Annotated in this window: 95 protein-coding genes, 6 pseudogenes and 1 riboswitch (1 of these 102 running past the window's edge); of the genes and pseudogenes, 53 read left to right on the top strand and 48 right to left on the bottom strand. The window is 58.7% G+C overall.

Going from position 1 to position 103,429, the window contains the following annotated elements; translation table 11 throughout:
* On the top strand, positions 1–345 hold a 345-nt coding region (locus FHT28_RS17055), incomplete at its 5' end, for a TOBE domain-containing protein (protein WP_168596819.1).
* Between the two features lie 575 nt (positions 346–920).
* Positions 921–1,406: a hypothetical protein gene (locus FHT28_RS17050; RefSeq protein WP_168596818.1), complete on the top strand. Its 486-nt coding sequence runs from the start codon at positions 921–923 to the stop codon at positions 1,404–1,406.
* Positions 1,407–1,799: 393 nt separating this feature from the next.
* On the opposite strand, the gene FHT28_RS17045 is transcribed toward FHT28_RS17050, so the two are convergent.
* Positions 1,800–2,078: a DUF982 domain-containing protein gene (locus FHT28_RS17045; RefSeq protein ID WP_168596817.1), complete on the bottom strand. Its 279-nt coding sequence runs from the start codon at positions 2,076–2,078 to the stop codon at positions 1,800–1,802.
* Positions 2,079–2,499: 421 nt separating this feature from the next.
* Between FHT28_RS17045 and FHT28_RS17040 the strand changes: the two genes are divergently transcribed.
* Positions 2,500–2,649: a hypothetical protein gene (locus FHT28_RS17040; protein ID WP_168596816.1), complete on the top strand. Its 150-nt coding sequence runs from the start codon at positions 2,500–2,502 to the stop codon at positions 2,647–2,649.
* 110 nt (positions 2,650–2,759) lie between these two features.
* Here FHT28_RS17040 and FHT28_RS17035 read toward each other — a convergent pair whose 3' ends face one another.
* Positions 2,760–3,050 carry an MFS transporter gene (locus FHT28_RS17035; protein ID WP_168596815.1) on the bottom strand — a complete coding sequence of 97 codons (291 nt, stop codon included), beginning with the start codon at positions 3,048–3,050 and terminating at the stop codon, positions 2,760–2,762.
* A gap of 108 nt (positions 3,051–3,158) precedes the next feature.
* Here FHT28_RS17035 and FHT28_RS17030 point away from each other — a divergent pair, with 108 nt between their 5' ends.
* Both FHT28_RS17030 and FHT28_RS17025 read left to right on the top strand, forming a co-directional pair.
* Positions 3,159–3,602, top strand: a complete 444-nt coding sequence (locus FHT28_RS17030; RefSeq protein WP_037199508.1) for a host attachment family protein — start codon at positions 3,159–3,161, stop codon at positions 3,600–3,602.
* Between the two features lie 297 nt (positions 3,603–3,899).
* Positions 3,900–5,048, top strand: a complete 1,149-nt coding sequence (locus tag FHT28_RS17025) for a ceramide glucosyltransferase (RefSeq protein ID WP_168596814.1) — start codon at positions 3,900–3,902, stop codon at positions 5,046–5,048.
* 228 nt (positions 5,049–5,276) lie between these two features.
* On the opposite strand, the gene FHT28_RS17020 is transcribed toward FHT28_RS17025, so the two are convergent.
* From FHT28_RS17020 to FHT28_RS17010, 3 genes are all read right to left on the bottom strand, one after another.
* On the bottom strand, positions 5,277–5,969 hold the full coding sequence (locus FHT28_RS17020; RefSeq protein WP_168596813.1) for a VIT family protein: 693 nt from the start codon (positions 5,967–5,969) through the stop codon (positions 5,277–5,279).
* A gap of 48 nt (positions 5,970–6,017) precedes the next feature.
* The gene (locus FHT28_RS17015) at positions 6,018–6,515 is read right to left on the bottom strand and encodes a cytochrome b (RefSeq protein ID WP_168596812.1); all 498 of its coding nucleotides are present in this window, start codon (positions 6,513–6,515) and stop codon (positions 6,018–6,020) included.
* A 286-nt stretch (positions 6,516–6,801) separates the two neighbouring features.
* Positions 6,802–7,191 (bottom strand): DUF302 domain-containing protein, encoded by a 390-nt coding sequence (locus FHT28_RS17010; RefSeq protein ID WP_168596811.1) that lies wholly within the window; start codon positions 7,189–7,191, stop codon positions 6,802–6,804.
* A 287-nt stretch (positions 7,192–7,478) separates the two neighbouring features.
* Here FHT28_RS17010 and FHT28_RS17005 point away from each other — a divergent pair, with 287 nt between their 5' ends.
* Entirely contained in the window at positions 7,479–7,859 is a 381-nt protein-coding gene (locus tag FHT28_RS17005) for an EF-hand domain-containing protein (RefSeq protein ID WP_047560330.1), read from the top strand.
* Between the two features lie 42 nt (positions 7,860–7,901).
* On the opposite strand, the pseudogene FHT28_RS17000 reads toward FHT28_RS17005, so the two are convergent.
* Both FHT28_RS17000 and FHT28_RS16995 read right to left on the bottom strand, forming a co-directional pair.
* Positions 7,902–8,291 (bottom strand): annotated as a pseudogene (locus FHT28_RS17000) (alpha/beta fold hydrolase); the annotation flags it as partial.
* A gap of 172 nt (positions 8,292–8,463) precedes the next feature.
* Entirely contained in the window at positions 8,464–9,261 is a 798-nt protein-coding gene (locus FHT28_RS16995; RefSeq protein ID WP_047560492.1) for an SMP-30/gluconolactonase/LRE family protein, read from the bottom strand.
* A gap of 721 nt (positions 9,262–9,982) precedes the next feature.
* Here FHT28_RS16995 and FHT28_RS36250 point away from each other — a divergent pair.
* Both FHT28_RS36250 and FHT28_RS36245 read left to right on the top strand, forming a co-directional pair.
* Positions 9,983–10,201, top strand: coding sequence for a hypothetical protein (locus FHT28_RS36250; protein ID WP_234903980.1), 219 nt, complete (start codon positions 9,983–9,985; stop codon positions 10,199–10,201).
* Positions 10,202–10,421: 220 nt separating this feature from the next.
* On the top strand, positions 10,422–10,583 hold the full coding sequence (locus tag FHT28_RS36245) for a zinc-binding dehydrogenase (RefSeq protein ID WP_234903981.1): 162 nt from the start codon (positions 10,422–10,424) through the stop codon (positions 10,581–10,583).
* Between the two features lie 36 nt (positions 10,584–10,619).
* On the opposite strand, the gene FHT28_RS16985 is transcribed toward FHT28_RS36245, so the two are convergent.
* Positions 10,620–12,035 carry an aldehyde dehydrogenase family protein gene (locus FHT28_RS16985; RefSeq protein ID WP_168596810.1) on the bottom strand — a complete coding sequence of 472 codons (1,416 nt, stop codon included), beginning with the start codon at positions 12,033–12,035 and terminating at the stop codon, positions 10,620–10,622.
* Positions 12,036–12,134: 99 nt separating this feature from the next.
* Here FHT28_RS16985 and FHT28_RS16980 point away from each other — a divergent pair, with 99 nt between their 5' ends.
* Positions 12,135–13,055 carry a LysR family transcriptional regulator gene (locus FHT28_RS16980; protein WP_197070368.1) on the top strand — a complete coding sequence of 307 codons (921 nt, stop codon included), beginning with the start codon at positions 12,135–12,137 and terminating at the stop codon, positions 13,053–13,055.
* A gap of 277 nt (positions 13,056–13,332) precedes the next feature.
* Here the strand turns inward: FHT28_RS16980 and ribB are convergent, their stop codons facing one another.
* The 7 genes from ribB to FHT28_RS16945 form a co-directional block, all read right to left on the bottom strand.
* Positions 13,333–13,977 carry a 3,4-dihydroxy-2-butanone-4-phosphate synthase gene (gene ribB, locus FHT28_RS16975; protein ID WP_168596809.1) on the bottom strand — a complete coding sequence of 215 codons (645 nt, stop codon included), beginning with the start codon at positions 13,975–13,977 and terminating at the stop codon, positions 13,333–13,335.
* A gap of 114 nt (positions 13,978–14,091) precedes the next feature.
* Positions 14,092–14,241, bottom strand: a riboswitch (FMN riboswitch).
* Positions 14,242–14,337: 96 nt separating this feature from the next.
* Positions 14,338–15,120 (bottom strand): glucose 1-dehydrogenase, encoded by a 783-nt coding sequence (locus tag FHT28_RS16970; RefSeq protein ID WP_047560495.1) that lies wholly within the window; start codon positions 15,118–15,120, stop codon positions 14,338–14,340.
* A 76-nt stretch (positions 15,121–15,196) separates the two neighbouring features.
* Positions 15,197–15,934, bottom strand: coding sequence for a triose-phosphate isomerase (gene tpiA / locus FHT28_RS16965; RefSeq protein WP_168596808.1), 738 nt, complete (start codon positions 15,932–15,934; stop codon positions 15,197–15,199).
* Between the two features lie 4 nt (positions 15,935–15,938).
* Positions 15,939–16,727 carry an SDR family oxidoreductase gene (locus FHT28_RS16960; RefSeq protein WP_047640829.1) on the bottom strand — a complete coding sequence of 263 codons (789 nt, stop codon included), beginning with the start codon at positions 16,725–16,727 and terminating at the stop codon, positions 15,939–15,941.
* A 22-nt stretch (positions 16,728–16,749) separates the two neighbouring features.
* Positions 16,750–18,228: a sugar ABC transporter ATP-binding protein gene (locus FHT28_RS16955; protein ID WP_168596838.1), complete on the bottom strand. Its 1,479-nt coding sequence runs from the start codon at positions 18,226–18,228 to the stop codon at positions 16,750–16,752.
* A 28-nt stretch (positions 18,229–18,256) separates the two neighbouring features.
* Positions 18,257–19,186, bottom strand: a complete 930-nt coding sequence (locus tag FHT28_RS16950; protein WP_037199481.1) for a sugar ABC transporter substrate-binding protein — start codon at positions 19,184–19,186, stop codon at positions 18,257–18,259.
* A gap of 119 nt (positions 19,187–19,305) precedes the next feature.
* Positions 19,306–20,289 carry an ABC transporter permease gene (locus FHT28_RS16945; RefSeq protein WP_037199480.1) on the bottom strand — a complete coding sequence of 328 codons (984 nt, stop codon included), beginning with the start codon at positions 20,287–20,289 and terminating at the stop codon, positions 19,306–19,308.
* 210 nt (positions 20,290–20,499) lie between these two features.
* Between FHT28_RS16945 and FHT28_RS16940 the strand changes: the two genes are divergently transcribed.
* From FHT28_RS16940 to FHT28_RS16925, 4 genes are all read left to right on the top strand, one after another.
* Positions 20,500–21,309, top strand: coding sequence for a transketolase (locus FHT28_RS16940; RefSeq protein WP_037199479.1), 810 nt, complete (start codon positions 20,500–20,502; stop codon positions 21,307–21,309).
* On the top strand, positions 21,309–22,265 hold the full coding sequence (locus tag FHT28_RS16935) for a transketolase family protein (RefSeq protein WP_037199477.1): 957 nt from the start codon (positions 21,309–21,311) through the stop codon (positions 22,263–22,265). The genes FHT28_RS16940 and FHT28_RS16935 overlap by 1 nt, the downstream gene beginning before the upstream one ends.
* Before the next feature lie 65 nt (positions 22,266–22,330).
* On the top strand, positions 22,331–23,797 hold the full coding sequence (locus tag FHT28_RS16930; protein WP_168596807.1) for an FGGY-family carbohydrate kinase: 1,467 nt from the start codon (positions 22,331–22,333) through the stop codon (positions 23,795–23,797).
* 20 nt (positions 23,798–23,817) lie between these two features.
* Positions 23,818–24,780: a sugar-binding transcriptional regulator gene (locus FHT28_RS16925; RefSeq protein WP_037199474.1), complete on the top strand. Its 963-nt coding sequence runs from the start codon at positions 23,818–23,820 to the stop codon at positions 24,778–24,780.
* A gap of 86 nt (positions 24,781–24,866) precedes the next feature.
* Here FHT28_RS16925 and FHT28_RS16920 read toward each other — a convergent pair whose 3' ends face one another.
* The 10 genes from FHT28_RS16920 to FHT28_RS16875 form a co-directional block, all read right to left on the bottom strand.
* Positions 24,867–26,048: an amino acid aminotransferase gene (locus tag FHT28_RS16920; RefSeq protein ID WP_168596806.1), complete on the bottom strand. Its 1,182-nt coding sequence runs from the start codon at positions 26,046–26,048 to the stop codon at positions 24,867–24,869.
* 61 nt (positions 26,049–26,109) lie between these two features.
* Positions 26,110–26,892 (bottom strand): ABC transporter ATP-binding protein, encoded by a 783-nt coding sequence (locus tag FHT28_RS16915; RefSeq protein WP_168596805.1) that lies wholly within the window; start codon positions 26,890–26,892, stop codon positions 26,110–26,112.
* Position 26,893: 1 nt separating this feature from the next.
* Complete coding sequence (locus FHT28_RS16910; RefSeq protein ID WP_047560371.1) at positions 26,894–27,754, bottom strand: ABC transporter permease; 861 nt, start codon at positions 27,752–27,754, stop codon at positions 26,894–26,896.
* Between the two features lie 24 nt (positions 27,755–27,778).
* A complete protein-coding gene (locus FHT28_RS16905) occupies positions 27,779–28,795 on the bottom strand; it encodes an ABC transporter substrate-binding protein (protein ID WP_168596804.1) in 1,017 nt (338 codons plus the stop codon).
* A gap of 132 nt (positions 28,796–28,927) precedes the next feature.
* Positions 28,928–30,073: an alpha-hydroxy acid oxidase gene (locus FHT28_RS16900; RefSeq protein ID WP_168596803.1), complete on the bottom strand. Its 1,146-nt coding sequence runs from the start codon at positions 30,071–30,073 to the stop codon at positions 28,928–28,930.
* A gap of 3 nt (positions 30,074–30,076) precedes the next feature.
* Positions 30,077–31,366: a hypothetical protein gene (locus tag FHT28_RS16895; protein WP_168596802.1), complete on the bottom strand. Its 1,290-nt coding sequence runs from the start codon at positions 31,364–31,366 to the stop codon at positions 30,077–30,079.
* A 35-nt stretch (positions 31,367–31,401) separates the two neighbouring features.
* A complete protein-coding gene (gene hutC, locus FHT28_RS16890; protein WP_037199467.1) occupies positions 31,402–32,133 on the bottom strand; it encodes a histidine utilization repressor in 732 nt (243 codons plus the stop codon).
* A 36-nt stretch (positions 32,134–32,169) separates the two neighbouring features.
* Positions 32,170–33,183 carry an alcohol dehydrogenase catalytic domain-containing protein gene (locus FHT28_RS16885; protein ID WP_168596801.1) on the bottom strand — a complete coding sequence of 338 codons (1,014 nt, stop codon included), beginning with the start codon at positions 33,181–33,183 and terminating at the stop codon, positions 32,170–32,172.
* A gap of 4 nt (positions 33,184–33,187) precedes the next feature.
* On the bottom strand, positions 33,188–34,516 hold the full coding sequence (hisD, locus tag FHT28_RS16880; RefSeq protein ID WP_037199465.1) for a histidinol dehydrogenase: 1,329 nt from the start codon (positions 34,514–34,516) through the stop codon (positions 33,188–33,190).
* Positions 34,517–34,802: 286 nt separating this feature from the next.
* Positions 34,803–35,573, bottom strand: a complete 771-nt coding sequence (locus FHT28_RS16875) for a glucose 1-dehydrogenase (RefSeq protein ID WP_037199463.1) — start codon at positions 35,571–35,573, stop codon at positions 34,803–34,805.
* A 210-nt stretch (positions 35,574–35,783) separates the two neighbouring features.
* Between FHT28_RS16875 and FHT28_RS16870 the strand changes: the two genes are divergently transcribed.
* Positions 35,784–35,942 carry a hypothetical protein gene (locus FHT28_RS16870; RefSeq protein WP_156143675.1) on the top strand — a complete coding sequence of 53 codons (159 nt, stop codon included), beginning with the start codon at positions 35,784–35,786 and terminating at the stop codon, positions 35,940–35,942.
* Between the two features lie 174 nt (positions 35,943–36,116).
* Here FHT28_RS16870 and FHT28_RS16865 read toward each other — a convergent pair whose 3' ends face one another.
* The 3 genes and pseudogenes from FHT28_RS16865 to FHT28_RS36240 all read right to left on the bottom strand — a co-directional run bounded on the left by FHT28_RS16865 (position 36,117) and on the right by FHT28_RS36240 (position 40,250).
* The gene (locus FHT28_RS16865; protein WP_037199455.1) at positions 36,117–38,111 is read right to left on the bottom strand and encodes a glycosyltransferase; all 1,995 of its coding nucleotides are present in this window, start codon (positions 38,109–38,111) and stop codon (positions 36,117–36,119) included.
* Positions 38,093–39,325 carry an HlyD family efflux transporter periplasmic adaptor subunit gene (locus FHT28_RS16860; protein WP_047560393.1) on the bottom strand — a complete coding sequence of 411 codons (1,233 nt, stop codon included), beginning with the start codon at positions 39,323–39,325 and terminating at the stop codon, positions 38,093–38,095. Before FHT28_RS16860 ends, FHT28_RS16865 begins: the two co-directional genes overlap by 19 nt.
* 721 nt (positions 39,326–40,046) lie before the next feature.
* Positions 40,047–40,250: pseudogene (locus FHT28_RS36240) on the bottom strand (cold shock domain-containing protein).
* A 783-nt stretch (positions 40,251–41,033) separates the two neighbouring features.
* Between FHT28_RS36240 and FHT28_RS16850 the strand changes: the two are divergent.
* Positions 41,034–41,558, top strand: coding sequence for a hypothetical protein (locus FHT28_RS16850; protein WP_244655236.1), 525 nt, complete (start codon positions 41,034–41,036; stop codon positions 41,556–41,558).
* Here FHT28_RS16850 and FHT28_RS16845 read toward each other — a convergent pair.
* Both FHT28_RS16845 and FHT28_RS16840 read right to left on the bottom strand, forming a co-directional pair.
* Positions 41,552–42,196 carry a response regulator transcription factor gene (locus tag FHT28_RS16845; protein ID WP_047560396.1) on the bottom strand — a complete coding sequence of 215 codons (645 nt, stop codon included), beginning with the start codon at positions 42,194–42,196 and terminating at the stop codon, positions 41,552–41,554. The two genes, FHT28_RS16850 and FHT28_RS16845, sit on opposite strands and share 7 nt — an antisense overlap.
* A complete protein-coding gene (locus FHT28_RS16840) occupies positions 42,193–43,626 on the bottom strand; it encodes a sensor histidine kinase (RefSeq protein ID WP_113102505.1) in 1,434 nt (477 codons plus the stop codon). Before FHT28_RS16840 ends, FHT28_RS16845 begins: the two co-directional genes overlap by 4 nt.
* Positions 43,627–43,912: 286 nt before the next feature.
* Here FHT28_RS16840 and FHT28_RS16835 point away from each other — a divergent pair, with 286 nt between their 5' ends.
* Both FHT28_RS16835 and FHT28_RS16830 read left to right on the top strand, forming a co-directional pair.
* A complete protein-coding gene (locus FHT28_RS16835) occupies positions 43,913–44,572 on the top strand; it encodes a hypothetical protein (RefSeq protein WP_113102506.1) in 660 nt (219 codons plus the stop codon).
* A 602-nt stretch (positions 44,573–45,174) separates the two neighbouring features.
* A complete protein-coding gene (locus FHT28_RS16830) occupies positions 45,175–45,657 on the top strand; it encodes an NUDIX hydrolase (RefSeq protein WP_047560402.1) in 483 nt (160 codons plus the stop codon).
* Between the two features lie 47 nt (positions 45,658–45,704).
* Here the strand turns inward: FHT28_RS16830 and FHT28_RS16825 are convergent, their stop codons facing one another.
* A complete protein-coding gene (locus FHT28_RS16825; protein WP_245297610.1) occupies positions 45,705–45,914 on the bottom strand; it encodes a hypothetical protein in 210 nt (69 codons plus the stop codon).
* A 312-nt stretch (positions 45,915–46,226) separates the two neighbouring features.
* Here FHT28_RS16825 and FHT28_RS36235 point away from each other — a divergent pair.
* Positions 46,227–46,349, top strand: a pseudogene (locus FHT28_RS36235) (3'-5' exonuclease); the annotation flags it as partial.
* Here the strand turns inward: FHT28_RS36235 and FHT28_RS36230 are convergent.
* A pseudogene (locus FHT28_RS36230) lies at positions 46,347–46,486 on the bottom strand (integrase); the annotation flags it as partial. The pseudogenes FHT28_RS36235 and FHT28_RS36230 overlap by 3 nt on opposite strands.
* On the bottom strand, positions 46,483–47,418 hold the full coding sequence (locus tag FHT28_RS16815; protein WP_168596800.1) for an AraC family transcriptional regulator: 936 nt from the start codon (positions 47,416–47,418) through the stop codon (positions 46,483–46,485). The pseudogene FHT28_RS36230 and the gene FHT28_RS16815, both read right to left, overlap by 4 nt.
* Before the next feature lie 134 nt (positions 47,419–47,552).
* On the opposite strand from FHT28_RS16815, the gene FHT28_RS16810 reads away from it, so the two are divergent.
* Both FHT28_RS16810 and FHT28_RS16805 read left to right on the top strand, forming a co-directional pair.
* Positions 47,553–48,437, top strand: a complete 885-nt coding sequence (locus FHT28_RS16810) for an NAD(P)H-binding protein (RefSeq protein WP_168596799.1) — start codon at positions 47,553–47,555, stop codon at positions 48,435–48,437.
* 119 nt (positions 48,438–48,556) lie between these two features.
* Positions 48,557–48,859, top strand: coding sequence for a hypothetical protein (locus FHT28_RS16805; RefSeq protein WP_168596798.1), 303 nt, complete (start codon positions 48,557–48,559; stop codon positions 48,857–48,859).
* 434 nt (positions 48,860–49,293) lie between these two features.
* Here FHT28_RS16805 and FHT28_RS16800 read toward each other — a convergent pair whose 3' ends face one another.
* Complete coding sequence (locus tag FHT28_RS16800; protein WP_168596837.1) at positions 49,294–49,929, bottom strand: TetR/AcrR family transcriptional regulator; 636 nt, start codon at positions 49,927–49,929, stop codon at positions 49,294–49,296.
* Positions 49,930–50,017: 88 nt separating this feature from the next.
* Between FHT28_RS16800 and FHT28_RS16795 the strand changes: the two genes are divergently transcribed.
* The 3 genes from FHT28_RS16795 to FHT28_RS16785 all read left to right on the top strand — a co-directional run bounded on the left by FHT28_RS16795 (position 50,018) and on the right by FHT28_RS16785 (position 54,458).
* The gene (locus FHT28_RS16795; RefSeq protein ID WP_047640744.1) at positions 50,018–50,791 is read left to right on the top strand and encodes an SDR family oxidoreductase; all 774 of its coding nucleotides are present in this window, start codon (positions 50,018–50,020) and stop codon (positions 50,789–50,791) included.
* Positions 50,792–51,493: 702 nt separating this feature from the next.
* Complete coding sequence (locus FHT28_RS16790; protein WP_168596797.1) at positions 51,494–53,488, top strand: LodA/GoxA family CTQ-dependent oxidase; 1,995 nt, start codon at positions 51,494–51,496, stop codon at positions 53,486–53,488.
* A gap of 1 nt (position 53,489) precedes the next feature.
* Positions 53,490–54,458, top strand: coding sequence for an FAD-dependent monooxygenase (locus FHT28_RS16785; protein ID WP_168596796.1), 969 nt, complete (start codon positions 53,490–53,492; stop codon positions 54,456–54,458).
* A 277-nt stretch (positions 54,459–54,735) separates the two neighbouring features.
* Here FHT28_RS16785 and FHT28_RS16780 read toward each other — a convergent pair whose 3' ends face one another.
* Both FHT28_RS16780 and FHT28_RS16775 read right to left on the bottom strand, forming a co-directional pair.
* Entirely contained in the window at positions 54,736–54,924 is a 189-nt protein-coding gene (locus tag FHT28_RS16780) for a hypothetical protein (protein ID WP_168596795.1), read from the bottom strand.
* Positions 54,925–55,174: 250 nt separating this feature from the next.
* Positions 55,175–55,795, bottom strand: a complete 621-nt coding sequence (locus tag FHT28_RS16775) for a diguanylate cyclase (protein ID WP_246704873.1) — start codon at positions 55,793–55,795, stop codon at positions 55,175–55,177.
* A gap of 787 nt (positions 55,796–56,582) precedes the next feature.
* On the opposite strand from FHT28_RS16775, the gene FHT28_RS36225 reads away from it, so the two are divergent.
* The 7 genes from FHT28_RS36225 (at position 56,583) to FHT28_RS16740 (ending at position 62,679) form a co-directional block, all read left to right on the top strand.
* A complete protein-coding gene (locus FHT28_RS36225; protein ID WP_246704879.1) occupies positions 56,583–56,936 on the top strand; it encodes a hypothetical protein in 354 nt (117 codons plus the stop codon).
* Between the two features lie 417 nt (positions 56,937–57,353).
* Positions 57,354–57,968: a glutathione S-transferase gene (locus FHT28_RS16765; RefSeq protein WP_037199415.1), complete on the top strand. Its 615-nt coding sequence runs from the start codon at positions 57,354–57,356 to the stop codon at positions 57,966–57,968.
* 59 nt (positions 57,969–58,027) lie between these two features.
* On the top strand, positions 58,028–60,094 hold the full coding sequence (locus tag FHT28_RS16760) for a pyridoxamine 5'-phosphate oxidase family protein (protein ID WP_113084874.1): 2,067 nt from the start codon (positions 58,028–58,030) through the stop codon (positions 60,092–60,094).
* A 127-nt stretch (positions 60,095–60,221) separates the two neighbouring features.
* A complete protein-coding gene (locus tag FHT28_RS16755) occupies positions 60,222–60,770 on the top strand; it encodes a peroxidase-related enzyme (protein WP_168596793.1) in 549 nt (182 codons plus the stop codon).
* Positions 60,771–60,838: 68 nt separating this feature from the next.
* Positions 60,839–61,303, top strand: a complete 465-nt coding sequence (locus FHT28_RS16750; protein WP_037199410.1) for a DUF1348 family protein — start codon at positions 60,839–60,841, stop codon at positions 61,301–61,303.
* A 30-nt stretch (positions 61,304–61,333) separates the two neighbouring features.
* A complete protein-coding gene (locus FHT28_RS16745; protein ID WP_245297608.1) occupies positions 61,334–61,651 on the top strand; it encodes a hypothetical protein in 318 nt (105 codons plus the stop codon).
* A gap of 137 nt (positions 61,652–61,788) precedes the next feature.
* Entirely contained in the window at positions 61,789–62,679 is an 891-nt protein-coding gene (locus FHT28_RS16740) for a LysR family transcriptional regulator (RefSeq protein WP_037199408.1), read from the top strand.
* Positions 62,680–62,694: 15 nt separating this feature from the next.
* On the opposite strand, the gene FHT28_RS16735 is transcribed toward FHT28_RS16740, so the two are convergent.
* Complete coding sequence (locus tag FHT28_RS16735) at positions 62,695–63,681, bottom strand: NADPH:quinone reductase (RefSeq protein WP_168596792.1); 987 nt, start codon at positions 63,679–63,681, stop codon at positions 62,695–62,697.
* A 113-nt stretch (positions 63,682–63,794) separates the two neighbouring features.
* On the opposite strand from FHT28_RS16735, the gene FHT28_RS16730 reads away from it, so the two are divergent.
* The 7 genes and pseudogenes from FHT28_RS16730 to FHT28_RS16705 all read left to right on the top strand — a co-directional run bounded on the left by FHT28_RS16730 (position 63,795) and on the right by FHT28_RS16705 (position 69,488).
* The gene (locus FHT28_RS16730; protein ID WP_168596791.1) at positions 63,795–64,133 is read left to right on the top strand and encodes a helix-turn-helix domain-containing protein; all 339 of its coding nucleotides are present in this window, start codon (positions 63,795–63,797) and stop codon (positions 64,131–64,133) included.
* 144 nt (positions 64,134–64,277) lie between these two features.
* Positions 64,278–65,255 carry an alpha/beta hydrolase gene (locus FHT28_RS16725; protein WP_168596790.1) on the top strand — a complete coding sequence of 326 codons (978 nt, stop codon included), beginning with the start codon at positions 64,278–64,280 and terminating at the stop codon, positions 65,253–65,255.
* 329 nt (positions 65,256–65,584) lie between these two features.
* Positions 65,585–65,713: pseudogene (locus FHT28_RS16720) on the top strand (FAD-dependent oxidoreductase); the annotation flags it as partial.
* Between the two features lie 301 nt (positions 65,714–66,014).
* Positions 66,015–66,881: an HD domain-containing phosphohydrolase gene (locus tag FHT28_RS16715; RefSeq protein WP_348644989.1), complete on the top strand. Its 867-nt coding sequence runs from the start codon at positions 66,015–66,017 to the stop codon at positions 66,879–66,881.
* A 192-nt stretch (positions 66,882–67,073) separates the two neighbouring features.
* On the top strand, positions 67,074–68,867 hold the full coding sequence (locus FHT28_RS16710; protein ID WP_168596789.1) for a PAS domain-containing methyl-accepting chemotaxis protein: 1,794 nt from the start codon (positions 67,074–67,076) through the stop codon (positions 68,865–68,867).
* 117 nt (positions 68,868–68,984) lie between these two features.
* Positions 68,985–69,071, top strand: a pseudogene (locus FHT28_RS36215) (IS6 family transposase); the annotation flags it as partial.
* Positions 69,072–69,251: 180 nt separating this feature from the next.
* A complete protein-coding gene (locus FHT28_RS16705) occupies positions 69,252–69,488 on the top strand; it encodes a hypothetical protein (protein ID WP_037199530.1) in 237 nt (78 codons plus the stop codon).
* Positions 69,489–69,620: 132 nt separating this feature from the next.
* Here FHT28_RS16705 and FHT28_RS16700 read toward each other — a convergent pair whose 3' ends face one another.
* Positions 69,621–72,485: a winged helix-turn-helix domain-containing protein gene (locus tag FHT28_RS16700; RefSeq protein WP_168596788.1), complete on the bottom strand. Its 2,865-nt coding sequence runs from the start codon at positions 72,483–72,485 to the stop codon at positions 69,621–69,623.
* Positions 72,486–72,855: 370 nt separating this feature from the next.
* Here FHT28_RS16700 and FHT28_RS16695 point away from each other — a divergent pair, with 370 nt between their 5' ends.
* From FHT28_RS16695 to FHT28_RS16655, 9 genes are all read left to right on the top strand, one after another.
* Positions 72,856–74,133, top strand: coding sequence for an epoxide hydrolase family protein (locus FHT28_RS16695; protein ID WP_047640755.1), 1,278 nt, complete (start codon positions 72,856–72,858; stop codon positions 74,131–74,133).
* Positions 74,134–74,204: 71 nt separating this feature from the next.
* On the top strand, positions 74,205–74,732 hold the full coding sequence (locus FHT28_RS16690; RefSeq protein WP_037199391.1) for a hypothetical protein: 528 nt from the start codon (positions 74,205–74,207) through the stop codon (positions 74,730–74,732).
* A gap of 39 nt (positions 74,733–74,771) precedes the next feature.
* Positions 74,772–75,422: an isochorismatase family cysteine hydrolase gene (locus FHT28_RS16685; protein WP_168596787.1), complete on the top strand. Its 651-nt coding sequence runs from the start codon at positions 74,772–74,774 to the stop codon at positions 75,420–75,422.
* 124 nt (positions 75,423–75,546) lie between these two features.
* A complete protein-coding gene (locus FHT28_RS16680) occupies positions 75,547–76,605 on the top strand; it encodes an alpha/beta hydrolase (RefSeq protein WP_246704872.1) in 1,059 nt (352 codons plus the stop codon).
* Between the two features lie 75 nt (positions 76,606–76,680).
* Complete coding sequence (locus FHT28_RS16675; protein ID WP_168596786.1) at positions 76,681–77,103, top strand: organic hydroperoxide resistance protein; 423 nt, start codon at positions 76,681–76,683, stop codon at positions 77,101–77,103.
* 68 nt (positions 77,104–77,171) lie between these two features.
* Positions 77,172–77,519, top strand: coding sequence for a hypothetical protein (locus tag FHT28_RS16670; protein ID WP_168596785.1), 348 nt, complete (start codon positions 77,172–77,174; stop codon positions 77,517–77,519).
* Positions 77,520–77,576: 57 nt separating this feature from the next.
* Positions 77,577–77,900 (top strand): SDR family NAD(P)-dependent oxidoreductase, encoded by a 324-nt coding sequence (locus FHT28_RS16665; RefSeq protein ID WP_168596784.1) that lies wholly within the window; start codon positions 77,577–77,579, stop codon positions 77,898–77,900.
* A gap of 65 nt (positions 77,901–77,965) precedes the next feature.
* Positions 77,966–79,612, top strand: a complete 1,647-nt coding sequence (locus FHT28_RS16660; protein ID WP_168596783.1) for an acetolactate synthase large subunit — start codon at positions 77,966–77,968, stop codon at positions 79,610–79,612.
* 1 nt (position 79,613) lies between these two features.
* Positions 79,614–81,005 (top strand): aldehyde dehydrogenase family protein, encoded by a 1,392-nt coding sequence (locus FHT28_RS16655; protein ID WP_168596782.1) that lies wholly within the window; start codon positions 79,614–79,616, stop codon positions 81,003–81,005.
* 207 nt (positions 81,006–81,212) lie between these two features.
* Here the strand turns inward: FHT28_RS16655 and FHT28_RS16650 are convergent, their stop codons facing one another.
* Positions 81,213–82,223, bottom strand: coding sequence for a LacI family DNA-binding transcriptional regulator (locus FHT28_RS16650; protein ID WP_047560449.1), 1,011 nt, complete (start codon positions 82,221–82,223; stop codon positions 81,213–81,215).
* A 181-nt stretch (positions 82,224–82,404) separates the two neighbouring features.
* Between FHT28_RS16650 and FHT28_RS16645 the strand changes: the two genes are divergently transcribed.
* From FHT28_RS16645 to ugpC, 5 genes are all read left to right on the top strand, one after another.
* Entirely contained in the window at positions 82,405–83,652 is a 1,248-nt protein-coding gene (locus tag FHT28_RS16645) for a sugar ABC transporter substrate-binding protein (protein WP_047560454.1), read from the top strand.
* Between the two features lie 102 nt (positions 83,653–83,754).
* The gene (locus tag FHT28_RS16640; protein ID WP_113108986.1) at positions 83,755–84,666 is read left to right on the top strand and encodes a sugar ABC transporter permease; all 912 of its coding nucleotides are present in this window, start codon (positions 83,755–83,757) and stop codon (positions 84,664–84,666) included.
* Positions 84,666–85,535, top strand: coding sequence for a carbohydrate ABC transporter permease (locus FHT28_RS16635; protein ID WP_168596781.1), 870 nt, complete (start codon positions 84,666–84,668; stop codon positions 85,533–85,535). Before FHT28_RS16640 ends, FHT28_RS16635 begins: the two co-directional genes overlap by 1 nt.
* Positions 85,536–85,563: 28 nt before the next feature.
* Positions 85,564–87,507: a beta-L-arabinofuranosidase domain-containing protein gene (locus FHT28_RS16630; protein ID WP_168596780.1), complete on the top strand. Its 1,944-nt coding sequence runs from the start codon at positions 85,564–85,566 to the stop codon at positions 87,505–87,507.
* Between the two features lie 9 nt (positions 87,508–87,516).
* Positions 87,517–88,617, top strand: coding sequence for a sn-glycerol-3-phosphate ABC transporter ATP-binding protein UgpC (ugpC, locus tag FHT28_RS16625; RefSeq protein WP_168596779.1), 1,101 nt, complete (start codon positions 87,517–87,519; stop codon positions 88,615–88,617).
* Positions 88,618–88,830: 213 nt separating this feature from the next.
* On the opposite strand, the gene FHT28_RS16620 is transcribed toward ugpC, so the two are convergent.
* Entirely contained in the window at positions 88,831–89,214 is a 384-nt protein-coding gene (locus FHT28_RS16620) for a VOC family protein (protein WP_037199371.1), read from the bottom strand.
* Positions 89,215–89,793: 579 nt separating this feature from the next.
* Between FHT28_RS16620 and FHT28_RS16615 the strand changes: the two genes are divergently transcribed.
* Complete coding sequence (locus FHT28_RS16615) at positions 89,794–91,815, top strand: acyltransferase family protein (protein ID WP_168596834.1); 2,022 nt, start codon at positions 89,794–89,796, stop codon at positions 91,813–91,815.
* A gap of 194 nt (positions 91,816–92,009) precedes the next feature.
* Here the strand turns inward: FHT28_RS16615 and FHT28_RS16610 are convergent, their stop codons facing one another.
* From FHT28_RS16610 to FHT28_RS16575, 8 genes are all read right to left on the bottom strand, one after another.
* Complete coding sequence (locus FHT28_RS16610) at positions 92,010–92,792, bottom strand: ABC transporter permease (protein ID WP_037201338.1); 783 nt, start codon at positions 92,790–92,792, stop codon at positions 92,010–92,012.
* Positions 92,792–93,649, bottom strand: coding sequence for an ABC transporter permease (locus tag FHT28_RS16605; RefSeq protein WP_037201341.1), 858 nt, complete (start codon positions 93,647–93,649; stop codon positions 92,792–92,794). The genes FHT28_RS16610 and FHT28_RS16605 overlap by 1 nt, the downstream gene beginning before the upstream one ends.
* Positions 93,646–94,710, bottom strand: coding sequence for an ABC transporter ATP-binding protein (locus tag FHT28_RS16600; protein ID WP_037201344.1), 1,065 nt, complete (start codon positions 94,708–94,710; stop codon positions 93,646–93,648). Before FHT28_RS16600 ends, FHT28_RS16605 begins: the two co-directional genes overlap by 4 nt.
* A 114-nt stretch (positions 94,711–94,824) precedes the next feature.
* Positions 94,825–95,862 (bottom strand): ABC transporter substrate-binding protein, encoded by a 1,038-nt coding sequence (locus FHT28_RS16595; protein WP_168596778.1) that lies wholly within the window; start codon positions 95,860–95,862, stop codon positions 94,825–94,827.
* Between the two features lie 69 nt (positions 95,863–95,931).
* The gene (locus FHT28_RS16590; RefSeq protein ID WP_168596777.1) at positions 95,932–96,897 is read right to left on the bottom strand and encodes a 2-oxoglutarate and iron-dependent oxygenase domain-containing protein; all 966 of its coding nucleotides are present in this window, start codon (positions 96,895–96,897) and stop codon (positions 95,932–95,934) included.
* Between the two features lie 76 nt (positions 96,898–96,973).
* A complete protein-coding gene (locus FHT28_RS16585) occupies positions 96,974–97,795 on the bottom strand; it encodes an enoyl-CoA hydratase/isomerase family protein (protein WP_047640715.1) in 822 nt (273 codons plus the stop codon).
* A complete protein-coding gene (locus FHT28_RS16580) occupies positions 97,792–101,310 on the bottom strand; it encodes an indolepyruvate ferredoxin oxidoreductase family protein (RefSeq protein ID WP_168596776.1) in 3,519 nt (1,172 codons plus the stop codon). The genes FHT28_RS16585 and FHT28_RS16580 overlap by 4 nt, the downstream gene beginning before the upstream one ends.
* Positions 101,311–102,768, bottom strand: coding sequence for an FAD-binding oxidoreductase (locus FHT28_RS16575; protein ID WP_168596775.1), 1,458 nt, complete (start codon positions 102,766–102,768; stop codon positions 101,311–101,313).
* A gap of 132 nt (positions 102,769–102,900) precedes the next feature.
* On the opposite strand from FHT28_RS16575, the gene FHT28_RS16570 reads away from it, so the two are divergent.
* A protein-coding gene (locus tag FHT28_RS16570; RefSeq protein WP_113102530.1) for a FadR/GntR family transcriptional regulator crosses the window boundary here: on the top strand, positions 102,901–103,429 show its 5' portion. The gene runs 227 nt beyond the window's last position; the window shows 529 of its 756 coding nt (coding positions 1–529); it begins with the start codon at positions 102,901–102,903; the stop codon falls past the right edge of the window.

Raw genomic sequence — 103,429 nt, 5'->3', positions numbered from 1 at the left:
CTGATCGAAGGTAAGGTCGTCGATCCCGACAACAGCCGCATCATGATCGGCGATCAGGACGTCACGCTGAAGCAATCGGTCACCGCCTACAAGCCTGGCGACACGGTATCGCTGGCTTTGCGCCCGGAGGCAGGCTCACTGGCCGAATCGGCCAAGGGCGACACGGCCCTGACGGGCGAGGTCATATCAGTGCATTTTCTTGGCTCAGTTGTTCGCACCCGCATGAACGTCGCCGGCAACACGATTTCTTTCGACATGTTCAACAACCCACGGCGCACATCGCCCACCGTGGGTGAGCGGGTGACTATCAGCTTCAAAGCGTCCGATTTATTGGTCTTGCCGTGACTGATGGCCGCGAACTCAGTGCCTTTCAGTATCCCCACCGGACGGCTGAGATCGGACCTTTTAGTCATGCGCGGTCAATGCCGCCTGGGGATCGGGCTCGGCGTCCGCTCTGCAAGTGTTCGCCGCGCTCTTCCAGGATGGGATGAGCAGCAGCTGCGACCAGGTGGGAATTGATCCGCTTGAGATCACGCAATAAGTCGAGGTTGTGAAAAAGCATCCAAGGATGACCCCGCTGGTATGAGGCTTAAGTCATTGAAATATATTCCATGCTGCGGAGAAAGTGGCGACCACACCGGCGTTGCGTATGAACCGTTGATGGTCCGATGTTCCTATCAATTTCAAACCGTTACAGGGGATCTCAACGGGGTCATTGTTCAGAGCCGGTTTACAAACATGACATCGCATCCCTCAATCGATCGTTCCGATTGAGAGAATCACAAATCAAAACATCGGTCTAACCATACCCAAATAGGTCTCCTAACTTGCGCTAGAGGCCGAGCGAGTGATCTCGTCCCTTCGGCGGACACAACAAACTACTGGGTGGTTGAGCGCAGCAGCGGCGCGCTTCGCTGATCGTGCTCGATCATCGATTTGATCAGCGGGATGCTGAAGATGGTGGCAAGCATCAGAATAACAACGATCAACAAAAGATGATCGATGAGAAACCAGCGTACCCATCGTCCCGCGGAAAAATGAATCATGTCATTGCTCCGATCATGGGTCATGAGCCAATGGCAACCTTTGTTCTACGGCACTTTCCCAATCTTCCACAAAGCCACAGTGTATACGGCGTCGACGAAGCGGCTTTGCGGAGGATCAATTTTCTGCTCACCCGATATCTCGGCGGCTTCGAAGGCGTTATTGCTGCCGAGGAATCCAAGACGACGAAAACCCGCCTCGACATCATGGAGAGCACGCAATTCGAGCGCGGCTATGTTTTCGCTATATTTCGCAACGGTCGCGAAGAAGATGGGCGCATTTTCGAGGGTGCCCGGATCCCGATTTTCGAGTGGAAAAGCTTCCACACTCGGCGAGCTGGCTGGTCTGATCGAGGAAAATAGCCGAACCCGGCAGACCGCTACTCGTCATCGCCGAAGATGCGCAAAACGAGACACTGTAACCTTGATCGTCAATCAGGTCCGAGGCACCTTTCGCAAATGCGCGATCGGGGTCCACGGCTTCGGCGATCGCCGCAAGGCGATGCCGCGGGATCTGGCAATCCTGACGCGAGCTCAATCTGGCGAGATCGCAGCGTCAGGCTTAACACGGCAACGCTCGGGGACCTCGCGGCAAGGCACGTCCGTCTTTTAGGCGAGCGCGAGGACCACCTTAGGCGGCGGCTTACAGAAATCTCCGGTGAGGTATGCGATGGGCGCAATGTAGGAAGCAACCGTCATCGCTGAACGGCGGCTGCGAGCAATCTGGAGAAGCAAACGCCAGAAATATCGCCGGAATTAGCTCCGTGCTTCCGTATGGGGCGCGCCGATGACCATTCTCGCTTCGGAAGCAGCCTCCACGAAAGCCTCCCGCGCCGTTTCGGGAGAAACCTGCCCGAGTGCCGCAGCAGCACAGATCTCTCTTGCAAAGCTGTGCTTCTTCCGCGAGCCTTTCCACGCGTTGGCGAGGAAATTGAGTGCCTCGGTTGGGTTGTGTATGGTGTCGGGCGCCCGCCTTGCCACCTGAACATAGACGGGCTCATTCCAGTCCGATCTTGTCTTTTCCTCTAAAGCCATCGTTTCTCTCCATGAATGCGGGTGAACAATTCTCCAGAATAGTCCGTCCCGTAGAAGTGGTCGCGAAATCCTCTGCGTTCGCCGGCGCCGCCGACACCAGCAAGTTCAGATGCCGTTCCGCTTCGTTGAAGCGATAAATCGGTCCAGGTAACCTATTTTAGCAATCGCCTTCTCCCGCGAGGAGGAGTGACCTGAATGGCGCCAACGTCACGGATGCTACAAACGTCTTCAGTATGACCCATTCCCTCCTATTCGATGATGGCACCATTTTCGCGCTGGCCCGGTTTCCGCGCATTGAGCTTGATCAATTAGTCCGTCGAACCGAAGTTACTGCGTTGATGTACAATAGAGTGGGCTCCGTCTTGGAAGGACATCACATCGTTCGCAACTGGTAGCGGAACACGTAGTCCGGAGTTCCTTGATGCAGACCGCCATAATTGGTCCCCGCACCTTCGCGGTGACATGGCTCATCGATGATCTGGCGCGGATGTTCAACTCGTACATCCGCCTATGGTTGGGTCTGTCCTTCAGCTCTCCAACCCCCAGCAACATCGTGCCGCCGATGCTGTAAACCTGGCGCAATATCGCCGTGTCGATCACTCAGTGATCATTCCCTATCTTCGTCCTCTATCGATCCGGGTCGAATTAAGACGGCGTGTCATGTCGCGTTGGCGGGCCGTGTCACTCGAAGCGCTCGCTGGTGCTGCTGTCTGCGGGCACAAGTATCAGGAGCGCAACGATGCCGACCACTGCGAAAACTGCTCCATAGATGAACACGGCCTGATGGCCTAGGTGATCCAAAAGCAGACCGGCGATGACGCTGGCAATGAGTTGAGTGAGCCCAATCAGGGAATTGTACCAGCCGATGCCGCCGGCGCGCAGTTCCTGGGGTGCGAAGTCAGAAGCGAGCGCCTTTCCAGCGGCACGGAAGGTACCCTGATAGGCGCCATAGCAGACGAACACTACGGCCACGATTGGGAATGCTGCAAGGCGCCTCCTGGCTGGGATTGACCAGGGTCAATGCGGCCTCACGGGATGGGGGAATATCTTCGTAGCGATCTAACGAAAGAGGACAATGTCATGAACGATGCTATCATTCCTTATAATGCTTGGATTCTCGTTTCAGATGCCAGCAAGGCACTCTTGCTCCGCAATGTCGGGAACGCGTTCAATCTGATGCTTGAAGTCCAGCAAGTCATCGAGAACCCGCATAACGCCCCGGCCCGCGAGCAAGGAACGGACAAGCCGGGCCGTGTTGCGATGGGCAGCCATCGCAGTAGCGTCGGGCAGACGAATTTTCATGAGCAGCAAGAAGAGCGATTCTTGTCGATGGTTGCCGAAAAGCTGGAGGCAATTTGCGAGCAAAACGATGTTCACAAGCTTTTCGTGGTTGCTCCCCCGAAGGCGCTTGCTGACCTGCGGCGTGCCATGCCGGAGACGACCAGGAGACGGATCGCAGCGGAATATGATAAGGACCTTGTTAATCTTCCGCTGAACGAGATCGAGAGGCATTTAGCTGCGTGATGCGGCAATCGAGAACCGCTGCTTGGGGCTGGGCAGGCATTCCGGAAAGCCGGAATTTATCGCGCGAGGTGTCCATCGGTGAGCGTGCGATTGAATGCCGATATATCGGCCGAGGGTGCACAATCGTCCGAGGAGACCAAGGTGCGCCGCATGCGAGCTGCTGCAGCCCGGACACCGTGGCGAGTGCATTTTTAACGCCGGTGGATGGCTGCCAGCACGGCAGGAACTCGGACAAGGCGGGGAGTGGCTTTTCGCCTAGTTTAGCAAAGCGCGTCTTCGAGCCGCGGCGGAGAGGAAATGAACATCGTACCAGTCATCATCTCGGCAGGCATGATTTTGTTGGTTGCAACGCAATTCGTAAGCGTAGCGCTAGCGGTTTTGCGGAAGTTGCTCTGGAGAACGTCGGCAAAATGCGGCCCTGACGGAGTTACGATCATAAAGCCGGTCTGCGGATTGGAAAACAACCTGCGCCGCACATTACGAAGCAGTTTTGCCATCGACTATCCTCAGTACGAGTTGATTTTTTGCGTAGCCTCACCCGATGACCCGGCTATACCGCTTGTTCGTGAGCTCATAGCCTCCCACCCTGCCGCGGATGCGCATCTGCTCATTGGCGACGATAAAATATCACAAAATCCGAAGCTGAATAACATTTGGAAAGGCTGGCGCGCCGCGAAATATGATTGGGTTGTCATCTCCGACAGCAATGTTTTGGTCCCTCCCGCTTATATTGATGATCTTCGCGAGCGCTGGTCCTCCGCGACCTCTGTCATTTGCTCGCCACCCGTCGGCAGCGATGCAGAAGGGCTGGCGGCGGCCTTGGAAGCGGCGTTCCTCAACACATATCAAGCGCGTTGGCAGCTGGTGGCCGACTTCCTGAGGTACGGTTATGCGCAAGGCAAGACGATGATGCTCTCTCGGCGGGAGTTGGAGCATTCGGGTGGATTGTCAATACTAGCAAGCGAGGTCGCCGAGGATGCGGCTGCGACCAAGATCGCTCGCCGGACGGGCAAAAAAGTTGCTGTCGTCCGTGAGCCTTTTCAGCAACCACTGGGTCGCAGGACGTGGTCTCAAGTCTGGAGCAGACAATTGCGCTGGGCACAATTGCGGCGCTCCTCTTTTCCGTTGGCTTATTCGGCGGAAATTTTGACAGGCATGCTGCCGGTGGCGATTCTGTACTGCATCCTGGCAACGATGGATGTGCTGGCGTGGATCGGACTTCCTCTGCTCATCGTCTGCTGGTATTCGGCGGAAGTCGCCCTCGCGGTTGTCTATCGATGGCCGCTCGGATTAACATTGATACTTGCCTGGATCTTGCGCGATATCTTATCGCCCCTGCTGTGGTTGCAGGGTTGGCTCCAGCGCGGCTTCATCTGGCACGGCAATAACATGACGTCGCTTAAACGCTCGAAGCTGAAACGAGGGGTGGTAGGGTCCCAAACGTGATAACCAAACACGATCGACTGTCTCAGAAGCTTCTGCCGATGGCAGCTTCGATAGCCCTGTTGACTTCGGGCGCATCGAGCCGGGGGATGAGGGCTGGAGCGGTTAACTAGGCGCCGAGCTCCCTGAAAGCTCTGTCACCTTGGACCGTCAGGAGGCGCCAAGACATCGTTCGGGATCAATCTATTGACGAAAACAGCCGGGAGCGAACGCGCGTTGCATTCGGGCGTCTCAGATGACGGCTCCAACAAGATGGCCTATGCCTGCCGTCAGCGCCATCGCGAACGCACCCCAAAATGTAACACGCAGCGTTGGCCTCACGACACCAGCCCCGCCAGCCCTCGCCCCAATGGCGCCAAGCAGCGCCAGGAAGGCGAGCGATGCCACAGAGACGGTTATGACAAGCATGGATGCGGGCGATACGATCACCATGAGCAGCGGCATTGCGGCTCCAACCGCGAAGGTTGCGGCAGAGGTCAAGGCAGCCTGGATCGGTCGCGCAGTCATCATTTCGGAAATCCCGAGTTCGTCGCGTGCATGGGCTGAAAGTGCATCTTTCGCCATCAGCTGATCAGCAACCTGCCGAGCAAGAACGGGCTCAACCCCACGATCGACATAGATTTGCGCCAGCTCTTCCCTTTCGAAATCCGGTTGTTTTATAAGCTCCTGCCGTTCGCGGCCGAGGTCTGCCTTCTCCGTGTCGGACTGCGAGCTGACCGAGACGTATTCGCCCGCCGCCATAGACATGGAGCCGGCGACAAGCCCCGCAATACCCGCTACCAGAACTTCCGAGCTTGCCGTTGAGGCCGAGGCGACCCCTACGATAAGGCTTGCCGTCGAGACGATGCCATCATTTGCGCCGAGCACGGCGGCCCGCAGCCAGCCTATTCGGTTTACGAGATGCAATTCTCCGTGGCTTCTCATCGGGACTTCTCCGGTTTCGTCGTGCTTAGCGCGGATGTTCGGAGGATACTACTTCGCCGGCAGCAGCATGCGCTTCAACGTTCCATCTTTGAGAACGAACTGATGAAACAGCGCGGCTACGGCATGAAGTGCAATTAGAGCGATAAAGGCGGGCTTGGCGAGCTTATGAATATCGCCGAACTCATCTGAGACATAAATTGCCAGCAGACCCGTGGCCGGGACTGCGACAAGGAGGATGTAAAAAAGCCAATGTGACGCCTTTGCAGCGTACGTCATCCACGTTGTATCGCTGGCGGACTCTGGCGCGCCCTGGACGATACGCAGGATGAGCCTAATGGCCACAAGACAGAGGATTGCTATGCCGACCCAATAATGGGCGACACTGAGCGTGAGATCGCTCGGCGAGGCAGTGGTTCCTTCTTCGCCTGCGTCGACGATCGTCGTCATACTCTCTCCAAACAGGAGCTGGAAGAAAATCAGTGCCGCGACTGTCCAGTGCAATGCGATCTGAAGGCTGGAATATCCATTGGTTTTCTGTTCACTCATGGTCGACTCCTCAAAAAAAGGGCGAGATACCCCAGTTTGTTAAGCTTTATGCCCTTTCGGCCCACTTATGTGCTCGCAGGGAACCACGGCCATATGGATAGGCAAAGCGCCGTAAGGGCTCTCCACGATTTCGATGAATTACCGTGAAATGAAAATCGGATACGCCGCCAAGTCCGAACTGGCCGTCAAACAAGGGCAGGTCGATCGATAGACCAATCGAGGCGAGGCGAGCAGGATGTCGGGCTCCAACGCATGGAAATTGCTGATCCATAGGATATCACCGATGTCAGATACTCGCTATAACTTGCTCAAGCTTCGCCCGAACATTCCCTGCCACCTGCTTTAGTGCGGCGTTTTCGATTGCTCGCATGGAGGCAACCGGATCGATTGCGCTGATCATTATATCGCCGCCGCCAAGGGATCTGACGATTACATTGCAGGGAAGCATTGCGCCGACTTTTGGCTCCATATTTATCGCTTCGAAGGCCATGCTCGGATTGCAGGCGCCCAGAATGAGGTAGTTGTCAATGTCAGCATTAAGCTTCTTCTTCATCGTCGCCTTGACGTCAATCTCCGTCAGGATGCCGAAGTCTTTGCGCGCAAGTGCTGCTTTCGTCCTTTCGACTGCGACATCAAACGAGCTCCCGGATAGGGTCTTGTCTAGAGTATAAGTCATGGCTTTGGCTCCGATATAGGTTCTTGGCGCTGACTTCCGAGAGAAGTCGGATGGGACCTCGTTGGCAAATCACTGTCGCCGACCTGGTCAACACTACCTAGCGACGAGTGGCGTGAAGAAAAATGGATGCACGCCTTGATCAAGGGGCCGCGACGAGTTGACCTTGGTCAGCAGTTTTTCCTACCGCGCAATCAAAGACAGAAATTCCCGCAAAAGGATTTGACCTACATCAAGGCGGATACTCGCAAGCAGGCCATTATTCGGGTCTAAACGACAGGAGGCATCCGATGTCACAGCCCAAACTGCCCACCATAGTCGCGCTGGCCGCCTTCCTAACTGTTGGGGGCATTGGCGTCGCTACAGCACAGTCCAGAGCTCCAGATCAGGACCGATGGGGAAGATCGGCGATAATGCCCGATGAAATGGAGCACGCAGATATGATGGATCGAAGTGCTGCGCCCTGCGGCATGGCTGAGGGAATGCCCATGGGGAAAATGCGCGGACATATGATGAGGATCATGTTCGCCATCGCGGATACCAACGGTGACGGCGCACTTTCATTTGATGAAGTAACGGCAATCCATAAGCGGATTTTCGACCTGATTGATGCCAACAAGGATGGCAAAGTGACGCCCGAGGAAATCCAGTCCTTCATGCAGGGTCAATAGTCTCCAGGCTCTACGTCATCAGCTATCAGTAGAGATCTCAGCGGCGCGATCCCAGACGGCCTGGGTAGGGACGATATCTAGAACCGCAAGCTTTGTAATTGTAGCAGGATAATCGAGCGCCATCCGGTGAGCGACACGACCGCCGCGATCATGACCGGCGATCATGAACTCGCAAAAGCCGAGCTTTGCCATAACCTCGACCATCTCGGCGGCCATCGCTCGTTTTGAATAGGGCAGGTGATCTGGAGTCGACGAGGGACAAGCGCTGGCACCGTATCCACGTAGGTCGGCACAGATGACAGTGAACTCGGAGGCAAGCAGAGGAGCGACGCCGCGCCACATAAGATTGGTCTCTGGGAATCCATGCAGCAATCGAACCGGCGGGCCGCTCCCGGCAATGGTGGTGTATATCGACCCACCCGATACGGAGATTGTCTGTGTGCGGCTGAGGTTTGGCACGTTGTTCCCCTGCAAGGCGATCAGACTCACTCTCAATAGAGCGGAGGCGTCGCACCACAGTCGATCGAACGTGATCCAGTGAACTGGCGGATTTGGTTTTCGTCCCGATATTGTTCACCAACGCGGAGCTCCGCAATGTGAGCGTTCAATTGAACGGCCAGCCGGCTCCGGCAACGTTCACTTCGACGGAAACGATTTGACCTGTGCCGGCCATTTGACTCATCTTGTCCATGCCGAACCATTGTGCGGTGGTGACGAAGAGGGTGGATCGATCCTCGCCGCCGAGCATGCAGGCGAATGCGCCGCGATCTACCTTGACCTCGTCAAGCATTTCGCCGCCTTCTCGTACCCGGCGGCAATAGGCATTGGGGACATCGGCATACCAGATGGCTCCCTGACGGTCGAAACATATTCCGTCTGGCGGGCCGGGAAGCTCTGACCAGATCCTCCGGTTGGAAAGGCGGCCGTCAGCGGCCACATCGAAAGCAGTCAGGTGCTTGGCCCAGCTTTCCGCGCAGACCAGAGTGCGGCCATCAGCAGATAATGCCATGCCATTCGGGAACTGAAAGCCCTCGGCCTGCTTTTCAACGCTGCCATCAGGGAGGACCAGCGTAATCGCTGGCCCATTGACATAGATCCTGCCTGCAGCGTCGGCGAGGATTTCGTTCCACGCGCCCGACCCCAGTGCGGCGAATTCCTTCAAGCCCATGCCATCATAACGCATGAGTGATGAAGAACCGGACTGGATCACGAAAAGGTCGTTCTCTGGGCCAAAATCGAATGACAATGGTGGAGCTTTCGCCGGAATCACGAGCCGCGATTGGTTCCCGTCTTCAAGGACCCGTATCTCGCCACTGGTCCAATCGGCAAACCAGAGCTCGCCTCGATGCCAACGGGGACATTCGACAAGTCCTCTTCCCTTCAACAATACATCTGCGCGCACGTTCGTCTCCTTGGTCCTCTGCACCTGCGAAGGACGTGCGACGCCCAATCGCCCCGACAGGTTGAAAGCAGATTTTGGCGTTTCGCTAATTTTTTACTAGCCGCGCCGTGACCCTGGACGGCGAATTTCCCATTTCGGATGCTGTGCTGGGGCAGGAAGACGAGTCGCCCTGCCGGCTGCGGAGGAGTTCGACCTGCAGCATTCTTTCCGGAGCGACGTTGACATTGGCAGAGATGCTCTGGGCCATCCTAACGTCGATGATCGCGGTTGGCGTATGGCGCGGCGATCAGGGTGAGACGCTAGCAACAATCTAGATGAGACTCTTAAAGTCGCGTTCGGATGTTGATTGTCGCTGGCAAGCGTCTCATCGGTTTCTGATTGCCGCTCCGCGACAAACGGGACGGAGCTTTTGATTGTCGCGAACGAGGCGGGCCTTCCACGCTGGCGTTTGGCTTCCATGGCTGATCTGCGCCGCCCGATCCGCAGCCAGGAGCCGGGGAGGTCCGGGTGAGGGTCGTCGCCTCCGGCATCAATCCTTCCGACATCGAGACCAGAAGAGGTTTCGGCGCCAAGGCAATGCCGTTCTCGTGGATTATACCGCATCAGGACGGGGAGGGCGTTCGGTACCGCGGCGGAATTCGTCGTCTTGCCCTCCGTGCAGTCCGTCAGGCTGGCCGACAACGTGTCCTTCGAGGTCGGGGCGTCCCTCAGAGTTCCGGCGATGACCGCGCACCGATGCCTGTTCGCCGACGGCGGCGTTCGCGGCAAGCGAATCCTCGTCCAGGGTGGAAGGGGCGTCGCGGGCAATGCGGCGATCCTTCCTGCGAAGCGGGCGGGGGCGTGGGTGGCGGCGACGGTGAGCCGCGACGAGCAGGCGGACGTCGCGCGAGTGGCCGGGGCCGATCTGGTCATCAACAGGCACGAGGAGGATGTCTCCTGAACGGTGAGATCGGCGGCGGCTGGCCACGGAGTAGATCGCATCGTGGACGTTGACATCTCCGCGAACATCGACGTGGCGATGGCCTGTCTCGCCCGCGACGGATTCGTCTCGGCCTACTCGACGGAGTCGCCGCAGGCCTCTCACGATCCCGTTCTTCCCGGCGCTGCTGGGAGGCTTCTCGTCCCGTTTCGTCTACGTCTACACTATGCCGGAGGCAGCGATGCGGCAGGCGGCCGTGGAGGTCTCGGCCTGCGCCGCCTCCGGGGCACATGCCCCAAAGATCTCGAAGACATTTGCCCTCGATGCAGTGGCCGAAGCACACGAGTTCCAGGAGAGCGGCAAGGCTGTTGGAAAAGTCCTCGTTCGATTGCAGAACCCTTAAGCCGCACACTTCAGACGCTGCCTCACGTATCGATCGTCACAAGATGACGGCTTTCGGTTCCAGGAACGCCTCCAGTCCGAACACGCCATACTCGCGACCGATCCCCGACTGTTTGAACCCGCCAAATGGAGCGAGCGGCTCGTGGGGCGCCCCGTTAACGACCACGCGGCCGCAATCCAGTCGATCCGCAAGCGCCTGCATGCGTGTGGCATCGGTGCCATGAAGATAGGCCTGAAGCCCGTACGGGGTGTCGTTTGCAATGGAGACGGCCTCGTCCTCGTCGCGGTAGGCGATGACCGACAGGACCGGACCAAATATCTCTTCTCGCGCGATACGCATCTGGTTGTCGACGTTGGTGAATATGGTCGGCTTCGTGAACCAGCCGCGATCCAGTCCGGCCGGACGTCCGAGACCGCCCGTCAGGAGACTGGCGCCCTCCTGCATCCCTAGTTCGATGTAGGACTGGACGCGATCGTACTGTTTCCGGCTGACCATCGGACCGATCATTGCGTCCGGATCATCGGGGGCGCCGACCTTGAACGTCTCGATCTCCCGCTTCAGCCTGGTCACGACCTCATCGAGCCGATGGTTCGGTACCAGAATGCGGGTGCCAGCGATGCAGGCCTGGCCGCTGTTGATGAAGCCCATCCTCAAGACGGCAGGGATGGCCACCTCCAGATCGGCATCGTCGAGAATGATGTTCGGACCCTTGCCGCCAAGCTCCAGCGTGACGCGCTTGAAGGTGTCGGCCGCGCTTCGCAGGATTTCCCTGCCGACCGCGGTTGAACCCGTGAAGGTCACCTTCGCGATGTCCGGATGCCGGCTGAGTTCCGCACCGACGACATTGCCGAGCCCGTTGACAATGTTGAACACGCCCTTGGGCAAGCCCGCTTCATGCAGGCACTCTGTCAGGGCCTGCGTCTGTACTGCGCTCATCTCGCTCGGTTTGATGACAATGGTCGAGCCGGCAGCGATCGCCGTCGTGAGCTTCGAGGTGATGAAGCCGATGTTGCTATTCCACGGGGTGATGGCTGCGGCTACGCCGATCGGCTGCATGACCACCCGCGCTCGACCCATCCTGCGCTCGAATTCGTATTCCTCCAGAACGCTCGCCATGGTGAGAAAGCTCGAAGCAGCATGGGAAATAGCGAAACGCGTAAAGGTCTGCGGAGCGCCGTATTCGAGCGACATCGCTTCGGTGAGGTCAGAGACGCGCGCAGCGACGACGGCGTTCAACCGTTTCAGCATGTCGATGCGCTCGCCTTTCGTCGTTCGCGAGAACGCAGGGAAGGCCCGTTTCGCCGCAGCGACGGCGTCGCGCGCGTCCTCGACGCCGCCTAGCCGCACCGTTCCAATTCGTTCTTCCGTGGAAGGATTGTAGAGATCGGCCGTCCCGGTGCCCTTCGGGGTGACGAACTGGCCGTCGATGTAGATTGTGTCGATGTCGCGCATGCCGAACTCCTTTGGATTGCTACGGCATATCTGGCATTTCGGGATTGTCCTGATAAGTTGGTCATGTATGCTCAGCCTGATAGGGAATTACGGACAATGATGCGTGGCTCTCTTGCCGAACTAGAGGCGGTTCTCGCCGTCTCCTCCCACGGTGGGTTTCGAGCTGCGGCTCGCGAGCTAGGAATCTCGTCGTCGTCGCTTAGCCAGCAGATCGCCGCTCTGGAGACCCGCATGGGGGTCAGACTGTTCAATCGCTCCACACGCAGCGTCGTCCTTTCAGCAGCAGGCGAACAGTTTGTGGCAAGTGTCGGTCCGGCGCTGGAGGCGATCCGTAGCGCTGTCGAGCATGTCGACGAGCACCGCGCAGAAGCGACGGGCACCCTGCGCATCAACACATCAGTGGGTGCGACCCGGATGATCCTGACGCCGCTAATCCTGGAATACATGCGCCGGAACCCGCAAATGTCGGTAGAAATCGTCACCGAGGGCGCGCTAGTCGACGTCAACGCCAAGGGCTTCGACGCCGGGATCAGGATTCGGGAAGCCGTTCCCCCTGATATGGTCGTTGTCCCGATCGGCGACACCGTCCGCCCAGCCATCGTCGGTTCGGTCGAATATCTTCAGCGTCATGGGAGGCCGCAGGTCCCGGCTGATCTCCAGAACCACATGTGCATCCGCGCCCGAATGGCAAGCGGCGCGATCTACCGCTGGGAGTTCGAGCGTCGGGGAGAGAGCTTCGCGCTCGACGTTCCGGGCAGGCTCACGCTCGATGACAGCGACCTGATGCTCCGGGCGGTCCGCGACGGAGCCGGGCTCGCCTATCTGAACGAATGGCAGGTCGCAGACGACTTCGCTGCCGGAAGGCTGGAGCAGGTCCTCTTCGATTGGACCCCGCCGTATCCGGGGCTATGTCTCTACTATCCTGGTAGGCGCAATATCCCGGCGAAGCTGCGCCGCTTCGTGGACTTGATCAAGGAACTGCGGCAAAGCAGCGACGTTGAAAGGCAGTCTTCGATTTAAAGGATTCTTCGACGAGCTTGGTACTAAGTTCGAGCCAGGGTCTTGGTGAGGGTTGTCTGCGGGGCATGGTCGCACGCCGGGACCCTGTCCTCTGGATGCACCAACTAGCTTTGGATGAATGCCTGCATATCCGCGTTCAGTGTTCGGGATTGGTGGCGAGCATGCCGTGCAGACAGTCCGCGTCCATTGCCGTGGCAGGTCTCGATGCTCACAAGCATAGACGGCAGCGCAAGCCGCCGTCTTTAGCCAAGGAATAGGGGCCGGGGCCGTGCGACCATCAAGCGACGGACCGTTCCGGGTCGAGCAGATCGCGCTGCTTGTGGCTCAGATAAGACTTCAGGTCCTCGATCGTGACCACAAGCAGACCATGGCGCTCTCCAAAGCGTTCAAGGTCCGGCAGGCGGGCCATCGTCCCGTCGTCGTTTGCCACTTCGCAGATGACGCCCGACGGCGCCCGCCCGGCGAGTCTTGCCAGATCGACCGCGGCCTCTGTGTGTCCGGGACGTCCGAGCACGCCAAGAGGATGGGCGCGCAGAGGGAAGATGTGCCCCGGCCGGGCAAAATCGTCAGGTTGAGTTCCTGGTGTCATAAGAGCGCGAACGGTCGCAGCCCGGTCTGCCGCCGAGATCCCCGTCGTTGTTTCGGGGATATAGTCCACGGACACCGTGAAAGCGGTTTTGAGAACTTCCGTGTTGCGCGGAACCATCAGCGGGATGTCGAGCTCGTCGAGCCTCTCGCCCTGCATGGGAACGCAGATCAGCCCACGGGCATGGTTCATCATGAACGTGATCGCTGCGGGGGTGACTGCGTCCGAAGCAATCACGAGATCGCCTTCGTTTTCTCGGTCCCGATCATCAACGACGATCACGATCTCGCCGCGCGAAATGGCTGCGACTGCATCTTCGATTTTGGCTATTGCCATGTGTCTTGCCTTTCAAGGGTTAGCTGCCGTGGCAGCATCATGACCTCTTTCGAAGCCACCGTTTCCCTTGGGCGAACAAGCATGCGACCCGCCACGGACAGGTGGCGTTTGCAGCATTGCCCTCTTCCATCCGGACTATACCGTCGGCTCCGGCATCTCACCGGATCTGCTGACCCTTCCGTCTTGCGGCGAAAGGCGCTCGCGGGCTCCGGGCTTTCGCCCAATACCGCCGGTGGGGAATTTCACCCCGCCCTGAGAACGTTACTAACATAGGCGATGGGGACCCCGTCCGGCAAGGGGTGCTTTGACGCCGGAGCCATTTGGGGCACTTCTCCTATTGAACAGACTGTTTCCAATTCGTCAGGACATGATCAATCCGCCGTCGACGTTGATCGTCTGACCGGTAATGTAGGCCGCGTCGTCGCTTGCAAGGAAGGTGACAAGCCCGGCTACATCTTCGCCAGATCCAGCGCGTTTCATCGGAATTCCGTTCACCCATTCCTTCATGAGTTCGCCGGGCGCGTAATTTCCGAGCAGCTTTCCCCAAGCTTGGTCGTTGTAGGCCCACATGTCGGTTTCGATGATGCCCGGGCAGAACGCATTGACGGTGATCTTTTCGGCCGCAACTTCCTTTGCCAGGCTTTGCGTAATCCCGACAACGCCCATCTTCGACGCCGCATAGTGGGGCGTAAAAATGAACCCGTCGCGCGCCTGACCGGACGCCGTGTTGATGATACGTCCGCCCCGAGCATGCTTGCGCATTCGTGAAATTGCCTCCTGCGCGCACAAGAACACGCCCTTGGTGTTGACGGCCATGACCTTGTCCCATTCGTCCTCGGTCATATCCTCGATCCTGGCAATGGTAATGACGCCGGCGTTCTGGATGGAGACATCGATGCCACCAAACGCCGCCTCGGCCGCGTCATAGAGTGCCTTGACGCTTGTCTTGTCTGTCACGTCGCCGACGAAGGAAATCGCCTTGCCGCCGTCTTGCTGGATCTGTTCGGCGACAGAGTGCACCAGGTCTTCGTTAGCCGAGACGACGAGATTTGCACCCTCCTTGGCGAAACGTTTGGCGATCGCAGCACCTATACCGCGGCTGGCTCCGGTGATGACGACCGTCTTGTTTTGAAAGCGTTGCATTTTCTCTTCCTTTCGCGGCATAAGCCGAGCCGGGTGCCGATCCTAGACGACCCCACGTCTGTCGTTTATTCGGACGTCAATTGGCGACGGATATGATCCCGGCAAACTCCGCAGCGTTGAGCGAGGCGCCTCCCACCAAGGCACCATCGACGTTTTGAACTGCAAAAATTGCCGACGCGTTCGATGCCTTCACAGATCCTCCGTAGACGATCCTGACACGACGCCCGTCCTCTCCCAGACGTTCTTCGAGCATGTGCCGAATGAAGGAATGGACCTCTTCGATCTGCTCGACGGTCGGAACAAGGCCGGTCCCGATCGCCCAGACCGGTTCGTAGGCGATGGCCGTGTTGGCACTGTTTGCGCTGTGGGGAACAGAGCCTTCGATCTGGGCGCAAACAACATCGATAGCCTTGCCCGCGTCACGATCCTCGCGTGTCTCGCCGACGCAAATAATGCTGGTCAATCCTGCCTCATGGGCCATTGCGGCCTTGGCCGCCACCGTTGCATCGGTCTCACGATAGGTCGAGCGGCGTTCGGAATGACCTAAGATCACGAAGCGTGCGCCCACCTCGGCAAGCATGAAGGCAGAAACGTCTCCGGTATGGGCACCTGACGCCTGCGCATGGCAATCCTGCGCGCCGATGGCGATTGTCGAGCCCTTGGCGCGCTCAAATGCTTTTTCAACAAGCGTGAGGGGCGGGCACACAACGATATCGCACGCCGTGTTGCCCGTTAGTCCCCTCAGCGCTTCGATCTCAGTCAGGGAGGATGCGAGACCGTTCATTTTCCAGTTGCCTGCAATCAGCTTGCGCATCGTATCACCAGCAGCAAAAGCCGCCGTCGACGAGCAAATCGACGCCCGTGACGAAGCTGGCGGCGTTCGAGAGCAGGAAGACCGCGGGGCCAACCATCTCGTCGACATTGGCCATGCGTTGCATTGGCGTCTGCTCTTCGAAGAGCTTGGTCTGATGGACCATCTCCGGGCGCGTGTTCATCGGCGTTGCGGTGTAGCCCGGCGAGATCGTGTTGACGCGGATGCCGCGGTCAACCCATTCCATCGCCAATGACTTGGACATGTGGATCACGCCCGCCTTGGAGGCGTTATAATGCACCTGGCTCAGACCGCGGTTGACGATGACGCCCGACATGGACGCGATATTGACGATCGAACCGCCACCATTCTTCAGCATGGCTCGTGCCTCTGCCTGGCACGACAGGAAGATGCCCTTCAGGTTGATATCCATCAAGGTCTGATACTGGTCTTCCTCCATCTCTTCCGCTGGTTTGGCGTTCGCAATACCGGCGGCGTTGACCGCTAGGGTCAAGGAACCGAGCTCACTCTCGGTTTGCGCAACAGCGTCAGCCAGCGAAGACTTGGTTGTAACATCCGCGGCGATCTCGATCGCGCGGCGACCGGCATCGCGTATATGCTTGGCCGTCTGCGTCAAGCCGTCGTCGGTTCTCCGGTCAAGGAGGGCAACGTCCGCGCCGCACTGCGCAAGACCGATGGCGATCCGTTGCCCAATTCCGCTGCCAGCGCCCGTGACAATGGCGATCCGGCCACGGAGGTCGAACAGTTTCGGGGCGTTAAGAGTGATGTCCGGCATCGCTCTTCCTTTCTGTGGTTCCTTAAATTGTTGCCAATTCCATGACCGAGACGTCATTTGCCTGGTCACGGTCGAGTATGCCTGTCTGATTGCCTTGGGACAGAACCAGGATCCGGTTCGAGACCCCCAAAACTTCCTCAAGGTCGGAGCTGACGACGATGACCGCAACGCCCTGGCGAGCGAGATTGACGATGATATCGTAGATGCCTGCGCGGGCGCCGACGTCGATGCCTCGCGTCGGTTCGTCAAGCACAACAACCTTGGGGTCGCGCATCAACCACTTCGCGATCACGACTTTCTGCTGGTTGCCGCCCGACAGGTCGGACGCATATTGCTCAGCACGGCCTTTGACCCCGAACTTCGCCACGGCCTTCTCCGCAAAGGCGCGTTTGACGCGCGATGTGATCCAGCGGCCGCCAAGCTTGTCGAGATTGGCGTAGATGATGTTCTCGCTGATGCGATGGCCGACGACTAGGCCCTGTTCCTTGCGATCTTCTGGCACCATGACGATCCCATGAGCGATCGCGTCAGCAGGATTACGAAGCTTCAGTTTCTCGCCGTCCAGCCGGATCGAGCCGGCGCTGATCGGATCGGCGCCGGAAATGGCACGGACAAGTTCCGTGCGCCCGGCCCCAACCAGCCCGGCAATGCCAAGGATTTCTCCGGCCCGCACGCCAAATGTCACGTCACGGAAGGAATCGTCGGGTGAGGTCAGGCCCGAAACCTGAAGAACCGGACGATCGGTCGGCTCTGGGAGGGCCGGAAACATGCGCTCGAGCGAGCGTCCGACCATACTCTCGACGATCGTGCGCACGGGTGTTGCGCTATCGGCGAACTCCTGGACCCGCTCTCCGTCGCGAAGAACGACGATGCGGTCGGTGATCTTTTTGATCTCTTCCATGCGATGGGAAATATAGATGATCCCGACGCCCTCGGATCGGAGCTTTCTTACCTGTTCAAACAGCGCTTCCGTCTCGGCCCCGCCAAGGGCCGCGGTCGGCTCGTCAAGGATAAGAAGCTTAGCATCCAGCGCCAAGGCCTTGGCGATCTCGATCAACTGCTGATTTGCGGTCGACAGACCTGCGACTTTTCGCGTCGCCGGTATGTGTAGATTGAGCCGAGCGAGCTGCTCTTGAGCGCGCCGAACCATCTGGGCGCGATCGACGACGCCGTTTTTCATGGGCCAGCGCCCGATAAAGACGTTTTCCGCGATGGAAAGGTGAGGCAGGAGTTGAAGCTCCTGATGGATGAGCACCACGCCCTTGTCGATCGCCTCTCTTGGAGTGGCTGGGGCATAGGGCTGCCCCAGCCACGTCATTGTACCTTCGGAAGGTGTGCGTGATCCGGCAATAATGCCTGAAAGCGTCGACTTTCCAGCCCCGTTCTCGCCGAGAAGGGCCAGCACTTCGCCCGCATGGACATCCAGGCTGACATTTTTCAGAACCTGGAGCGGTCCATAGCGCTTCGAAATGCCCTTCAAGGACAGAACCGGATCAGTCACAGCACACCTCCGCAAGTCTTGGATGGCATCAAGGATGGTTGGCGATGAAACCGGCCACATTGTCCTTGGTCGTCAACGTCGCATCGAGCAACTGGACAGGGGGCACTTTTTCGCCTGAGGCAAGCTTGATCGCATTGGCGACCGCATCGCGGCCCATCTTCTGCGTCTGCTGGGTCGCCGTCACGTCAAATACGCCCTTGCCGAGGGCTTCAAGGGCTGCCGTATCTCCGTCAAAACCGCCAACTACGATCTTCTGCGAAGGATTTCCGACCTTGATAGCCTGGGCCGCACCCAGCGCCAGCGCGTCGGCCTGCGCAAACACGATCGACACATCCGGGTTTGCCTGCAGCATGTTCTGCATGATCTGGAACCCCTCGTCCTGAGCCCAGATGTTGGAATACTGCTCAGCAACGATCTTCACATCCGGATAGGCCTTCAGAGCTTCAGCGCATCCCTTGCTGCGGTCTACTTCCGGCGTGGTGCCTTTCTGGCCGTGAATGATAACCATCTTGCCTTTGCCGCCGGCAGCCTTGAGGATGTAGTCGCAAACCGCCTTTGCCGACGACACTGAATCCGTGGCGAGGAAGGTATCGCCCGGTGCGCCCTCGGCATTGCGGTCGACGTTGACGACGGGAACGCCGGCGTTCTTGGCGAGTTTGACCGGAACGCTCGCAGCCGCAGCACCCGCCGGGATATAAATCAGCGCATCGATCTTCTGGGTCAGCAGATCCTGGATCTGGTTGACTTGGGTCGGGCCATCGCCCTTGGCATCGACGGTCACGACCTGGATGCCGCGCTTCTTGGCCTCGTCCTCGACGGACTGCTTGATCTGATTGAAGAAGTTCGCCTGAAGGTTTGCAACGGCCAGACCAATTTTCTTGACCTCTGCGGCATGCGCAGATGAAAGGCTTAGGCCGACGAGGGCAGCCGAAGCGAGCAGAGTGCGCGCAAGATTCATTTTAGTTCCTCCTTTGTTGATCACCCATGGGTAAGTCCTCCCCCTTGGGTCATGAGATCCGCTCCAAACCTTTCGGAGAGGAATTCTTTAAAGTCCGGCCGCCCGCAGCCGGGAAAGTCTCAGGCCGCTCGTCGCCTGCGAATGGTCTCGGCGCCGACGGCGAGCACGATGACAACTCCGATGATGACCTGCTGAAGAAAAGGCGAGACGTTGAGCAGATTGAGGCCGTTGCGGAGCACGCCGATGATCAGGACGCCGATGAGCGTGCCGCCGATCCCGCCAGATCCGCCTGAAAGCGACGTGCCGCCAATGACGACGGCGGCAATCGTATCCAACTCATAGCCGAGGCCGCTCGACGGCTGAACGGAATCGAGACGGGCGGCCAACACAATGCCGGCAAGGCCTGCAAGAACCGCACTGGCGATGTAGACCCCGATCGTCACAATCTTCACCTTGATGCCGGCAAGACGGGCAACTTCCGGATTGCCGCCAACTGCGTAAAGCATGCGTCCCTCGGATCGGAAGTGTAGAAATACCCAGGCCGCAAGGACGACCGCGAGCATGAGGAACACGGTTGCCGTCAGAACGCCGAAATGACGATCGATGGCGAGCATCGTGAACCAGTCGGGAAAGCCAACGATCTGCTGTCCGTCGGTGATCATGTTCGCCACGCCGCGTGCCGCCGACATCATGGCAAGTGTCGCGATGAAGGCGGGCACCCTAAACATGGTCACGAGAAGCCCCACGATCAGCCCGCTTGCAGCGGACGCTATGAGCGCGAAAGCAACTCCGAGAGGCAGCGGCAGTCCCGCGACGTTTGCCGTCCAACCCATGACCATGGTGGACAGGGCAAGCACCGAACCGACTGACAGATCAATACCCCCGATCAGGATGACGAAGGTCATGCCGACCGCCATGATCCCGAGGACGGTGATCTGATCGAGAATGTTGAGGCCGTTGCGAAGCGACAGAAAGGCATCGGTGCTGACGCTCAGGAAAACACACAAGGCAAGCAGTCCAACGAGCGGGCCAGTGGCGCCAGCGAGCTTGCGAAGCCATGTCCCGGACGGACGGCTCTGTTCATTGACGTCGATCGCCACCATCGTTCCTCCCTGGAAATAAGGCCGTTGGCCAATATTCCTTCACTATAGAATAAATATTCACACGTGCCGGAAAATGCATTAACAAGCCAGTGAGGCGCTGTCAACCGGTCTGTGGAGCATCAGCTGCGTTGGACTGGGGTGTGGAGGGCTTGACTAATACGCTTTGTGTGCAAAAATATAACTATGTGAATAATTATGCAGGAGACAGTGATGGAGCCATCGGACCTTGAACGGATCGCCCGCCAGATACGTCTGCGCGACCTTCAGGCTGTGTACGAAGCGGGCGCCGGCCATATCGGTGGTGAGATGTCGGTCATCGACCTTTTGACCGCGCTCTACTTTCGCGTTTTGCGTATCTGGCCGGACCAGCCGAAAAATCCCGATCGCGACCGTTTCGTGCTTTCGAAGGGGCACACCGCCTGCGCGCTCTATGTCACACTGGCCAAGCGAGGATTCATCCCGGAGGATGAGATCCATACCTTCTTACAGCCGCACTCCCGGCTGAACGGTCATCCCAACTGCAACAAGGTCCCTGGTGTGGAGACCAATACCGGCCCTCTTGGGCACGGTCTTCCCGTGGCTGTCGGGATGGCGAAAGCGGCGAAATTGTCAGGAGCCGGCTATCATACCTATGTGATCACTGGCGACGGCGAAATGCAGGAAGGGTCGAATTGGGAAGCCATTATGGCAGCACACCAGTTCCGTCTGGACAATCTTACGCTGGTCATCGACCATAACCGATTTCAGCAGGGGGCTGCGCTATCGGACACCAACGACGTTGCCCCGCTTCGGCCGAAGCTCGAAGCCTTCGGATGGCGCGTCACGGAAATCGACGGCAACAACATGCATGAGATCGTTCCGGCGCTTGAAAGCCGCGGCGACCATCCACACTGCATCGTCGCCCACACCAACAAGGGGCATGGCATCTCCTTCATGCAGGATACCGTCGATTGGCATCACAAGGTTCCGAACAAGGAGCAATACGAAATTGCATTGGCAGAACTGTCGGAGGCACTTTGATGAACGGGCCCGTAAATACACCTAGGTTGCACGACTGCCGCGATGCTTTCGCAGCCGCCCTCGAGCGGCTTGCCACGCAGGACGAAACCATCGTCGCCGTTTGCAATGACTCCGTTGGTTCGTCAAAGCTTAGCGGCTTCAAGTCGAAGTTTCCCGGTCGCCTTGTCAATGTTGGCATCGCCGAACAGAATATGGTCGGGGTGGCCGCAGGCCTCGCCAATGGCGGCCGATTGCCCTATGTCTGCGCTGCAGCGCCGTTTCTGACCGGCCGCTCGCTCGAACAGATCAAGGCCGATATCTCCTACTCGAACGCCAATGTGAAGCTTGTCGGCATTTCGTCGGGAATGGCCTATGGCGAACTTGGCCCAACCCATCATTCGATCGAGGATTTCGCGTGGACGCGGGTTCTGCCGAACCTCCCGGTGATTGCGCCCTGTGACCGGATCGAGACTGCCGCCGCCGTCGAGTGGGCCGCGACCTATAGCGGGCCATGCTTCCTGCGCTTGTCGCGTGTGGGCGTACCCGACCTCTTGCCTGAGGGTCACATATTCGAACTGGGCAGGGCCAACGTTTTGCGCGAGGGCTCCGACGTCACGCTCATCGCAAACGGCACATTGACCCACCGTATCGTCAAAGCAGCGGAGATTCTGAACGAGCGCGGTATCGACGCGCGGGTGCTCAATCTTGCGACCGTCCGACCGATCGACGAAGCGGCAATCATTGCTGCGGCCAGGGAAACCGGCGCGATTGTGACGGCGGAAGAGCATTCGATCTTTGGCGGGCTGGGCTCTGCGGTTGCGGAAGTCGTGGTTGACTATGCGCCTGTGCCAATGAAGAGATTGGGCGTTCCAGGCATTTTTGCCCCGACCGGTTCCGCCGAGTTCCTTCTCGACGAGTTCGGTATGTCTCCAACGGCGATCGCCGACGCCGCGCAGGCACTGATCAAACGCAAATAATCTGATAGCAGCTTCATGAGCCGGGGCGCGTATCCGCCCCAGCCGTTCGTTTCGAGGAGATGACGATGCGAGCAATTCTGGCCATCGACCAGGGCACCACCAACTCCAAGGCAGTTCTGGTGTCTGAAGGCGGGGATGTCGTGGCCCGAGGCTCCGCAGCGGTGGGTATTTCCTATCCAAAGCCCGGCTGGGTCGAACAGGATCCGAACAGGCTCTTTGCTTCCGTTTGCGAGGCCGTCAATGCCTGCCTGGAAACGATGCCAGGCATTTCCATCGAGGCAGTGGCAATCTCCAATCAGCGCGAGTCGGTGACCGCCTGGGACGCGGACATCGGAGAAGCCCTCGGGCCAGTTTTAAGCTGGCAGTGCAGGCGCACGGCAACTGATTGCGAACGCCTCATCACCGAAGGGCACTTTGATCGCGTCCAAGCCCTGACCGGCCTTCCACTTGACCCGATGTTTCCGGGTCCGAAATTCCGTTGGCTGCTGGATCGCCTGGAGAGCGGCCGCAGGGTACGGCTGGGTACGATCGACAGTTGGCTCATCCACTGCATGACCGGCGGGCGTCGGCATGTTTGCGATGCCTCCAACGCTGCGCGAAGCCAGTTGTTCGACCTGAAGACACAGACCTGGAGCGACGAACTGGGCGCGATTTTCGGCGTCGATACGTCGTTCTTGCCGGAGGTTCTGGACAGTTCGGCGGATTTCGGCACCACCCTTGGATTTGCAGGAGTGCCCGATGGAACCCCAATAGGTTCTGCGATCGGCGACAGTCATGCGGCCCTGTTTGGCCATGGTGCCTTTACGCCAGGCGACGGCAAGATCACGTTTGGAACGGGCTCCTCGGTCATGACCACGCTTCCGGCATTCATAGCGCCGCGCAATGGCATCACCACCACGATCGCCTGGCGCCTTGGCGGCCGGCCGACCTATGCATTCGAAGGCAATATACTGGTGTCGGCCGCGAGCCTGCCGTGGATGGCGAACATCCTAGGTCTTGCGGATGTCGGCGCGCTTGTCGAACTCGCGGCAACCGCAGAGGCTGGTGGACCTGGCTTCGTGCCGGCTTTCGTTGGCCTCGGGGCGCCATATTGGAATTCCGACGCGCGCGCCCTGTTTTCGCACATCAACTTCAGCACCACGCGCGCGCAGATGGCTCGTTCCGTGACCGATTCCATCGCCTTACAGGTACATGACGTGATCGCAGCGATGCGGGCACAAAGTGGTGGCGAACTTGGAGCCCTCTATGTCGACGGCGGGCCGAGCCAGAACCGTTTTTTGATGCAGTGCGTGTCCAATCTTGTCGAGCATGCCGTCATCCAATGCGAAGCCCCCGAGGCATCGGCTCTCGGCGCCGCCTATCTTGCCGGCCTCTCCATTGGTATGTGGCGTGATCTCGGCGTCATTTCCGACTTGCCTCGGAGCACGCACATCATCTCGCCGGAAGCCACCGACCGATCGGCATTGCTGAACACGTGGAATGATGCATTGTCGCGCTCGACGTTGCGGTCCACACCAGTTAAATGTGAATAAAAATTCACACTGGAACCGATATGGCCCGCTTGCACGAACTCCGCCTGATCTCGAGAGTCGCTCAGATGTATCACATTGAGAAGCGGCGGCAGGCAGAGATCGCCGATCACCTTCGTCTGTCACAGGCAACCGTTTCGCGAATGCTGAAACGTGCCGAGGCGGAAGACATCGTTCGAACGAGCGTCATCCCGCCTGCAGGAACCTATAGCGAGCTCGAAAGCGTGCTTCGAGAGAAATACGGCCTGCCTGAAGCCGTGGTCGTCGAATGTACCGAAGACCGCGATGCGGCCATCATGGCCCGGATCGGCGAAGCCGCCGCCCATTTACTCGAGGTCACGCTCGCACCAGGCGAGATCATCGGCGTGTCGAGCTGGAGCCAGACGATCTTCAAGATGGTCGAAAACATCCATCCGCAGAAAAGTGCCCAGGTCAAATACGTTGTTCAAACGCTAGGGGGAATGGGTGATCCGTCCGTCCAGACCCATGCAACGCAGTTGACGACGAGACTTGCGCGATTGACCGGTGCCGAGCCGAAGCTGCTTCCAGTTCAAGGATTAACGAGTTCGCGTGAAGCCAAGCTTTTGATGCTCGCCGATCCCTTTGTTCGCGAGACCATGGACCTTTTCGGCAGCATTACGCTTGCGATCGTCGGCATCGGTGCAGTTGAACCGTCCGAATTGCTGGCGCGATCCGGCAACATCTTTTCCTCGCGCGAACTCGCCGATCTTGCCGAGGCAGGGGCCGTCGGTGATATCTCATTGCGTTTCTTCGATGCAAATGGCCGGCCGGTGAAGACCCCCTTGGACGAGCGGGTGATCGGACTTCCGCTTGAGGATCTTAAAAAGGTTGGCCGCGTCATAGCGCTCGCCGGAGGCGCTAAGAAGGCTGCTGCCATTGCTGGCGCTTTACGGGTTGGGGTGATCGACATGCTGGTGACGGACAAGTTCACTGCCCAACGATTGATCGATCAACCCGATCCCTGAGCTCAGGCTTATGCGATGGATCTGTGCCGCGATACACAGTGACGCGCAATTTGCGCGCACCGGCCTGTCATTTGCTTCAAAATGACTCAGAGCACGGCAACCACGGCCCTGGCGAGGTCGTCGAGCCTATCCTCTCTGAGGCCTGCGACGTTGAAGCGAGAATCGCTGACCATATAAATCCCGAACTCGTCTCGCAGGCGATCGACCTGCGCTTCGGTGAGGCCGAGGCGCGAGAACATACCCCGGTGGTCGGCGATGAAGTCGAAACGCGAGGAGTTGGACTGGCGACGGAGTGCTTCGGCAAAGCCCTTGCGCAGATTGAGCATACGGAGTCGCATGGCTTCGAGTTCGGACTTCCAGTCGGCGCGCAGTTCATCGTCCTCGAGGACAATACGGACGGCGGCGGCGGCATGATCCGGCGGCATGGAATACAGCACGCGAGTGGTCGCTAGCGCCTGGCTGCCGGCGATCTTTACGCTTTCTGTGTCCTTGCCCATCAGGATGACGGCGCCGACGCGGTCGCGGTAGACCGAAAAGTTCTTCGAGCAGGAGGTGGCGACAGCCATTTCCGGCACCCTGCTTGCGAGCAGGCGAACGGCGGCGGCGTCTTCCTCCAGACCGTCGCCGAAGCCTTGATAGGCAAGATCGATGAAGGGGAAAAGGTCGCGTTCGACGAGAAGATCCACGACCGGACCCCACTGCTCGATCGTCAGATTGGCGCCGGTCGGGTTGTGGCAGCAGCCGTGCAGGAGGACGATGTCGCCGGCCTTCGCCTGCTTCAATCCCGCGAGCATGGCATCGGTCTTCACCGTGCCGCTGGCTGGATCGAAATAGGGATAGGTCGCGGTTTTCAAGCCTGCAGCCTTCAGGATCGGAACATGATTCACCCAGGTCGGGTCGGAGAGCCAGACGATGGCGTCAGGTCGAGCCTTCGCGAGCAGGTCGGCGATCGTGCGGAGTGCGCCCGAGCCGCCCGCTGTCTGGCACGCGAACATGCGCGAGAGATCGGCCTTCTCGCCAAAGATCAGCTTCAACATGGCCTTGTTGAAACCTTCATCGCCCGCCATGCCGACATAGGTCTTGGTCGTCTGGCTTTTATAAAGGCGCTTCTCGGCGTGACGCACGGCCCGCATGATGACGGTCGCACCCTGTGAATCCTTGTAGACGCCGACACCGAGATCCATTTTCGTCGGCCGCTCGTCGTTCTTGTAGAGAATCGAGAGGCTGAGAATTTTGTCCGGCGGGGCGGCTGTGAGGGTTTCGAACATCGTTTTTCCTTTGAATTGAGATCAAATGCAGAGCTGATTCAGCCGCCTCGCATTGGCTGAATCAATGCTCCAACTCAGTTTGCGATCCGGCGCGGATCGCGGCAAGAACCTGCTTTTGAAGGGCAACGAATTCCGACGTGGAAATCATGTCCTGGTTTCGCGGACGGGAAAGCCCGACGTGGAAGGTCGCGTTGATGCGTCCTGGATTGATGCTCATTGCCACGATACGGTCGGATAGATAGACGGCTTCTTCGACGTCATGGGTGACAAAGAGAACCGTTAGCCGATGCTCTTCCCAGATCTGGGTCAGCAGTTCCTGCATCTGGTGACGAGTCAGAGCGTCCAGCGCGCCGAACGGCTCATCCATCAATAGCATTTTCGGGCGGTAAGAAAGGGCACGCGCAATGGCGACGCGCTGCTTCATGCCGCCCGAGAGTTGCGAGGGGAATGCATCAGCGAATTTGGTGAGTTTTACAAGTTCGATGTGATGACGGGCGACATCCCGGCACTCGGCTTTCGGCAGCCCGGCCGCCTGCAGGGCGAATTCGACATTCTGCTGTGCGGTTAGCCACGGCAGCAGCGTGTAGGATTGGAAGACAACGCCGCGATCGAGCCCGGGGCCGACGATCGGCGCACCATCCGTCAGAAGAACGCCATTATCGAAGCCCTGAAGTCCGGCGACGATCGACAGCAGCGTACTTTTGCCGCAGCCGGAAGCACCGACCAACGAGACGAACTCGTTGTCGGCGAGTTCCAGGTCGATATTGCTAAGGGCATGGACGGTGCTTTTCCTACCACCGTACCACTTGTTGAGGCCCTCGATCTTGAGTTTGGGTTCGCTCATCTCAATGCCTCGAAGCGTAACGGAAGAAGACACGCTCGAGGGCCTTCATGCTCTGGTCTGTGATCAGACCGAGTAGGCCAAGGAGCAGGATATAACCAATGATCGTCTGCGTCTGGAAATATCGCTGCGAGACAACGATGCGATAGCCGAGGCCTGATGTCGCCGCGACAAGTTCTGCCAGCACAAGCCAGGTCCAGGCCCAGCCAAGGCTGATACGCAGCGTGTCCCAGATGCCGGGGAGGGCTGACGGCAGGACAATGCGGCGCAGGATCTTTGTCTCCGACATGCCGAGCGTGCGGCCTAGTCCTACGAAGTCGGTCGGAACGCGCTTGACGCTGTCCATAACCATCAGCACCTGCTGGAAGAAGGTTCCGATAAAGATGATGACGAATTTTTGGATATCGCTTGTTCCGGCCCACAGAATGGTGAGCGGAACAAAAGCGACGACAGGCATATAGCGGACGAAGTCGACGAAGGGCTCGATGGCCGCTTCCCAGGTCTTGAAACAGCCGATCATGATCCCAATCGGGATCGCCAGCGCCGATGCAATCAGAAAGCCGACGAGCATACGATAGATACTGATGCCGGCATCGGTCCACAGCGTGCCGTCGATCGCCAGTTCCATCATTTTGGCCCACACTGCTCCGGGCGAGGGCAGGAAAATCGGCTTCACCCAACCGGTGATGGTAGCAACCCACCACACGGCAAACAGCAGGGCAAAAACGGCAACTGCAATCAGTAGAAATGACTGGCCGCTGATCGGATCCCCGATCCGAAAGGCACTGGGCGGTCTACCGACGCCCGCGCGCGATTGCGCGCGGGGTCTTTCCTTCGGTGTCGACGACAATTCTGAGCTAGACATTACGGTCCCGTTGGTGGCCAAAGGTCACTTGTTCGCTGCATCGACAAAGGATGTGTCGATCATGCTGTCGGCGGAAACGTCCTGGGTCACGAGGCCGGCCTTTTTGGCCGCCTTCAGAACGTCGGCGAAGGTCTTGGTCTTGAAGTCACCGGCAAAGGCCTTGGCGGCTTCGGCAGAAGAATAATACTGAACGCCGTCGAAGGCGGTTTTCAGATCATCCGGGGTGGCGCCCACGGCCTTGGAGATGATGACGCGGTCCTCTTCCGTCTTAGCCTTGTAATCGGCCAGAGCCGCATCCCAGGCCTTGATCATGGCCAGAACCTGCCCTGGCTTCTGCTTCAGCACCTCCTCGCGAACGACGAGGACGTCGGAGACAAGGCCCGGATCCTTGCCGGCTTCAAAAAGCAGCTTGATATTCTTGTCCTGGGCGAGCGCCGTTGAAATATAGGGCTCGTAGGTGACAGCGACGGGGACACGGCCTGCAATCAGTGCCGTTCCCGCATCAGCCGCCGGCATCGGTACGCGGACGACATCGTCGATCGTCATGCCGTTGCTGGCAAGCGCGTAGTTCAGAAGGATGTCGCTTGTCGTTCCTTCCTCGAAGGCAATGTTCTTACCCTTGAGGTCAGCGACGCTCTTAATGTCGCTTCCGGCAAGAATCGCGTCCGCCTTCAGGCTGAAATCAAGAAGCGAGACGATCTTCACCGGCAGGCCGGCGGCGACCATGCCCATGGCGGTGTGCGTGGCGATATTGGCAGCGTCGAGCTGACCGCTGGCAAGTGCTGCGTTGATGTCCTTGTCTTCGCTGAAGTTGACAAGCTCGACATCTTCAAGGCCGGCTTTCTTGAACAGGTCCTTGCTGGCGGCGACGTGCCACTGACCGTAACCGAGCCATGGCTCGATGCCGATCTTAAAGGTACCCGGTTCCGGCTTGGACGGAATCTGATCCTGAGCGCTAGCCTGCCCTACGGCGAGGACACCGACGATCCCGAGCGCGATCGCTACGCGGGAAAACTGCTTGCTGATGGATTTGTGGTTCATTGGAAACCCCTCTATTTGTTGATTTTAGCGGATCATGCGGCTTTCATCTTGTGAAGTTTGACGCCACCCATCAAAGTCATGGTGGGCGAATATGGAATGGAAGTGTTTGTCTCCTTTCGCCGGCGTTAGCGGTTACTGTTTGAGTATGAGGTGCGAGCCACGCTCCTTTAGGTCGGCGATCGAGCCGACGCCCATCAAAGCCAACGTAATCGAGATCTCGCGGCGCAACGTCTCGATCGCACGGTCGACCCCGGCCTGGCCGGCGGCTGCGAGACCATAGGTATAGGCTCGACCCAGCATGACACCGTCGGCGCCCAATCCGATTGCCTTGACAATATCGCTTCCCCTTCGCACGCCCCCGTCGAGCATCAGCGTAAAATCCGGTCCGACCGCGGACCGGATGTCGGGGAGCGCGGCGATCGTGCTCATGGCGCCATCGAGTTGACGGCCACCATGGTTCGAAACCACAATGCCGTCGACGCCGACCGCTTGCGCTTTCGTTGCATCCTCAGGCGAAAGAATACCCTTGATGACCAGCTTACCTTTCCACCGGTCGCGCAATGCCTCGATGTCCTTCCAAGCGAGCTTCTTGTCGATGCGCCTGGAAAGATTGGCCGCCTGTTCGAGCGCTCCCCTCCCGAAATCTGTGCGATGCTCCACTGCTCGAACGGAGGGCATGCCACCGCGACCGACGTCGAACAACCAGGCGGGCTTTCGGCAGAGACTTGCAAACAGACGCGGCGTGATGTGGGTCAGGGATCGGAAACCGTTGCGCTCATCACGTTCGCGGATGGCGGTGATGGCGGTGTCGACGGTCACGTACAGTGCCTCGACATCGGCCTCTTCCGCAGCGCTCAGAAACTCCTCACAGAGCGTGCGGTCGTCGAGCACATAGAGCTGAAAGTGCAACGCGCCATCCGTCGCGCTACGGAGGTCTGCCAGCGACGCGATCGAGAAGGTCGAAAGACAGAAGGGGATGCCGGCAGCGTGGGCGGCGATGGCTGCCTTTTGTTCTCCGTTTCTCGTGTAGAGACCAAGGAAGCCGACCGGTCCCAGCATAAAGGGAAGAGGATGTCGTCGTCCGAGATATTCGGTCGACAGATCAGGCTCGGCATAGTCGTTGAGAACATTTTGACGTAGCCGCAAAAGCGAGAAATCATCTCTGTTTCGACGATAGGTTTCCTCCGCAAAGGAGCCGCCGTCGATGTAATCGAAGAAGAGCTTCGGCAATCGCCGGCGCGCGGCCAGCCGGAGGTCGTCGATATTGACAATCGTCACAACCTACCCCTCCGGATCTATCGTTGCGAGGAAGCGGGTTATCAGGTCCTCGCTCTCCTCAGGCTCCGAGCCGACCATCATCGCCACTGAAAGACCGATCAGGGAGGATGTCGGATTGTGGCTTGTAGCACCGGCCCGCAGGTTCATGACGAGTGTCGGGCAGAGGAAAAGTCCGAGTCGGACGACCTTTCGCCAATCGGAAGGAAGCATGCCCCGCTGCTTGAGGGCGGCAAGCAACGGCTTCCACATTGCTTCGGCCTTCGTTTCCAGGAGCGCGGCTCGAACCGGGCTTAGCGTCCAATCGAAATCCGCAAAGAGACGGCCGTTCTCGTAGCTGGCGGTCGCATTGAATTTCTGTTCGGCAAGAGCCGGATCATAGAGCCAGTAGGGATGCGCGAGGATATTGTGGAAGGTCGTCTTTACCTCTGCGAGAAGCGTCGGGATGTGCTCGCCGGCAAAGGCGGGGTCAAAGAACGACAGGCTCGCGCCCCCTTGCTGCTTTTCGAACCAGACGTTGGCGTTATGGGCGTCGCCATGTGCCGTCACCCCGCCATTATCCGCCAGATGGGCAGGGTTCAGTCTTTCATGCGCCGCGTCGAACAGCTCCCCAAGCGTGTTGCGGTATTGAATGCCATTGATGACAAAGTGGGCTTTCGAGAGCGCGTCCCAGGAAAGCGTCACGCCGGGAAGTTCGAACGCTTTGTCGACGTAAAAGCTCGCCAGCCGGCCACCAGGGTAGGTTCCGTCCGGGGCCGTGACCAACCGGTCGTAGAACAGCCGGTGGACCGGCTCCTTTGCAACCTGCTTAGGTGTGACGGGATGCAGCGTCTTCAGGTAGACGGACAGGACGGTCTCATTGAGCCGGCGCTCCGCATCTACGGCCTGGCGTGCCATTTCCTCATCATGAAGCTCGTCGAGCGCGCGCAGAACATCGGAAAAGCGCGGATCCGTCCTGCGCCTGTAGACGAGGATCTGTTCGCCGGGAAGGGTCGACATCATAAGTGGTTGGTCGACCGGCAAGCCGGCCTTGGCAAGGATATCGGCACGATAGTACTCACCGCTCATCTCCTCCTCATTTTCCTCCTGATGGAATTTGAAGAAGTAGGGCTTTCCGTCGGCCTCGAAGAAGCCATTCAGCGAATTGAGGCTGTATTGGTCGTGGTTGATCGCCAGATCGCGTGCTTCGATCCCAAACAGATCTCGCAACAGGTCCGCAAGCATAGCCTCGGCGCCACCGTCGCGTTTTTGGGCCTTCTCCCGGATGGCTGCGGTCCGACTGTTGGGCTGCCCCATGATTTCTCTCACTCCTGGAATGACACGAAGGCCGTTCATTTCTTCGGCGGTAAGTATCTGCTGCCAAGCGAATAGCGGCTGCCGACATAGGTGAAGGTATTGACCGTTGCGATCGTCTGCCCTGTCCATGTTTTTCGGTTTAGAACCAGGCAGCTGTCGCGCTCACGAATATGGAGGAGGCGTGCATGTCTCTCAGTCGCCGGGATGGCACTGATGAGATGCTCGACTTCGGTTAGCGGTGTACTGTGCTGAAGGTAATCGTAGGTGCCGATGGACGTAAAATCCTGATCGAGATAGTTCTTCACGAGTTCCGTATTGACGTAACGCTCCTCGAGTTGAACAGGGACGCCATTCTCGTAGTGAACGACCATCGAATGATCGACGGGGCAAAGCTTTCTGAACTCGAACGCGTCCAACAGCATTTGGTCCGGCCGCTCGATCCGTTCGAGCAAGATTACCTCTGCGCGGTGTTGGCTTCCACGCGCCTTGATCTCCGTGATGATATTGCTGATCTCGATGAGGGTCGACTGTGCCTTGGGAGGCGAGACGAATGTCCCGACGCCCTGGACCCTGCGCAGATAGCCTTCGGCTGTCAGTTCACGAAGCGCGCGATGGACCGTCATGCGAGAAACGCCGAGCGAAGACGTTAATTCATGCTCGGACGGGAGCTTTTCATTCTGTGGCCAATTGCCGTTTCCGATATTGTCGAGGACGAAGTCCTTGACCTTTTCGTAGAGCGGTAGCGCGGTGTTTGAAAGACCGGGCAATTTCTATCTCCGTCTCACGCCGAGGCGTTTGCTTGATCAATCGGCTATTCGAACGATCGTTTTTAATTTGGTTGAGCGACCATCGATCAGTCGGCGGTATGCATCGGGAACTTCGTCGAGTGAGCTCAGGACCTCGCTGAATTGCAGAAGTGAGGACTGCAGTTTTGGCAACAGCGCGATGGCGTCGGCGAGTTCATCTTCAAAGGCGTGGCAGCCAACGAGGGAAATCTCGCGCTCGACCAGGAGGTTGGGATCCAGATCCAGCTTTCCGTGGCTGATGCCCACGAGAGCGAATGCGCCGCCCCCGTCCAGAAGTTCGATGCCTTGCGCGATGGCCTTTGTGCTTCCCGTTGCATCCACCGCGTATCGGAGTCGCGCGTCGCCGAGAGCAGTTCTTGCTTGCGATTTGTCCAGCGCGACCACGGAGCCTCCGCAGAGGCGGGCCACCATCTCGGCACGACTACCATTCAAATCCGCAAACAACAGCTTTCCATCGTGGAGATGTGAAAGCAGCAACCCGCAGAGACCGCCTATCGTCCCACAGCCGATGAGAATAATCGCTTCGCCTTGGGGCGGATTGAGCCGTCGTACCGCATGAAGCGCGACGGCCAAAGGTTCGGCCATGGCCGCCACTGCAGGATCAAGGGAGGGGTCGTGCTTGTGAACGAGACGGGCGGGTAGTTGGGTCTGCCCCGCGAACCCTCCGTCGCATACCTCGCCGACGAAACCGAGATGTTCGCAGATATTGGTCCGGCCTGACCCACATGCTTCACATCGGCCACAGTAAAAGCGGGAGTCAGCGGCGACCAGATCACCGATCGCGAGATCTTCGACACCCTCTCCAATTGCGGAAACGCGCCCACAGAATTCGTGGCCCGCCGTCGATGGACGTCTGCTGATCCACTGGCCGGTTCGGTAGTTGTGAATGTCCGAGCCGCAGATTCCCGCGGCGCGAACATCGATCGTCACGTAGCCCCTGGGCGTCGACAGAGGTCTGTCGACTTCCTCGACCCTGAGATCAAACGCGTCGTAAAGCCGAACCGCCTTCATCCTGTCAGCCTCGCTTTGGCAGATAGTTGTCGCGGACCGCCGAGACTGCATGCGCGTGGGATGAGAAGCCTTCGTATTCCGCGAGCTTGTGGGCATGCTTTGCAAACTCCGGATAGGCCGACGCTGTGACATAGCCGATCGAACTGCGCTTCACAAAATCGGTCACCGACAGCGGGCCGAACGTGCGCGCCCACCGGCTCGTCGGCAGCACGGCGTTTGGACCGAGGCAGAAGTTGGCGATGCTGACGGGCGTATGCGGACCCATGAGGATTTCCGCGGCCTCGGTGATCTGTCCGAGATGAGCGAAGGGATCCTGCGACAGGAGTTCGAGATGCTCCGGCGCGTAGGCATTGACGAAGTCGTAGCTTTGCTCGACCGAGGAGGTGAGAATGATCCCACCGCATTTGCCTGAAAGGACGGCGCTCGAGAACTGGACGCGCTGTTCCGTCATGCGCGCCCAGTGTTCGGGCAGCGCGGCGAGGGCTTCCTCGGCCACGCGGCGGCTATGGGTCACGAGATAGGCGGAAGAGTCCGGGCCGTGCTCGGCCTCGATCAACAGGTCAAGTGCTGCAAGGCCGCCATGGACAGTGTCATCCGCAAAGATGATGGCTTCGGAAGGGCCAGCGGGCAGGCCCGTATCGATGATGCCTGACAGGCTCCGTTTGGCTGCAACCACCCAAGGGCTTCCCGGCCCGACGATCTTCAGCGCCGGCTTGATCGTTTCTGTCCCGTAGGCGACGGCTGCAACCGCCTGAGCACCGCCGACCTTGTAGACAGTTTCCACGCCGGCCAGACGCGCTGCGACCAGCGTTGCAGCGTCCACGCTACCGTCCGGCGCAGGGGGAGTGACGATCGCCAGGTTCGGAACGCCCGCAACGACGGCGGGGATAGAGGTCATCATCGTGACGGACGGAAACGAACCCTTGCCGCGCGGGACATAGAGCGCAACGGACTTGATCGGAGTGAAGCGGTCGCCGGCGAAGGCGCCCGGCTTTATCTCCTTCAGCCACATGGCTTCTGGTTTCTGTTCCTCATGGAAATGGCGGATATTCTGAATGCCGAAGGTGATGGCTTCGATTACGTCCTCGCTGACAAGCTTGAACGCCGCATCGAACTCGGCATCGGTGACCTTGATTGTTGCTTCTGTGATATCCGCCTTGTCGAGCTCCCGGCCGAAGCGGGCGACGGCCCGGTCGCCTTCCGTGCGCACGGCCTCGAGGATCGGCGCCACTTTCTCGACGAACCCGGAAATGTCCGTTTCGGATCGGCGTAAGAGCATGGCCTTCTCATCCGGTCCAAGATTGGAATATTCATGAAAGCTGACTCTGGTCATTGATCACACCCTTGTTGGCGCACAGAGGCGCACACAGCCGCAGTCGTTCGCGCGCGCTGACGGCACGACGATCCAAGTTGCCTGCAGGTCATGCTGGAACGCACCGCAAATCGGTGGCCGGTGATGCAATACCCTGCAAGCTATTCGTGCGAGGAAGCCGGATTTGGTTATCCGACAAATTCCCAGGAAGTCTGAGACTTCGTTCCCGTTTTTTATTGTCTATAGATGTCTATACATTTATAGACAACATCATCATTCCTATGCTGTCAAGCTTGAATTTCCATGCTTAGATCGATGCTAAAAAACCGCCGTCGACAGGGATGCATTGGCCAGTAATGTAGGCCGATGCGCCGCTCGCAAGGAAGATAACGGCGCCTCCGATGTCGGAACCATCACCGAACCGCTTTTGTGGAATCTTGTCGAGCATTTTCGCCGACCAACCCTCGTCCTGATAAAAGCCTTCAGTCATCGCCGTGCGGAAATAGCCCGGCGCGACTGCATTCACGCGGATGCCCAGCGGCGCCCATTCGGCCGAAAGCGCGCGTGTCATGCCAAGCAGTCCGGACTTCGAGGAGCCATAGGGCACGGCGGTCGGGATGCCGACATAGGAGGTAAGCGAGCAGAGATTGATGATGCTTCCGCCGCGAGGCTGGCGTGACATCCGGCGCGCCGCCCCCTGCGACCAGAAGAACGCACCCTTGAGGTTGGTGCCGATAATCTTATCCCAGAGCTGTTCGTCGACGTCGAGCGAGGGGGATATCTGTTCATAGCCGGCGTTGTTGACAAGGATATCGACTGCGCCAGTGATGCTTTCGAACTTGCTTAGCGTTTCGTCGATGGACGAGATGTCTGTCACATCCTGGGCGCTCGTGATGCAGGTCCTGCCGAGGGCCTCGATCTTTTCTTTGGTTTCGCTTAGCGAATTTTGATCGCGCGCCGTAACGCAGACATCGGCACCCGCTTCGGCAAGCGCCAGCGTAATCCATTGGCCTATGCCACGGCTCGCGCCGGTTACAACTGCTACTCTACCTGCCAGATCAAACATCGTATTGGCCATGATGATCCCCTTGCTTTTGCAGGATAGAACCACCGTTCAACAATGATGTCTATACATGTATTGACAAAAAGAGACATTCCTATTTGCGTCTGAAAGACGCGCCGTGCCAAAAGTTGCTACAGGACATTGCGCTCAGAAATCCCGATCGACAGCCGCAGAGACAATCATTAGGTTTGAGATTGATTGCCCAGGATCTGCCGATCGGATCGAATGGCTGATTATCAATGGCTTTCAGCTTCACATCGGTGCGATCAAGATGAAGACGCAGGATTTCAGATAGTGATCGCAGGTTCTGATCGCTTCAAGGCGACGGATATTTCTTTTCCCGGTGGCAACTTTCGATGGCGCTTTGTTGCCGGCGTCAAGTGACGGTCGCATGCCGGCGACGACCGTTTTGTTGCTGCAACTTATCGGTATGCGGTCGAACCGCGTCCATTATAAGTTTTTGGTCCAGCTGACGAACTGCGCGCGGATCGAGAGAATTGTTCATGTACAAGCCATTTTGCGGCGGCAGCCCATCGACTCCATCGGGTCAGAATTCGACTATAATGTGCGCGCTCGCCCGAATGATCGCAGCAGAAGATTGACCGAGACGGCGACCTTGTCGATATCGCGAATGTCCTGCGAATATTGTCCGGTATAAAGCTTCACGATCATCCTGTCGCGATCGGCTGCGCTGAGTTCGAAATGCAGGTGAAGATAGTAAGCTTGCGTATCGCCGCCGCGGCTGATGCTCCGTCGCCGTTGGGTCACCCGTTTGAGTTCTGTTTTGAACGGAGCGAAGCCGTTTAGCTTCAGCAGGACGGAGCTGGATTGAAAACGGGCCTCGGGGGACACCGCGACGACTGCCTTGTCCAGTGCCAAACTGACGACCTGGCCAGGGACATCGTCCACTGTGGCGTTCTCCTCGAGTTTGAACGCATGAAACAATCGCCGGGGCTTTTCAAAGCAGATGAGAGAGGCGATCGCCAGGACGACGATGTTGATACCTGCCCATAAGGCTGCGATCGGGGAAAACTGGCCCTGAACATTGGTCGTTTCCGGCACGATATTGATGAGCAGGCCGATGGCGGTGATGGTGATCAGGCCCGCGATCCAGGCAAAGCTATATCTGTCGAAATGGTTGGTTTCGTTGCCGCTGCCCTTCGGCGTCACCCTGAACGGCTTGCCGAATGGCTGTACCAAGCTTGACACGACGGTCGGCAGCATCCGGAATGTTGCAAAGGTTCCGACCGCGCTTGAAATTACAGGCAGGTAACGCGTCGGCGTTATCCACAGCATGAGAAGGAAATAGGCCGCCAGCAGTGGCACCTGGTAAGAGACATAGTCGGCAATGTCGGTGAAATAGAGGGGCACCAGACCGAACCAGAGATAGGCGATCGGCACGATCAATATCATGAAGCGCACGAGATATTGCACCAGCCATGAGGCCGGCAGGAACATGATCCGCTGGAATAGGGATAGTCCCGGACCGCGCAGCGGGCCGTTGTGCAGATAGAGCGTCTGAATGCCTCCTTGGCACCACCGTTCGCGCTGCACGAAATATCCAGTGAGATTCTCCGCTGCCAGCCCCATCGACAGGCGTTCGTTCAAGTAGCGCGTCTTGTAGCCTTTGTTGAGCATGGACAGCGTGGTCAGCAAATCCTCCGTGATCGATTCCGTCGGAAAGCCGCCGATCGCATCGACAGCCTTGCGGCGGGCGATCGAGCAAGAGCCGCAGCAAAAACTGACGTCCCAGGTGTCTCTGCTGGGGGCGATTTCGTCGAAAAACAAGCGCTGCTCATCCGGCCAGATATTCTCCAGGCCCAGATTCGATTGCACCGGATCGACGTTGAAAAAATGTTGTGGCGTCTGGACGATGCCGATGCTTTCATCGGAAAAGAAGGGCAGGGTTCGGCGCAGAAAATGCCGGTAGGGCACAAAATCCGCGTCGAAGACGGCGACGAATTCGCCGGAACTCACCTTCAACCCGTTGTTCATATTGCCCGCTTTCGCGTGCGAATTATCGCCGCGCGTGACGTGGATTGCTTTCTTTTTTTCGCAAAAGTGCTTGAGCCAGTCGCGGCGCTGGTCGTCGAGAACGTATACCTTCAGCTTGTCGGCGGGATAATCGAGCGATAACGCCCCGACAATTGTTCTCTCGAGCACGTCGAGCGGCTCGTTGTAGGTGGGAATGAAGACATCCACCGTGGGTAGTTCTGCCTCGTCGCGTGCGAAGAAGCTCTTCGCCAGTCTGTCGGCCTCGGCGCTGCGATCGACATAGCGGCTCATCAGAACCAGAAAAAGCAAGACCTCCGTAAAGGCCAGCAACTCGACGATGAAGACAAACCAGACCCAATAGAAATTAAAGCCATCATAGGGGTAGGGAAGAACGGTTTGCGTCAGCCGCCAAAGCATATAGCGCAACGCGATCGTTCCGACGAAAGCGCAGGTGATCGCCCGTGTCCAAGTCTGGTGACGCGACCAATTGAATGGTCCCAGGAGAAAAAGGGCCAAAACAACAAAGGTCGGAGCGAGTGCTAGAAGATACTGAACCACAGGTTTTTAACCCAATTCGACAAGCCGATGCTATGTTTGGGAAACCGGACCTGGACTGTTCGTCCCACCTGGCAGAAATTCGCAAAGTCGCCGTTCATGAAGGACGGCTCCAGGCGGACCCGAATTCGGGCATTTCGCTGCGATGTTTCCGGTAAGCCGGCTGCGAAGGAATCGCTCTCGACACCTGCAGAGCTGCCCTTTACCGAGGTGACTACCCCCTTGAAGACGTCGCTCCGCCCGAACAGGCGCACCTGCGCTGCAAGTCCCGGATAAATCTCGTCATAGTCGACCTCGGGAACAAGAATATCGACAAAAAGCTCCCGGCAGTCGAGGAGGCGCACGAGCTCGTTATTGAGCACAATATTGGAGCCGTTGACGATGCTCCTGCCCCAGACAACACCATCGAATGGCGCCGTCGCTGTTGCAGATTCGAGACTGCTGACGCGACTGCCTTCTTCGATCAACTGCTTTTCTACCTCGGCGGCTCGTGTCTCATTTTCCGCTATGCGTGAGTTCAAGTCGCTGATACGGACGACGACCTCGTCTTCACGTTGTCGCGAATAAGGCACATCGTTCTGCCCGTCGCCGGACACAAAGATACCCTGGCGAAGCGCATTGAGCCTCTGTTGCAATTGGTCGACAGTCAAATTGCTGATTTCCACCTCGCCGCCGGTCGCAGCCCCTGCGGCGCGTGCCGCATCAACCATCCTTTGCGTGAGGATACCTTTTGACTCCAGGTCCATCCGGCGGTTCAGGTCGACCTGTGCGGCAAGATCCTGCGCTTGCGAGACCTCGACTTTCTTTCGCAGGATTTCCACCTCGCGTTCCAGATTGGCAATCGTGGTTTGCTTGAAGACCTCCAACCGATTGGATAGCTGCCCGCGAAGTTGGGAAAGCTCGTCGCGTTCCTTTTTCAGAGCGATTACACGGTCGCTTGCTGTGTTGCGATCCGCTTCCAGCGAAGCAAGGATAGCACGATTGACGCGCTGATTGGTGATTTCTGCGAGCGTCTGGCCCTCTTTAACAGGGGCGCCAACTTTAGCCGGCTCACCCGTAATCATGCCGTCGATAGGGGCATTGATGATAGCGAAGCGAGCATTGACCGTACCATCACGGCTGGTGAAGCCAGTGATTGCCGGCAACGAGACGATAATCGCAATCGCCAGCAAGAGCAGGCCGACAGCGATTCGTGTAATGCGATGGTTCCAGATCATATTGGTAGACAGACATATCGCGTTAACAACTATCGGCGCCTTCGAATCGAGTGCCAAGGATAATAGGTACAACTAAGCCTTTAGTAATTTAGCCTAGTGAAAATTAGCAAGCAAGCAGCTATCGCAAAAGATGGATAACGAAAAATGGGTCCACGGATGTTTTGGTCGCTCTTCTTCGTCCAAAGCAAAGCTTGCCTGCGCTCTGGGAGCGCAGGCATGTTGATCTGCCGAACTGTAAATTAGCCGCAGAGCCGGGGCTTGAACGCGATTATTCATTGAACGAAATTCATGCATCCCGAAATTTTTGGAAACTCGAACGCAAGCAATATGTGCAATCCTTTATTGGGGATGGTGGTCCGGGACACCGTAATGAGGCGGGAAACTATCGTCTTTCAGTTGGCGAGGGAGCCTCATGCCCTGCAATATATATGAAATACGGCAGCCCCACGCGATCGGTTCCCAGGATGTTGATTTCTGCCGGAGAAGGATCCAACTACGCATTTTGGATAATTATCTATTGTAAATCAATATGTTAATTATATCTCACAGGTCGATACTGAGTTCAAATCTCTTATCAAGAGCAGCCGTTTGTGGCCTTCATCGGAAATTTCGTTCCAGCGGAATGACGTGAAAGGACGAGTCCGCTCAAGTTGATTGGACTGTTTAGCCGGCATACAAGTGTAAACAGACGAAATCCGGGCCTGTTGTCCTGTTCGTGCCATCAAAGCAAGCTGAAGTATTCGGTTTTCGGCTTTCCGGTCTTCCGATCGTGACCCAATTCATGGCCGACCTTTTCGCCTTCACGGAGCTAACCTCCCCGCGACAAAGCAGAAACGCGGATAAATGCGTCCATTCCGCTGTTTGCGGGACAATTGAAACCAACCGTTTTATCTTCATTGAAAAATTTCACAGTGCCCGCTGGGATCGCAATTTCCTCTTTTTGCCTGGATTCCCGTCCTTGTCCCGGTGGTCTTTTGATCTATCAATGGTTGCCAACTAAGATAGTTTGGTGGAAATTTCAGGCGACTGGATTGCAGCCGCTTTTCACGCTTCGCGTCGAGCAGTATTCAAGCTCAATCTCAAGTAGCCTCGTTGCCTGGGCAAGTGCATCTTCTGTCTCCGCGAACAGTCGTGATTTATCGCCCATCCTGGCTTCGCTATAATGTCTGGCACGCAGCAAGACGAGTTCGGCCAAGTCGATGCATTCCGGTGTCGGCTGGACGAGCTTGAGGCAATATCGCAAATTGATAGCGACCTCGAGCATGAATTCGGCGACCGAGAAATCCAATATTGCGCCCGGCGGTGCTGACCTGGCTAGAAATACCCTCCAGTTTTGGGTCATCGTGCTACCCCTTTCCATCGGACCCATTGCACGAACATTCGCTTATTGTGCCCTGCAATCTTGCAGAGTCATCGTCGTGATCCGGACCATCGCGTGCGCATCGGCAAAGCCCCCAAATGTTCGCAATTATATCGGCCGGGGGAAATCGCTTTCAATAACGCAAGCCTGTGATTGGGCTTCGGTCCGTTTCCTGCTCCGACGTTGGTCCGATGATCTGCCTGCGAAAGGCCTCACATGCGATTGCTGAAGTCCAAACCGGGGCTTCTCCCGTCGATAAAACTTGACCCCTCGCGGCGTTGCGGCGATCTGATATGAAGGTCAGGAATTTGCCAATCGACGATAGCGGCGGCGCTTTCGTGCCGGGGAATGATGTCCGCTCGTCGCCGGATCTATTCGAAGCCTCAGGAGGCGGTGGTGTTATTGCGTCGAAAGTTAATTGCTGCCTTGCCATGCTTGCTGTTGACCTTGGTCAACACGGCGCTCCCATACACCGTCAAAGTTCACGGCGTTTCTGCGACGCTTACGCAGCAGGTGGCAGAAGCGAAAGGGGGTAACGGCAATGGTGGTGGAAATGGCAACGGCGGAGGCAACGGAAACGGCGGCGGCAATAGCGGCAATGGAGGTGGAAGCGGCAGCGGAAATGGGAACGGCAATGGTAAGGGAAACGGCAATGGCCAGTCGTCCAGTACCAAGAGCGCAACGCAAAGCCAGGTCGATGCCGATCAGTCTACCGATGACGGTAGTGGCTCGATCACCGTGCACCACAAGGATGGGATGAGCGAAAAAATACAGAGCGGACGCTATATGATGGAGGATTCAAAGGGCCGCACGATCGTCAACCGCAATGCAACGATCGCAGACGAGCAGCGGCTCAAATCCTTCCTTCATTGACGGCGTCTTTCAAGTTCATCGCGGAACGCCATTGCGGCCTCTGTTCTGTTGCTCACTTCCAGCTTGGTGAATATCTGGGTCATATGATGCTTGATGGTCTTTTCATGAAGATCGAGCTTCAGGCCGATATGTTTGTTGCTCAAACCCGCAGAAGCTAGCTCCAGCACCTCCCGTTCACGATCCGTCAACGCGTTGAAGGGATTGATCTGAGTGCCCGATCCGCTTTCCGAAATCAGACGAGCCGATAGGGTCGGTGCGACATAGCTGTCACCGGCGGCAATGCTACGAATGATATCGGCCAATGCCCGCGACCCGACGCCTTTGAGAACGTAGCCCTTGGCACCGCTCTTGAGTGCCGCCATCAGGTCATCGCTTGCTTCGGAGACCGTCAGCATGACGATCTTCTGGTCGGGAATCTGCTCGAGTATGAGGGGGATGGCGTCCAATCCTCCGCCTGGCATCGAAATGTCGAGCAGCAAGATGTCTGGACGATGTTCCACGGCAATGCGCAATGCGTCTTGTTTGCTGCTGCCTTCGCCAACAATGTTGAACTCGTCCATTTCGGTTAGGCTTCGAATGACGCCCTCCCTGAAAAGCGGGTGGTCGTCTATCACTGCCAATCTGATTGCACCTGTCATGCCTGTTCCATTTCCTCGATGCTCAGGGACATTCGAACTGTGGTTCCCTGATTCGATGATGAAAGCTGAAAAGTACCGCCGAGGCTTTCGACCCGATCTCTGAGGCCCGCAAGGCCGAGCTTTTGCGGGCCGACATCCTTCGGATCGAACCCCGGCCCTTCATCGACAACTTCGATTACGATCTGCTCATGATCCAACGATTGCATAACCTTCTGTCCGATCCCCCCCGCATGACGATAGCCATTGTTCAAAGCTTCCTGGACGAAGCGATAGACGCATATCTTTGCGGAGGTGGGAAGATCTCTCGGCGTCGTACCCGCCAAGAGCGTAACTGTAACACCGGTGCGCCGTTCGTGCTCGCGGATTGCCCGTCCAATGAGATCGGTCAGGTTGTCCGTCTCGATATGTGGTAACATCAACCCGCTACAGATATTTCTGATTTCTGCCATGGCGTCGCCAAGACTGGTCTTGATGGTGCGCAGCGACGCGTCACGTTCGGCCGACGAGGCTTTGGGGCTCGTCAGGGTCCGGCTGTCCAGACGTAAAGAGGCATAAGCGATCAATTGAGCAGGACCGTCATGCAGGTCAGCGCCAATGCGGCGGAGATAGCTCTCGTTAAGTGCGGCTGCGCGCTGGGTTGCGCGTTGAACGCGTGCCCGCAACGCCTCATTCTGTAGAAGAAGTGTCGACAATTCCCCAATGCGGCCGTTGAGCGCCCTGCGCTGATTGTCGATGGTTCGGCTACCACGCAGAACGATGATCGACAGAAGGGAGAAGAAGGTCAGCGTAAACAAAGCGACCACAAGCCAGCTCAACAGGCGGGCCTGATTGACGCTCCATTCGAGGTCGTTGGCAACCTCGTAAAACTCCGAGACGGCGACGACTTTGCCCGACCAGGGCTGGAGCACCGGATTGTAGATTTCCAGGAGTGGTTTGCCGCTATTGCGCTCAGCAACGCTTTCCACATCATCGATCCGGTTGAATTTAGCGACCATTTGGCCAGAAAAAGCTGTTCGCAGGCTGTCTGAGAGCGGAAACCCTTTGCCGGAGAGGTCCTTGTTGTTGGAATAGAGGATCGTCCCGTCATTGCGCCATAGACGGAATGAAAATAGCCGCGTGCCAAGCGCGCCCTGGCCAAGTGTTTCGTCCAGCGCCCGTGTTACCGTGTCATCGAGGGCCTGAGTGGTTTGCATGTCCGGGAGAAGGGGGGCAATGACGCTATCGACATAAAGGGCCGTCGTTGCCGCGGAATTGCGTGTCACTGCATTTTCGATGAGGCTGGCAACGAAGGAGCCGACAACGAGCATCGCGCAGGTAGCGACGAAGCCGCCGGCGAGCAGGAACTGCCTGGCCAAGGACTGCGAGTTCCAGCGTTCGACGAGACTTGCCAGAGATAGCTTGTATTTATGAATTACTCGCGGAACTGGCATGGTCAGCACGGATCTCCCAATCCAATATAGCTATCCCAGCAGGACCAGGTGTCAACTGGTGCGACGTCGGTACCGCTCGCGTTGTCGCGCAAGACATCGCCGCTTGGCCTGTGCGAAGTGGGAGACCACCGGGCGCGATCAATCAGACTATGGTCTAAATGCCCAAGGCATAGGTCCAATGGGTGTAGCAACATGGGATTTCGGCAATATTGTAATGCGCAATGATTTGCCGACACGGCCGCCGTTGCCGCCATAGGCGGTGAAAATTTGTGAAGGAGAAGTGCGCATGAGAATCCGATTCATCATTGGTACCGCGAGCCTCGGCCTGGTACTCGCCGTCGCTCCCTTGGGAGGGACTGCCATCGGCTTTGCGCAGACGGCATTCGCCAAGGGTGGAAACGGTGGCGGCAATGGCAATGGCAATGGCGGAGGCCATGGCGAAGGAAACTCCGGCCATGAAAAGTCCGGCGGCGACGATGCAGGCAGCACATCCGCGAGCACGGCAACAACGCAAGGCGCCTCGTCGTCGTTGCGGGCTCATCATCCTGACAAACACTCCGAAGCGCACAGTGTAAGCACAAAGACACACGTCTCAAAGCCCGATGAAGGCAGGCTTAGCTCGCTCCGGAGAGACTACCATGCCTATTTGAACTCCAAAGACCCCAAGATGGCGGCCCTCTCAGCCTATGTGAAGTCATATGCAGAGTTCGAAATGCAATATGGAACGACAGCTGTGCCTACCGATCCGGCCCTCAGCGACGCCGCCCTGCGTTCGGCGCTGGCGCAACTATCGAACAAACCCGTGACGGATCAGACGCTCGCTGAAGCAAAGAGCATTCTGGGCGTTGGAACAGATAGCGGAAAAATCGCAGAAGTCCGCGATGCGCTCGAAAAGAAGTCTGAAACCAGCGCTCCGTCTCAGAGCGATACGGTAACTGCCGATTGAAGGCGCTGCCCTAGCGGCGTCCTGGAGTGAGCACATCGATCCAGGGGCGCCTGTGGCGACAACGTTGCGCGATCATCGTTCGCAAGATTGCGCTCACCAGTTTGGCGTCAATGTACGCCAATCCCCAGCCGGTCTGCCCACCGGCTCTATCGCCGGGTCGGGCCTTCCGCCCCAGATGCTGCTCGATCCGGCGATAGGCGAGTTGGTGATATAGTCGAGCATCACAGCACGAAAGCTGTCCGCGGAGTTCATGCGGGGAAACCCAAGGCTTTAAAGAGGCCTGTTCGGCCGAAGGTGGCTTCGCCTTACCTGAACGCGGCTTGAGAAGTGCCCCGGTTCGGCTTTCATTCAGAGATCGACTACACTCCGGTCCGCCGCGATCGGTTAAGGCGACGCCACCCTGCACTCTCCTTGCCCAAAGCCAATCAATCCTAGGTAGATCATGATCAGGCAACATCGATGTTGCTCGGAGGCTACGCCTTCGGGGCGCTGGGGATCAAGCGCAAGGAGAATACGCGTTGGATTGAAATACCAGCGTCATCAATAGGCTCTTGTCCAGACTCAGCATGACCTACATACTGGTTTTCTAATAGGATGTTCTCATGGGCAAAGTCGAAACCCATCTATCAAAGCTAGCTGAACATGCGGAGGCGCTGCTTCGCGGGGAAGTGTTCGATCAATTCGGTGCCCTTTGCTTTCGCACCGACAACCAAGGTGTTCTTGAAATCTTGCTCGTGACAACCCGCGAGACGCGCCGTTGGACTATCCCAAAGGGTTGGCCGATCAAGGGACTGAAGCCGCATGAAGTGGCCGAACGTGAAGCGTGGGAAGAAGCAGGTGTGAAGGGCAGGGCGAGGAAGAAGGCCGCCGGCTACTATACATATCTAAAGACCTTGCCTGATGGTAGCAAGACGCCCGCCATGGTGGAAGTTCACCTGCTGTCTGTCGACAAGGTCTGCGAAAAATTCCCCGAACACAAAGAGCGTACTCTTGAATGGATGTCCCCGTTGGAGGCCGCGCGACGGGTCAATGAGCCAGAATTGAAGGGCCTGTTGATCACGCTAGAAGCTGGTGGCTTGGCATAGGCGATGCCGATATGGAGGCGTGCTTGTCGCATGAGTTGGAAGGCAGGCTAGGTCATTCGTTTCAACAACGCGACCAGGACGTCGGTGCGGTCGTTGGCTTCGAGCGAGAGGACCTGATGATCCACCAGGTCACCGATCGCCAGCAACACCTCGCGTTCCGACCAGCCGACGGAGATCGCCGCGCTCACCAGATCCTGAAAAGCTGCTTGCAGCGCATCCTGGCATCGTATGTGCCTGTCAGGATCGTCGTCAGTCACGAAGGGTCGTACGATATCGCGCATGCCGAAAAGGTGAACTGATTTGCCGGCTTTGGCAATCGAATATCACAAACAGCTAAAGGGCGCCTGGCCTACCACATCCTTGCAATCCGGCTCGATTCGTATCGGAGATCTTCGCCAAGCGCTGTGAAATAGCATCCAAGGATGACCCCGTCGGTATGACGCTTACGTCGTTGAAATATATCATATCTTTGGAGAAAGTGGCGATCATAGCGGCGTCGCCCATGACCCCGTTGATGTTCGGATTTCCAATTTCAAACTGTTGCAGGGAATCTCAACGGGGTCATGGTTCAGAGCCGGATCACAATCTTTGCCGAGAACAGCCCCTTCGACATGAAGGACCACCTGAAGGCGCGAGGCTATCGCTGGTCCGACGGCAGCGACGGCCGTCCCAAATCCCGGTGGATCGAGATCGGCTGCACGTTTCTCCGGAACCCAAAGGTGATGCGCCACGAATTTGAGCAGCAATGCCTCGGCCGCAGGCCAGGGGGAGTGAATTTCCGGCGGCCGTCATCCCCCAAGGCTTCGAGATAGGCAAGATCCGAGGTCAGGGTAAGGAATGATCTGCGGCCTCTTCTCTGCGGTGGCGGCTGAAGTGCCGGGGTGAGAGGCCCATCACCCGTTTAAAAGCCGCGCCGAAGGCGCTCTCGGATTCGTATCCGAGTGCAGAAGCAATGGCGGAGATACTCTCTGATGAGCGTGCCAGCCGCTCGCTGGCGAGCAGCATGCGCCAGCGCGTCAGGTAGTCCATGGGCGTAAGCCCGACTGTTTCCTTGAATCTGAGAGCGAACGTCGTTCTCGACATGCCCACTTTCCGGGCCAGTTCCTGCAATGTCCATCGGCGCGCCGGATCGGCATGGATGTGGTTGATCGCTTTGCCCATCTGCTTGTCGGCCAGTGCGAAGAGCCATCCGACACGGCCTTCGACGGCTTCACCCAGGTACAGCCGCAATGCCTGGACCAGCATGAGGTGCGCAAGATGTTCCGCCACCAGACTGCTGCCGGGCTGCGTATCCCGCAACTCCTGGCGCATGCGCTCGAGAAGCCAGCGCAGTGATGCCTGATCCCCCTCGTTCCGAATATGGACAATCGGCGGAAGCAGGCCAAGCAGAATATCCGCGTGATGGCCGATCAACGTGAAGCGGCTGCCGGCAAGAAAGAACTCACCTCCGCCATTGCACCGGGCAATGCCGCCACGCTTTGCCGGCTGAAAGACAAGAGTGGCGTCGACCGGCGGCACGCTCAGATCGCTTGCAAGCCGAAATGGCCGGCCCTTTGTCAGAAGAAAACAGTCACCCGTCTCAAGACGCACGGGGTCGGATACGCCTTCCATCGCCAACCAGCATTGGCCGGAAATCACGGCGTTGCACTTGATGCCCTCGTAGCTCGGAAACTGGACCGACCAGTCACCACCTGCCTCAAAGCCGGCAGAGACGTAACTGAGTGGTTTCAGCAGGGCGAGAATATCGGAAAGCGGGTCCATTCGGGCTTTTGAACGATCGCGACGAAAACACGGACTTTAGAGCATGGATCGTTCATCGTCTATGGGGCATCTCCAGACACCTTGCGGGGAGAGACCCAAGCAGGAACGCGTTTTGGAAGCACCAGGAGATACAGATGATTGTCATTACCGCGCCCACGGGCAATATCGGCAGCCAGGTCCTCGCAAACATTCTCGATAGCGCAGAGCGTATTCGCGTGATTGCGCGAGATCCTTCCAAACTGTCTTCACAGGTGCTGAACCGGGTCGAGGTGGTTGAAGGTTCGCACAGCGACGCCGCCGTCGTTAAAAAGGCTTTCGCTGGCGCCGACCGTGTGTTCTGGCTCGTCCCGGCCGACCCGCGTGCGCCAAGTGCCGAGGCGGCCTATCTGGACTTCTCTCGGCCCGCGTGCGAGGCGCTCAAAACAAGTGGTGTGAAGCAGGTGGTCGGCATCTCCGCGCTTGGGCGCGGATGGCCTAAAGACGCTGGCCACGTGACGGCAACTTTAAAGATGGACGATCTGATAGCAAGCACCGGCGTGAGCTATCGAGCCCTGGCCTGCGCCAGCCTTATGGAGAATTTTCTGCGGCAGGCTGCGCTGATCAGGGATCACGGCGCCTTCTACTGGCCGACAACCGCCGATCGCAAGGAGCCGGCATGCGCCACCCGCGATGTTGCCGCCTTGGCGGCACGCCTGCTGCTTAGCCGGTCTTGGACCGGCGTTGAGAGCATTCCGATGCTCGGTCCGGAGGACATTTCTTTTGACGAAATGATGGCGATCATTTCGGATGTGATCGGAAAGCCTGTGCAGTATCACCTTATGGCGATGGACGATCTGAAAGCGATGATGATCAAGAGGGGCGCTTCGGAAGGCATGGCGAGGGCCATGGTAAACATGATGACGGCGAAGAATGAGGGTATGGATCATCTGGTGAAGCGCACGCTGTCTTCCTCCTCCGACACGCCGACCAGTTTTCGCCGATGGAGCGAAGAGGTCCTCAAGCCAGCGCTTGTGGCTTAGCAAAGGCGAGCGATGGCGACTGATGAAACAGTGGCAAACGCTCGCACAAGCTTGGCGATCCACCCGCTTGCCCTGCGCTGTTCTCGCCTGCATTGGCGTATCATCAGATCAACGGCAGAGTGATCGACCGTCGTCAGCTCATGCGAGATGTGGCCTCGCAGTTTCGTCGTCGCCTGAATGCGAAATGGCACTATACCCGCGAGCATCTGAAAATTGATCTGGACGAGGCCGCCGAAACCCTTGTGCAGGTGGTCATGGTTGAAATGAGCGCCTTCGGCTTGATCCATCGAACCTGGCAACTCAATCGATGCGCGGTGTACTTCTGGACCAAACTCGGTGGACTTTGGACGATTGGTTGGGTGCAAGTTTTTTCCGAAGAGGGCAAACACCTGGGTTGGCGGTTTGGGGTCACGCGGCGCTAGGGAAGGCGCATCTCTTTCCGTATGGCGTCAACCCGATGTGATTGTTCAGTACCGGTCAGATCAAAACGCTAGCGCGTGCAGCTCTTGTTGAGGACGTCATCCTCGCAAGGCGAAACGGACCGGCGCGCAAGAAGGGGGCCGACCTCGCGAACGAGACGCTCCTAGTGGGCCGCAGGTTCGGACCCTTTCGAAAGCCTCACAGTCATTATCTCAGCGCATCGCTCGGGACCCGGGTGGCCGGACCGCTGATGAAGTTGGCGATTGCCGGCTGCAGGCCGCGAAGGTAGTGAAGACGAAGTGAACCAACCCTTCAAGAAAGCCATTTGGGCAGGACGCGCAAAAGTTTCCCTTGTCCTATACCCGCCGGACGCGATCGAATTGCTCAATATCGAGTTCTGCGATCCTTGCGGTCAGAATGAGTGGTTGGCTTGTCTTCAATCCGAATTTCCGGTTGGGGTCTGACGCATTCCGGGCCAGGCCGTGAGTGCGATGTCGATCAGGCGCTTCAGCAGAGCATTGCAGGCGCCGTCGCAGGCTTGGGCGGACATGCCTTGGATGATAGCGCCGTAGAAGCGCGCGAGCGTGTCGGTATCGGTTTCCGCCGGCAATTCGCCTTCGGTGATTGCGCGATCGAAGCGGCTCTTGAGAACTTGCATCGACGCCTCGCGCAGCGCCGCCGTCGTCCGGGCGACCGATGCATTTTCTTCCGCATGCTGGAGGACCGCCGTCGAGACCATGCATCCCCGCGGCTTGTCCGGCTGGGTATCGCCATCGGCAATATCGTAGAGGTAGAGGCTCAGGGCTTCGTAAACCGGAAGATTGGATTGCAGTATTTCCGATCGGCGACTGTTTTCACGGGCTATACTGAAGTCGAGCGCCTGACGGTACAATTCTTCCTTGGAGCCGAAAGTCGAATAGAGCGTCGGCGGATTGATCCCCATGGCCTTCGTTAGGTCGGCGGTCGAGGTTCCTTCATAGCCGCGTTCCCAGAACAGGCGTGCCGCGATGTCGAGCCCGACGTCGCGATCGAGCATGCGTGGTCTGCCTCGTTTGCGGATTGGCTTATCCATTAAAATAGTGATCCCTATTAAATTGTTGACAGACTTTCTTTCCTCCTTATTACAGCGGTCACTATTTAATTTAGCAACGGAGTGAACCATGTCCAAAAGACTCGCAGACAAGATAGCCCTAATCACCGGAAGCTCGCGCGGTATCGGCCGAGCCGCAGCCCTTGCTTTCGCGAAAGAAGGTGCCGCGCTGATCGGCGTGCATTACACCGCCAATTCGGATGCGGCCAATGCCACTGTCCGCGACATCGAAAGGCTCGGCGTCAAGGCTGTGGCCGTGAAGGCCGATCTCAGACACGGCAAGGACGCCGCTGACAGCCTCTGGGCGCAATTCAGCGAAGCCGTGCGCACCGAGACGGGTTCGCCCGCTCTCGACATTCTGGTGAACAATGCCGGCATTGCACCCGCGATACCCTTGAAGCAGACGAGCGAAGCCGCGTTCGATGAGGTGATGACGATCAACTACAAGGCGCCGTTCTTCCTGATCCAGGCAGTCGCCGACCACATTCGCGACAATGGCCGCATCATCAATGTCTCGACAGGGTTCACGCGGATCGCGGCCCCGACGCATCCGGCCTATGCAGCCTCGAAGGGGGCGCTGGAGACACTGACACTGGCGCTGGCACCAGAATTTGCGGCTCGGGGGATTACGGTCAATGCCGTGCTGCCGGGTGTGACGGAGACGGATATGAACGCAGAGTGGCTGGCATCGCCGGACGCGCGCGCCGGCGCCGAAGCACTCTCGGTCTTCTCTCGGGTCGGCCGGGCGGAGGACGTCGCAGACGTCATCGCTTTCCTTGCGTCGAACGATGCGCGCTGGACGACCGGCCAGATGATCGATGCAACAGGTGGTGCCCGGATCTGATCTATCCGAGGTTCCGCCATGTTTCCGGCCGATCAAACCAAGCGGCATAGGGCGTATTCTTGACGAAATTGACCGCGCTCGCTGAGCGCGGTCTTGGCTTCGTCCACTCCATCAGAGCCTGCTCGCATGCCTAACGTCAATAACTCATCGCTATTCTAAGACGACCAGGCGCTGCTTCGCATCGAACCGACGGTCTTTGTAGTTGTCGGTCGCAAAGGCTAATTAGATTCTAACCGACTGTCTGCGCCTATTTTTGCCTATTCCTAACGACGGAGGGAGAGAGCCGAGTTGGTGCGTGGAAGCTTCAGAGCGCGAAACCTGCGCTCAGACCGGATCTACCAAGATAGCCGGCAAAATATTTCGTCGGATTGTCAAACGTTGCATCCTTTGCCGCAATGCGGTCGCCGCCGCGGCTGTTGAGAACAACATCAGGTCCCGCACCTGACGTTGTTCTCAACAGTTGAGGCAAGTTGCGCACGTCTGTCGCGCGTTCCTAGCTCGTACATTCTACTTGACGTTTTATAGAGTTACTTCAAACTCGACTAACGGGAAGACATATTATGAGCTACGCAAGTCGCAATTGGAAAGCTACCCAGACCACCGATCTCGTCGGGTGATCTACCCCACTTCCGCCGCGCTGCGTCATGCCGTCAACGGCATGCCGGAGGCGGAGCCTCATACCCCACGCGCGCAAGGAGCCCCATGACCGGCACGATCAGCCCCTTCGATCCCAAGCGTATCACTGCGCTACGCGTCTACCCGCCGCTCGGCCTCGCACGCGTCGGCAATTGCACCGCGCAGGATGTATTCGCCGACGACTATCTCATCTCAACGGAAGCGATCGGCGGAATGCCGACACGGCTGGACGGCGCACGCGCCGAAACGGTCGACGACTTTCGCGGGCCTGATTCCTCGATCCGGAGACACGCTGCACGGTTCCGGGTTTATGCGACGCTCGACGACGGCACGGTTACCGAAGTCACGCTGGCTGCTGGCGTCCAGATCGAATGGCGGGTCACGCTCGCCAATTTGAAGGCCGGCTGGTATCAGTTCCTGCAGGCGATGGACCTGCCTGCCGGCATTGCCAAGGACGCGCCGCGCCGCAATCCTAACGTGACCGGTGCGAGCGGCGACCGCTCGAGCCTTGACATTCGCCCGCGGTCGAAAGCCATTTCGGGCGCATCGCTCAAGGGACCGCAATTCCAGTTCGCCGATGGCACCTTCAGGAACCAGCCTGTCTATTTAGGTGAGCTGCGCACCGATGCCGAAGGGCGCCTCCTCGTCCTTGGTGGCCGCGGGGTCTCGGCTTGCTATCCACCCAACACCGCGCTCACCACCTTCGCGAACAACGACGACTGGTACGACGACATTGCGGACGGCCCAGTGCGTGCCGCAGTCCGCTTTGCCGACGGTACGACGATCGATGCGGAGCCGGGCTATGTTGCCGTAACGCCGCCCAACTTCGCGCCCGGCGTGTTCGGTGTTGTTACGATGGATGACGCGGTGCGCGAGACGTACATCGCGCAAGGCTGGCTGACGCGGCCCGCCGCAACCTCGTTCAGCAATGACATCTGGCCGATTTTCAAACGCCTCAGTGACCTTCAATGGGTCAATCAGGGCCTCTACATGATCCACGGCCATAGCGGGCCGCTCGATGTTGACGCGACCGAAGTACTTAAGAAGCTGCGCGATGCCTCGCCGCAGGGCTCGGATTGGCGCTCCGCCATCTTCGCGCTGTTTCGACGCGAGCAGGACCTGCTGGCGCCAGACCCGGGATTGTTACCGCAGATTTATGGGGACGCAGAAGGCGAGGTTGTCGATCCGGCGTGCCTCGCGGTCACGCGCACGCAGTTCGAGCATCTCGAGCGCTGGGCTTCCGGCGATTTTGCGGACGACTGGACAGGTCCGACCCCACCTGCCGACTTCGCATCGCTGAGCGCCGCCGAGCAGCTTGAGCAGCTAGAGCGTGCCGCTCTTCACGATTGCCTTGGAGGGCCGTTCCATCCCGGCATCGAACTCACATGGACGATGCGGATCCCGTATGTCTGGAAGATGCCTTATCGGCTCAATGTCAACCCGTCGGACGCGCCGGCGCGACAGGACTGGGGCGACATGCTCTCGCCGGCCGCCTGTTTGGCAATTGGCGGACCATATGATGGCGTCTCGGCCGGCGCGCTGACGCGCTTCATGGGCGTGCCATGGCAATCTGACGGCGCGTCCTGTAACTCGTCGGCCGACTATAATCCGGGCTATTTTCTGTCAATGCCGACCTTCTGGGGTGCTCGAGTGCCTGATCAGGTGCTGTCGCACGAGAGCGCCGTGCGCGTCACAGCCAATGTCGCGCGCGGCCATCAAACCCAGGCAGCGAAATATTTTGCCAGCCGCTCGGATTGGCTCCGCGACGTTCGCGGTTCGGGCTATTACCAGCGCATCGCGCTTATGGTACGTGAGTGGCACGATCTCGGCATGGTGCTCCCGTTCGGCGAAACGATCGATGGCCTTCCCGATCCCGTTCGGGTTGAGCAGGGTCGTTCGGAGCATTTCGTGCGTGGTGACGTGAAGCCAGCGCTTATGGCGAAGCTCGAAGGCGATCCGCCGCAGATCAAAGAGTTGCTCAGCGCGACTCTGAGTGGCGCTCGCGCGGTGGCGCCGCCTCCCGGACGGCCGCGCCGCCGCTACCGTCAGGGCGAAATCTGAGATGATGAAAGCCGAACGAGGGCTCATCGCAGTGATCGGTGCCGGACCTGCGGGGGCGATGGCCGCCTACCTCCTCGCGGCCAAAGGCAAAGCTGTCCTTATGCTCGACGACGACCGGCCTTCGCCAGACCGCGTGGAGATGCTGCCGCCTCGTGCTTCCATGGCCTTCCGCGCCTGCGGCCTCGGATCTGTGCTCGACGATCCGATCATCGCGGTGCCGTGCCTGGGTATCATTCGCCAAGGTGCTGTTGAAGACCGGCACGACTTCATTTCGCAGCCGGGCGGGCACGGCTTTGCGGTCCACCGACATAGCTTCGACGCTGCAATCAGAACGGCTGCCATCGCATCAGGCGCATGTCATCTGCGCGGCCGCCTTGTGGCAATCGAGGATGATTGCGACGACCTCTTTACGCTGCGGATTGCGGCGACAGATAGGCCCACGCGTGTCGGTGCGCAGACGATAATCGATGCCAGCGGCCGAGCTGCATCCGCCGCCCGCCGGCTTGGCGCCAAGGTCACAACTTTGGAGCGCCTACTCGCCGAGCGATTCATCCATGATGAAGCCCCTGATCCTTGGCTGCACTTCATGGGGGACACCGAGGGCTGGCGCTACACGATGACAGGGCCACAGGGCCGCCGCGACGCTTGGCGCATTGCCGCGCCGCTGCGCGGCCAAGTCAGAGTGGACATGGTCGATGCGTCCGCCCGGTGGCTCACGCCGACGGCAGGCCACCGATGGATTGCAATTGGCGATGCAGCTTGCGCGTTCGACCCTATCTGCTGCCAAGGCTTGGCACACGCGACGAGTAGCGCGCTCGCCGCCGCCGGCATGATCGTCCAGGGTGGCACGGTCTTGGAAAGTGCGGCCTATGCTTACGACGTCGCTTGCCGCGAAACGGCCGCGAGGACGGAGATCGAGCGCCGCGTTGTCTATGCTTATATGCGTCGCGACAGAGAAGCGACCGTATGAAGGCCGCGCTCTTTCCGTTCGAGACATAGGATTAGGTGACGAATGAGTGTCATGGGTCCAGGACGATTGTGCCGTCGGCACAAGCGCTGCTCCGGTTGGTGGACTTCTCGGCACCCGATGCCAGCATCAGTCAGGTATCGTACCAAGGCATGACGAGGTCGGCGGTACTTCCGAACGTTCGGCTGGACGTGCGTATTGCGCCTAAAAGTGTCAGGCAGATGACAGCCAAAGGCGATGGCATCGCCAATTGGGTGTGCAAAAGATTCATGGCACAACTTTATTCCTCGCGGGCGTAGAGGTGCCGCCCGTGTTCTTCGCTATGCCAATGCATCTGGCTCAGATCTTTTCCCACTGCTCGACCGTGCCCGGGAGCGAGCATTGATTCTTCGACTTCGCGCAGGCTGACATTGAAGCGGAAATAGAGCCAAATCGCACGCGCGACAATCTCGATCGGCGTAAGGCGCAACCAGAGGCGCCTTAGGAAACGGCCATCGTCGCGATGTGGAAATATGTGACGGCGGGCGTTGAAAGCGAGGTTTCCGTCATGAAGGCTGTTTAACGAGACCCCACACCGACATCTCAATCCTCGAGGCCTGATCGGCCTCGGCGGATCCAGAAGGCCAACCGAGATCCTAGCTGGCTTTGACGCCGCATCAAAGACGGGTCTCGCCGTTTGGGCCTAGGCCGCCGCTGCCGCGTCGGTGGGACCGCCAGCCTCATGCGGCCGGCAGCGCGCTGATCGGGATGTCGTCGCTCTCGTCGCCGCGCTCGAAGGCCATCTGGTCGGCGAGCTGGCGGAGTTGGTTGAAGTCGGCCGGGCCGTCGAAGGAGGTGCCGCCGAGGCGGATGGCGACGGATAGCGGCGCGCCGTCGGCGCTGAAGGCGGCGGCGGAGACGCCCGTGCGGATGCGGGTGCCGATGTCGCGGGCGTCCTCGACCTTGGCGCCAGGTAGGAAGATGTTGAGTTCGTTGGTGGCAAGCCGCGCCACGAGATCGCCACGACGAACCGAGGACTGGATGATCGAGGCAAGCGATTGCATCACGGTGTCGGCCCATTGCGGCCCGTAGCGGCGGCCGATATCGTCGAGCGTATCGACGATGACTGCGATGACGATGCCGCCGGCATCGGTGGCGGCATGCTTGCGCCGATCGATAAAGTGCTCGACAGCCGCGGCAAAGGCGGTGCCGTTCAGGGTCTTCGTCACGCTGTCGTAGCGCGCCGCCTGGGTGACGTTTTCCTGCATCTTGCGGACGACGCCGTTGTTGAGCTGCAAGGCAAAAAGCAGCGGAAAGGACACAAATGCGGCAACAAGTGCTGCACCGACAAATCCGACCAAAAATGGTCGATCCGGCATCAATAGGTTTAATATAAGTAAAAGACCAACAGAACCGACTACGGCGAATAGCGCGCCGAAGGTGGCCCTCCGCAGGGCTTTGAAAATGGTGGCGGAGGGATGTCGCTGTTGTAGAATCATATCGGAGTTATACCCGTTCTTAGTGCTGTGTCAGCTAAACAGGCGCCCAAAAAAATCGGCTTAAGAAATCTCGTAAAATTTGTTGCTTTGCACAGTTGTTTTCACGAATTAACTGTTTTCGAACGAATATCCGGAACCGTTGTTTGAGCTTGGTGCCCGGTTTGCGACAGAATCCCAGCGCTTCATCTCGATCCATGGTCCTGGGTGTGTTCCATCTGCAGCGTGTAAATCGGCATGGGGGCCACGATGCAGATAGGCACAACAAGCAACTGCTTTCGCTGCAGTGTCTGGGGTCATTAGTTGATGCTTACTTACATGCTGGATTGTCTAGAGGCATTGGTTTAGCAGAGGACTGCCGACTCAAAGGATTAGTTACTCGCAGGCGGTGCCGAAGGTTCTAATCCCACCAACTGCGCTGGATGCCGAGTGACGCCTCCCAGTCGCGCTCTCGTCGATGGGTGCAAACAGAACCAGCGGACTCGGGATGATCACGGCCTTGTCGCTTCTGGAGCAAGGCTTTCGCAACTTGACGTCTCCGGTCACCTTTGTGCGCGCTGGCGGATTTTTCGAAAACTTCCTTTATGGCTTGCACGTCGCCCAGGGCGGAACGCTACCGGTGTACTACAATCCGACAGACCGGAAATCGACCATGGTCGCGACGACCGACATCGGCGCGGAGGTCGCAACGCTTTTGACCGTGCCAGCCTGGTCAGGACAGCGCGTCATCGAGCTTGGTTCTATGGTCAGCGCGGATGAAGTCGCAGAGCAATTGGGTGAAGTCCTGAAACTCGACGTGAAAGCCTTTGCAATTCCGCGTGCTGGATGGGCGGAAGGGTTCGAGCAATTCGGTATCCCGAAGGGCCGCACCGGACCTGCCGAAGAAATGTTTGAGGCCGTGAATGCAGGATGGATGGACCTCGGAGCCGAGGGGACAGAGCACGTAGCGGGTACGACGTTCGCGCGCCAAGTCTTCGAGGTTGCACAGAACGCCACCAAGGCGTAAGTCCGGGACGGATCAGGCATGAGCGGGAGACAACCCGGCGCAGGTCTTCCGTCAGGAACCCGCCGCCATTGCCGCACGGAATGGAGACGCGGCGGCGTCCATTCGTTTCGTCGTCGCGCAGATCCGTGATCTTCTGCTGACCGCGCCAGTCTTCGTGCTTCAGCATGACGATGCTCGGATGGGCAGTGGAGATAGGGCGGTTGCCGCCCATTTGGATGCGGACCCGGTGCTGCTTACCACCGACCCGACGGCTCCCGTCGACTCTGCGCGAATGACAGCCGCGCAGTCGCCGGTGATTATTGCGTCAGCCGTAATTATGAACTGTGAAACGCGGCCGTTCTCATCGGCGACCGGTTGAGGCACCTTCGAGTTGCGGATTGGGAGTGAACCCGTCCAACAATTTCGCAGGAGCGTATCATGAAACTTTATCACCATCCCTTGTCGGGACATTCGCACCGGGCTTGCCTCTTCGTTTCGCTGCTTGGATTGCCGCACGAACTCGTCGAGGTCGATCTGAAGGCCGGCGCGCACAAGAAGCCGGAATTCCTGAAGCTGAACCCGTTCGGCCAGGTGCCGGTGCTCGTAGACGGCGATGTTGTCATCTCGGACAGCAATGCCATTCTGGTCTATCTCGCCAAAAAGGCATCCCGCACCGATTGGCTTCCAGAGGACGCGCAGGGCTCTGCCGCCGTCCAGCGTTGGCTGTCGGTTTCCGCCGGCGAAGTCGCTTACGGTCCGGCAGCCGCACGGCTGATCACCGTCTTTGGCGCCAAGTTCAATCCTGAAGAAGTGATCGGTCGTGCCCACACGCTGCTCGGCAGGCTCGAAGGCCATCTGGCCGATCGCCAATGGCTGGTTGGTGCCGGTCCGACGATCGCGGATGTGGCGATCTACAGCTATGTGGCCAGGGCGCCTGAAGGCAATGTCGATCTTTCAGCCTATCCGGCGGTCGACGCTTATCTGCGCCGTGTCGAAGCCCTGCCGGGCTTCGTCCCCTTCGTTCAAACGCCGGTTGGCCTTGCGGCTGCTTGAAGGCGAGATCCGGGCGTGCAACGGCGCGCGCCCGGTGCTTCTTTTCTGGGAGACGGAACATGGGCGATATGTTGAAGACACTGCCGGTCTGGCACGAAGGTGAGACCTTCATTCAGGAGAAGGTTGGCGTCGCTGAGCGTATGGCCGCTGTCGGTCAGCGCGTTATCCGTGATTTCATGCCGGAACAACACCGCGACTTCTATGCTCAGCTGCCCTTTATTGTATTGGGCAGCGTCGATGGAAGCGGCGATGCGTGGACAACTTTCCTCGAAGGGCGCCCCGGCTTTATGTCATCTCCTTCATCAACCATTCTGGAGATCGCGGCCCGAAGCGATGCCAGCGATCCTGCAAGCGAAGGCGTTTCGGACGGACAGCCGATCGGCTTGCTCGGCATGGAAATGCACACACGGCGTCGCAACCGCATGAACGGGATCGTCTCCCGCTCACCGGAGGGCGTCTGTGTCGATGTCGACCAGAGTTTTGGAAACTGCCCACGCTATATCCAGCTGCGTGACTTCGAATTCGTGCGTGAGCCAGGCCAGCCATACGCAGGCTCGGTCGAGCACCTGCCGGCACTGGATGCTGAAGCGCGGTCGATGGTTACAGCGGCAGATGCGTTTTTCGTGGCGTCCTATGTCGATCGCGAAGATCGCCGTCAGGTCGATGTGTCCCACCGGGGTGGCAAGGCTGGCTTCGTTCGCATTGCCGCGGATGGGACACTGACAATTCCGGATTTCGATGGCAATCTCTTTTTTTCTACGCTCGGCAACATCCTGCTAAATGGCAAGGCCGGGCTTCTCTTCGTCGATTATGCAAATGGCGACATGCTGCAGATGTCGGGCGACGCCGAAGTAATCCTCGACTCGCCGGAGATCGCCGCCTTCCAGGGCGCTGAACGACTATGGACCTTCAAGGCCCGCCGGATCGTTCGCCGGCGCAACGCACTCGCGCTGCGCTGGACCTTCAGGGAAAATGGATGGTCGGCCAATTCGCTGATGACCGGCGACTGGGCGCAGGCCGCCGACCGGCTGCGTGCGGCGGAGCTTGCCACCCAGTGGCGTATCCTGACCGTAACGAAGATCGTCGACGAAAGCGCCTCGATCCGCTCGTTTCATCTGCAGCCGGGCGACGGGGCGGGGCTATTGCCGCACGTGGCTGGCCAGCATCTGCCGATCCGTCTTGGAATTCCAGGCGCCGACAAGCCGGTTATCCGAACCTATACCCTGTCTGCGGCTCCATCCGATGGCATCTACCGCATCAGCGTCAAGCGCGAGGGACTGGTGTCCCAGTATCTGCACGACATCATCCGCGTCGGCGATACGATCGAAGCGCGGGCGCCGGCCGGCGATTTCACCATCGATGCCCGCGCGACCCGCCCGGCCGTACTGCTCGCCGGTGGCGTCGGGATCACACCCATGCTCGCCATGCTGCGCCACGTCGTTTACGAGGGGTTGCGCAAGCAGCGCATCAGGCCTGTCATTCTTTTTCATGCGGCCCGGTCTAGGCGGGAGCGCCCGTTCGACCGGGAACTCGCCGAGCTTGTCAATGCGGCGCAGGGTGCCGTCAAGCTGATCCGGGTCTTGAGCGACGCAAACGGTGCTGAAGAATTCGCTGACTACGATGCGATCGGGCACATCGACATGGTGCTCCTGTCCCGCCACTTGCCGTTCAACGATTATGATTTCTACGTCTGCGGGCCACCACAGTTCACCCAGGCGCTCTATGACGGGCTGCGAGGCTACAATATCGCCGATGGCCGGATTCACGCAGAGGCGTTCGGCCCGTCCTCCTTGAAACGAACCCTCGACGCCGGAGTGGCTGTTCCCGCGCGCCGGCCACCATCTACCAGGCCAGTGCCCGTCGCCTTCATGGGATCGATGAAGGAAGCGCGCTGGACGCCTGAAGCCGGCACGCTGCTGGAGCTGGCGGAATCCCGCGGCCTGAACCCGGAATTCAGCTGCCGGGAGGGCACGTGCGGAACATGCCGCACAAGGCTCACCAAGGGCGCGGTGACCTACGTCAAGGAACCGACGGCAGCGATTAGCGAAGGCGAAGTGCTGCTGTGCTGCGCCGTTCCGGCACAGCAGGAGACTGATGAAGAAAACCGCATCCAGCTCGAACTCTGACACGCCGCATTGATGCGCTTGACGCAAGAGTATCTTCCGCCTTTTCGACGTTCACCACAAGGCAATACCAGAGCATCCTCATTATGAGGAAGGGACAGCCTTTCGCAACCAAATCAAGGAGATAGAAATGTCACATATTCCCACACCCGCCACGATCAATGATGCACCGGAAGCGTCCCGTCCTATACTTGAAACCATCCAGAAGCAGATCGGCTCCGTGCCGAATATCTTCCGTCTGGTCTCAAACAGCCCGGCCGCTTTGAACGGACTGACGGGCCTTCAGAGCGCATTGGCGAAGGGCAAGCTTGCCCCAGCCACCCGCGAGCGGATTGCGCTCACCATGGCCGAGGCCAATGGCTGCGATTACTGCCTGTCCGCACACACCTACACCGCCACAAAATTCGCCAAGCTCGATGAAAACGAGATTGACGCGAACCGCCGTGGCACCTCGAATGACCCGAAGGCTGCTGCCGCCGTCGAATTCGCCCGCGCGGTGGTTGATGCCCGTGGCTCCGTGGCTCCGGTCGAAGTCGAAAAAGTCCGCGCTGCCGGCTACAGCGATGCGGAAATCCTGGAAATTATCGCGCACGTCGCGCTGAACACTTTCACCAACTATGTCAACGAAGCGCTCGGTACCGAGATCGATTTTCCACGTATTGACCGCCTGGCGGCATGACCCGCGTACGGGGGGTCGCCCGCCTGCGACCACCCTGCCATCGTTACCCACGAACAAGGAGTTCAATCATGTCTCGTCCACCACTTCCTCCATTCAATGAACAGACTGCCATCGAGAAGGTTCGCCTTGCCGAAGACGGCTGGAACAGCCGCGATCCCGCCAAGGTGGCGCAGGCCTACACCGTCGATACGCGCTGGCGCAATCGCGCCGAGTTCGTTACCAGCCGCGCCGAGGCTGAAGCCTTCCTGACGCGCAAGTGGAACCGGGAGCTCGACTATCGTCTGATCAAGGAGATTTGGGCCTTCCAAGGCAACCGTATCGCCGTTCGCTATGCTTACGAGTACCGTGACGACAGTGGCCAGTGGTTTCGGGCCTACGGCAACGAGAACTGGGAGTTCGCAGAGGACGGGCTGATGCGCGCGCGCCATGCAAGCATCAATGAGCATCCAATTGCGGAAGCCGAGCGCAAGTTCCGCTGGCCGCTCGGTCGCCGGCCGGACGATCACCCGGGCCTCAGCGACTTCGGCTTCTAACGCCGGGTCCAGATCAAGGAGGCCGCCACCATGGCAGGGTTCAAGCTTGATGTGCGGGCACGGCTGTCGATCGAGCTCGCGCTTACCGCCGGACGCGGCGATCCCATTTTTGTCCAACAGCAGGAAAAAGACGCCAAGGCGCTCGGCATGACTGGGGCTGAAATCGATATGGCCCGCAAGGGCTCGAGCTTCGATTTTCAGCTCTCCAGAGCGATAGCCGTGGCGCTCGAACCAACCGCCAAGCACCGCGAGCGGGCCTCGAAAGCCGGTATCGACGCCCAAACCTATGCCGACATCGAAAAACTGGTGGTGTCGTATAGGGACCAATCTCTGTTGCGATCCGCATAGCCACCGCCAAGCTTTCGTGACATTTCCAGTCATGTCATTGGTATCAATCTCGAAATGGTCTTGCTCGATCTGTTTCGGGATTGATACATTTCCGGCCGACGGTCGCGTGAGAGCAACGAGCAATCTTTGAGGGGCGAATGGATCGATGGCAGGCAATGCGGATTTTCGCCAAAGTTGCGGAGACCGGAAGTTTTGCGGATACCGCGCGCCACATGCACATGAGTGCACCGGCGGTCACCCGCGCGGTCGCAGCGCTTGAAGATCTCATTGGCGCCCGCCTGTTCGTTCGCACCACACGCTCCGTCAAGATGACGGAGGCAGGCACACGGTATTTCGAGGATTGCCGCCGAATATTGGCGGATATCGCCGAAGCGGAGGCTGCTGCGGGTGGCTCCTATGCCACTCCAACCGGTACGCTGGCCATCACCGCCTCGGCATTGTTCGGGCAGATGTATGTGCTGCCCATCGTAACCGAGTTCCTGAATGCCTATCCGGCCATCCACGCCAGGACCCTGTTCATCGATCGCCCCGTCAACATGGTCGAAGAAGGGGTGGACGTCGCGGTTCGCATCGGCCACCTACGGGATTCTGGTTTCTCCGCGATCAAGGTCGGCGCGGTACGGCATGTGATTTGTGGTTCCCCGAGTTATTTCGAGAGCCACGGCGTTCCAACCACGCCGGCCGACCTCAAGAATCATCGCGTTGCCGCCTCCACAAGCGCCTGGGCCTCGCCTGAATGGCGTTTCGCAAACGATCAGCGGGTGACCATCGACCCGCTTCTACAATGCAACACCAACGACGCCGTCATCACGGCCGCCCGTTCAGGCTGGGGACTAACCCGAGTCCTGCACTACCAGATCGGCCCGGCTCTCATGGCGGGGGAATTGCAGATCGTGCTCAGCGACTATGAAGAGCCGCCAATGCCCATCCACATTCTCCACCCGGAAGGACGGCATGCGCCCGCCAAGGTTCGGGCTTTCGTCGATATGGCAGCCAAACGCCTACGGGAAAACCGGTTATTGAACTGAGCTGGGAATGATCGATCACAGCTCGATCAAGATTTTCCCGATGGTTTTGCCGTTTTCCTGCGCTTCATGCGCGTCCACAATCTGGTCCAGCGGCAGTTTCATGGCAATCGTCGGTCTGTAAGCGCCGGACGCTGCGCAGGCGGCGATTTCATCAGCCGCCTTTTGCAAGCTCACCTCGGGCATGGTGTAGAAATAAACGAAGCGAAAGGCCAAGCCGCCGCGCAACGCCGGAATAAACGGGATCGACAGCCTCGCCCCCGCATCTTCGGTCGCGTAGGCCGCGGCAATGCCATCTCGAGCGAGGCACGCGACCGCAACGTCGATATTGGCCACGAGATCGACATCGACGATGTGCTCGACGCCCTGGCCGTTGGTTGCGGCTTTGACTTTTTCGGCGATGTTTTCCTCATGCCGGTTGATGACCAGGTCGGCACCTGCGGCGCCGGCGACCTCGGCCTGCTCGTCGCGCCCGACCGTCGCGGCCACCCAGGCGCCTGCCCATTTGGCAAGAAGAATGGCTGCGTTACCGACGGCGCCCGCACCTCCCTGGACCAACACGCGCTTGCCTCGAAGATCACCATCCGCGAACAGGCAGCGATGCGCGGTCATGGCAGCGACGCCAAGACACGCACCAGTGTCGAATGAGACAGAATCCGCAAGCCTTACCACATGAGCGGCGGGCACAACCACGTATTCGGCGGCAGATCCGAATGCCTTGCCGGTCTGCGCTTTGTACACCCACACCCGTTCACCGATGAGGGTGTTCGGCACGCCTGGCCCGACCTTGTCGATTGTTCCCGCGGCATCCTGATGGGGGACGATACGGGGAAAGGGCATTGGCGCTCCGGTAAAGCCGGTGCGGTTTTTTACATCCGACGGATTGAGACCGGATACTGCTACCTTGACCCGCACTTCGCCACACTGTGGTTCGGGATCGGGCAGAAAGCCGATTTGCAGGACGTCCCGGGCTGAACCCTGCCGGTCGTAAAATACAGCTCTCATGGGCAGATTCCTCTCGTTCGATATGCCGTCCACCTACCGAGGCTGATCATCGTGTTGCAAGTAGGCAATATTTTTGCCTATAGGTATAAAAAGTACACTCTTGGATCTTCGCTATGGATGTCATCGATCGATGTGCGGTGGAAATCACCGTCGATGTGCTTGGTGGAAAGTGGAAGCCGATGATTATCTTCCGGCTCCTGGATGGCCCCCGCCGGTTTGGCGAACTGCGGCGCCTGGTGGGAGATCCCAGCCAACGCTCTCTGACAATCCAGCTTCGACAACTTGAAGCGGATGGGATTGTCGAGCGCACGGTCTTCGCGGAGGTCCCGCCTAGAGTGGAGTATGCGCTGTCCGAGTTCGGCAAAACGCTCAAACCCGTCATGTTGGCAATGCGGGACTGGGGGCGGTCGTTCAGGGGAAAAATTGGCTCGGATGCAGCAACTGGCGACTAGGCCCAGGTTTTCGTGAACTGCGGTGATTGTTACATCCACCGCAATTATCACTTCCATACTGAGCGGATTATCGTTTTCGCGAGGCTGGATATGTTGGTCTCCAAGCCAGTCGGTGCTGGCGCACAAACCCGAAGGAGACCTGCCATGAAACGTCTGATCTTGACCCTGCTGCTCGCAACCGCAAGCTTCGCTCCCCTGTCGATGGCCGCAGCGGCAACAGCTGAAGGGCCAACAACCATCCAGCAAGCTGCGGTTACCGTCCACTACCGCACCGTTGCGGTCGACGGTGTGAACATCTTTTATCGTGAGGCGGGTCCGAAGGACGGTCCGGTGCTCTTACTGCTGCATGGTTTCCCGACGTCTTCGCACATGTTCCGCAATTTGATCCCGCTGCTTGCGGACCGCTATCGCGTTATCGCGCCGGACTATCCGGGCTTCGGCGAGAGCGATGCCCCCGACCACGCAAAATTTGCCTACACATTTGGTCACTATGCCGATCTCGTCGATGGATTGCTCGACAAGCTCGGTGCGAAAAAATACGCCATGTATGTCATGGACTACGGCGCCCCGGTCGGCTACCGCCTCGCCCTGAAACATCCCGATCGCGTCAGCGCCCTCGTCGTGCAGAACGGAAATGCCTATGAGGAAGGTCTCACGGCATTTTGGGACCCGATCAAGAAATATTGGGCCGATGGATCTAGGAACAATCGCGAGGCGCTTTCTGGCCTTGTCACCCTGGAAACAACAAAGTTCCAGTACACGGACGGCATGAGCGATTTGAGCCGCATTAGCCCCGACAACTGGGTTCACGATCAGGCGCTGCTCGACCGTCCCGGCAACAAGGATATCCAACTCGATCTTTTCTATGACTATCGCACCAACGTGCCGCTCTACCCGCAGTTCCAGGCTTTCTTCCGCGAACGCAAGCCGCCGACCCTTATTGTCTGGGGCAAGAATGACAAGATCTTTCCTGCAGAAGGCGCGCATCCCTATCTTCGTGATCTTCCGGACGCTGAGATGCACCTTCTGGATACCGGACATTTTGCGCTGGAAGACAAGCTGGATGTGATGGCGCCGATGATTCACGACTTCCTCGACCGCAAGGTCCTCGGAGATAACTGAATATCAGGCCGCGCAGCCCTGTAGCTGCGCGGCCTTCTGTCTTCAGGCAAGCGGGGCGCGGGGTTCGAGAAAAGCCTCCAGCCTGAAGACGCCGAATTCCCGTCCGAAGCCGATTGCTTGAAGCCGCCGAAGGGTGCCGGGAGGCATGCGGCGCGCCGTTGATAAACACACGGCCACCCTGCCGGTGCCATGAGCAGGTCCTCCTTCCTCCGTGATTTGTGCCAGCCTAATCACTGCAAAACGAAAGCGTAATTTTCTATACCGGGCACGTGCACTACAGCTGCGAGGAGAGCCAGCAAACTAACCCTGATGGGGAAAAGGACAGTGCCATGTCAGTTGAAGTCGTGGACACACTCGTCGTCGGTGCCGGCCAGGCCGGTGTTGCCATGAGTGAACATCTGAGCAAGGCCGATGTTTCACATTTGGTGCTCGAGCGCAGCCGTATAGCCGAGCGTTGGCCATTGCTCATGCGGAGCCCCTATGTTGCGCCGATTAATCGCGCCTGCCGAAGATCGAGCTTTGCACGTCTGTACATGTGGCGCTTGATGAGTTTCAGGCGGGTTATCTGACCTTCGGTTTGCCTATTCGACCAAGGGGAGATGATAGCGTTTCGGACTCGGCATGCTCGGGGGAGGAGATCCGTTTCTTTGCCATCCCTGGACCGAATCCTGATTTACCCCGTCTTGGGAATTCCTGCGCCGACCAACTCGGCTAGCCGTCATTCAGGTTCTTGGGCGGAGGACGCTTGGTGCGTCCACGGTGAATTGGAAAATACAGCAGCACAACCGATATCACCAGAACCAGCAACAGCAGAACGACGAACTGAACGATCGTGTAACCGAGCTGATCGCGCGGCACGAACCAACCGGCGACAATACCGGCACCCAACATAAGTATGCGAACGAGCCACCCGATCATGATGTGTCCTCTTCAAGTCATATGACACGTAAATATACCGCGGGTCGCTCATCTGGCCTTGCGCGAGATCAAACCCATGTGTCGGCCGCCGATCCGATCTTGCCGGACCATATCTGGCGCATGATCACGGGGACGCCCTATGCCGAGACCGCGACCGCCCTGACGTCGGTTACCGCCTATTGCCTGAAGGAAGGGCGTGAGCGATGCCATCGCGTCACGGCCGATCTCATCAACAGCCTTGAGCTGCCGGCCCGCAGGGGCAGGAGATGCGGCGAAGGGAGGTGGCAGCGCGTCAAAGCGATCACTTCGACGAGCCGGAAATGTTTCTGTCGAAGCTCCGCAGCTTCCAGCGGAAGATATCGGAAAGCCCCGACAACGAGGACCATCGGCGCTAATGCGCCGGGACGAATTGGAACGCGGTACCCTTACGCTCGGCAAATCCGACGCGTGAGTGCGTTGATGGTCACGTTCGGTCGCAGCCTTGCGATGGGTGAGGATGCAATACGGTTGTTAGGCTTGGGTGGCCTTGTTCATGATCTTGGCAAGACGGCATTGTCCGTCGATCCTTTGCGAAAGCCCGGCCAACTAACGGTGCAAGAACTTGCTATCATCCGAACCCACCCCGAACGAGGCTATGAGATAGCCGCGCAGATCGATGACATGCCCGAGGCAGTTCTCGATATTTGTCTGTATCATCAGACCTTTTGAAAACGTTCGGGTCGCGGATGATAATCAATGGCGTCATCGACTGAATTATTAGGCCGCCAGAGTGCGTAACGTTTCGAAGCTCTGCTCGATCCGATGAACACCGAAATTACAATTAAACATCAATTAATGGGACAGTGCGAATATTCACCTGCGGCTCGGCTCTAACCGCATTCATCCAACGGAGGATTGGACGTGAATATTCTAAGTCGTGGTGCCAACGCTCTTGCAGCACTTGCTGCTCTGTCAAAGTCGCAAGCCATGATCGAGTTCGATCTGACGGGCCGAATTCTGATCGCTAACGAAAACTTCTGCCGTGCACTTGGCTATGATCTCACAGAGATTGTCGGCAAACATCATAGCATGTTCGTAGAGCGGAGCTATGCGCAATCCCCAGACTACAAGACTTTCTGGGCCAAGTTGGCCGCCGGCAATTTTGATCAACGACAATACAAGCGCGTTGGCAAAGGAGGCAAAGAAGTCTGGATCGAGGCGTCTTATAATCCAGTCTTTCGCCGAGGCAAACCTATCAAGGTCATCAAGATCGCGACCGACATCACAGCTCAGAAGCTGAAAACGGCTGAAGATGCCGGAAAGATCGAGGCCTTGTCGCGAGCGCAGGCCATCATCGAGTTCACGCCGACCGGTGATGTGCTGACTGCCAATGACAATTTCTTGTCAGCACTCGGTTATACACTTGCAGAGATACAGGGCAGGCACCACTCAATGTTCTGTGAACCGGCCTACACGGGAACCAGCGATTATCGACAATTTTGGGCCAGGCTCAGCGCCGGCGAGTTCGTTGCCGACGAATTCATGCGGATCGGCAAAGGCGGTCGCAAGGTTTTTATTCAAGCATCCTATAATCCGATCTTCGATCTCAATGGGAAGGTTTTCAAGGTCGTTAAATTTGCAACGGATGTCACCGGCCGCGTCGAGAATGTCGAAGCACTGGCGAATTGCCTGACCAACCTGGCGGACGGTGATCTATCGCAAAGGATTGAGAAGCCATTTATCGCTTCGCTAGAGCGGTTGCGGACGGATTTCAATGAAGCCTCCGAAAAACTGAAGCGGGCCATGTCAACTGTAGCAGACAATGCACAGGCCATTTCATCCGGTTCAAATCAGGTCCAAGCTGCCGCCGACGACCTCGCCAAGCGTACTGAACAACAGGCTGCGTCCATCGAGCAGACGGCTGCCGCACTGGAAGAGATTACCACGACAGTAAAAGATTCGAGCCATCGGGCCGAAGAGGCTGGTCGGTTGGTGACCCGGACGCGCGAGCATGCTGAGCATTCCGGCGCGGTGGTGCGTGACGCCATTGGCGCTATGGATCAAATCGAGGCTTCATCGCGCGAAATCTCAAACATCATCGGGGTCATCGATGAGATCGCCTTTCAAACAAACCTTCTCGCCCTTAATGCTGGAGTTGAGGCAGCGCGCGCGGGTGAAGCCGGCAAGGGTTTTGCAGTCGTGGCCCAGGAGGTCCGCGAGCTCGCACAACGGTCTGCGACGGCCGCCAAGGAGATAAAGGCTTTGATCACGGCATCCGGCGGCCATGTCCAGAGCGGTGTTTCGCTCGTGACCAAAGCGGGATCCGCTCTGCAAGAGATCGCTACCCAGGTTCATGCGATCGACACCAATGTGGTTGCAATCGTAGAAGCCGCACGCGAACAGTCGACGGCGCTTGCGGAGATCAACCAAGCCGTAAACATGGTCGATCAAGGCACTCAGCAGAATGCAGCGATGGTCGAAGAACAGACCGCCGCAAGCCACAGCCTCGCACGCGAAGCCGCTGCGCTCTTTGAGCTTCTTGATCAATTCAAGTTCGATGATGTCATGGCTCGCACTGCGGTATCAACAAGACATGCAATCCAGTCTGCAGCGCCTCCTGCCCAAGGGCGCAAACTGCGCAATGCTCCAACTATTCTCGCGACATACGGATCCGCAGCTCTATCTGCAAAAGAAACGGAATGGGAGGAGTTTTAGGACATCGTGACGATGGCGCTAGCCTTCCCCTCGTTGGAGTGGAAGGCGGCCAATATGGCTTTGATTGCAAAAATCTCGCTGACGCTCGATGAGGGCTGGTAATTTTTAGCGAGATTTTTGAAGAGCGATTTCAAGTGGCGGCATTTTCGGGGTGAGATTATCCTTTGGTCGGTACGGTGGTACTGTCGCGATGGTGTAAGCCACAGCCGGGGCAAGATAACCAGCCAAGACAAAGATGTGAGTCCGACTTGCAACAACGCTCGGACAATTTGCGGTCCAATCAATTTGGTGCTGGATCTCCGTGATTCATCCAAGCTATTCACCAAGTAGCGGAGTGATTTGAAGACGCGCGTGGGCGCCTTGATCTCCGCAATGGGACACGTCATGACGGCGCAGACTATTGCTGCATGGGCAATACAGAACGGATTCAATTCGCTCGATTCGTGGAAGTATCGTCGCAGCGACGATGTGGGCACGATCACCATCGAGATAAAAAAGTTCTCAGTGGTGCTGATCGACGAGAGAGCCGGTTTGCGCCCACGTATTGTTTCAAAATTGTTCAAAGACTTATTTTCCCAGAGTCCAAACGGTGGGCTCGAGCGGTTTTTGTTCGATCGTTGAAAATCATATCGGCACGAGGATCCGATACCGATAGGTGCGATAATCGATTGTCTTGCAGGCATGGCGGCAGGTTCTCGCAGGGGTGCGTATTTGCAATCATGCCCTTGCGATGCCCAAATTCCCAGAAACTGATCATCTCCCGCGGTGTGCAAGTCTCTCCAGCGCCTCTGCAGCCGCCTTGAGATCCGGCGTATCTCGGCCCTCCGTGAGACGCTCGAAGATCGGTCGCAACAACTCTGTCGCTTCCGTCGAACGACCCTGGCCAGCCCATAGTCTCGCCAGATCTGTCGCCGCTCGCACCTCCCAGGATCCCGCGCCCTGGCCTCGGCTCATCTGCAGGGATTGCGTGAGGTATGTCTCCCCATCCATGTTGCTCAACTCGGGCGCAGCCAGAAGAATGCTTCCCCTTAGCCTCAAAAGCTCGGGAAGATAGGAAAAGTACCCCTTGTCCTCGATCAATTGTGCCGTGTCTTCCGCCAGCGACCAAGCGTCGGTGTAGCGGCCGATCGAGACAAAGCCCGCAATCAAGACGAACTGGAACCGGATGGTGAACAGTTCGAAGCGTGCGACGTGGAGGTTTTCGAGTTGCCTTTGCAAGGCGGCCGCGCCGACCTCTACGTCTCCTCGTCGGATCGCGATTTCGGCTCGGAACGCATGTCCCATCGGCAGGTATGGTCCGAAAGAAAGTGTTTCCGCCCTCGTTATAAACGGCAACAGATGCTCTTCCGCAAGGTCAAGATCGCCGATCCACAGGAGTGTTGCGATCGAACTGAGCGAGATCGCGAAGGACACCGGATGGCGAATCGTTTCAGCATCCTTGAACGCCTGGCGAATAACGGCACGGGCCTGATCGCGATACCCTTGAAGCCAGAGCGTCGTCGACCATCCTATGCCAGCCCAGGTGTAGTGGTCGAACCCATAATGGATCTGCTTGCTCGCAGGCGATCTTCCGGGTTCGAGAACCGGGGCCAGCGTCGTGCGTGCCTCCCCGAGGCGACCGACCAAGCAGTACGACAGACCGAGGAGGGTATGCGACAGAGCAGTCGCCGCGGGATCGCCGAGACTGCCAGCGATCTCGAAACAACGCTCTGCATACTGCAGGCATCGTCGGAACTCTCCGCTGCGGAGATGGAAGAAGTAGAGTGGCCCAAGGAGGCGGGCGGCATTGAGGTAGTCGCCCCGCGCCTGCGCGATCTCAAGGCTTCTGTTGAGAGCCGCGGCCGACATGTCGTTGTGCCCTTGTGTGAACATCAAAGACACCCCGAACGACGCCTGAAGCTGCATCTCCTCGCTGCCGCCGCGCGTCTTCTCGTCGATCGACTGCAGCGCGCGCTCCGTCCAACGGTGGCACTCGGGCAGCAGACCCATCGCCCGGAACACAGGTGCGACCGCCGCGACCAGTCCGACGCGCATGGACGCATCGCCTGTCTCGCCAAAACACCATTCGAGGGCCGAACGAACATTGTCGATTGCATTGAAGTGCGGCGCGCGTTCCGTGGCGGTCGAGAGCGATGACCACTCGCTGCCGTTTTGTTCGAACCACACTCTGCAGTAGGCCGCATGACGGCTCGACAGGTCCGTACGCTCGTCATCGTCCTTGCCGCGGTCCAACACGTATGCTCGGGTCGTGTCCAGCAGGCGGTAGCGCATCATCGCTCCGAGCGGACGCGCTGCCACCATCGACTTCTCGACAAGGCTGTCGATCGCCGCGAAGACTGACGCACGGTCGAGCGTCTCGCTCGCCACCACCTCCAAGGCGGCATCGAGCGGGAAGTTACCGACGAACACGGCCAGGCGCCGCAAGACCGTTCGCTCGAGATCGGATAAGAGGCCATAGCTCCAATCCAGCGTCGCCTGAAGGGTTTGCTGACGCGGTGGCGCGCTTCGAAGTCCCTGCCACAACAGCGTGAGCTGCTGATCCAGCAGCGCCGCGGTCTGTTCCAGCCCGTAGGTCTCGACACGCCTGGCGGCGAGTTCGATGGCAAGTGCGACACCATCGAGCTTGCGGCAGATCTCGCAGACGATGGCTGCCTGCGCGCCATTCACATCCAGTTGAGCTCCGCCGGCCACCGCACGTTCGACAAACAACTGTGTCGCGGGGAAGTCTTGAAGCGCCGCCACCGAAATCTCCGGAACGTCCGGCGGACATGCCAGGGCATCCAACCGGTAGACACGCTCGCCCTCGATGCGCAGGGTTTCCCGGCTTGTCGCCAGGATATGCACCTGCGGGGCGGAATTCAGGATCGACATCACGGTCGTTGCGATTGCCTCGACAAGATGTTCGCAGGTGTCGAGGACTAGCAGGATGTGCTTGTCCTTTAAGAAGCGGACGAGTTCAGGTGTAGCGTCGTCGGCCTGGATCGACAACCCAAGCAAAGTGGCAACTGTGGTTGCCGCGAGCCGAGCATCTCCGATCGCGCCAAAGTCGACAAACAGAACATGTCTGTCGAACTGATCCGCGACGTGATGTGCGGCCGCGATTGCAAGGGTGGTCTTGCCGACACCGCCATGGCCGACGATCGTAACCAAACGGGAATCGGTGAGCTGAGCGGCCAGCTTCAAAACATCGACATCGCGGCCGACCATGCGCCCGAGAAGCGGGGGAAGGTTGGCGTGTGGGAATAGGTCAATCGAAGCGGACGCACTTCCCCGGTCGACGGATGTTCTCGAGATCGGAGCGACGAAGCAATATCCCCGTCCAGGTACCGTCGTGATATATCGTGCTCCGTCTTCGCCGTCTCCGAGTGCCTTGCGAAGGCCCGTCATGTGGAAACGGAGGCTGCCTTCCTCGACAACAGCATCCGGCCAGACCTGAAGCATCAAGTCTTTTTTGCTGATGATTTCGTTGGGGGCGGAGACGAGCGCAATAAGGATGTCGAGCGCGCGTCCGCCCAGGTCTGTCGGGGTGCCGTTCCTGGACAGCAGCCTCTCGTTAACGGCCAGCGTAAACGGACCGAAGCGATATGCCTGATTGTCTGCAACCACCTCAATCGCCATGGTGTCTTCCCGAGAGACCCAATGAACTGGCCAAACCTTAGTTGAAGTCCATCTCATCCGCTATCGCAAACTCGGAGAGATTTGCGCCAAGGCTGCTCTCTTTGATTGCATACCATTTGTGTAAAACAACTAATTGAGAGTCAACACCAGGTGAGTACCTGCAACGATGTGAACACTGTTAGATCCAAATGGCGCTGACAGTGCAACGCCACTCGCAAAAGCTAACGCTTCCTCATACCCCATAACGGGCGTTTTCCGCTCTCTCCTCGTAGGTTCTGACGCAGCACGGAGGTGCAGCCAGACCTTTCCGATTTTGAGGAGATTCGACATGCATACGAAAGCTTTCGAAGAGATTGATCAGGACCGCCGCATGCTTCTAGGTGCGGCAACGCTGGGGATCGCTACCGTGGGCGCAATGAGCCTGCTGCCGTCGCGTCTGGCCGCAGCCCCGGCGGCCGACGCTATCCGGCCATTCCATGTCAAGTTCAAGGACGACCAGCTCGCTGACCTTCGCCACCGCGTCGCGGCGACCCGCTGGCCAGACCAGGAAACGGTTTCGGACGACACGCAGGGCGTCCGATTGAACACCATCAAGAAGCTTGCCAAGCACTGGCAGGGCTATAACTGGCGCACCGTCGAAACCCGGCTCAACAGCTTCCCGCAGTTCGTCACCGAGATCGACGGCCTCGACATCCATTTCATCCATGTCCGCTCCAAGCATGAGAACGCGCTACCGATCATCATCACGCATGGTTGGCCGGGTTCGATCATCGAGCAGATGAAAATCATCAAGCCGCTCACCGATCCGACGGCCTATGGTGGCACTGAAGACGACGCGTTCCATGTCGTCATCCCCTCACTACCGGGCTACGGCTTCTCCGCCAAGCCTAAGGAGGTTGGCTGGAACCCACCCCGCATCGCCAAGGCTTGGGCCGTGTTGATGCAACGCCTCGGCTACACGAAATACGTCGCCCAGGGCGGCGACTGGGGCAATGCCGTAACCGAACTGATGGCGGTACAGGAGCCGCCGGGACTGCTTGGCATCCATACCAACATGGCGGCAACCGTGCCCGCCGACATAGCCAAGGCGCTCGCGGCCGGCAGTCCGGCACCTGCAGGTCTTTCAGACGACGAGAAACGCGCCTACGGCCAGCTCGACGATTTCTACAAGAACGGGCTCGGCTATGCGGTCGAGATGAACAATCGCCCGCAGACGCTCTACGGCATCGTGGATTCGCCGGTCGGGCTCGCCGCCTGGATGCTCGATCACGACATCCGCAGCTACCAGATGATCGCACGGTCCTTCGACGGCGCGAAGGAGGGGCTGACACCGGACGACGTTCTTGACAACGTCACCCTCTACTGGCTGACCAACACTGCGATCTCGTCGGCGCGTCTCTATTGGGACAACGCCCATTTCCCGTCGGGAGGATTCTTCGATCCTCGCGGCATCAAGATCCCGGTCGCCGTAAGCGCCTTCCCGGACGAAATCTACCAGGCGCCGCAGAGCTGGGCCGAGAAGGCTTATCCGAAGCTCATTCACTACAACCGGCCGCCGAAAGGTGGACATTTCGCTGCCTGGGAGCAGCCGGAGCTGATGACGACCGAACTGCGGGCGTCGTTCAAGTCGCTGCGCGACGAGACGTGACGAATTCAATGGCGCGGCGCCCCGCGCCATCGTCCCCCCGTATTACCCCATTCCATCAAGGAGAAACGGACATGAGCGAGAACCAGATCGTCGATTCAAGCTTCAGCGCCATCATCAACGCACCGATCGAGAAGATCGACATTCCGAAGTGGTGCTTTTCTCTTCCCGAGAAGGAATATCAGGGCTGCTCGCCCGCCCATATCGCCGCCGGCTTCACGACCGCACCCGACGGCAAGCGCATGTCGATCAATGTCGAGACGATCGGCGGTAGCCTCATGGTCCAGCACTATGTCGAAACACTCGGCGAGAAAGATCATCTGATCCTCGATTCCGACTCCGACGTGTTCACGCCTACGGGCCGCGTCACCATCCACGTGACCTGGGAACTGAGCGTTAGGGAGATCGAGAAGGGGAGATGCGAATTCACCAATCGGGTGCAGTCGTTCGCCACCAAGGAGATGCTTGCATCCCTCGACCGACAGGGAATTCCTTTCGAAATCTTTCGTACGCAGCGTCAACCGATGTCGATCGCGCACAACAAGGGTGAAACGCCCCTGTTTGCCGCCAGCATCGAGCGTGCCGCGCTCAGGAGCAACTGATTCATCGACAGCGATCCCCACGCCGCAACGGAGAGTTCAATGGCCCAACTGTCCTACGATCCTGACGTTACCGCCCTCCTGGTCGTCGATCCGTACAACGACTTCATTTCCGAAGGAGGCAAGATCTGGCCGCGCATCAAGGATGTGGCCGAGGCAAACAATTGCGTTCCGCACATGAAGCAGATTCTTGAAGCGGCACGGGAAAACAAACTTCGCGTCTTTTTCGCAATGCATCACCGCTACCGCGAGGGTGACTACGAGACCTGGAAATACATCGCTCCCATCCAGAAACTGGCGTGGAACCGCCGGACCTTCGAATTCGGAACATGGGGCGGCGAGTATAGGGCCGAGTTTGTTCCCGCGCCGGGTGAGACTGTCGCCTCGGAACACTGGTGCTCCAGCGGCTTCGCCAACACGGATCTCGACAATCAGCTCAAGAGGCAGGGTATTCACAGGCTCGTCGTGATCGGCCTCATTGCTCATACATGCATCGAGGCGACGGTCCGCTTCGCGGCCGAACTCGGCTACGACGTAACCGTCGTCAAGGACGCCGTCGCCGACTACTCGGACGAGATGATGCATGCCGCGCTCGAAATCAACATGCCGAACTACGCCAGCGCGATCGTGAGCACCGAGGAGATCCTCGTGGCGCTGTCGTCCGTCCGAAGCGCTGCGTCCGCCGCGCAGTAGACGGTACCAACGACAGATCAAGGGCGGCGGGCGTTTCTTTCCTCCCCAAAACGCCTGCCGCCCTCGGCATCCGCCGCCGGCGCGTCTTTGCCGCCGCGGCAACCCTGTAGCAAGGAGCACAGCCATGGACATGTCTTTTAGTACCCGCAGCGTCGACCTTCTCCGCCGTCGCCTCATCGGTACCGCCGCGATGGCGACGGCCACTTTACCGCTTGCGGCTCTAGTGGCTTCCAAGGTCCAGGCATCGAATGCGGTGACCTCAACAAGCAAACCGCAATCGGAGCCGTCATTCGCGAGCCCGAAACAGATCCGCGCCGGGTTGCTGGATATTTCCTATATCGAAACCGGTCCTTCCGACGGTCTGCCGATCCTGCTTTTGCACGGCTGGCCCTACGATATCCATTCCTTCGAAGAAGTCGCGCCGCTTCTCGCCTCCAAGGGCTACCGGGTGATTATCCCGAGTCTCCGGGGATACGGTGGAACGCGGTTCATATCGGATGAAGTGGTGCGTAACGGCCAGCCTTCGGCGCTCGCCCTCGATGTCATCGCCCTCATGGATGCCCTGAAAATAGAAAAAGCAGTCTTCGCGGGCTTCGACTGGGGCGCAAGAACCGCCAACATCATATCTGTTCTGTGGCCGCAGCGCGTCCAGGCAATGGTCTCCGTCAGTGGCTACCTGATCGGAAGCCAGGAGGCGGGCAGGACGCCGCTGCCGCCGAAGGCCGAGCTCGCCTGGTGGTATCAATTCTACTTCGCCACGGAACGCGGACGGCTCGGATACGACAAGTACCGGAAGGAATTCGCTAAGCTGATCTGGCAGCTAGCCTCGCCGCAATGGAAGTTCGAGGACGCGACGTTTTCTCGCAGCGCTGCCTCCTTCGACAACCCGGACCATGTTGCCGTCGTCATCCATAATTATCGGTGGCGGCTCGGGATCGCGGACGGCGAGCCTCAATACGCTGAGTTCGAAAGGCAGCTCGCCGCGTTTCCAGTGGTCACGGTTCCGACCATCACCATGGAAGGCGATGCAAACGGAGCGCCCCATCCCGAACCCCCGTCCTACCGAAACAAGTTCACCGGGAAATACTCGCATCGGCTCATCAGGGGCGGCGTAGGACACAACCTGCCGCAGGAAGCCCCGAAGGAATTCGCCCAGGCGGTCCTCGATGTCATCCAGACCTGAAGAGACAAAAGAACCTGCCCGTAGGGGCCGGAGTGAAGCAGTCATCGTCCAACACACAAGATCAAGGAGCATGTCATGAGCGAAGGTTCAAAAGTCCTGTACACGGCAAAGACGCATGTCAGCGGCGGCCGCGAGAATGGCGTCGCGCGCAGTTCCGACGGCCGCCTCGACGTCAGGCTGGGAGTGCCTGGCACGGCGCGCATCGGCACGAACCCAGAGCAGTTGTTCGCCGCCGGCTGGTCGGCCTGCTTCGAAAGCGCCATCGGACTGATTGTGCAGAAGAAACGCATCAAGCTCGACGGCGATGTTGCGATCGACGCCGAAGTCGACCTCAACCTCTCCGACGCCGACGGCTATTCGCTGACAGCCCGTCTCAACGTCAGGATCCCAGGCGTGGAGCGCGATGTCGCACAGGCCCTGATCGAAGAAGCGCATCAGATCTGCCCGTACTCGAAGGCGACGCGCGGCAATATCGACGTTTCGATCCGGCTGGTGTGAACCGCCGTAGTTGTCACTCAACCTTAATCAGGGACACCCTCCCTTGGATCTTAACATGGAGAATTTCGATGTTTACGATTACCAGTCCAGACCAACTTCGTGCTCGCCGGGCTGCGGCTGCCGTCATCGCCTTCACAACCCTCGCGGCGTTTTCAGACTGCGCCTTCGCGCTTGAGAGAACCTCCGCCAACTCGCTTCGTTGCAACGGTGCGATGGAAGCCATCCGCCGTGACGGCGCGATCATCGTCCGTCGCCCGGCGGACAGAGTGAGCGGCCTCACCGTCTATGACCGCTATGTCGGTGGCACGGCCTCCTGCAATGCGGACGAGATTGCTGTCCTGCAAGAAATCAAGACTGTCGACGTGTCGATGTGCGCCTTCTTCATCTGCAAGCACGCGCCCATGGGCAATCATTAGGCACCAACCGATGTCTTAAGCCCCTTCGGAAATGTTCTGTTGAAAGGAGCAACTGCGATGACATCCGCAATGGGCACGGCGCTCATAACTGGCGCATCTTCCGGCATGGGCGCAGTCTATGCCGACAGGCTTGCGCGACGAGGATATGACCTCATCCGCGGCGCGCGTGGCCGGGGATCCTTGAGGAGCGTCGCGGATGCTATCGCCGCCGCGACGGGTTGGGCCACAACCCCGGTCCGCGCGGATCTCGGCAATCCTGAAGACCTTCGACGGGTCGAATCCATCCTCCGCATGGAAAGCTACCGTCAATCAAACATACCTCATCTGCAATATATGCACCAACGTGCGGTTGGATCGGATCGGGAAGACGCCTATGTTTGACTATGGAGCAGTTCGATCTCGATCGTTCCCATTGATCGACCCGGCAATCAACAGAGGCATCCGTCATGACCAAAGGCTCTGATCTCCTCGTCGCCGCCCTAGAAAACGAGGGTGTCGACCGTATCTTCGGTATTCCCGGCGAAGAGAACCTCGACGTCGTCGAGTCGATCCGCAAATCCTCGATCCAGCTTGTGTTGACTCGGCACGAGCAGGCGGCCGCGTTCATGGCCGCGACCTATGGCCGGTTGACCGGCAAGCCGGGGGTCTGCCTGACGACGCTCGGGCCGGGCGCCTTGAACCTTTCAACGGGTGCGGCATACGCGCTTCTCGGAGCCATGCCGATGGTGATGATCACCGGACAGAAGGGGATACTTTCGTCCCGGCAGGCCCGGTTCCAGGTGGTCGACGTCGTGGCATCTATGAAGCCGCTCACCAAGCTTACTAGGCAGATCGTCTCGCCGCAGACAATCCCGACAATGGTCAGGGAAGCGTTCCGGATCGCACAGGAGGAACGGCCGGGGCCGGTTCATCTGGAGCTTCCGGAAGACATCGCCGCTGAGGAATGCGAGCCGGTCGCTCTGGTCGCTCCGCATCAGCTGGAACTGCCGATCGCAAGTGATGCGGCCCTCGATCGCGCTGCAGCGCTCATCACGGCGGCGAAACGCCCGCTGCTCATGCTTGGGGCCGCAGCCTCGCGCCCTCGCTCGACGTCGGACATCGCGCAGTTCGTCATTCGCACCGGCATCCCGTTCTTCACGACCCAGATGGGGAAGGGAACGGTTCCGGGCGGAACCGAGCTCTACATGGGCACTGCCGCATTGTCGGAACGGGATTATGTCCACGAGGCGATCGAACAGGCAGATCTCATCATCACTATCGGCCATGACACGATCGAGAAGCCACCCTTCATCATGGGCAGGGGCGGTCCGAGCGTCGTCCACGTTGGCTATCAGCCCGCGACCGTCGAGCAGGTCTACTTCCCGCAATCGGAGGTCATCGGCGACATCGGCCCATCGCTGAAGGCGTTGGCGGATCGCCTCGACGGCAAGTTGGCGAACGCTCAGGCCCTTCTTCATCTGAGGGAACGCATCCTCGAGCGCATCGCGGTTCGGGCGACGGAGGATCGCTTTACGCCGCAGCGGCTGGTCCACGACATCCGGGAGGTCATGCCGCATGACGGCATCCTCGCACTCGACAATGGGATGTACAAAATCTGGTTTGCACGGAACTATCGGACGCGCATGGCGAACACGCTGCTGCTTGACAATGCTCTTGCAACAATGGGTGCAGGGCTGCCATCGGCCATGGTCGCCTCGATGCTTTATCCGGAACGGCGTGTCATGGCAGTCTGCGGGGACGGAGGCTTCATGATGAACTCGCAGGAGATCGAAACGGCCGTGCGGCTGAAACTGAACCTCGTCATTCTCGTCATCGAGGACAATGCCTACGGCATGATCCGGTGGAAACAGGCGGTGGACGAATTCCCGGATTTCGGGATGACGTTCGGCAATCCGGATTTCGTCAAATACGCAGAGTCCTATGGTGCCAAGGGAACAAGGGTCAGCGACATCAGCCAGTTCAAGCAAACTCTCGAAAATGCCTTTTCCGGCGGTGGCGTTCACCTCGTAAATATCCCTGTCGACTACTCGGAAAACGAGCGCGTGTTGGTCAAGGAGCTGCGCGAACGGCTTCCTACCATTCTGGAGAACTGACATGACGCTTACGCTGAAAGTTTATCAGGCATTCGACCGGGAGTTGATCGCGGAAATTCCGGCGGACGATGCCGCAGCTCTCGAGCGCAAGCTTGACGTCGCCGCGCGGGCCTTTGCGGATCGCAACAGCTGGTTACCGGCACATCGCAGGATCGCGATCTTGAGAAGGGTGTCTGAGCTTCTCTCAGAGAACCGAGACCGGTTTGCGGTCATGATCGCCCGCGAAGGCGGCAAGCCGCTCACGGATGCGATCATCGAGGTGACGCGTGGGATCGATGGTCTGGTCAATGCGGCCGACGAGCTTCGCAATTTTGGCGGCAGGGAGATCCCGATGGGCCTCACTGCCGCCAGCACGAACCGATGGGCCTTCACCACCAAGGAACCGATCGGGGTCGTGGCGGCAATCTCGGCGTTCAACCATCCCCTCAATCTCATCATCCACCAGATTGCGCCTGCGGTGGCCGTGGGTTGCCCGGTCATCGTCAAACCGGCGGCAACCACTCCGATTTCCTGCATCGAGATCGTCAAGCTGTTCTGGGAAGCGGGACTGGACGAGCGCTGGTGCCAAACGTTGATCACTGAGGACAATGCGCTTGCCGAGCGCTTTGCCACGGATCAGCGTGTCGCCTTCATGAGCTTCATCGGCTCGGCGAAGGTCGGCTGGTATCTGAAGAGCAAGCTGCCTCCAGGCACGCGATGCGCGCTGGAACATGGCGGAGCGGCTCCGGTTATTGTCGACCGCAGCGCAAGCATTGACGCAATCGTCGGGACGATCGTCAAAGGCGGATACTACCACGCGGGCCAGGTCTGCGTGTCGGTGCAACGCCTCTTCGTGCATGAAGACATCCTAGCGACCTTCACGGATGCACTGGCCGCCAGGGTAGCAAGTCTCCGTGTCGGTGACCCCACACTAAGGGAGACAGAGGTCGGGCCGCTGATCCTGCCGCGTGAGACGGAGCGTGTTTCAAACTGGATCAAGGAAGCGACCGATGCGGGCGCGAGGCAATTCGGAGGCGGACGGCTGTCCGAGACCACGCTTCTGCCTTCCGTCCTGCTTAATCCGCCAGCGGACGCCAAAGTGTCGCGACTTGAAGTCTTCGGACCGCTCACCTGCGTTTACGGCTATAGCGACGTTGACGAGGCGATCCGCATATCGAACTCGCTGCCATACGCGTTCCAGGCGAGTGTTTTTTCTTCCGACATAACAATCGCCCTCAAGGCCGCAAGGCATCTGGACGCGTCGGCTGTGCTTGTGAACGATCACACCGCTTTCCGAATCGACTGGATGCCCTTTGCCGGGCGCAGGCAGTCGGGATATGGCGTCGGGGGTATTCCCTGGACTATGGAAGAGATGGCCGACGACAAGATGGTTGTGTTCAACGGCGTCAGTTGATTGCCGGTCGTTCGCGGGACGTTTTAGTGTGCATCTTCGTGCCGAATGTTATCTGAGGGCTTGGACCTAACGTGAGAATCACGGTTCGAAGTCCGCGTTGGGAACGAGAGTGGCCATCAGTGCGAACCTCACAAGACCCTCAGTGCAGCATTCGATTTCCAGTCGCTGCAAGCTGATGAGCTGTTGACTGTTTGACCAGTGGCAGGCTTAGCCAGCCTGGCCACCGCAAGATTGGCGTACAACCAGCCGGCATGACAATCGAGTGATGCCTGTCGGAACGGTTTCGCCTTGTGCCAGACGGAGGATGGCAAGGCCTGCGCGGCGACCGATCTCTTTCAATTCCATATCCACCGTTGTCAGAGGCGGTCTGGTTTGCCGGGAGATCACCTCCCAGTTGTCGAAGCCGACGACGGCGACGTCCTTCGGAACGGTGATGCCGATGTCGCGGAGGGCATCGATGACCCCGCGGGCGATTTCGTCATTGCCGCAGAAAATGGCATCGGGCTTTTCTCCGGGCCGGGAAAAGACGGCGTCGATTGCCTCGTGACCCCATTCCTCACTCCAATCCCCATAGTGCACTTCCGCACCCTTGCCGAAGCTCTCGCAGTAGGCTTCCGCGCGGATGCGCACTGAGAGATAATCTTCCGGCCCGGTAATGTGCAGGATCCGTGAGCGGCCCAGTCCTTTCAGATGCTCAACGGCCAGGCGGGCGCCCTGAGCATCGTCCGGGAAAAAGCTGATATTTTCGGGTGGTCCTTCGGCAAAGGCATAGACGACAGGAATTGCCAATTTGGCCAGTTCAGCCGGCGGCTTGAGATCGAGGCGCGTGGCGGTGAAGATGATACCGTCCACCTGTCGATCGAGGAGGGTCTCCAGATGCAGGCGTGCGAGGCGCGGGTCGTTGTTGGTGGCGCAGAGGAAGACGGAGAGGCCGTGATCGACGAGTACTTCCGACACACCGGCGGCCATGGGCAACGTCAGCCTTCCATAGGTATCATTGGTGAGCATGCCGATCGCATGACTGCGCTTGCTCAGAAGCCCGCGGGCGAGCGCATTGGGCCGAAAACCGATTTCCTTGGCTACACGTATAACGCGTTCCCGCGTTTCGGCATTGGTGCGGCCGGTTCCGTTCAGGGCATTCGAAGCTGTCGAAATGCTGACCCCGGCTGCCTGGGCCACGTCATGGATCGTCCGCCGTCGTGTGTCCTTTTCAACCAAAGGCCGGTTCCTTTACCGAATATGATAAAACCTTTTAGCAGAAATAATCGTGATGATAAAAGGTTTTATCAGATTCCTTTCTAAATGCTGCGTACATACTGTCGACATACCAAAAAATGTCGACTAACGTTTTGGACACGCCACTGGGAGGCTGCTGGCGGCAAGAAAAAGGGGAACATCTATGTTCAAGTTAAAGTTGACGCTTTCTGCGCTTTCGCTTCTGGCCAGCGCGACGCTCGCCAATGCTACCGACATCACCCTTTGGGTACGCACCTCGTCCGGCGCCGTGCTTCAGGGGCTGGCTGACAAGTACAACGCATCGCATTCCGACAAGATCAACGTGACCCAAATCACGGCTGAGCAGATGGTTCCGAAGCTCGGCGCCGCTATTGCCGGCGGCGCGGCTCCTGACAGCGCCGTGCTCGACCTGATCTACCTTCCGACCTTTGCCGCGGCTGATGGTCTGGAGGATATCACCGACTTTGTGAAAGGCCTGCCATATTCCCAGGCGATGAGCCCGTCCCATATCCGGCTTGCCACCTATGACGGCAAGATCTACGGCGTGCCGGCACTGCCGGATGCGTCGATCATCGCCTACAACACCGATCTCTTCAAAAAGGCCGGTCTCGACCCCAACAAGGCGCCGGCATCGCTGGAGGAAATCGCCACTGACGCCAAGAAGATCACGGCGCTCGGCAACGAGACCTATGGCTTTTATTTCGTGGCCAATTCGGGAAGCTGGCTGATCTATGACTTCCTGCCGCATCTCTGGGCCGCAAATGCCGACGTCCTGAGCGATGACGGGCGTGCAGCAACCGTCGATACACCGGCGCTGCGCGAGACGATCGCGGCTTACCGAGATATGTGGAAGGCGGGCGCGATCCATCCCACATCCCGTTCCGGCAACGGCAACAATGCCGTCGAAGCGTTCGCTTCGGGCAAGGTCGGCATCCTGATGACCGGCTCCTACATCGTCAACCTGCTGACCAGCAAATATCCGGATGTGAAGTTCAACGTCGCGCCGATCCCGGGGCCGAAGGGCGGTGAATCGAGCTTCGCGGGTGGTGACACGCTTGCGCTCATCAAGGGCATCAGTCCGGAAAAGAAGAAGGTCGCGCTCGACTTCGTCAATTTCTATATGCAACCCGAGCAGCAGGTCTACATTACCCAGGAATCGGGCATGCCGTCGCGCACCGATCTGGCCGCCGAAGCCTATGCGAAATTCGACAAGCGCAATCTCGTCGCCTACGACATTCTCGCCAAGGCACGCACGCCTTACACCTTCTCCTCGGATGAGCTTTTCGTCAGCCGCACCGGTCCCTTCCTCAACCTGATTCAAGGCACGATTTTCGGCGACGATGTCGATGCAACGATCGCCAAGACACAGGCCGATTTTACCCGCATTCTCAAGCGGACCAATCCGAACTGAGTGGTGTCGCCCGCGATTTCGGCAGGGCGTTCGAACACGCCCTGCCTTTCTGACCGAACATGTCGATAGTCAACCAAGGGGGAAACAGCCGTGAGATCGTCGATGCGTCACAATGAGACGCGAGCCATCTCCAGCGGAGAACCCGAACCGAAGGGATGGCTTGGTCTCGCGTTCATCCTGCCGGGTCTTCTGTTCATCGTCGTACTTTTCCTCGTCCCCCTGGTGATGACGATCTGGATGAGCTTCTACAACTGGCCGCTTCTTGGCCGGACCAAATTCATCGGCCTTGCCAATTATGCCGAGCTTATGGGCGACGTCCAACTCTGGCATTCCCTGGGTTTCACGCTGCTCTATACCGTGCTGGTGACTGCTGCGATCTTCCTGGTGGCTTTCCCGCTCGCGCTGCTTGTCGACCGGCCGCTTCGCATCGCCGGCTTCTTCCGCACGATCTACTTCATGCCCGTCGTCATCGGGTTCGGGGCCGCATCGACATTGTGGATGTGGCTGCTCAATCCAGATAGCGGCGTCTTCGCGCAGCTGCTGCGGGGAGTGGGGCTTATCGATAGCGCCCCGAGACCGCTGCAAAGCTTCTGGCCGGCACTTGGTGTCGTCATTCTGATGGTCGTCTGGAAGACGGCGGGCTTCACCATGATCATCCTGCTGACAGGTCTGCAGAGCATATCGGATGATGTGATCGAGGCTGCCAAGATTGATGGTGCCAATGTCTGGAGTCGGTTCCGCCGGATCACGTTGCCGCTGATGCGAAATTCGGTGGTGCTGGCGCTCGTGCTGAACGTGACCTCGTCGATGCTGGCTTTCGACCAGTTCTTCATCATCACCCAGGGCGGGCCGGAGAACAGCACGATCTCGGCGGTGTTCTCGATTTATCTCGCGTCGTTCTCGTCATATCGCCTGGGTTACGGTTCGGCGATCTCGTTCGCGCTTCTCGTCGTCCTCGTAGCGATCAGCACGATCCAGTTCGTCTTTCTTCGCCAGCGTCCGGAGGAAGGCTAATGCACCGGCTAAACTACAAGCTTGCGCCCAAGCCCGCGAGCGAGCGGCTCGGCTATCTCGCCTTCATTCTCGTGGCTCTTGTCTTTGCCGTCTTTTTTGTGATGCCGATCGTGTGGTCCTTCGCGAATTCCTTCAAGCCTGCGGCCGAGGCGCTTGCCAATCCGGCGGCGCTATTCTCGAAGACCTTCTCGCTCGAGAACTACCGTCGCCTCGAGCATGTCGGAGCCGGATGGTACGTCTATGCCGGCAATTCGGTACTGATCGCCACCGGAACGGTGCTGTTGACGGTGCTGATATCGGTTCCGGCGGGGTACGGCTTTTCGAAATTCCGCTTTCCGGGGCAATCCGCGCTCTTCGTGCTGATCATGGCGACGATGATGATCCCGTTCCAATCGATCCTCACGCCGCTCTTCCTGATCCTGAAGGCCTTGCGGCTGCAGAACAATCTCTTTGGACTGGTGCTGATCTATGTGACGTTCCAGCTGCCCTTTTCCGTCTTCATGATGCGCAATGCCTTCGATGCGGTGCCAAAGGCGTTGATCGAGGCGGCGCGGATCGACGGCGCTTCGCAGGCGACGATTTTGCGGCGGATCATGTTGCCGATCGCATTGCCCGGGGTTGCGACGATCGCCATGTTTGCCTTCCTGAACTCATGGAACGAGTTCCTGGCGGCGCTGATTTTTCTTTCCGATCAGAACAAGTTCACCCTGCCGATCATGCTGGTCAATGTTTCCTCGGGCATTTACGGCATCATCGATTGGGGCGCGCTGCAGGCCGGCATTGCCGTGACAATGGTCCCCTGCATCCTGCTCTTTCTTCTCTTGCAACGATACTACGTGCGCGGCCTGACGGCTGGCGCCGTGAAATGACAGCGGTCGTTCCGCTGAAGGAGTTGTCATGTCCAGTTCACCTCGCGTTCAACCGGCACCGCTCACAGGCCTCAAGCGTTATCTGCCTGCCGATCATTCCAGCGTCGTCTTCGATGGCGGCTTCTGGCAGGGCTGGAGCGAAACGGTGCGCAACGTCACCATTCCCACCCAGCACAAGCGGCTGGAGGAAGAGGGCTTCCTGGAAGTGCTCGATTTTGACAGGCCCGCCGGACCGCTCGTCCGCCCGATCCAGCCGAGTGGCCTGTCGATGCAGCACTTTTTCGATTCCGACTTTGGCAAATGGATCGAGGCTGCTAGCTACACGCTGAAGGCCCATCCCAACGCCGAGATCGAGGCGAAGATCGACGATATCGTTGCCAAGCTCGAACAAGGTCAGATGGCGGATGGCTATCTCAACAGCTGGTTCATTCGCCGCGAACCGGAAAAGCGCTGGACCAATCTGCGTGACCTGCATGAAATGTATTCGATGGGCCATCTGCTCGAAGGAGCCGTCGCTTACTATGAAGCAACAGGGAAGGGCCGCTTCCTCGATGTCATGATCCGCGCCGTCGACCATATCATTGACACCTTCGGCCGGGAGCCCGGCAAGCTGAGAGGTTATGACGCCCACGAAGAAATCGAACTGGCGCTCGTCAAGCTCTACCGCGTCACGCGCGACCCCCGGCATCTGAAGCTTGCGACCTATTTCGTCGACGAACGCGGTCAGATGCCGTCCTATTACGACGAGGAGGCGCGCAACCGCGGCGAAGATCCGCAAGACTATGTCTACAAGACATACGCCTATAGCCAGGCTCACATGCCGGTGCGCGAGCAGCAGCAGGTGGTCGGCCATGCGGTCCGCGCCATGTATCTTTTCTCGGCGATGGTGGATCTGGCTGTCGAGAACGGCGATCCGGTACTGAAAGAAGCCTGCGAGCGCCTGTACGACAATCTCGTCGGCCGGCAGCTCTATGTGACCGGCGGCCTGGGTCCGTCCGCATCCAACGAGGGCTTTACCCGTGAATTCGATCTGCCGAACGAAACGGCCTATGCCGAGACATGCGCCGCGGTCGCACTGGGCTTCTGGAGCCACCGCATGGCCCAGATCGATCTCAACAGCAAATTCACCGACAGGTTGGAAACCGTGCTGTTCAACGGAGCCCTGTCTGGCATCTCCCGCGACGGCGAGCACTATTTCTATGAAAATGTGCTGGAAAGCCACGGGCAGCACCGCCGCTGGAAATGGCATTATTGCCCCTGCTGCCCGACGAATATCGCCCGCTTCATCACGTCACTCGGGCAGTATTTCTATTCCACCAAGGATAGTGAACTCGCCGTTCATCTCTATGGCGCCAATTCCGCCGAGCTGATGATCGGAGACACCTTCGTTCGTCTCAAGCAGGAGACCCAATATCCCTGGGACGGCGACATCAGGCTGCAGCTCGCGCTCGAACAGCCGAGCCGCTTCACCTTGCATCTGCGCATCCCCGGATGGTGCCGGAGCGCTGAGATCTTCGTCAATGGCATGGCCGTCGATCTCGGCGCATGCGTGACGAACGGTTATGCGGCGATCACAAGGGAATGGCTGAACGGCGACGAAGTCCGCATCAGCCTGTCGATGCCGGTCGACCGCATCTACGCCCACCCGGCCGTCTCGGAAGATGGCGGACGCGTCGCCTTGCGGCGCGGCCCGGTCGTCTATTGCGTCGAGGAGACCGATCTTGGCGGCGAGCCGCAGCGGCTTCGCCTGCCGGCAACGTCGGAGATTTCGGCTCGCTACGACGCAGGACTTCTCGGTGGTGCTGCAGTTCTCGAGGGCACGGCGCTCGAGGCCGAAGATGCCGGTTGGGAGAATGCGCTTTATCGCACCGCACCGCCCGCATTGAAGAAGAGGCCGTTCAAGGCGATTCCCTACCATCTCTGGGCCAATCGCGAGGCCGGAGCGATGGCGATCTGGCTGCAGGAATCATAGGAGAAAACGATGGCACGACTGGAACTGAAAAGCGTCGTCAAATCCTACGGCATCTATGAAGCCGTCCGGGGCATCAGCCTTGAAATCGAAGATAATGAATTCGTAGTTTTCGTGGGGCCGTCAGGCTGCGGAAAATCGACCACGTTGCGCATGATCGCGGGTCTCGAACATATTACGGCGGGCGAGATCGTCATTGGCGACCAGGTCGTGAATCGCCTAGGGCCTGGAAAGCGCGATATCGCCATGGTGTTCCAGAACTATGCGCTCTATCCGCACATGACGGTGCGTGAAAATATCTCTTTCTGCCTGGAGCAGCAGAAGCTGACGAAAGGCGAGATCGATGCGCGTATCGCCCGCGCTGCCGAAACGCTGCATATCGGCGAGCTCCTGAGCAGGCGTCCGGGCCAGCTTTCCGGTGGCCAGCGCCAGCGCGTCGCGATGGGGCGGGCGATCGTGCGCAATCCTAAGGTCTTCCTCTTCGACGAGCCGTTGTCGAACCTCGATGCGAAGCTCCGCGTTCAGATGCGTACGGAGATCAAGCGGCTGCACCAGATACTCCCAACCACGACGGTCTATGTCACTCACGACCAAGTCGAAGCCATGACGATGGCCGACCGCGTTGTGGTGATGAATGGCGGCGCCATCGAACAGGCGGGGCCGCCGCAGGAACTCTATCACCGCCCGGTCAGCCAGTTCGTCGCCGGCTTCATCGGCTCGCCGTCGATGAATTTCCTTCCGGCGCATTTGGTTTCGAGCCGCGGGGGAGTTGCCGTCGCTCTGGCGGACGGCGCCGAGCTTCTGGTTCCCGATGCACGCGTCAACGAGTATGCGCGCCATGCTGGAAAATCAGTCATTTTCGGTATACGGCCCGAATCGATTAGCCATCGTCAACAGCGCCCAGGCTTTGCAGACGTTGAGGCGAGGATCGATCTGGTAGAGCCTCTTGGTCCGGAGACTATGGTTTATTTTTCCATCGGCGACGCCAACCTGTGCGCCCGCATCGACCCGGAAAGCGGACCTAAGCCTCAGACGGCGATGCCACTGTCGTTCAATATGAACCAGATGCACTTATTTGACGTGGAGACAGGCTCGGCTCTCTCGCTTGGATAGATGTGATCGAACGTCACGGGCGTTGTCGCCTGCCGCTACCTGCTTGAAAGTGGGTAGTAGGGGGAGCTTGTGCTGCGATACGGTCGGCGTTCGATCGGTATCGGAAACCGCAGGACTATCGTTGTGCATTCCAGCGATGCCCAAAATTGAAATCGTCTTGGATCGGCTCCTATTCCGTCAATGACGGCGCATCATACTCAACCCGTCCAGATGCTACGGGTTGGAGGGGCGAATTCGCCATGGCGGATTGATCCGATTTTGTCCGGCAAAATACAGAAGTATGCGGTTTCCGCCAGGGTCAAACAACTCTGCTTCGCGCCACAACCAGCTTTGATCTTGGGGCGGCGACGAAAAGGTTATGCCCGCGGCAACGAGGTTTTCGTACTGAGTATCAACGTCATCGCATTCGAAATAGATCGTGGTGCCATTGCCAGCCGCTTCGCCCTTATGTAGCGAAAAAGTGCTGTCGCCGTCAGGGCAAATAAATCGAACATAGTTGGGTCTCGCATCCACGATGGGAACAAGACCGAGTGCGCAGTAGAAACGCCATCCTTCATCCAGATCGGGCATCGTCACAGTGACTTGGTTAAGGTTCATCGCAATCTCCAGACGCGCGAGAAGCTATTTCCAAATGGGTGCTAATAGCAACCTATACAAAGAATATTGAAGGGTAGAGATCCTGGCCTAGAGGGCAACGGGTCCCGCCAAGCGAAGTTATATGCCCGCCCCGCTTTTGCCTCACAACCAGGATAACAGTGGCATATCCGCTGTCGCTTGTGATTACGGATTTCAATGAAGCACCAAGCCAACAACTTTTTATCGCCTTCCAGGCTCCCTCGGGCACCAAAAGAGTGTGATACACAACAGGGCTAAGGTCCAGAATGAAAGACCGGCACCCATAGCTAGACTTTGGGCCTCCGATGACGCCAGGGTTCAAGGTCCGCGCCAGAACGTATCCTGCCCCTGTCGGCGCCATAGGGAGGCAATCTTGCTTTCCTGGCTAAACCCAGTTGAACGTCGAGGTCGATCAGAACGCCGAGCTTGAGGCCGCGAAGCTCAAATCTTCAGTTTTACGTCAGCCAATGGGACTATTTGCCTAAAAGAGACACGTTGCGGCTGTGTGCGCATCGCGGTGCATTTGGAGAGTTGAAATTGAATCTTGTTCTTCGGCGCTCGTTGCCTCTAGCACCAACGCACGGACATGGGTCAAGCGGTCTTGACTATCGCCGGGATGTCGATGGTCTCCGGGCTCTGGCTATTATTCCGGTGGTTCTGTACCACGCGGGCGTACCCGGCTTCGGCGGCGGTTTCGTCGGCGTCGACGTATTTTTCGTCATCTCTGGTTTCCTGATGGCATCGCTGATTTCCAGCGAGATCGCAAAGGGCGAGTTCAGTCTCGTTCGATTCTATGAGCGCCGTATCCGCCGGATTTTCCCGGCATTGTTTACTGTCCTGGCCACTTCCTCGATCGCGGCTTGGTTTCTGCTGATGCCAGCCGAATTTGTCTACTTCGCCCGCAGTTTGAAGGCGGCCGCCCTGTTCACCTCGAATATCCAGTTCGAAAAGGAAAGCGGATATTTCGACATCGGCGCGCAGATGAAGCCGCTGCTGCACACTTGGTCTCTTGCTGTCGAAGAGCAGTTCTACATCCTGTTTCCCTTGCTGTTGCTGCTGATCAACCGATTTGCGCGACGGCGTGCTAGGCTCATCGTGACAGGCTTGCTGGCCGTATCGTTGGTCGCTTGCACTTGGATGCTATTTCGGTCGCAGGCCGAGGCATTCTATCTCCTTCAGTTTCGCGCCTGGGAGCTCCTCCTTGGGGCGCTGCTGGCCCTCAATGCAATACCGGTGCCGCAGCAGTCGGCGCTGCGGGCAGGGCTGGGCCTGGGTGGCATCCTCCTGGTAGCCATTGCCATATTCGGCTTCAGCGACCAGACGCTGTTTCCCGGCCCGGCGGCGCTGCTGCCTTGCCTCGGCGCGGCCTTGATTATCCATGGCCGAGACGAGACGGGGCCTGCGGGCAGATTCCTGCAATCCCGACCATTGGTTTTTGTGGGGCTGATCTCCTACTCCCTTTATCTCTGGCACTGGCCGATCATCGTATTCAGCCGGGAGGTCGCGGGACGCCAGCTTTCCCTGCTGCAGGGCAGTTTGATCGTTATCGCATCGCTCGTTCTCGCCACCATCTCTTGGCGTTTCGTGGAGCAGCCGTTCCGTGGACGCGCCAGCTTTGTGAAGCGCATACCCATGTTCGCAAGCGCCGCGGGGGTCCTGATCGCTTCAGTCGGATTGGGAGACTATGTTGCTCATCATCGCGGTGTGCCGGATCGGCTACCCGCGGATGCCCGGACGGTGTACGCTTCCACGTACGATCAAAGCCGATTCAGCCTACCGCCGTGTTTTGCCGACTCCGATAAATCCGGGCCCTCTGTGGCAGATATTTATGCAGGCAAGCTCTGTCCGCTCGGTTTCGAAGGCTCTGCCAAACCATCTTTTGTCGTCTGGGGCGATTCCCATTCCGGCGCGATGGCGCCGGCCATCGATGCGGCTGCGAAACTGGTTGGCATCACCGGCCTCTTTGCAGGACATTCGTCGTGCCCTCCTTTGCCGGGTGTTCAGCTCACACCTCGGGGCGATACCGGGCTCTGCGGCGACTTCAATGGAGCAGTGCACGATCTGATTGCGGCACAACATATTCCGCTGGTTTTCCTGGTGGCCTACTGGCCCAAATATGTCCACGATGCCGAGTTGCCGAACGAGGGGCCTTACTTCGACCTGTCGGTGCCGCCTCCGTTGGACGACCGATCAGCATCCGTCGTCGAAACGCTGGATCGCCTGGTGGCGGAGCTGACCAAGCAGGGAACGAGGGTCGTGCTGGTCTCGGATGTTCCGGAGATGGGGCGGTACATGCCTGAGGCCGTCGCCAAGGCGATAACGCGAGGCACATCGACGGACGTCGCGCCGCCGTTGGACTATATCGAGAAGCGGCAGGCGCTTTCGCACGCGATCCTGACACGTCTGGCGGCACGTTATGGAGCTGCGCTCATCGACCCTCTTCCCTCTCTCTGTAGCCATGGTCGTTGCGATGCGGTGCGAAACGGTCTGCCGCTCTATAAGGATGCCGACCACCTGACGGCAACGTTTGCAGCAACCCTCAGTCCGCTCTACGTCCCCGTCCTCTCGGAAGCTCGTCGATAGCGGAGAATGATCGGCGCTGATCGTTCGTGACCGGTCAACGATGGTCGTCATCCCGCAGGCTGAAAGTGTCAGATGAGACCAATCATCGACCACGGAAAACGCCACCGCGCCGGCCTTCGGGTTGCCACGACCCTCGCTGAGTCAGCGGCGAATTCGTTCGTCGCCAAGCGGAGGGTGAAAAAGCAGCAAATGCCCTAGAATCGGTGGATGCGCAGTCCCAGTACTTTCTCCGACAGGACGACGATGAACAAGGTCAGCACGATGGATACCGTTGAAACTGCCGCTGCCTCCGGTGTGAAGTTCGTGCGCAGATAATCGTAGAGCTGGATTGGAAGCGTGGCGGTGCCGACATTCTTCAGCATGAAGGATATCGTGAACGTGTCGAAGGATATGATGAAGGCGAACAGGCATCCGCCAATCACGCCTGGCTTGATCAGCGGCAGCATGATGCGGCGAAACCGCGTCAGTGGTCCCGCGCCAAGGCTCTTGGCCGCCAGGCTCCAGGACGGTTCGTAGGACTCCATGGCCGCCGAAACGTTGATGAAGACGAAGGGAAGGGTAATGAGGCAATGGCCGATGATCATCGCTGCGATCGTCCGTGTGCCCATGCCGATCGAATAGACGAAGAACAACAGCGAGATGGCCGTCAGCACTTCCGGCAGCAGCAGCGGCAGGAGCATGGCGAGGCGGATGCTTTCCTTCCAGCGTCCGGCGTGCTGGACATAGAAGATCGCCGCCATTGTGCCGATGATCGAGGAGATCACCGTCGAGACCGCGGCCACCCAGAGCGATGTCTTGATGGCGTTGAGGAAGACCTCGTTGTGAAAGAACACCACATACCAGCGAAATGAAAGTCCCTGTGGCGGGAACGTCAGGAAGGCGCCAGCATTGAAAGAGGCGCCGACGACCACGAGGATCGGCAGCAACAGAAAGGCATAGATCAGCAGGCAATAGCCGGTGAGGAGGTGCCTGGCCATCAGTTCGCCTTCCATTTCATGCGGGTGAGCCTGGCAAACAGCATCACCACCATAGCCCCGGTTAGAGACAGCATCAGTGCCATGGCCGAGCCGAAGGGCCATTGAAACGTATCGATAAGGGCGTCGACCACGCTGACGGCCATCGTCTTTACGCGCAGGCCGCCGATCAAGGACGGAGTGACGTAGGCGCTGAGCGACAGGACAAAGACCAGTATGCAGCCGGCCTGTATGCCGGGCATCGCCAGCGGCAGAACAATTCTTCGAAAGGCGGTGATGCGTCCGGCACCAAGCGACCGGGCGGCCGCTTCGATTGAAGGGTCTATCCCCTGCAGCGCGCTCATGAGCGGCAGGATCATGAAGGGCAGGAAGACGTGCACCAGCGCGATCACGATCCCAAGGGAGTTATACATCAGGGCAAGCGGGCGATCGATCAGGCCGAAGCCGATCAGCGTGCGGTTTATCATGCCGTTATTGCCGAGTAGGATCGTCCAGCCATAGCTGCGGATGACGATGCCGACGAGAAGCGGTGAGAGCACGAGGCCATAGGCCAGGCCGCGAAAACGCATTTGGGTCTTCGCAAGCTGCCAGGCGACGGGGAAGCCGAGGACAAGGCAGACAAAGGTGGTGATGAAGCCGATCACCAACGTGTTTGCGGTCTGCTCCAGATAAAAGCTGTCGGCAAAGAGCCTGAGATAGTTTGAGAGGGTGAAGCCGGGCGCATAGGGCGTGCCGCTCCCCGGATTGCGCAGGCTCATGACCACGATGTTGATGTACGGCAATACCAGGAAGACACCGAGCAGCAGAACAGCTGGGGCGATCAGGGCAAAGGGCTTCAGAGATTTCGCTCGAAGGCTCATGCGGCAGCTCCGAGCGCCCAGAAGCGATCGCCATCGGCCTTGACGGTGACACGATCGCCCGGAGAGAAACGGCTGCGAGGGAAGGTCTGGACATTGATGGTGTCGCCACTGTCGAGCGTCAGCAGATAGTCGATCAGGCTGCCCGAATAGTAGCTCGCAGTGACGGTGGCCGGGACGCCTGCCTGCCCCGCACTTTCGGGAAACAGCTCGACGGCCTCGGGCCGCAGCACCAGCGTCACGGCCCCACCGGGCGACCTTGGAGCATTGAAGATCCTGACCGTACCGAGTGCTGTATCGATGACCGAGATATCGTTGGCGTCGGTGGAGAGCAGCCGACCGGAAAGGATGTTGACCTGCCCCACGAATTGCGCGACTTCGAGGCTGGCCGGCCGATCGTAGATATCGGCCGGCGCGCCATACTGGGCGATCTGCCCGCCAAACATGATCACGACACGATCCGACATGGTCATCGCCTCCGCCTGATCGTGGGTCACGTAAACAGTGGTGATGCCAACACGCTTCTGAAGATCGCGGATAAAGATGCGCATCTCCTCGCGCAGCTTGGCGTCGAGGTTGGCTAGCGGCTCGTCGAGAAGGAGAATTCGGGGCTCGATCACCAGCGCTCGAGCAAGGGCGACGCGTTGTTGCTGTCCGCCGGAAAGCTGGCGCGGATAGCGGTCGGCATATCCGGAGAGCTGTACCATGTCGAGAACACGCGCCGTGCGCTCGGCGATTTCGCGCTTCGGTCTGCGGCGCATCTCCAGTCCGAACGCCAGGTTCTGCGCTACGGTCATATGCGGAAACAGGGCGTAGTTTTGGAAGACCATGCCAATGTCGCGTTTTTCGGCAGGCACATGCACGACGTCCTGCCCATCGAAACGGATCGCGCCCGATGTGGCGTCCTCGAAGCCGGCTATCATTTTCAGCGTAGTTGTCTTGCCGCAGCCGGAAGGGCCAAGAAGGGAGATAAACTCACCCTTTGCGATTTTCACGGAGATGCCGTTGACCGCAAGAGATGCTCCATAGTGCTTGGTCAGCGCTTCGATGCTCACCTCTGTCATGATCGATCTTCCAAATTCTGTCGGCGGCGACCGCGTCCATGCCACCATGTCGGGAGAGGGGCCGGACCGCCTAGAGGCGGGCCGGCACATAGCGAGGGGATCGTCAGGGCGCGCCTAGCGCATGACCTTTGCCCAGGTCTCCGAGAACTCGGCCTGCTTTTGGTTCATGAAGTTCCAGTCCCATGTCAGGATCTTGTCCATGGCCTCGCCCGAGATCGGCACGTCCTTTTGCAGGTCGGCCGGGACCACCACCTTGGAATTGGTGGGGGAGACGAAGAACTGCTTCATGGGCGGTATCTGCCCCTCCGGAGAAAGCAGGAAGTCGGCATATTGGTAGGCGAGTTCCTTTTCCGGGGCATGGGCAAGGATATTCAGCGTCTGGTCGAACATCAGCATGCCCTCTTCGGGAACGACGACATCGATCGGCAGCCCCTGGGATCGCAAGCGCGCCACCTCGCCGAAGTCGAAGGGCGCAACGACGAATTCGCCGGCTGCAAGGCCCGTCGACAGATTGAAATCCGCCTGTATGACGGGGCCGAGCTTTTCCAGCGCCTTGAAGCCGGCATCGATGTCGTATTGATCCTTGCCGAAGATCTTCGATGCCAGCATCAGCTCCATCTTGCCGGCCGTATTGGCGAAGTTGTAGAGGCCAATGCGACCCTTGAACTCCGGGTTTTCCCAGAGATCCTTCCATCCCTTCGGCGGGGTTTTGACCATATCGGTTCGGTAGGCGATGCCGATCGGCGAGACCATGGCCACGGCACCCCAGCCATCCGTCTTCTTCGCAAGAGGGTAGAGATCGTTGTAGTTCGACAGTTTCGTCAGATCGAGCTTCTCGAAGAAGCCTTCCTTGCGCAGACTGGAGGCGAAGGCCTCGTTGGTCATCAGGATAGAATAGGGCGGGTTTTGAGCGCCTGCCGCCCGAAGGTTGGCGCTCCAGACACGGCCGTTGCCGGCATCGAGTGTCACCGCGGCACCGCTCTTTGCCGTGAATGCGGGTGCCAGCGTCGAGCGCCAGAATTGTTCCCAGGCACCCCCGAGCGTCGGCACCACGAGGGTCTTGCTTTGCGCGCGCGCAGGAAGGCTGATCATGCTTGCTGCGGCAAGGCTGCCCATTCCGGCAAGAAGCTGCCGCCTGTTCATGTTCATCATTTCGGTTCCCCTTGTCATGGCTATGTTTCGGTCGCTGCTGCGCGCTAGGCGATGTTTCGCTTCTTGCGCTCAGGATTTGCTGAAGGCCTGGCTTGTCTTCAGCGCGATATAGTCTCCGTAGGTAATCGGCGTGTATTTTGCCGGCGCCTTTGCCGCAAAGGGCGGCAGGCATTCGATGAGCGTCTCTTTCGACGGATTGACAAAGAAGGGAATGGACTGACGCCGTGTCGTTCCCTTGAAGTCGCCGGGTGGATTGGCAACCCGATGCGGCGTCGAGAGCCATTCGTCGTTGGTCCAGCGCATGAAGGCATCGGCGATATTCACGACATAGGCGCCTTCGACGTTAGGCGCATCCAGCCATTCGCGATCGCGCCTGCGGACCTGAAGCCCTCCCGGCGATGCCTCCGAGCGCAGAATGGTCATGAAGCCGTAATCGGTATGGACGCCCGCACGTAACTGGCCGGGCAGTGGGCTTTCCTGTTGTTCCGGATAGTTGATGACGCGGAGTGCTGAAAGGTGGTCGGCAAAGGCCGGCTCGAAGTAATCGGGAGCAAGCCCGATCGCCTGGCAGAATGCGCGCCGCAGATGGCCAGCGAGCATCTCCATCTCGGCAAAATAGGCGCTGAATGCGGCCTGTAATCCTTGTGGAACCGTGGGCCAGACGTCACCCGGAAGGCGCGGCCCGAAATTCAGGCTTTCCTTGTAGTCACCCGGCGTCTTGATCCCAAGCGTGGCGCTCAGTGCCTCATCCGCGATGGGGGAGAAGGCGACGCCCCCCTTTAGCGAAGTTCCCCGGCCTTGTTGCTTTTTCCACTCCTGCGGTTCGTCGAAGAAATCGCGGGCAAGATTGTAAAGCCGCGCGGTTGCCTCCGTGGACACACCATGTCCGGTGATCAGGAAGAAGCCGGTTTCGCGGCAGGCGGCCTCGATCGCCTTGACCACGGCATCGCTGCCGGCGGTCCGATGGATGAAAGGCGAGATATCTATGACCGGAATGCTGTCCATATCCTGCGTTGAGGACGGGGCCATCTGCATTGTCTGATCCTTTCCGGAGTTAAATACAGCCATGTTGTTGTGGCTGTGCATCGCCAAACCAGCGAGGAAGATGATGTCAGTCGAGCCCCTTGAAGGGTGCGTCGCGAAATTCGAGATATTCCTTCAGTGACATCTTCTGAAGATTGCGCATCCATTCCTGCCCGTCCTTGCTGACATGGAGGGCGGCGATGGCATGCACGTTGTAATCGAAGGATGTCATCAGGCCGGCGGCGATCTGCTGGTTGTTGATGGAGGACTTGGCGAACTTGATGGCCGGAACTGGCATGCGTGCCAGCTTGCGCGCCAGGTTCTCGGTCTTTTGCTTGAGCTGATCGGCAGGCACGATCTTGTTGATCAGGTGCATCCGCAGCGCTTCTTCCGCGTCCACCAGATCGCCTGTGTACATCAGCCAGCGCACGTCGCGGGTGGCCAGCAGCCATGGCATGAAGAGGGCAGGCGGACCGGAATTGTGACGGACTTCCGGCTCGCCGAACTTGGCGTTATCGGCAGCGATCGCCAGATCGCACGACATGACGAGTTCGAGCGCGCCGGCAAGCGCATAGCCGTTCACCGAGGCGATGACGGGGATCGGCGCCTTCCAGATATTCAGAAGCGCCTGGGCATTTTCCGACATGTCGGCATGCCAGTCCTCGATGCTGACATCATAGTCTGCGCCTTGCAGGTCATAACCGGAAGAAAACGCGCGGCCGGCACCGGTGATCACCAGTGCGTTGACGTCCTTGTCGGCGACGGCCAGCGCAACGGCGCGGTCGATCTCGCGCACGGTCGTCTTGTTCATCGCATTGAGCTTGTCCGGCCGATTGATCGTGATCGTCGCGAACTTGTCCTGTTCATCCTTGTCGTAGAGAATGGTCTCGAAGCGCTCGGCTATGCTCATATGTTTTTCCTTTTTACGCTGGTGTCAGCCGGTTGCGATGGCGTGCCCGATGCCTGCATCAACAGGGCCGCCTTATTCTTCTCGAAACGCTCTATCGATGCTGATTTGACAGGGCCAAACCCCCTGATCTGCTCGGGGAGCTGGGCAAGCGCGATGGCGCGCTGCTGGTTTTCCGGTGATAGATTTGCTGCGAGGTCGTTGATCAACGCCGCATAATCGGCCGCCAGTTTTCGCTCCATGCGACGCTCATGCGTGTAGCCGAACGGATCAAGCGGCGTGCCGCGAAGGAAGCGCATTTTCTCCAGCACGGAAAATGCCGGCAAAGTGAGCTTGTGGCTGATGGCAATCTTTGCCGGGTTGCCCGTGCGCTTGTCGATCCTTCGGGAAAAGAACGGCGGCGCCAGATGATGCTTGATCTCGAAATCACCTTCGAACTGCGCCGCGATCTTGTCCTTGAAGCTCCGGTCGTTGTGCAGCCGGGCCACTTCATATTCGTCCTTATAGGCCATCAGCTTGAAGGCATTGCGCGCCACGGCCTCGGAAAAATCCTCTCCGAGCTTCAGTTGGGCCTCGGCAGTGCGGGCGGTCGTCACCAGCTTGCGGTATTTGTCGGCATAGGTGGCGCTTTGATAGTGCGTCAGGAACTCGATGCGCTTGGCGACAATCTCGTCCAGCGTCTGCCTGGCCGGCGCCTCGTCCGGATCGATTGCGGCCGCCTGTTTGACAGCCTCCGGATCCACCACCGAGCGACGGCCCCAGCCAAAGGCTGCGCGATTCATCGCAATGCCTGTGCCATTGAGTTCGATCGCCGCATCGATTGCCTCAAGACTGATTGGAACCAGCCCACGCTGCCAGGCGTGGCCGAGCAGGAACATGTTGGCCGCGATCGCGTCGCCCATCAGGGCCGCCCCCAGTTTCGTCGCGGCGATAAGGCTGATGGCATTGTCACCAGCCGCTTTGCGCAATGCCTTCACCGTCGCTTCCTGGCGAAAATCGATTGCGGTATTCTGCACAAACGAGGCGGTCGGCGCGAAATGATCGTCGAGAACGGCCTTGGTACGGCCGGCAGCGAATGTGGACAGGGCGTTCTGGGCCGCTGACACGACGATATCGAAGCCGAGGACCAGATCGCTTTCCCCCGCTCCGATCCGTACGGATGTGATCTGCTCTCGCGTCCTTGCGACCCGCAGGTGCGAGATGACGGCCCCATTTTTCTGGGCAAGGCCGGTTTGGTCGAGAGTCTGGACCGCAAGGCCGTCAATGTGCGCGGCCATCGACAGTATGGCGCTGACGGTAATGACGCCCGTCCCGCCGATGCCGGCGAGCAGCATGTTGTAGGACCGGTCGGTGATCTTTCGGATGGCCGGAAGAGGGAGGGCGTCGAAGCTTGGCTTGCCTGCCTTGGCGTCCGGCTTGCGGATGGTCCCGCCCTCGATGGTGACGAAGCTTGGACAGAAGCCTTTTATGCAGGAGAGATCGGTGTTGCAGCTCGACTGGTTGATCCGCCGCTTGCGCCCGAACTCCGTTTCCTGCGGCTCGATGGAGATGCAGTTGGAAACAGCAGAACAGTCGCCGCAACCCTCGCAGACGAGCTCGTTGATGAAGGCGCGTTTGTCGGAGATGGCGAAAGCGCCCCGCTTGCGCCGGCGCCTCTTTTCGGCAGCACAAACCTGATCGTAGACGAGCACGGTAACGCCCGGCACCTCGCGCAGTTCACGCTGCACCGCATCCAGTTCGTCGCGGTGGTTGACCGTAACGCCGCGCGGCAGATTGCCTTGCCAGACATCGGGCCGCTCGGCGACGACAGCGACCCGGGCCGCTCCTTCGGCGAGCATCTGCCCGACAATGCCGGGAACGGAGACTTCTCCGTCATGTTTCTGACCGCCCGTCATGGCGACGGCATCGTTATAGAGGATCTTGTAGGTGGCGTTGACCTTGGCAGCAATCGCGGCGCGGATCGCAAGCAGCCCGGAATGGAAATAGGTGCCATCGCCCATGTTGACGAAGATATGCTTCTCGTCGGTGAATTGGGAAAGGCCAATCCACGATCCGCCTTCACCGCCCATCTGGGTAAAGGTCGAGGTGTTGCGCTCTTCCAGCCCGATTACCATCATATGACAGCCGATGCCGGTGGATGCTCGGCTTCCCTCGGGCAGGCGGGTGGAAATGCTGTGCGGACAGCCTGAGCAGAAATAGGGGTCGCGTTTCAGCGCCGGCGTTTCCGTGGCACTTGCCGCGAGGAGCGCCTCGATATCGCGCGATCTGGCCAGCAGATCGGTGTGAGCCTCACCGATAAGATAGACGATCGCTCTCGCGACCGCGACCGCATTGATCTCGCCGGCCGCAGACAAGAGCGGTCGACCATCCAGGCCGAATTTGCCGTAGACCCTTGGGCGCCGATCTGAAGCGAGGTTGAAAAGCTGAGCCTTGATCTGGTCTTCGACGACCGCGCGCTTTTCCTCGACCACGAACAAGGTTTCGACCTCGGAGGCGAACCGTTGCAGTCCCTCCGGTTCGATCGGCCAGACCATGCCGATCTTGTAAAGCCGGATGCCGAGTTCGCCGGCCCGACGCTCGTCGATGCCAAGGCTTGCCAGCGCGCCCATGAGGTCGAGCCATGATTTCCCGGTCGAAACGATACCGAGCCTCGCTTTGCCGGCAGTGCTACCCCAGATCGCTCTGTCGATGCTGTTTTGACGGGCGAAGACGTGTATCGCCTCCATCTTGTTTTCCAGCCGCCGTTCCATCGCATGCGGGCCATCCGGCCATCGCAATGAGAGGTCGCTGTGACCATCGGGATAGATGATGGCGGGCCGATCGGGATCGAGTTCGACCGTCGCCGTGCATTCGACGATTTCAGTCTGGCATTTGAAGCCGACCCAGGCGCCGGAATAGCGACTGAGCGCCCAGCCAAACAATCCGTAGTCGATATATTCCCCCACGCCGGCCGGCGACAGGAGCGGCACCATCGCGGAGATCAGATTATGTTCGCTCTGGTGCGGTAGGGTCGACGAAACGGCACCGTGATCGTCTCCGACGAGCAGCAGAACGCCGCCATTCGGATTGGTGCCGACGGCGTTGGCGTGACGGATCACGTCCATGCTGCGATCGACGCCAGGTCCCTTGCCGTACCACATGGCGAAGACGCCATCATACCGGGCGCCCGGAAACATCGCCGTCTGCTGCGTGCCCCAGACGGCGGTGGCGGCCATGTCTTCATTGAGGCCGGGCTGGAAGCGGATGTGATGGTCGTCGAGATACTTCTTCGCGCGCGCCATTTCGCGGTCGAAGCTGGCAAGCGGCGAGCCGCGATATCCGGAGACATAGCCGGCGGTGTTCAATCCGCGCGCAAGGTCGCGCTGACGCTGGATCATCGGCAGGCGTACGAGCGCCTGCGTGCCGGAAACGAGGATATTGCCCCGATCGAGCACGTAGCGGTCATCGAGGCAGGGCGTTTTCACGGCGGAGGCCGTGGGCCGATCCTTGGAGTGTGCGGCGACGGGCAGAGTGGACATTTATGCGCGCTCCCCCTGTGCCGTTGGTTCCATGTCGAAAACGCGGCCGGGATTGAGGATGTTATTGGGATCGAACGCCGATTTGAGACGGCGCATGGCAGCCATCTCGGCCGGGCTGCGAACCAGCGGCAGCCACTTCTTCTTTTCAAGGCCAATACCGTGTTCCGCCGATATCGATCCGCCTTCGCTGGCGACACAGGAAAAGGTCGCGTCCGCGACGTGGTCATAGTGGTGCGTACGAACGAGGAAATGCAGATTGCCGTCACCGAGATGACCGAAAATGTAGATGGCAGCGGCGGGATCGACATGCGCGATTTTGGCTGTGGCCCTGTCCAGGAACCGCTGCATTGCGGAAATAGGCAGGCTGACGTCGAAGCCCGCGACATGGTCCATGCTGAAAATGAATTCGCTCGCGGCATCGCGCAAATTCCAGATGGCATGGTAGTCGCGCAGCGAGCGGGAAACCGCGACATCGCTGACAATGCCTTCCTCGTAGCATTCCATCAGCGCAGCGGCAAAGCGATCCTCGTCGCCTGCTTCGTCCTGTCCCTGCATCTCGATGAGCGCATACATTCCGGCACCCGCCGGCACAGGCGGCGGCGCGGCGGTACGCTTGAGAACGCCGGCATAAACAGCCGGGAATATGACTTCGAAAGCGGAGAGGGACGGTCCGAGCCTCTGGCGCAGACGCCGCAGAAGCGTGATTGCCGCACTGAGCGAGGGTAGGGCGCAAAATGCGTTTGCCAATGACTGCGGCTTGGGATGCAGACGCAGGCAGGCACGGGTTACGACGCCAAGTGTGCCCTCGCTGCCGATGAATATCTGGTTGAGATCGAAACCCGAATTGTTCTTCGAAAGGCCTTTGAGGCTGGTCAGCACGGAGCCGTCCGCCATTACGGCCTCCAGGCCGAGAACCTGGGCGCGATACATGCCATAGCGCAGGACGCGAATGCCGCCGGCATTGGTGGCGATGTTGCCGCCAATTGTGGAGGTGCCCCGAGCGCCGATATCCACGCCGAACATGAAGCCATTGATATCTGCGACCTCCTGAACGGCCTGCAGGGTCGCGCCGGCATGGGCGATCACAGTGCCGGCATCCTCGTTGACAGGTTCGATTGCATTCATTCGTTCCAGCGACAGCGCTACCTCGCCGGCCATGGGCCGCGCGGCGCCCGCAAGGCCGGTCCGTCCGCCTTGCACGACGATAGGCTGGCGGAGGGCGTCGCATGCGGAAAGAATGACCGACACCGATGCGGTATCCCTGGGGCGAAACAGAACGGCCGGCCGCACGCCGCGCTCGTCCGTTGCGTCCGCGCAATAGGCGTCACCGACATCCGGACCCGTGACAACAGCGTTCTTGTCCAGCCTGTCGTGGAGGCGGGTCAACAATTCTGAGAGCCGCAAAGACGTCGCAGATAAGGGACGTGCGACGAGCGCCCGGTCGATCGATCCGCCCATTCTGTTCCCCTGGTTATCTGGATCGAGGGCAGGTTATCGCCTATCTGATATTTGTCAAACCTATATTTAAATACCTATAGCCTTTTCGACGAAGGCATGGCATCAATGCTTTCGAGCGAAGGATGGAGCTCTATGAATCTTAGATATGACGAAGTGGTAAGATCTGGTATCGCCAAGCAGGTCGCCGAGAATATCAAGTCCGCGATCCTGGACGGGCGCCTGAAGATCGACGAGCGCTTGCCGACGGAGGAGGATCTTGCCCGGAGTTTTGGAATTTCGCGCCCGACGGTGCGCGAGGCGTTGAAGCGTCTGGCGGCGCAGAACCTCATTCATTCGCGCCGCGGCCCCCTGGGCGGCAATTTCGTGATGCGACCCGATCCCGAGGGGTTGTCGAAGGCGATTACTGGTGCCGCGACACTTCTCGTCGGTATCGGTGCTTTCGATATCGACGAGATCATTGCTGCAAGGCTTGAGACGGAAACCATCTGCTGCCGGCTTGCCTGCGAAAACCGCAGCGAAGAGGGATTGCAGGCTATGGCCACTGAGATCGCCTTGCAGCGGGATCAGGATATTAGCGACGAAGATTTCTGCGCTTCCGATGTCCGGTTCCATCGCGCCCTGGTCGACTCGACCGGCAATGGCCCCTTGAAGCTGATGATGT

The sequence above is a fragment of the Rhizobium sp. SG570 genome, from assembly GCF_012275345.1.
Classification (GTDB): Bacteria; Pseudomonadota; Alphaproteobacteria; order Rhizobiales; family Rhizobiaceae; genus Rhizobium; species Rhizobium lusitanum.
The sequence above is the reverse complement of the archived record's forward strand: the minus strand, read 5'-3'. Positions and strand labels throughout refer to the sequence as shown.

Excerpts from the sequence above, each read along its gene's own strand:
- FHT28_RS16895 (WP_168596802.1), bottom strand. The coding sequence starts at position 31,366 with ATGGGGCAGCCCAACAGTCGGACCGCAGCCATCCGGGAGAAGGCCCAA.
- FHT28_RS16860 (WP_047560393.1), bottom strand. The coding sequence starts at position 39,325 with ATGATCTGGAACCATCGCATTACACGAATCGCTGTCGGCCTGCTCTTG.
- FHT28_RS16905 (WP_168596804.1), bottom strand. The coding sequence starts at position 28,795 with ATGAACCACAAATCCATCAGCAAGCAGTTTTCCCGCGTAGCGATCGCG.
- FHT28_RS16630 (WP_168596780.1), top strand. The coding sequence starts at position 85,564 with ATGTCCAGTTCACCTCGCGTTCAACCGGCACCGCTCACAGGCCTCAAG.
- FHT28_RS16920 (WP_168596806.1), bottom strand. The coding sequence starts at position 26,048 with ATGTTCGAAACCCTCACAGCCGCCCCGCCGGACAAAATTCTCAGCCTC.
- FHT28_RS16660 (WP_168596783.1), top strand. The coding sequence starts at position 77,966 with ATGACCAAAGGCTCTGATCTCCTCGTCGCCGCCCTAGAAAACGAGGGT.
- FHT28_RS16845 (WP_047560396.1), bottom strand. The coding sequence starts at position 42,196 with ATGACAGGTGCAATCAGATTGGCAGTGATAGACGACCACCCGCTTTTC.
- FHT28_RS16675 (WP_168596786.1), top strand. The coding sequence starts at position 76,681 with ATGAGCGAAGGTTCAAAAGTCCTGTACACGGCAAAGACGCATGTCAGC.
- FHT28_RS16940 (WP_037199479.1), top strand. The coding sequence starts at position 20,500 with ATGGAGCCATCGGACCTTGAACGGATCGCCCGCCAGATACGTCTGCGC.
- FHT28_RS16695 (WP_047640755.1), top strand. The coding sequence starts at position 72,856 with ATGCTTCTAGGTGCGGCAACGCTGGGGATCGCTACCGTGGGCGCAATG.
- FHT28_RS17010 (WP_168596811.1), bottom strand. The coding sequence starts at position 7,191 with ATGACTTATACTCTAGACAAGACCCTATCCGGGAGCTCGTTTGATGTC.
- FHT28_RS16870 (WP_156143675.1), top strand. The coding sequence starts at position 35,784 with ATGGCTGATTATCAATGGCTTTCAGCTTCACATCGGTGCGATCAAGAT.
- ribB (WP_168596809.1), bottom strand. The coding sequence starts at position 13,977 with ATGGCAATAGCCAAAATCGAAGATGCAGTCGCAGCCATTTCGCGCGGC.
- FHT28_RS16960 (WP_047640829.1), bottom strand. The coding sequence starts at position 16,727 with ATGCCGGACATCACTCTTAACGCCCCGAAACTGTTCGACCTCCGTGGC.
- FHT28_RS16730 (WP_168596791.1), top strand. The coding sequence starts at position 63,795 with ATGGATGTCATCGATCGATGTGCGGTGGAAATCACCGTCGATGTGCTT.
- FHT28_RS16985 (WP_168596810.1), bottom strand. The coding sequence starts at position 12,035 with ATGCGCGACATCGACACAATCTACATCGACGGCCAGTTCGTCACCCCG.
- FHT28_RS17045 (WP_168596817.1), bottom strand. The coding sequence starts at position 2,078 with ATGGCTTTAGAGGAAAAGACAAGATCGGACTGGAATGAGCCCGTCTAT.
- FHT28_RS36225 (WP_246704879.1), top strand. The coding sequence starts at position 56,583 with ATGGTCGCGACGACCGACATCGGCGCGGAGGTCGCAACGCTTTTGACC.
- FHT28_RS36245 (WP_234903981.1), top strand. The coding sequence starts at position 10,422 with ATGCGGCAGGCGGCCGTGGAGGTCTCGGCCTGCGCCGCCTCCGGGGCA.
- FHT28_RS16765 (WP_037199415.1), top strand. The coding sequence starts at position 57,354 with ATGAAACTTTATCACCATCCCTTGTCGGGACATTCGCACCGGGCTTGC.
- FHT28_RS16700 (WP_168596788.1), bottom strand. The coding sequence starts at position 72,485 with ATGGCGATTGAGGTGGTTGCAGACAATCAGGCATATCGCTTCGGTCCG.
- FHT28_RS16655 (WP_168596782.1), top strand. The coding sequence starts at position 79,614 with ATGACGCTTACGCTGAAAGTTTATCAGGCATTCGACCGGGAGTTGATC.
- FHT28_RS16590 (WP_168596777.1), bottom strand. The coding sequence starts at position 96,897 with ATGCAGATGGCCCCGTCCTCAACGCAGGATATGGACAGCATTCCGGTC.
- FHT28_RS16645 (WP_047560454.1), top strand. The coding sequence starts at position 82,405 with ATGTTCAAGTTAAAGTTGACGCTTTCTGCGCTTTCGCTTCTGGCCAGC.
- tpiA (WP_168596808.1), bottom strand. The coding sequence starts at position 15,934 with ATGCGCAAGCTGATTGCAGGCAACTGGAAAATGAACGGTCTCGCATCC.
- FHT28_RS16875 (WP_037199463.1), bottom strand. The coding sequence starts at position 35,573 with ATGGCCAATACGATGTTTGATCTGGCAGGTAGAGTAGCAGTTGTAACC.
- FHT28_RS16665 (WP_168596784.1), top strand. The coding sequence starts at position 77,577 with ATGACATCCGCAATGGGCACGGCGCTCATAACTGGCGCATCTTCCGGC.
- FHT28_RS17015 (WP_168596812.1), bottom strand. The coding sequence starts at position 6,515 with ATGAGTGAACAGAAAACCAATGGATATTCCAGCCTTCAGATCGCATTG.
- FHT28_RS17040 (WP_168596816.1), top strand. The coding sequence starts at position 2,500 with ATGCAGACCGCCATAATTGGTCCCCGCACCTTCGCGGTGACATGGCTC.
- FHT28_RS16815 (WP_168596800.1), bottom strand. The coding sequence starts at position 47,418 with ATGGACCCGCTTTCCGATATTCTCGCCCTGCTGAAACCACTCAGTTAC.
- FHT28_RS16840 (WP_113102505.1), bottom strand. The coding sequence starts at position 43,626 with ATGCCAGTTCCGCGAGTAATTCATAAATACAAGCTATCTCTGGCAAGT.
- FHT28_RS16945 (WP_037199480.1), bottom strand. The coding sequence starts at position 20,289 with ATGGTGGCGATCGACGTCAATGAACAGAGCCGTCCGTCCGGGACATGG.
- FHT28_RS16640 (WP_113108986.1), top strand. The coding sequence starts at position 83,755 with ATGCGTCACAATGAGACGCGAGCCATCTCCAGCGGAGAACCCGAACCG.
- FHT28_RS16680 (WP_246704872.1), top strand. The coding sequence starts at position 75,547 with ATGGACATGTCTTTTAGTACCCGCAGCGTCGACCTTCTCCGCCGTCGC.
- FHT28_RS16610 (WP_037201338.1), bottom strand. The coding sequence starts at position 92,792 with ATGGCCAGGCACCTCCTCACCGGCTATTGCCTGCTGATCTATGCCTTT.
- FHT28_RS16970 (WP_047560495.1), bottom strand. The coding sequence starts at position 15,120 with ATGCAACGCTTTCAAAACAAGACGGTCGTCATCACCGGAGCCAGCCGC.
- FHT28_RS16705 (WP_037199530.1), top strand. The coding sequence starts at position 69,252 with ATGACGGCGCAGACTATTGCTGCATGGGCAATACAGAACGGATTCAAT.
- FHT28_RS16635 (WP_168596781.1), top strand. The coding sequence starts at position 84,666 with ATGCACCGGCTAAACTACAAGCTTGCGCCCAAGCCCGCGAGCGAGCGG.
- FHT28_RS16605 (WP_037201341.1), bottom strand. The coding sequence starts at position 93,649 with ATGAGCCTTCGAGCGAAATCTCTGAAGCCCTTTGCCCTGATCGCCCCA.
- FHT28_RS17030 (WP_037199508.1), top strand. The coding sequence starts at position 3,159 with ATGAACGATGCTATCATTCCTTATAATGCTTGGATTCTCGTTTCAGAT.
- FHT28_RS16935 (WP_037199477.1), top strand. The coding sequence starts at position 21,309 with ATGAACGGGCCCGTAAATACACCTAGGTTGCACGACTGCCGCGATGCT.
- FHT28_RS16575 (WP_168596775.1), bottom strand. The coding sequence starts at position 102,768 with ATGGGCGGATCGATCGACCGGGCGCTCGTCGCACGTCCCTTATCTGCG.
- FHT28_RS16725 (WP_168596790.1), top strand. The coding sequence starts at position 64,278 with ATGAAACGTCTGATCTTGACCCTGCTGCTCGCAACCGCAAGCTTCGCT.
- FHT28_RS16830 (WP_047560402.1), top strand. The coding sequence starts at position 45,175 with ATGGGCAAAGTCGAAACCCATCTATCAAAGCTAGCTGAACATGCGGAG.
- FHT28_RS16785 (WP_168596796.1), top strand. The coding sequence starts at position 53,490 with ATGATGAAAGCCGAACGAGGGCTCATCGCAGTGATCGGTGCCGGACCT.
- FHT28_RS16670 (WP_168596785.1), top strand. The coding sequence starts at position 77,172 with ATGTTTACGATTACCAGTCCAGACCAACTTCGTGCTCGCCGGGCTGCG.
- FHT28_RS16800 (WP_168596837.1), bottom strand. The coding sequence starts at position 49,929 with ATGGATAAGCCAATCCGCAAACGAGGCAGACCACGCATGCTCGATCGC.
- FHT28_RS17005 (WP_047560330.1), top strand. The coding sequence starts at position 7,479 with ATGTCACAGCCCAAACTGCCCACCATAGTCGCGCTGGCCGCCTTCCTA.
- FHT28_RS16745 (WP_245297608.1), top strand. The coding sequence starts at position 61,334 with ATGGCAGGGTTCAAGCTTGATGTGCGGGCACGGCTGTCGATCGAGCTC.
- FHT28_RS16595 (WP_168596778.1), bottom strand. The coding sequence starts at position 95,862 with ATGATGAACATGAACAGGCGGCAGCTTCTTGCCGGAATGGGCAGCCTT.
- FHT28_RS16810 (WP_168596799.1), top strand. The coding sequence starts at position 47,553 with ATGATTGTCATTACCGCGCCCACGGGCAATATCGGCAGCCAGGTCCTC.
- FHT28_RS16885 (WP_168596801.1), bottom strand. The coding sequence starts at position 33,183 with ATGAAGGCGGTTCGGCTTTACGACGCGTTTGATCTCAGGGTCGAGGAA.
- FHT28_RS36250 (WP_234903980.1), top strand. The coding sequence starts at position 9,983 with ATGACCGCGCACCGATGCCTGTTCGCCGACGGCGGCGTTCGCGGCAAG.
- FHT28_RS16850 (WP_244655236.1), top strand. The coding sequence starts at position 41,034 with ATGATGTCCGCTCGTCGCCGGATCTATTCGAAGCCTCAGGAGGCGGTG.
- ugpC (WP_168596779.1), top strand. The coding sequence starts at position 87,517 with ATGGCACGACTGGAACTGAAAAGCGTCGTCAAATCCTACGGCATCTAT.
- FHT28_RS16585 (WP_047640715.1), bottom strand. The coding sequence starts at position 97,795 with ATGAGCATAGCCGAGCGCTTCGAGACCATTCTCTACGACAAGGATGAA.
- FHT28_RS16620 (WP_037199371.1), bottom strand. The coding sequence starts at position 89,214 with ATGAACCTTAACCAAGTCACTGTGACGATGCCCGATCTGGATGAAGGA.
- hisD (WP_037199465.1), bottom strand. The coding sequence starts at position 34,516 with ATGACCAGAGTCAGCTTTCATGAATATTCCAATCTTGGACCGGATGAG.
- FHT28_RS16735 (WP_168596792.1), bottom strand. The coding sequence starts at position 63,681 with ATGAGAGCTGTATTTTACGACCGGCAGGGTTCAGCCCGGGACGTCCTG.
- FHT28_RS16750 (WP_037199410.1), top strand. The coding sequence starts at position 60,839 with ATGTCTCGTCCACCACTTCCTCCATTCAATGAACAGACTGCCATCGAG.
- FHT28_RS16690 (WP_037199391.1), top strand. The coding sequence starts at position 74,205 with ATGAGCGAGAACCAGATCGTCGATTCAAGCTTCAGCGCCATCATCAAC.
- FHT28_RS16910 (WP_047560371.1), bottom strand. The coding sequence starts at position 27,754 with ATGTCTAGCTCAGAATTGTCGTCGACACCGAAGGAAAGACCCCGCGCG.
- FHT28_RS16795 (WP_047640744.1), top strand. The coding sequence starts at position 50,018 with ATGTCCAAAAGACTCGCAGACAAGATAGCCCTAATCACCGGAAGCTCG.
- FHT28_RS16685 (WP_168596787.1), top strand. The coding sequence starts at position 74,772 with ATGGCCCAACTGTCCTACGATCCTGACGTTACCGCCCTCCTGGTCGTC.
- FHT28_RS16925 (WP_037199474.1), top strand. The coding sequence starts at position 23,818 with ATGGCCCGCTTGCACGAACTCCGCCTGATCTCGAGAGTCGCTCAGATG.
- FHT28_RS16600 (WP_037201344.1), bottom strand. The coding sequence starts at position 94,710 with ATGACAGAGGTGAGCATCGAAGCGCTGACCAAGCACTATGGAGCATCT.
- FHT28_RS16950 (WP_037199481.1), bottom strand. The coding sequence starts at position 19,186 with ATGAATCTTGCGCGCACTCTGCTCGCTTCGGCTGCCCTCGTCGGCCTA.
- FHT28_RS16760 (WP_113084874.1), top strand. The coding sequence starts at position 58,028 with ATGGGCGATATGTTGAAGACACTGCCGGTCTGGCACGAAGGTGAGACC.
- FHT28_RS16790 (WP_168596797.1), top strand. The coding sequence starts at position 51,494 with ATGACCGGCACGATCAGCCCCTTCGATCCCAAGCGTATCACTGCGCTA.
- FHT28_RS16755 (WP_168596793.1), top strand. The coding sequence starts at position 60,222 with ATGTCACATATTCCCACACCCGCCACGATCAATGATGCACCGGAAGCG.
- FHT28_RS16980 (WP_197070368.1), top strand. The coding sequence starts at position 12,135 with ATGCGTGGCTCTCTTGCCGAACTAGAGGCGGTTCTCGCCGTCTCCTCC.
- FHT28_RS16740 (WP_037199408.1), top strand. The coding sequence starts at position 61,789 with ATGGATCGATGGCAGGCAATGCGGATTTTCGCCAAAGTTGCGGAGACC.
- FHT28_RS16580 (WP_168596776.1), bottom strand. The coding sequence starts at position 101,310 with ATGTCCACTCTGCCCGTCGCCGCACACTCCAAGGATCGGCCCACGGCC.
- FHT28_RS17020 (WP_168596813.1), bottom strand. The coding sequence starts at position 5,969 with ATGAGAAGCCACGGAGAATTGCATCTCGTAAACCGAATAGGCTGGCTG.
- FHT28_RS16930 (WP_168596807.1), top strand. The coding sequence starts at position 22,331 with ATGCGAGCAATTCTGGCCATCGACCAGGGCACCACCAACTCCAAGGCA.
- FHT28_RS17025 (WP_168596814.1), top strand. The coding sequence starts at position 3,900 with ATGAACATCGTACCAGTCATCATCTCGGCAGGCATGATTTTGTTGGTT.
- FHT28_RS16915 (WP_168596805.1), bottom strand. The coding sequence starts at position 26,892 with ATGAGCGAACCCAAACTCAAGATCGAGGGCCTCAACAAGTGGTACGGT.
- FHT28_RS16835 (WP_113102506.1), top strand. The coding sequence starts at position 43,913 with ATGAGAATCCGATTCATCATTGGTACCGCGAGCCTCGGCCTGGTACTC.